The organism is Nitrospira sp. (assembly GCA_030653545.1).
Lineage (GTDB): Bacteria > Nitrospirota > Nitrospiria > Nitrospirales > Nitrospiraceae > Nitrospira_D.
In genome coordinates, this window is the sequence record JAURZE010000009.1 from 1 (window position 1) to 95,367 (window position 95,367).

General features: G+C 59.7%; 74 protein-coding genes and 3 tRNA genes. 32 read left to right on the top strand and 45 right to left on the bottom strand.

The genetic code is table 11. From position 1 onward, the window contains the following. A complete protein-coding gene (locus Q7U39_03055; protein ID MDO9116910.1) occupies positions 1-1,083 on the bottom strand; it encodes an IS630 family transposase in 1,083 nt (360 codons plus the stop codon). Between the two features lie 88 nt (positions 1,084-1,171). On the opposite strand from Q7U39_03055, the gene serS reads away from it, so the two are divergent. The 14 genes from serS (at position 1,172) to Q7U39_03125 (ending at position 10,404) form a co-directional block, all read left to right on the top strand. Next, positions 1,172-2,455: a serine--tRNA ligase gene (gene serS, locus Q7U39_03060; GenBank protein MDO9116911.1), complete on the top strand. Its 1,284-nt coding sequence runs from the start codon at positions 1,172-1,174 to the stop codon at positions 2,453-2,455. Positions 2,456-2,478: 23 nt separating this feature from the next. After that, positions 2,479-2,568 (top strand) — tRNA-Ser (locus tag Q7U39_03065). A gap of 329 nt (positions 2,569-2,897) precedes the next feature. After that, positions 2,898-3,098 (top strand): hypothetical protein, encoded by a 201-nt coding sequence (locus Q7U39_03070; protein MDO9116912.1) that lies wholly within the window; start codon positions 2,898-2,900, stop codon positions 3,096-3,098. Positions 3,099-3,142: 44 nt separating this feature from the next. Next, on the top strand, positions 3,143-3,472 hold the full coding sequence (locus tag Q7U39_03075; GenBank protein MDO9116913.1) for a hypothetical protein: 330 nt from the start codon (positions 3,143-3,145) through the stop codon (positions 3,470-3,472). Positions 3,473-3,616: 144 nt separating this feature from the next. Next, positions 3,617-3,709: transfer RNA gene (locus Q7U39_03080), tRNA-Ser, on the top strand. A 159-nt stretch (positions 3,710-3,868) separates the two neighbouring features. Next, the gene (locus Q7U39_03085; protein MDO9116914.1) at positions 3,869-4,549 is read left to right on the top strand and encodes an FKBP-type peptidyl-prolyl cis-trans isomerase; all 681 of its coding nucleotides are present in this window, start codon (positions 3,869-3,871) and stop codon (positions 4,547-4,549) included. A gap of 153 nt (positions 4,550-4,702) precedes the next feature. Further along, positions 4,703-4,778, top strand: a tRNA-Phe gene (locus Q7U39_03090). Positions 4,779-5,159: 381 nt separating this feature from the next. Further along, positions 5,160-5,468 carry a DUF1778 domain-containing protein gene (locus tag Q7U39_03095; GenBank protein ID MDO9116915.1) on the top strand — a complete coding sequence of 103 codons (309 nt, stop codon included), beginning with the start codon at positions 5,160-5,162 and terminating at the stop codon, positions 5,466-5,468. Then, complete coding sequence (locus Q7U39_03100) at positions 5,465-5,959, top strand: GNAT family N-acetyltransferase (protein MDO9116916.1); 495 nt, start codon at positions 5,465-5,467, stop codon at positions 5,957-5,959. Before Q7U39_03095 ends, Q7U39_03100 begins: the two co-directional genes overlap by 4 nt. Positions 5,960-6,361: 402 nt before the next feature. Next, positions 6,362-7,045 (top strand): tyrosine-type recombinase/integrase, encoded by a 684-nt coding sequence (locus Q7U39_03105; GenBank protein ID MDO9116917.1) that lies wholly within the window; start codon positions 6,362-6,364, stop codon positions 7,043-7,045. A gap of 300 nt (positions 7,046-7,345) precedes the next feature. Then, the gene (locus Q7U39_03110; GenBank protein ID MDO9116918.1) at positions 7,346-8,056 is read left to right on the top strand and encodes a response regulator transcription factor; all 711 of its coding nucleotides are present in this window, start codon (positions 7,346-7,348) and stop codon (positions 8,054-8,056) included. Positions 8,057-8,795: 739 nt separating this feature from the next. Then, positions 8,796-9,110 (top strand): TraR/DksA C4-type zinc finger protein, encoded by a 315-nt coding sequence (locus Q7U39_03115; GenBank protein ID MDO9116919.1) that lies wholly within the window; start codon positions 8,796-8,798, stop codon positions 9,108-9,110. Between the two features lie 141 nt (positions 9,111-9,251). Then, complete coding sequence (locus Q7U39_03120; GenBank protein MDO9116920.1) at positions 9,252-10,178, top strand: DUF3473 domain-containing protein; 927 nt, start codon at positions 9,252-9,254, stop codon at positions 10,176-10,178. A 10-nt stretch (positions 10,179-10,188) separates the two neighbouring features. Beyond that, positions 10,189-10,404, top strand: coding sequence for a hypothetical protein (locus Q7U39_03125; protein MDO9116921.1), 216 nt, complete (start codon positions 10,189-10,191; stop codon positions 10,402-10,404). A 315-nt stretch (positions 10,405-10,719) separates the two neighbouring features. On the opposite strand, the gene Q7U39_03130 is transcribed toward Q7U39_03125, so the two are convergent. The 3 genes from Q7U39_03130 to Q7U39_03140 form a co-directional block, all read right to left on the bottom strand. Further along, complete coding sequence (locus tag Q7U39_03130; GenBank protein MDO9116922.1) at positions 10,720-12,729, bottom strand: PhoX family phosphatase; 2,010 nt, start codon at positions 12,727-12,729, stop codon at positions 10,720-10,722. Positions 12,730-13,275: 546 nt separating this feature from the next. Beyond that, positions 13,276-14,010: a tetratricopeptide repeat protein gene (locus Q7U39_03135; GenBank protein MDO9116923.1), complete on the bottom strand. Its 735-nt coding sequence runs from the start codon at positions 14,008-14,010 to the stop codon at positions 13,276-13,278. After that, on the bottom strand, positions 14,007-14,711 hold the full coding sequence (locus tag Q7U39_03140; protein MDO9116924.1) for an alpha/beta hydrolase: 705 nt from the start codon (positions 14,709-14,711) through the stop codon (positions 14,007-14,009). Before Q7U39_03140 ends, Q7U39_03135 begins: the two co-directional genes overlap by 4 nt. A gap of 373 nt (positions 14,712-15,084) precedes the next feature. Between Q7U39_03140 and Q7U39_03145 the strand changes: the two genes are divergently transcribed. From Q7U39_03145 to Q7U39_03160, 4 genes are all read left to right on the top strand, one after another. Beyond that, positions 15,085-15,942 (top strand): UDP-2,3-diacylglucosamine diphosphatase, encoded by an 858-nt coding sequence (locus tag Q7U39_03145; GenBank protein ID MDO9116925.1) that lies wholly within the window; start codon positions 15,085-15,087, stop codon positions 15,940-15,942. A 39-nt stretch (positions 15,943-15,981) separates the two neighbouring features. Next, positions 15,982-18,294: an aminotransferase class III-fold pyridoxal phosphate-dependent enzyme gene (locus Q7U39_03150; protein MDO9116926.1), complete on the top strand. Its 2,313-nt coding sequence runs from the start codon at positions 15,982-15,984 to the stop codon at positions 18,292-18,294. After that, positions 18,294-18,830 carry a methyltransferase gene (locus Q7U39_03155; protein ID MDO9116927.1) on the top strand — a complete coding sequence of 179 codons (537 nt, stop codon included), beginning with the start codon at positions 18,294-18,296 and terminating at the stop codon, positions 18,828-18,830. The genes Q7U39_03150 and Q7U39_03155 overlap by 1 nt, the downstream gene beginning before the upstream one ends. A 186-nt stretch (positions 18,831-19,016) precedes the next feature. Further along, positions 19,017-20,507, top strand: coding sequence for an inorganic phosphate transporter (locus Q7U39_03160; protein MDO9116928.1), 1,491 nt, complete (start codon positions 19,017-19,019; stop codon positions 20,505-20,507). A gap of 72 nt (positions 20,508-20,579) precedes the next feature. Here Q7U39_03160 and Q7U39_03165 read toward each other — a convergent pair whose 3' ends face one another. Beyond that, complete coding sequence (locus tag Q7U39_03165; protein ID MDO9116929.1) at positions 20,580-21,041, bottom strand: hypothetical protein; 462 nt, start codon at positions 21,039-21,041, stop codon at positions 20,580-20,582. A gap of 68 nt (positions 21,042-21,109) precedes the next feature. Beyond that, positions 21,110-22,132: a glycosyltransferase family 1 protein gene (locus tag Q7U39_03170; GenBank protein ID MDO9116930.1), complete on the bottom strand. Its 1,023-nt coding sequence runs from the start codon at positions 22,130-22,132 to the stop codon at positions 21,110-21,112. Positions 22,133-22,514: 382 nt separating this feature from the next. Between Q7U39_03170 and Q7U39_03175 the strand changes: the two genes are divergently transcribed. After that, complete coding sequence (locus Q7U39_03175; GenBank protein MDO9116931.1) at positions 22,515-23,630, top strand: hypothetical protein; 1,116 nt, start codon at positions 22,515-22,517, stop codon at positions 23,628-23,630. A 178-nt stretch (positions 23,631-23,808) separates the two neighbouring features. On the opposite strand, the gene Q7U39_03180 is transcribed toward Q7U39_03175, so the two are convergent. After that, the gene (locus Q7U39_03180; protein ID MDO9116932.1) at positions 23,809-24,195 is read right to left on the bottom strand and encodes a hypothetical protein; all 387 of its coding nucleotides are present in this window, start codon (positions 24,193-24,195) and stop codon (positions 23,809-23,811) included. A 588-nt stretch (positions 24,196-24,783) separates the two neighbouring features. On the opposite strand from Q7U39_03180, the gene Q7U39_03185 reads away from it, so the two are divergent. The 3 genes from Q7U39_03185 to Q7U39_03195 all read left to right on the top strand — a co-directional run bounded on the left by Q7U39_03185 (position 24,784) and on the right by Q7U39_03195 (position 27,763). Beyond that, complete coding sequence (locus Q7U39_03185) at positions 24,784-26,427, top strand: choice-of-anchor I family protein (GenBank protein ID MDO9116933.1); 1,644 nt, start codon at positions 24,784-24,786, stop codon at positions 26,425-26,427. 105 nt (positions 26,428-26,532) lie between these two features. Next, positions 26,533-26,982 (top strand): hypothetical protein, encoded by a 450-nt coding sequence (locus Q7U39_03190; GenBank protein MDO9116934.1) that lies wholly within the window; start codon positions 26,533-26,535, stop codon positions 26,980-26,982. 208 nt (positions 26,983-27,190) lie between these two features. Next, positions 27,191-27,763 carry an OmpA family protein gene (locus Q7U39_03195; GenBank protein MDO9116935.1) on the top strand — a complete coding sequence of 191 codons (573 nt, stop codon included), beginning with the start codon at positions 27,191-27,193 and terminating at the stop codon, positions 27,761-27,763. Positions 27,764-28,077: 314 nt separating this feature from the next. Here the strand turns inward: Q7U39_03195 and Q7U39_03200 are convergent, their stop codons facing one another. Beyond that, a complete protein-coding gene (locus tag Q7U39_03200; protein MDO9116936.1) occupies positions 28,078-28,458 on the bottom strand; it encodes a hypothetical protein in 381 nt (126 codons plus the stop codon). 258 nt (positions 28,459-28,716) lie between these two features. Between Q7U39_03200 and ppk1 the strand changes: the two genes are divergently transcribed. Continuing rightward, positions 28,717-30,882 carry a polyphosphate kinase 1 gene (ppk1, locus tag Q7U39_03205; GenBank protein MDO9116937.1) on the top strand — a complete coding sequence of 722 codons (2,166 nt, stop codon included), beginning with the start codon at positions 28,717-28,719 and terminating at the stop codon, positions 30,880-30,882. Positions 30,883-30,920: 38 nt separating this feature from the next. Here the strand turns inward: ppk1 and Q7U39_03210 are convergent, their stop codons facing one another. The 3 genes from Q7U39_03210 to Q7U39_03220 form a co-directional block, all read right to left on the bottom strand. After that, entirely contained in the window at positions 30,921-31,391 is a 471-nt protein-coding gene (locus tag Q7U39_03210) for a methylglyoxal synthase (protein MDO9116938.1), read from the bottom strand. A 152-nt stretch (positions 31,392-31,543) separates the two neighbouring features. Further along, complete coding sequence (locus tag Q7U39_03215) at positions 31,544-31,678, bottom strand: hypothetical protein (GenBank protein MDO9116939.1); 135 nt, start codon at positions 31,676-31,678, stop codon at positions 31,544-31,546. Positions 31,679-31,754: 76 nt separating this feature from the next. Beyond that, positions 31,755-32,558 (bottom strand): hypothetical protein, encoded by an 804-nt coding sequence (locus Q7U39_03220; GenBank protein MDO9116940.1) that lies wholly within the window; start codon positions 32,556-32,558, stop codon positions 31,755-31,757. 158 nt (positions 32,559-32,716) lie between these two features. On the opposite strand from Q7U39_03220, the gene Q7U39_03225 reads away from it, so the two are divergent. Beyond that, positions 32,717-33,298, top strand: a complete 582-nt coding sequence (locus tag Q7U39_03225) for a hypothetical protein (GenBank protein ID MDO9116941.1) — start codon at positions 32,717-32,719, stop codon at positions 33,296-33,298. Positions 33,299-33,403: 105 nt separating this feature from the next. On the opposite strand, the gene Q7U39_03230 is transcribed toward Q7U39_03225, so the two are convergent. Next, positions 33,404-35,224 (bottom strand): TIGR03790 family protein, encoded by a 1,821-nt coding sequence (locus Q7U39_03230; protein ID MDO9116942.1) that lies wholly within the window; start codon positions 35,222-35,224, stop codon positions 33,404-33,406. Between the two features lie 194 nt (positions 35,225-35,418). Between Q7U39_03230 and Q7U39_03235 the strand changes: the two genes are divergently transcribed. Further along, positions 35,419-35,802, top strand: a complete 384-nt coding sequence (locus Q7U39_03235; GenBank protein MDO9116943.1) for a CBS domain-containing protein — start codon at positions 35,419-35,421, stop codon at positions 35,800-35,802. Positions 35,803-36,106: 304 nt separating this feature from the next. Here Q7U39_03235 and Q7U39_03240 read toward each other — a convergent pair whose 3' ends face one another. Further along, on the bottom strand, positions 36,107-36,814 hold the full coding sequence (locus Q7U39_03240) for a response regulator transcription factor (protein MDO9116944.1): 708 nt from the start codon (positions 36,812-36,814) through the stop codon (positions 36,107-36,109). A gap of 221 nt (positions 36,815-37,035) precedes the next feature. On the opposite strand from Q7U39_03240, the gene Q7U39_03245 reads away from it, so the two are divergent. Together Q7U39_03245 and Q7U39_03250 are read left to right on the top strand one after the other, a co-directional pair. Next, positions 37,036-38,094: a PstS family phosphate ABC transporter substrate-binding protein gene (locus tag Q7U39_03245; protein ID MDO9116945.1), complete on the top strand. Its 1,059-nt coding sequence runs from the start codon at positions 37,036-37,038 to the stop codon at positions 38,092-38,094. A gap of 17 nt (positions 38,095-38,111) precedes the next feature. Further along, on the top strand, positions 38,112-38,846 hold the full coding sequence (locus Q7U39_03250) for a hypothetical protein (protein ID MDO9116946.1): 735 nt from the start codon (positions 38,112-38,114) through the stop codon (positions 38,844-38,846). 38 nt (positions 38,847-38,884) lie between these two features. On the opposite strand, the gene Q7U39_03255 is transcribed toward Q7U39_03250, so the two are convergent. From Q7U39_03255 to Q7U39_03345, 19 genes are all read right to left on the bottom strand, one after another. After that, positions 38,885-40,306 carry a porin gene (locus Q7U39_03255; protein MDO9116947.1) on the bottom strand — a complete coding sequence of 474 codons (1,422 nt, stop codon included), beginning with the start codon at positions 40,304-40,306 and terminating at the stop codon, positions 38,885-38,887. 370 nt (positions 40,307-40,676) lie between these two features. Further along, positions 40,677-42,074 (bottom strand): AAA family ATPase, encoded by a 1,398-nt coding sequence (locus tag Q7U39_03260; protein MDO9116948.1) that lies wholly within the window; start codon positions 42,072-42,074, stop codon positions 40,677-40,679. Positions 42,075-42,095: 21 nt separating this feature from the next. Beyond that, positions 42,096-42,923 (bottom strand): CpsD/CapB family tyrosine-protein kinase, encoded by an 828-nt coding sequence (locus Q7U39_03265; protein MDO9116949.1) that lies wholly within the window; start codon positions 42,921-42,923, stop codon positions 42,096-42,098. Between the two features lie 20 nt (positions 42,924-42,943). Then, positions 42,944-44,722: a Wzz/FepE/Etk N-terminal domain-containing protein gene (locus tag Q7U39_03270; GenBank protein ID MDO9116950.1), complete on the bottom strand. Its 1,779-nt coding sequence runs from the start codon at positions 44,720-44,722 to the stop codon at positions 42,944-42,946. 12 nt (positions 44,723-44,734) lie between these two features. Continuing rightward, positions 44,735-45,931 carry a hypothetical protein gene (locus Q7U39_03275; GenBank protein ID MDO9116951.1) on the bottom strand — a complete coding sequence of 399 codons (1,197 nt, stop codon included), beginning with the start codon at positions 45,929-45,931 and terminating at the stop codon, positions 44,735-44,737. Between the two features lie 32 nt (positions 45,932-45,963). Beyond that, the gene (locus tag Q7U39_03280; protein ID MDO9116952.1) at positions 45,964-46,578 is read right to left on the bottom strand and encodes a polysaccharide biosynthesis/export family protein; all 615 of its coding nucleotides are present in this window, start codon (positions 46,576-46,578) and stop codon (positions 45,964-45,966) included. A gap of 1 nt (position 46,579) precedes the next feature. Further along, positions 46,580-48,967, bottom strand: a complete 2,388-nt coding sequence (locus Q7U39_03285) for a tetratricopeptide repeat protein (protein ID MDO9116953.1) — start codon at positions 48,965-48,967, stop codon at positions 46,580-46,582. Positions 48,968-48,992: 25 nt separating this feature from the next. Next, positions 48,993-50,618: an MraY family glycosyltransferase gene (locus tag Q7U39_03290; protein MDO9116954.1), complete on the bottom strand. Its 1,626-nt coding sequence runs from the start codon at positions 50,616-50,618 to the stop codon at positions 48,993-48,995. Between the two features lie 23 nt (positions 50,619-50,641). Further along, entirely contained in the window at positions 50,642-52,234 is a 1,593-nt protein-coding gene (gene xrtD / locus Q7U39_03295) for a VPLPA-CTERM-specific exosortase XrtD (protein MDO9116955.1), read from the bottom strand. 48 nt (positions 52,235-52,282) lie between these two features. Then, entirely contained in the window at positions 52,283-53,083 is an 801-nt protein-coding gene (locus Q7U39_03300) for a WecB/TagA/CpsF family glycosyltransferase (protein MDO9116956.1), read from the bottom strand. A 192-nt stretch (positions 53,084-53,275) separates the two neighbouring features. Continuing rightward, positions 53,276-54,208 (bottom strand): GDP-L-fucose synthase, encoded by a 933-nt coding sequence (locus Q7U39_03305; protein ID MDO9116957.1) that lies wholly within the window; start codon positions 54,206-54,208, stop codon positions 53,276-53,278. Further along, complete coding sequence (gene gmd, locus Q7U39_03310) at positions 54,202-55,245, bottom strand: GDP-mannose 4,6-dehydratase (GenBank protein MDO9116958.1); 1,044 nt, start codon at positions 55,243-55,245, stop codon at positions 54,202-54,204. The genes Q7U39_03305 and gmd overlap by 7 nt, the downstream gene beginning before the upstream one ends. Positions 55,246-55,472: 227 nt before the next feature. Further along, positions 55,473-56,636 (bottom strand): glycosyltransferase family 4 protein, encoded by a 1,164-nt coding sequence (locus Q7U39_03315; protein MDO9116959.1) that lies wholly within the window; start codon positions 56,634-56,636, stop codon positions 55,473-55,475. A gap of 16 nt (positions 56,637-56,652) precedes the next feature. Further along, positions 56,653-57,825, bottom strand: a complete 1,173-nt coding sequence (locus Q7U39_03320) for a glycosyltransferase family 4 protein (GenBank protein MDO9116960.1) — start codon at positions 57,823-57,825, stop codon at positions 56,653-56,655. A 41-nt stretch (positions 57,826-57,866) separates the two neighbouring features. Then, on the bottom strand, positions 57,867-58,742 hold the full coding sequence (locus tag Q7U39_03325; GenBank protein ID MDO9116961.1) for a class I SAM-dependent methyltransferase: 876 nt from the start codon (positions 58,740-58,742) through the stop codon (positions 57,867-57,869). Then, positions 58,739-60,256, bottom strand: coding sequence for a lipopolysaccharide biosynthesis protein (locus tag Q7U39_03330; protein MDO9116962.1), 1,518 nt, complete (start codon positions 60,254-60,256; stop codon positions 58,739-58,741). Before Q7U39_03330 ends, Q7U39_03325 begins: the two co-directional genes overlap by 4 nt. Continuing rightward, positions 60,253-61,350 carry a glycosyltransferase family 4 protein gene (locus Q7U39_03335; GenBank protein MDO9116963.1) on the bottom strand — a complete coding sequence of 366 codons (1,098 nt, stop codon included), beginning with the start codon at positions 61,348-61,350 and terminating at the stop codon, positions 60,253-60,255. Before Q7U39_03335 ends, Q7U39_03330 begins: the two co-directional genes overlap by 4 nt. Positions 61,351-61,381: 31 nt before the next feature. Beyond that, positions 61,382-62,521 (bottom strand): family 10 glycosylhydrolase, encoded by a 1,140-nt coding sequence (locus Q7U39_03340; GenBank protein MDO9116964.1) that lies wholly within the window; start codon positions 62,519-62,521, stop codon positions 61,382-61,384. After that, positions 62,518-63,837: an O-antigen ligase family protein gene (locus Q7U39_03345; GenBank protein ID MDO9116965.1), complete on the bottom strand. Its 1,320-nt coding sequence runs from the start codon at positions 63,835-63,837 to the stop codon at positions 62,518-62,520. Before Q7U39_03345 ends, Q7U39_03340 begins: the two co-directional genes overlap by 4 nt. 504 nt (positions 63,838-64,341) lie before the next feature. On the opposite strand from Q7U39_03345, the gene Q7U39_03350 reads away from it, so the two are divergent. After that, positions 64,342-65,400: a hypothetical protein gene (locus Q7U39_03350; protein ID MDO9116966.1), complete on the top strand. Its 1,059-nt coding sequence runs from the start codon at positions 64,342-64,344 to the stop codon at positions 65,398-65,400. Between the two features lie 401 nt (positions 65,401-65,801). On the opposite strand, the gene Q7U39_03355 is transcribed toward Q7U39_03350, so the two are convergent. The 11 genes from Q7U39_03355 to Q7U39_03405 form a co-directional block, all read right to left on the bottom strand. Then, the gene (locus Q7U39_03355) at positions 65,802-66,452 is read right to left on the bottom strand and encodes a hypothetical protein (protein ID MDO9116967.1); all 651 of its coding nucleotides are present in this window, start codon (positions 66,450-66,452) and stop codon (positions 65,802-65,804) included. A 670-nt stretch (positions 66,453-67,122) separates the two neighbouring features. After that, the gene (locus Q7U39_03360) at positions 67,123-67,830 is read right to left on the bottom strand and encodes a hypothetical protein (protein MDO9116968.1); all 708 of its coding nucleotides are present in this window, start codon (positions 67,828-67,830) and stop codon (positions 67,123-67,125) included. 290 nt (positions 67,831-68,120) lie between these two features. Continuing rightward, the gene (locus Q7U39_03365; protein MDO9116969.1) at positions 68,121-68,780 is read right to left on the bottom strand and encodes a hypothetical protein; all 660 of its coding nucleotides are present in this window, start codon (positions 68,778-68,780) and stop codon (positions 68,121-68,123) included. A gap of 110 nt (positions 68,781-68,890) precedes the next feature. After that, positions 68,891-70,261 carry a hypothetical protein gene (locus Q7U39_03370; protein ID MDO9116970.1) on the bottom strand — a complete coding sequence of 457 codons (1,371 nt, stop codon included), beginning with the start codon at positions 70,259-70,261 and terminating at the stop codon, positions 68,891-68,893. A gap of 121 nt (positions 70,262-70,382) precedes the next feature. Then, positions 70,383-71,114 (bottom strand): hypothetical protein, encoded by a 732-nt coding sequence (locus tag Q7U39_03375; GenBank protein MDO9116971.1) that lies wholly within the window; start codon positions 71,112-71,114, stop codon positions 70,383-70,385. A 369-nt stretch (positions 71,115-71,483) separates the two neighbouring features. Continuing rightward, a complete protein-coding gene (locus Q7U39_03380; protein ID MDO9116972.1) occupies positions 71,484-71,846 on the bottom strand; it encodes a hypothetical protein in 363 nt (120 codons plus the stop codon). A gap of 47 nt (positions 71,847-71,893) precedes the next feature. Then, positions 71,894-72,532, bottom strand: coding sequence for a TonB family protein (locus Q7U39_03385; protein MDO9116973.1), 639 nt, complete (start codon positions 72,530-72,532; stop codon positions 71,894-71,896). Between the two features lie 164 nt (positions 72,533-72,696). Continuing rightward, the gene (locus Q7U39_03390) at positions 72,697-73,113 is read right to left on the bottom strand and encodes a biopolymer transporter ExbD (GenBank protein ID MDO9116974.1); all 417 of its coding nucleotides are present in this window, start codon (positions 73,111-73,113) and stop codon (positions 72,697-72,699) included. Between the two features lie 180 nt (positions 73,114-73,293). Continuing rightward, complete coding sequence (locus tag Q7U39_03395) at positions 73,294-74,076, bottom strand: MotA/TolQ/ExbB proton channel family protein (protein MDO9116975.1); 783 nt, start codon at positions 74,074-74,076, stop codon at positions 73,294-73,296. Positions 74,077-74,094: 18 nt separating this feature from the next. Further along, a complete protein-coding gene (locus Q7U39_03400) occupies positions 74,095-78,282 on the bottom strand; it encodes a filamentous hemagglutinin N-terminal domain-containing protein (GenBank protein ID MDO9116976.1) in 4,188 nt (1,395 codons plus the stop codon). A gap of 16 nt (positions 78,283-78,298) precedes the next feature. After that, positions 78,299-80,155, bottom strand: coding sequence for a ShlB/FhaC/HecB family hemolysin secretion/activation protein (locus Q7U39_03405; protein ID MDO9116977.1), 1,857 nt, complete (start codon positions 80,153-80,155; stop codon positions 78,299-78,301). Positions 80,156-80,472: 317 nt separating this feature from the next. Between Q7U39_03405 and Q7U39_03410 the strand changes: the two genes are divergently transcribed. The 4 genes from Q7U39_03410 to Q7U39_03425 all read left to right on the top strand — a co-directional run bounded on the left by Q7U39_03410 (position 80,473) and on the right by Q7U39_03425 (position 93,692). Further along, positions 80,473-81,363: a type II secretion system protein N gene (locus Q7U39_03410; GenBank protein MDO9116978.1), complete on the top strand. Its 891-nt coding sequence runs from the start codon at positions 80,473-80,475 to the stop codon at positions 81,361-81,363. Positions 81,364-81,655: 292 nt separating this feature from the next. Further along, positions 81,656-82,468 (top strand): outer membrane beta-barrel protein, encoded by an 813-nt coding sequence (locus tag Q7U39_03415; GenBank protein MDO9116979.1) that lies wholly within the window; start codon positions 81,656-81,658, stop codon positions 82,466-82,468. Between the two features lie 110 nt (positions 82,469-82,578). After that, positions 82,579-84,069 carry a CYTH and CHAD domain-containing protein gene (locus tag Q7U39_03420; GenBank protein ID MDO9116980.1) on the top strand — a complete coding sequence of 497 codons (1,491 nt, stop codon included), beginning with the start codon at positions 82,579-82,581 and terminating at the stop codon, positions 84,067-84,069. An 869-nt stretch (positions 84,070-84,938) separates the two neighbouring features. Further along, positions 84,939-93,692, top strand: coding sequence for a glucoamylase family protein (locus Q7U39_03425; protein ID MDO9116981.1), 8,754 nt, complete (start codon positions 84,939-84,941; stop codon positions 93,690-93,692). 68 nt (positions 93,693-93,760) lie between these two features. Here the strand turns inward: Q7U39_03425 and Q7U39_03430 are convergent, their stop codons facing one another. After that, positions 93,761-94,567 carry an RNA methyltransferase gene (locus tag Q7U39_03430; protein MDO9116982.1) on the bottom strand — a complete coding sequence of 269 codons (807 nt, stop codon included), beginning with the start codon at positions 94,565-94,567 and terminating at the stop codon, positions 93,761-93,763. 54 nt (positions 94,568-94,621) lie between these two features. After that, positions 94,622-94,963 (bottom strand): hypothetical protein, encoded by a 342-nt coding sequence (locus Q7U39_03435; protein MDO9116983.1) that lies wholly within the window; start codon positions 94,961-94,963, stop codon positions 94,622-94,624. Between the last annotated feature and the right edge of the window lie 404 nt (positions 94,964-95,367).

Here is a 95,367-nt window from a genome sequence, read left to right on the forward strand (position 1 = left end):
CTAGTGTGGTGTCTCAATCATGGCTTTACAATGCTTGATCTTCTTCAGAATGTCGTCGACGGTTTTGGTCCACACGAACGGCTTGGGGTTCTTGTTATTGAGCCGAATGAACTCGTCGATCGCCGCAACCAACTCCGGCACGCTCGTGAAGACACCTCGTCGAATGCGCTTGCGCGTAATCTCACCGAACCACCGCTCGACGAGGTTCAGCCACGAGGCACTCGTCGGGGTAAAGTGCAGATGAAAGCGTGGATGTTTCACCAGCCACGTCTTGACCTTGGGATGGTTGTGGGTCCCGTAATTGTCCAGAATCAAGTGGAGGGCGTGCCCTGGCGACGTGTCGCGGTCGATGGTGCGCAGGAACTTCAGAAACTCCTCGTGGCGATGACGCGGATAACAGGTGCCGATCACGGTGCCGTCGAGCACATTGAGCGCCGCGAACAGGCAGGTGGTGCCGTGGCGCTTATAGTCATGCGTCATGGTGCCGCATCGCCCCTTCTTCATCGGCAAGCCCGGCTGTGTCCGATCCAACGCTTGGACCTGCGATTTTTCATCCACGCACAACACCACCGCCTTGTCCGGGGGATTGAGGTAGACACCCACCACATCTGTCAATTTCTCCACAAACCGCTTGTCCTTCGACAGCTTGAACGTTTCGATCCGGTGCGGTTGCAAACCGTGCGCGTCCCAGATCCGGGCCACGCTGGCATGGCTGACGCCCTGGGCATGTGCCATGGTCCGCGTGCTCCAGTGGGTCGCATCTGGCGGCGTCGTGTGCAGGGTGGCCTCCACGATGGCTCGGACTTTTCGGGGCGACAGGCGGTGGGCACTGGGCCCATGCGGGGCATCCTCGGACAGACCCGACGGTCCCGCGTCGTGGAACCGTTTCCGCCACAGCAGCACGGTGGGACGCGAGGTCTTCAAGCGATGGGCAATCGCGTTATTGGCGAGCCCCTCGGCCGCCAGCAGGCAGATCCGCGACCGCAGCACAACCCTCTGGGGACTGGTCTTCGCCCGCATCCACGCCTCCAACGTCTGTTTCTGTTCTCCCGTCATCGGCAACGAGTCGGTTGGTTTCCACATACCCCAGACGATACCAGAACCAACCAATATTGGAAAGATATTACTGAGACACTACACTAGATTCCTCAAACTTTCTCAGGAGTACCACGTGTACGATCTACGCCAGTTACGGGACCATCTCGACTCAATCCGCGAACGCCTCGGCCGTCGGGGAACCGACGTCCCTTGGGACACCATGAAGACGCTGGTTGATGAGCGTCGCAATCTGACCATGCAGGTCGAACAGCTCCGGAGCGACCTTAAAAAAGGCTCTGACGAGGTTGCCAGACTAAAGCGCGCCAAGGAGCCGGCAGACGAAGCGGTCGCCGCCATGAAACAGGTCGGGGATCGGATCCGTGAAATGGAAGGCACCCTGCGTGGCGCTGAAGAATCACTGGCCGATTTGAATTTGCGCATTCCCAACGTCCCGCACGAATCAGTCCCCCCAGGACAGGATGCCTCGGATAATGTCGAGATCCGTCAATGGGGCACCCGCCCCTCCTTCGATTTTCAGGCGAAACCCCATTGGGAGCTCGGCGAGGCTCTCGGCATTCTCGATTTCGACCGGGCATCCAAGCTCGCCGGCGCCCGTTTTGCCGTCATGACCGGCGCCGGAGCCCAACTTGAACGCGCGCTCATCAACTACATGCTCGACCGCCATACGACACAGCACGGATACCGGGAAGTGCTCCCTCCCCTGCTGGTCAATCGGGCGACGATGACCGGCACAGGGCAACTCCCCAAGTTTGAGGAAGATCTGTTCCGTCTGAAAGACGAAGACTATTTTCTCATCCCTACCGCTGAAGTGCCGCTCACGAATCTCCACCGGGATGAATTGCTGGACGAAGACGTATTGCCGATTCGTTATACCGCCTATACGCCCTGCTTCCGCCGCGAAGCCGGATCCTACGGAAAAGATACCCGCGGCTTGATCAGACTCCATCAGTTCAACAAAGTCGAACTCGTCTCGTTTTGCTCTCCCGACCAGTCACAGGCTGAACTCGAACGACTCACCGGCCATGCGGAGAGCATTTTACAAGGACTAGGATTGTCTTACCGTGTCGTGACGCTCTGCTCGGGAGACATGGGATTTTCAGCGGCGAAGACGTACGACATCGAAGTCTGGCTGCCCTCTCAACAGCACTTCCGTGAAATCTCCTCCTGTAGCAACTTTGAGGGATTTCAGGCCCGTCGAGCCAATATTCGGTATCGCACCAGGGGCAACAAGAAAGACTCTAAGACAGAGTTCGTCCACACGTTGAACGGATCGGGACTCGCAGTTGGCCGGACGCTGCTCGCGATTTTGGAAAACTACCAGCAAGCGGATGGGAGCATTGTCGTTCCTGCGCCGCTCCGCCCCTATATGGGAGGGCTTGACTGCATCAGAAAGTAGTGCGACATATCTTCCTACGGCTCGGAGGGGTGACGGAGCGGCCGAACGTGCCAGTCTTGAAAACTGGAGATGGGGCAACCTATCCGCGAGTTCAAATCTCGCCCCCTCCGCCATATACCCATCGGACAGTCACAACCTCCCCATCACGCCTCCACTCACATCTCCATTGCATCCGATCACTTAACTCATCATAGGAATCAGCGCCCCACTCACAATCGAATCCATACCATTAATATTTCAATCGCAAACTATTGATATAGCTATGCAATAAATAATCTGAAGCGCCAAAGTATGAACTGCGGAATTCTAACCCATCTCCCTCTTTCGGTTGGTGCACTCCTACCTCTACGGTATTTCCAGTCCGCACGGCCTCGCCTATCCTGACACCACCTGCGCACAGCGGACACGACATCAGGAATAGCCCGGGACAAGGAGGCAGCACATGCAAAAACAAGTCGGCAAGATCGGAGCCATTCGCCGAGAGATCCGAGGCAAAGCCTGCACATCTTGCGGCGGGCACATCTATCAAATAGTCCTTCGCTCGTCGCTTACCCCGGAAGACGCGACACTCTTTGCGCGGTGCACCCATTGTCACCACCCCAGAGGCATCGACAAAGATTTCGGAAAAGTGCTTTGGATGTAGCGAGTTGCCCTCAACACAGCATACGCACCACTGGAGACAGATCCATGCCTTTGACACGATGGACTCAGTATCGGCAAGCACGCGCTCAAAAGAAAAAAGCCCTGCACATGCTCGCGCTCAGCGGCGTGGTTCGTCCAAGCACCGTTGAACTTCGCTATACAACCCCTCTCTCCCATATTTCAGTGGAGCCTTTGTGTGAGGAGCAGACGCCCATCATTCCGGATGCAGCCGCGCCTGCCATCTCCACCCTTCTCCTACATTCGGCCGAGGCGACTCAGCTGGCGCATCATCTCTGTTCGACAGCCGTCAGCTTTCTCGCCAAATCCAGACGGCACATCCAAAGTCTTCAGTGGGACACCAGAAGCGCCGCATGACCCGGCTAAACTTTTAACCCGACGGCCGAGACCTTTCACTTGTACCTCCTGCACCGGCTGAGGTAATATCAGCCCGCTCGTGAGCGACGTAACCGCGCTGACGACTCTGCCCGCCTGCGGACAGACCCCTATGCAACTGGTCGTGGAGAGGTGGCCGAGTGGCCGAAGGCAACGGTTTGCTAAACCGTCGTAGGGAGAATATCCTTACCGAGGGTTCAAATCCCTCCCTCTCCGCCATCCAGCGCGCCGGCCATCAGTCCTAACCAATCAACCGGCTGGCTCCAATCATCCCTGCAACTCCCCCACTCAATTCTTTCCTGTTGTGCGGAGCACCTTCATATCGTAAGGTAAGATTCGTCGACCGTTCCCACCGCCACCATCAAGAAAGGATGACTCATGCGCATGTTCGCAGTATTTGCCGTAATCATTGCCCTGCTGGCCGGCCCATCGGCGTTTGCCGCATCGGGAGAGCCGACGAATGACGACCAAAAAACGCTGTACGCTCTCGGCCTGGCTATCAGCCAATCGCTTGGCACCTTCGCCCTGTCCGAATCGGAGTTGGATTTCGTCAAGTCCGGCCTCACCGATGGTGCCTTGAAGCGCGCACCAAAAGCCGATCTTCAAACATTCGGCCCGAAAATTCAGCAGCTCCAGCAAGCCCGGGCAGCCGTGGTTGCGGACGCGGAAAAGAAAGCCGGCGCAACCTATCTCACGAAAGCCGCAGCTGAAAAAGGCTCCACAAAGACGGAGTCCGGAATTGTCATCACCGCGATCAAGCCAGGAACCGGCGCCACACCAAAACCGACCGATACCGTCAAGGTGCATTATCATGGCACCCTGCTCGACGGCACCGTCTTCGACAGCTCCGTGAAGCGCGGCGAGCCGGCCACATTCCCCTTGAGCCAAGTGATCAAGTGCTGGACGGAAGGCGTGCAGCAAATTAAGGTCGGCGGCAAGAGCCGTCTGGTTTGCCCGGCCAATCTAGCCTACGGCGATCGCGGATCACCACCCGCCATCAAGCCTGGCGCCACGCTCATCTTTGAAGTGGAACTGCTGGAAATCGTCGCCGCGAAATAACAACTGCGGTATTCACGGGGCGGTGACTTGAGTGATGAGTCGCCGCCCCGACAAACCCTCGAAAAGTTCGCACGATCCGTTCAATTGGCCTTGACCCAATCACGGCTTCTGCGGTATCGTCCACCACTTTCCAGAAGTGAGTCCCCGTGTCGTGCCGAGGGAGCTCAGTTGGTAGAGCACAGCCCTGAAAAGGCTGGTGTCGACAGTTCGATTCTGTCCCTCGGCACCACATCCCCTTCAAAATACTACTGAAATCCAGCTTCATTCGGTCCCTTCCAAAAGTCACGATTTCAGCATTTTTCAGCCCGTTTCGCCCGATTGGTTGTCCAAATGGTTGTCCAAGACCATGGGCGGCAAACCAGCTCCCAGGGCTTAGAGACGATCATTTTTCAGGCTCTACAATACCCCACTTCAAACCCCGATTCACTTTTCAGCTCCACTCCCTCCTCGTCACTCCCCCTAATCATCAGCACAACACACCGTAGCCCCCAATCGCCGACTGAAATTCCATCGCATGCTGTGCTTTACCTCATCGAGAATCATTGTCATGACACTGTCTTGACAATGATTCATTCGTGGGCTACCTTCAATAACCAAGAGAGGTGACACGATGGCCGTACGCGCCGTTCGCAGTGAGAAACTGGATCTTCGGCTGAGTTCCTCAGATAAACGGATACTGGAAGCAGCGGCATCTGTTTCCAGTCGGTCGGTGAGTGACTTTGTCCGTGAAAGTGCACTGGCCCGCGCTGATGAAACTCTGGCGGATCGTCGCACCTTCCTGCTGAGCAAAGCGCAATGGGCTGAGTTTCAGACGGCGCTCGATGCTCCCACTCGCCCCCTCACTCGCATGAAAGAACTCCTGACTAAGCCAGGATTCTTTGACGTCCCCCCTCTTCACCGCACAACAAACAAGCGGTGACTCGAAAGATCGAAAAGCTTCAGCGACATCACACCGTTGATACGTTCGACTGTGGGCGGGAAGATCTGAATCGTTTTCTCCAGCAATACGCCCTCCCCAATCAACACAGCGGAGGATCTCAAACCTATGTGGGGGTGGTCGACGACACCGTAGTCGGCTATTACGCACTCGCGGTGGGATCGGTTGAACAAGACATTGCCCCGGAACGATTAAAGAAGGGACTCGCAAAACATTCCATTCCGATCATGCTGCTTGCTCGGTTAGCTGTAGACCTCCACTGGCAAAAACAAGGCGTGGGTGCCGCGCTCTTGAAGGATGCGGCGCTACGGACGCTGCAGGCCGCGGATATTGCCGGAATCCGTGCCTTGGTGGTCCATGCCAAAGATGAGGTGGCGAAGCAGTTCTACGAGCGTTTCGATTTCCTCCCTTCCCCAAGCGATCCGTTACATCTCTTCATGCTCCTCAAAGATCTTCGAAATCTCGTCTCGTAGGACGCTCTCTCATCAAGACCGTCGCGACCAACCTCTCTCCCCGTTTCTATTCACCACGGCAAATCGCCGGGGCAGGTCAAAGGACAGAAGCTGACGCTCGCCGACTTCTGCCGGCTTCCCGCCAACGAGGATCCCGACGATCGTGGCGGGCAGTTTTGGCAATATCTGGTCGCCAATCGCGCGGGTAACACCAGGAATCGGCATCGGGACATTCTGAAGAACCAGATCCTCCCGCACTTCGGACGTTATCGCTTCGATGACCTGGAACCGGAGCACATTGAGATCTGGAAACAGCAGCGGCTCGAGGAAGTTGAACGCGCCACGGTCTTAAAGGAACTGCATTGCCTGTCGGCCGTCTTTCGCGTCGCACGCAAAGTGTACCGCTACACAAGTCAGAATCCCGTGGCCGACATCGAAAAGCCGACCGTGCCCAAGCGGAAGAAACAGATTCCGACGCCCGACGAGTTCAAAGCGTTCTTGAACGCCGCAGGCCTGCTCACGCCCCACTACTACCCGTCATTCTTAACGGTTTACCAGGGCGGGCTCAGGATTGACGAAGCGCGGCATTTAGAACCATCTGATGTGGATGAGCAAGAGAACGTCTTGCACATTCGCGTGAAGAAAGGGTGGAGTCCCAAAGACCAAGAGGATCGGGACGTCCCCCTCGTCGAGCCGATGCGGACCGTGCTGCTGACGCTAAAACAGCAGAATCCGCAGGCCCGCTGGCTCCTCCCCCGCGGCGACACACGCACCTATACCTGTCAACGCTGCGGCGGACCCACCACGCACATCGGCAATCTCCGGACAGCCATCCTGGCGCTCGCCAAGGCCGCCGGGATCTCCAAACGCATGACGCATCACATCCTGCGGCACTGTAATTCCACCCACAATCGCCAACTGGGCGCCAAAGACTACGAGGTCATGGAATTGCTGGGCCAGCAGTCTACGAAAGTCCATACGATCTACACACACGCGGAATGGGAGAATATCGTAGCGGCAACTGAACGGTTGGGGAATTCAATTGGGGGAGACGGGTTGTCCGCATGGTTGTCCACGCGGGCCCGCGGGACTGAAACGTCAGAGTAATTGGAGCCTTAGACCGACAACATCAGCCGGGCAAGGGCTGGGTAGAGTAGGGCTCTGAGAGATCACCATCGTTCAAAATGGTCGCAGTGGATGTCCTTGAAAAGCAAGAACTCACTTCAATCCTAAGTGCGACGGGATGGCCCTTGATTCATATGACCACATGCCAAACGCTTGGGGGAATAACGTCCCCGATTACAGGAAGAACGTGGTTAATACGGCTGTAACATTGGAGGATTATGCTGCAAGCGCTGACATAGCAGTAGGAAACAGTCCGAACGCATGTTCACCGGGTAACACACGATGTCCACAAACACTGCAAAGAAAATTCTCATCGTGGAAGACGAGACTGACATTGCACAGCTGGTGAAGATCTACCTGGAGAAAGAAGGATTTCGTACGGTCCATGCAAAAACGGGAAACGAAGGACTGCGGCTCACCAAGAGCGAGTATCCCGACATGGTCATCCTTGATCTCATGCTTCCTGAGATGGACGGATTGGAACTCTGCAAGAAACTCCGAAGCGAGCAGGAGACCGCCCTTCTTCCCATTATCATGTTGACGGCCAAAGCCGAGGAGTCCGACACTATCGTGGGGCTCGAACTCGGTGCCGACGACTATATCGCCAAGCCGTTCAGCCCCAAAAACCTCGTCGCAAGGGCCAAAGCTTTGTTTCGCCGGATTGGACGGGCCAACGACACCCAGCAAACGTCTTACCACTACGGCTCACTACTGATGGACCTCCCTCGCCATGAAGTCACCGTCGATGGGAAAGAAGTCGGTTTGACGGCCAAAGAGTTCGGGCTCCTGGAACATCTATTGCGAAATCCCGGTCGGGTACTTACACGCGACGTCTTGCTGAATTCCGTGTGGGGCTACGACTACTATGGCACTACAAGAACTGTGGATGTGCACATCCGTCGCCTGAAGCAGAAACTGCCTGCCCTGAATGAAGCGATTGTGTCAGTAAAATCGCTGGGCTATAAGTTGTCTGATCCGGCTCTGACAAAGTAATTTCCGTGCATGTATTCTCTCAACATCGCGAGACAAGGCCTCGCCTAAGAGGCCGCCTAATCTGCCTGTTCCTTCTTTCCCTCAGTTCTTGCGTCCATTCACCCCGCGTCGAGGAATTCGAAGCCGGCATTGGACAGTTGACACAAGACGAACTGACTCGCCGGTTCGGTTATCCCCAAAGGCTCAAACGCCTGTCGAGCGGATCCGAAGCCTGGGAGTACGAATTTTTATCGGGACAGTCACGCTGTGTCGGCTATCGCGTCTATTTCGACCGCGAGCTGCGTTCGCAGAAGTGGGAACCCATTCCCTGTCGGTAAGACTATCGACATCACACTGCGTCATTGCGGAGATCTCATACATGTCGTAAGACGGGACTTCCTCTGCCCCTCCTCTCTGTCCCCCCCCTGCTGAACACGCCACCTGCTCCCAAGCATACCGTCCGTTCAAATTCTCTACAGATCACAGACGAACCAAGATTCTATTGCAATCCAGTTACATCACCCCCATTCCACCGTTTCACAGCACCAACACATTGATGCCCGACCTCCTGTAACTAAAAATTGAGGCCGGCATGATCCAACTGTGTCTTTGGTCCGGTACAACTCTCCCTGGAAAGGGGAACAATCCAATGGCGTACACCATCTCTCCTCGACGAAGACAACCGGGGATATTTATCGGAACGGCCAGCCGTACGGCTCCCCCTCCGAATGTGCGACGCCTCGACCTTTGGCAGGAACTTGTGAGACAGCGAGCGGTGCTGCTCGCGAGCGCCAACCTCTCGCTTGCCGCGGAGTCGGCCGCAGAACTCTATGCGGATCCGGCCGACCAGGCCTCGACCGATCTCGAGCATGACGTCGCCATGCAGGTCAAGGCGCGAACCTTTGAACGGCTTCGACACATCGAGCACGCGCTGCAACTCATGCGCACCAAAGACTACGGACAGTGCCTCCACTGTCATGGGGACATTCCTTACGAGCGGCTGAAGGTCCAACCCGACGCCCAATTCTGTGTCCCCTGCCTGACAACGGTCGAACAGAAGGCAACCCATAACTAACGCCATGACACCGTTCATAACAACGACACATTATTGGAGCCCAGCTGCGCCTCTCACGCACCTGGCCCCCGCGCTCGTCCCTTCCTGCCAGGAGAAGGGACGAGCCCCGGGTTTTTGCTGCCGCCTCGGAAGGCATCGATCATGATTGCAGATCGACCGCCTCGGCACGCCCTGACCATCGACCTGGAAGAGCACTTCCAGGCGCCCCGCTTCGACTCGCCGATGCGCCGCCGCTGCTGGTCCAACTTTGATAGTCGTGCGCGAAAGAATACCGAGCATCTGCTGAATGTGCTGGCGCGCCGCTCCACCACGGCGACGTTCTTCGTGCTCGGATGGCTTGCCGAACGCCATCCGTCGCTTATCCGCACTATCGCCGCTTCCGGCCACGAGATCGCATGTCTCGGCTATGCCCACGAACAGGTCGCGGCACAGACGCCGGAGCAGTTCCGACAGGATATCCAGCGCGCCAAGCATCTCCTGGAGGATATGATCGGGCAATCCGTCCGGGGCTTCCGGGCCCCCGCTTTCAGCATCACGGCAGATACCTTGTGGGCACTCGCGATTGTCGCGGACTGCGGCTTCGTCTACGACAGCAGCGTGCTTCCGGTCGGATTCACTTCCAACAGACTGTACAGCGAAAACCGATTGCAGCGTCTCCAGGCCGGAACCCGTTCCATCTGGGAAGTCTCGCCATCGACATCGAATATGTTGGGATTTCTCGTGCCGATCGGAGGGGGAGGCTACCTCCGAACATTGAACTATCCGGTCCTGCGCACGTTGTTCTCACAGATCGAGAACCTCGGCAAATCGATCGTGATGTACATAAGAGTTTGGGAATTGGACTATGAGCAACCACGCATGGTGGGGCCACTCCTCGCCGAATCCCGCCACTACTGGAATCTCCACAAGATGGAGCCGCGACTGACTCAGTTATTGACCGATTTCTCCTTCGGGTCCGTCCGTGAAGCAATCCAGCCCGTCCGGACGCTCGCAGATTGCCCCGAACCATCGGATGACTCGGAATCTGCAATCCACAACGACGAAACACTATCTACCGCCGTGCAATAAGGAGGATCATATGCAATGTGCCCGCTGTGCCGGACTGCGAGTGCCGGAGATCATGAGCGAGGGAGGAACGAGAGTGTGGGCGCTCCGGTGCGTGCACTGCGGAGACATCACCGACCGGCTGATCGCCAAGAATCGGACCCGTCGGAGGGACCCGCTCACGCGACCCCCTCGCACACCGATCTATGGAAGCGACCGGTGGAAAAAAAAGAAACTACAGCTCTCCTGACTCCCTTTATCGCAGACTGCTTCTGATCGTCTCCACACTCTATGAGAGTCGCAGCCATAGGTAGCAACTCTCTGCCTTATTCTCTGCAGACCGGAGACGAATCATCATCTCCGCAACCTCTCCCCCGCAGCAGACACGACCAGCACTGCCGGCCGAACCGGAACATTTCCGGCAGCCTCACGCCTTGGTTCTGAGACCGAGTGACTGACCTCGACGCTTCGTGAGGAGGGCGCAGGATGCATCTGATCCGGCGTGAGAGAGGCGGCGTGCGCCCAATGCGCACGCCGCCGGGGAGAGAAGATGGAACGAAATGGTCTAGCTGCCGATCTTGCCGCCGTCGTCCTTGGTGATCACGATACAGGCCGAGCGGGGCCGGCCGCCGGCAGGACCGTCCGGCCAGGAGCTGAACTGCTTCGGATTCGCCGGATCCCCGGGCAAATCATCGGGCCGCTCGCCCGGATGCTGGATGCCGACGAACATCGTTCGACGATCCGGCGTCATAAAGACACCCGTGACTTCGCACTGATTCGGCCCGACCAGGAACCGCCGGGTCTCCCTGGTGTCCGGATCCGCAGCCACCATCACATTGTTGCCGAATCCGGCATAGGCACCCGCATTGATCGTCGAGGTCGACACATCGGTCTGAATCCAGAGCAGGCCGCTGGGATCCACATAAATCCCGTCCGGCGATCCATACTTGTCGCCGAAGATCGTGGAACCGTGAGCAGGATTCGCCGGATCGCCGCAGAGCGCGAAGATGTCCCAGCCAAACGTGGGCTCCGTCCAATCCTGGCGATAATGCCAGCGGATGATGTGGCCGTAGTTATTGATCGCCCGAGGATTAGCCGCATCCACCGGCGGACGGGCTGAGCCCGCAGCCGCAGACCCGTCCGGATTGTTGACCGACGGCGGAGTCGAACCCCGGCGACTATTGTTCGTCAACGTGGCAATCGCCGTTAAGGATCGAGGGAACGTGTCGATCCATTCAGGACGGTCCATCATCGTCGCGCCGGCCGCATCCGCAGCCCCGCGCGTATTGATGAGAATATCGTTCAACGACCACCCCCCGAGACGCGGATTGTCCGGAGTCAGCGGCAGCCATTCCCCGGTCCCGTCCGCATGAAACTTCGCGACATAGAGGATGCCATCATCGAGCGGGTTGATGCCTTGCCGGCGCGCCTGGCGCCAAGGCAGGTTCGACACAAAGCGATAGATGTATTCGTTTCGCTCATCGTCCCCCATATAGACCACGACACGGCCGTTCCTGGCCTCCTGCACCCACGCGCCCTCATGCTTCAAACGTCCAAGTGCGGTGCGCTTGACCGGAGTTGAGTTCGGCCGAAATGGATCGATCTCCACCACCCAGCCGAAGCGATTCGGCTCGTTCGGTTCCTCATCTGTCCGGAACCGCTTGTCGGTGGTGTGCCAGAGATACCCGAAGCCCGCAGCGGTAATCCCGTAGCGCTTTTCGAGTGGGGTCTGCGGGCCGTTCTTCCGAAAGTACCCGTTGAAGTTTTCTTCGCAAGCGAGATACGTGCCCCATGGTGTATAGCCCATCGCACAATTGTTGAGCGTTCCCAACACGCGCTTCCCGGTCGGATCCTCGCTGGTGATCAATCGAGCATCGCCTGCCGCCGGGCCTCCGATTTCGATTGGAGTCAGGCCGGTGATGCGCCGCCCGAAGGGAGAAGGGCGGACGACATCCCATTTGCCCCGCCGGCGCCGCCAGTCCCATGGGAAGCCGGTCCGCTTCGTCACTTCGATGATCGACACGCCGTGTGCATTCAATGACTTTTTGGTTTTCTCGGGGGTCCAGTTATTCACGCCGTCCGGGAACAAGAGTCCGTCATCGGTATATTCATTATTCTGCACGATGATCCCGCGCTGGGACCCGACGATCGGAAAATAGACCATGCCATCGTTGTGCATACCCCACTGGCGCGCCTGTTCATCGGCTGAATTGCTTCCATCCTGCTTGAATGCGGGGCCATGGGAGACGGGATCGCCCCAGGCAATCAACACTTCCGCCGAATACCCTTTAGGCACCACAACGGTATCCGCAGATGACACCGGCACACTTTCGAACCCGAGCACGGGCCGTCGTCGCCCACCATCCTCATCGGCTTGTCCAGCCTCTTCGGCCCCTTCGTCTGCGGAAGCAGGCACGGCCTTCAACAGCGCCTCGACGCCGCCGAGCGACACCGCCGCCACAGTCGCAATACCGCCAGTTATAAATCCCCGACGGGACAAGCGTGCGTCCAGGACATCTTGAAAATGTTCGTTGCTTGATTGATTGCTACCCCCCTCGTCATCGATGATCGACATGAGGATCACTCCTTGTTCGTGAAGGTGAATGAGTGTGCAGAACCGACCGGGCCCCCTTGAAGCCGCCTTATGCTCGAGAGACCGCCAACAACCACTTCTTGATTCGCACCACGATTGTCTCATGATGGAGTCGTCTCACTGCCCCGGACGAAGCCAGCAGCAGTGAACGCCCCATTGTGATTGTTGCTGTGGATGACTGACCGAATACTCCTCTCCCCACCGGCTGTTTCATAACTCCCTCCTCCGTCTCAGTGCACGAGCGGTTGCGGAGTTGGCATCGTTGCCTGTCGCTTGCGAGTGGACGAAGCTGCAGTCTCCGGCTCACCCTCATGCGCGGCACGATACCCGTGTATACTTTCACAGGGAGTCGTTACGAGCGGATCTGTGCCGGATCAAAACCTTGTAACACGGGCGTTAAGAGATGAATGCGGAGGCCTGCGGGAGAACTTGGAACAGAACTCGCGATGACTGTTGCGGCTACCGGGGAGTCAGGATAAAGAAGCAGGGTTTCAGCAGACGTGGCACGAGGCCGCGCCAAGACACCCGTTAACGAGCGACAGCTCCGGCCATCTCCTTCAGCATCCGTTCCGCTTCCGGCTTGTAGGTCCGCTCCCAGGCGAAGCGATAGTGGGGATGGTCGGCGCGAATGACAGTCTCCAGTTGCCGTTTCGCGTCGTCAATGCGATCCTGCTTCTTGTAGAGCTTTGCGACGAGAATGCGAGCGTTCGTAAAATTCCCGTCGGCGGCGATCGCCCGTTCGAGATACTCCTGGGCTTTTTTCTCATCTCCCCCGAGAAACCAGGGAAGCTCCATCAGCAGTCCGCCCATCATCTGAAGCGCTTGAGCATGGTTGGGATTGAGTTCGATCGCCCGCATCGCACAGTACTTGATTTCTTTCACGACCATCGCGGCATTGGCGATCCCCCGAAGCCGCTCGGCGCTACCGAGATTAGCAGCGTGAAAGAAATGGGCGTCCGCATTGGAGTCATCCAGTTGAAACGCTTGTTCTGCGGCTTTCGCGCCGGCTTCGAAGGCTGTCCGGCGCTTTTTCTCGTCCGTCAGCAAATCATCGGCGAGATCGAAGTAAGTCGAGGCCAGTTGAACGAGCAGCCCAGGTGACGCATCGCCTTCGTTCAACCGAGCGAGCAACGATGATAAATCCCCCTCCAGCGACTGCGGATACCCGGCCGGCATTTCGTCGCGCTGAGCGAGCGCCTGCCCGGTTCCTATGAGAGTGGCGAGTACTATACAGCCAACACCGATCCATGTAGCGCGATTCATTCTTCCTCTTTCTCGACCATGAACTCCGTAATGGCGGAAACCGCCGCTGTCGGATTCGTGTAGAGCGCGAAGTGCTGACCATCTATCATCCGAACTTGAACGGATGGTTGCACGCATGCGATCTCTTTAACATTGGAATGGGGCACGATCCCGTCGTCGCTGCCGGCGAGGCAGAGCACAGGAACTGGACAATTCTTCAAACGCTCTCGTGCGTCCATCTGTAACAGCGACCTGATCCGGGCCGCCACCATGGACGCCTTCACGCGCTTCCAGGTTTCTGTCTTGTCCCGCCTGAGCCGGTCACTCGAACTTCGAGAGAGCCAGACCGGAAGCCGCTTACCAAATCGAAGCATCCACACCGTCGGCGTCACGGCAGCCCATCCCAGCCGCGCGTAAATCGGTCGCGGCGGGCGCACAAACGTGGACGCCAGAATCACACCCCGCACCTTGGCCGGCTCAGCCGCGGCAAGCATGAGCGCCAGCGGCCCTGAGAATGACCAGCCCAATACATAACATGTGGTCGTTTCCGCCAGGGCGCACTGAGCCAGCCTCAGCAAATCGGGATACTCATTCGCTCCGGCGGTCGGGAACTGCACGATCATCGGCGTGATCCACCCCGGCAATGCCGCCAGCAATGGCCGAAAGAACACATCCGTACCGTCGAGACCAGGTAGAAGCACCAAGGTGATCGGATTCAACATATCGGAGGATGTCAACCTCATTGGTGATGGCCAGCCTACGCCGACAGCTGAATTCTGGGGCGATCACGGACCGAGGTCAACAGTTAGAACCGCATGTAACGCAATCTTAACGATGCGCTAAGACAGCGTTCTCTCGCAGTTTGGGAACCGAAGCCCGCCACACCTTGTTCTGTCACGCACAGCCTGGTGACGTGTTTTGTCCATTCCGTACGTTGCGCGGCCATTTGTTATGAAACCGTTTCAGCCGTAATCGTTTTCACATGGACAATTCACTGAACTCCACCGGTAGTCCTAACCAAGCTGAAACAAGGCTGTTATAGCCTTCTTCTCATGATGTCCCTTCGAATATCACCATCAGCGGGAGGTGACGCGGGTGCATAAACCACTTGGAGCTCGCTCTCTGTCGTACCGCACCGTCTGGATTTCCGATGTCCACTTAGGTTTTCGTGGATGCCGCGCCGATCACTTGCTGAACTTCCTCCATTCCGTCGACTGCGAGTATCTCTATCTGGTCGGCGACATCATCGACATCTGGGAAATGAGGAAGCGGATCTTCTGGCCGCAATCGCACAACAACGTCGTGCGAACGATCCTGGGCAAGGCCAAACACGGCGTCAATGTCATCTATGTGCCCGGCAATCACGACGAACTCCTGCGGGATTTTCACGATATGACGTTCGGCAACGTGCAGATCCTGGAGGAAGCCATTCACACAAATGCCGATGGACGGCGTCTCCTGGTCACTCACGGAGACAAGTTCGACAGCGTAGTCCGGTGCTCCCGGGCGATGGCGATGCTGGGCACCCGCCTCTACGACTGGCTGCTCAAAGCCAACTACGTGGTGCACGGCGTCCGGAGGAAACTCGACCTGCCCTACTGGTCGCTGGCGGGATTCCTCAAGCACAAAGTCAAGAACGCGGTGCAATTTATCAGCAACTTCGAAGCGGCCGTGGCCTATGAAACGGCCAGGCTCGGCGTCGACGGCGTCGTCTGCGGCCATATTCACCGGCCGGAAATCACCAAGTTGAACGACGTGATCTACTGCAACTGCGGCGATTGGGTGGAGAGCTGCAGCGCGCTCGTGGAGCACCACGACGGCAGCCTGGAACTGTTGCGATGGGCGGACACGATGGCCAGTCTTAAACATTCCCACAAAGGAGACCGGGAACGCACCAGCTTGTTTCCAGATGAGGAACTCGTTGTCGCGAAAGACCGAAGGTATGTGGCATAGGGAAACCTGCGCGTAAACCTGGAGGAAGAGGAGGATTGTATGTTCGACGAGACACTGCAACGATGGGGCGCCTGCGCGGATCTGCGCACAATCACCGCCTGCCGTCCCGGATGGGACGATGCCGGTTCCATCATCGCGCTCAGCCTCGCCGTCGGCATCGCGATCGCTATCCTCGTGCGGGTGACCGGGGTACTGATGAACCTTCGGGCCCGTTCGTTCACGCCGCTGTTCTCCCGCTGGCTCTCTCGATGGGTCAAGACCAACGATTATACCGGTGTAGACTTTTTCCGGGCCGACGGCGCGGATGATGCCACCGTCATCACACGCCAGCGGGCATTCGATCGCCTTGCGGCCTATTTTCAAGAGCACCATGCGCAGTCGATTGCCTGGGGCAACGCCATCCGGGACGGCCTCTCTGATCTGCGATTCACGGATGCCGGGCGCGTGCCCTTTCCCTTCGCCCGGGTCATGCGGGAGAAATTCAATCTCTGCTCAGTGGTGACCGCCTCTGCAGGACCGGAGCTGCGCGATCTTGACGGGCAGTGGTCGCTGGACGTGACGGGCTCCTACGGGGTCAACGTCGCGGGATACGATCGCTATAAGGAATGGATGGAGAAGGGCTGTGAGCGCGTGAAAGATCTCGGTCCGGTTCTCGGACCGCTTCACCCGATCGTTGCCGACAATATCGCGATGCTTAAATCGATCTCGAAACTGGATGAAGTGTCCTTCCATATGAGCGGCACTGAGGCAGTGATGGCCGCCATCCGGCTGGCACGCTTCAATACCCGCCGAGACAAGATTGTCTGCTTTGCCGGCGCCTATCACGGCTGGTGGGACGGTGTGCAACCAGGTCTCGGCAGCGAGCGGGAGATCAAGGACTGCATCACGTTGAAGGACGTCAACCCGGCGTCGCTTGATGCCATCCGCCGGATGAAGCGCGATATCGCGGGCGTCGTCGTCAACCCGATCCAATCGTTCCACCCCAATTCGCCGCCCCCGAGCGACGCCATCTTATTGACGAGCGACATCCGGAAAATTCAGGACGCCCATGCACCCTACGCCAAGTGGCTCCGGCAGCTCCGCGACGTCTGCACCGCCTGCGACATCCCGCTGATCTTCGATGAAGTGTACTCGGGCTTCCGCCTGGCCCCGGGAGGCGCGCAGGAATACTTCGGCGTCCAGGCCGATCTGGTCGTCTACGGCAAGACCGTGGGCGGCGGGATGCCGGTCGGAGTCTGCTGCGGCAAGAAAGAGTTGATGCGCCGCTTCGATCCTGACCACCCCATGCGTCTTGCCTATGTGATCGGCACGTTCTCGGCCCACCCGCCCGTGATGGGGGCGATGTACGAGTTCCTGCGCTGGGTGATCGCGCCGCAGGCCGTGCAACAGTACGACGAGGCGAACCGCCGCTGCACCGAATGGGCGGCCTCGATCAACAAGGATTTTGCGGAACGCGCGCTGCCGCTCCGTCTGGTCAACCTCGCGACGGTCTGGACCATCCTGTTCCAACAGCCGGGGCGGTACAACTGGCTGCTGCAATATTACTTGCGCGCGGAAGGCGTGACATTGAGCTGGGTCGGCACAGGCCGTTGCTTGAGCAACATGGCGTTTACCCAGGACCACTACGACGAGCTGCAGGCCGCCTTGATCGCGGCGGCTTCACGGATGAAGGTCGACGGCTGGTGGCTGGAAGGGCTCGATCAACCCGAACGGAGGAAGGCGATGAAATCTCGCTTGATATGGGAAATGCTCGGCAGCATTGTCCAGGTTCCGAAACCACTGCGCACGTTTTACACCGAGGTCATGCGGCGCAAACACGACGATCACGTGGCGTCGCACAGCCATCCGCTGAATCAGCTGTTTCATCTCCTGAGTTCGAGCGTGTTCATCTACTGCTACGTCCTGATCTTCACAGATCTCACAACCGCCGTCACGGCCAGCCTCGCGGCGCTCTTCGTCCGCCAGTTCGGCCATGCGATCGTCGAACCGCCCTGCCACGATAAGGAAGAACTGCTCCTCGGATTCAACACGCCGAACAAGACCCTGATCGTCTCAGCCTACTGCCTGATCCCGCTGGCCAACATGCTCTCAGCCGGCAGCGTAACCTGGACGGCCTTCGTCGAGAAATGGCCGACCATCGCGCAGCAATGGTGGGGGCTCACGCTGGTGGTCGTCCTGGGCCGCGTGGCCTACCTGGCCTGGCTGCATGACTTCCGGATTTCCATGATCTGGTTCGTGAAGCTCGTGACCGATCCCTTCACGGACATCAAGGCCTATGCGCCGAAGTCTGGCAGCGACTGGCGGGCGTTCCTGCCGCCCTATTCGACCGGCGAGATGAGCCACAAGCACTGATGACGCTCTGGAGTGTGCTGATCGCGGCCGGCGCCCTGAGTCTCGAACGAGTCTGGTACGCGTGGGTCTGGCACCATCCGGACTCGTTTCGCCGGTTCTGCTCCAAACCGCTCCTCGCCGCCTTCGGTGAACCGGTGGATGTCTTGCGAAGCTGTTTCGTCTGTTTCAAAATGCTGCAGCTCGCTGTGTTCTTCGGCTGGTGTTATCTCCATGGTGACGGCACCGTCCTCCCGCCCGGCGATGACGGACCCTGGATCGCCGCGGGTGGAGTGCTGATCGCCATCGGCCAAGTCCTCAACTTCGGCGTGTTCATGCAACTGGGCAAGATCGGCGTCTTCTACGGAAACAGACTGGGGTATCACGTCCCCTGGTGCCGGAGCTTTCCCTTCTCCCTCATGCCCCATCCGCAATATGTCGGCGCAATCCTGTCGATCTGGGGCTTCTTCATGACGACCAGATTTCCCTATGACGATTGGTTCATCCTCCCCCTGCTACAAACGGCACAATACGCGGCGGGAGCGTATCTCGAGCAATGACACCGATCGGGTGAGAACCGCCTGAGATAGATTTACCCATTGTTAATATCAATTTAATCTATCCGTAATGCTCCATACCCATACATGTGTCTCTTGTACTCCACGCTGCGCGTTGATCCGAGTTGAGGCGTTCTGCATACGAGCCGGATCATGAATCGGGCGGGCTCGTAAGAGATCAGGACCATCATGGACATGCTCTTCGGTGAGTCGTTAAGCGTCCAGACGGCGCTATTTTTATTGCTGGCGCTTGCCCTTGCGCTCAGCTTCGAGTTTGTCAACGGGTTTCACGACACCGCCAATGCGGTGGCGACGGTCATTTACACCAATGCGCTCGAGCCTAACACCGCGGTCGTCTGGTCCGGCTGTTGGAACCTGATCGGCGTCCTCAGCTCCAGCGGCGCGGTGGCGTTCGGCATCATTGCGCTATTGCCGGTGGAACTGGTGATCAATGTCGGCTCGGGCGCCGGCTTCGCGATGGTCTTCGCGCTGCTGATCTCCGCTATCGTGTGGAACCTGGGAACCTGGTACCTCGGCCTGCCTGCGTCGAGTTCCCATACGCTGATCGGCTCGATCATGGGAGTGGGCCTGGCGAACTCCCTCTTCTCAGCGAACCACGCTTTCGGCGACGGAGTGAATTGGGCCAAGGCCAAGGATGTGGGATTGTCGCTTCTCGTGTCGCCGGTCGTCGGATTTTGCGCAGCGGCGCTGCTTTTATTGCTGGCCAAAGCACTGCTCAGAAAACCTGCGCTGTACAGCGCGCCGGATCCTGGCAAGCCCCCCCCGCTATGGATCCGGAGTATCTTGATCCTGACATGCACCGGCGTTAGTTTCGCCCACGGGTCCAATGACGGGCAAAAAGGCATGGGCCTGATCATGCTCATTCTCATCGGCATTCTGCCGGGCGCGTATGCCCTGAACTTAGAAACGAGTACGGCGGCAATTGCGCATCTACAGATCTCTGCCCGCACGACGGACGACATCCTCAAGTCCTACGCCGGCGCGACGGCCTTGAAACCCGAAGATGCAGGCGAGGAGCTGTCCAATTTTTTGAGCAGCGCCGGCACAACCAGCGAAAGAACGTATGCCGCCCTGCAGCAGAAGAACGGATATATTGCGGAGCAGCTGAATGGGAAGCGCAGCCTCCGTGAGCTGAGCCGCAATGAGCGCAGCGAGTTCCGAACGGTGGTATATCTCGTGGGAAAGTCGCTCGACAAACTGCACACAGAGAACACGTTCACCGTTCCAAGCGAAAGAAACCACCTGACGACGTACCGGGCGGACCTGGACAACGTCACCCGGGTCCTTCCTGATTTTGTCAAATACGCCACTGCCCTGGCGCTTGGCTTAGGGACGATGATCGGCTGGAAACGGATTGTCGTGACGGTGGGCGAAAAGATCGGCAAAGCCCATCTCACCTATGCGCAAGGCGCGGCGGCGGAACTGGTTGCCATGTCCACGATCGGAGCGGCTGATTATTGGGGCCTCCCCGTGAGCACTACGCACGTGCTCTCATCCGGTGTGGCCGGAACGATGGCGGCCAATCGCTCCGGCCTCCAAATGGACACGCTGAAAAACCTCTTGCTGGCCTGGGTGCTGACGCTTCCCGTATGCGTGCTGCTGGGCGCCACCTTCTTCGCCGCAGGGCTCTATGTCGTGGCCCATTGGCTGGGGCTGTGAAGTCCAGCCGATCTCACCACAAAGGCAGCACGGTCACCGGCAGAAATTTCGCATTCGCCGGGTCGGTTGAGGCTAGTGTGGCTTTGGCGTGAATCTCGCGCCGTCCAACAGACGGCTCAGCTGCGATTGCAGTTCCCTCTCACCCCGCTGTTGATAGAGCAGGGCCCAGACCGGCAGAACCACGACGAGCGCCGCCACTACCCACGCACCAATCGAACGATCCGAAAAGATGGCGATGAGAAGTCCGAGCAAGAGACCCGCTCCGGCGAGCGCGCGGGGAAAGGGAGCCGGGAGCGGCCCCCACATGAGCCGGAGCACTACCTCAGCGCCCCCGGACTGTTCAAGGATCGCAACCTCCGCCGCGGCCGGCGGCATCATCGGAGCTCCGGCAAGAAAGAACTTAGGAGGCATGCGATCCATCGCATACAGTAGTTGGCGCGATGGCGTGGAGTCCTCACGTCCGGACTTTCCTGAAGCTTCAAACCTGACCCGCACCGTATACGGAGTCAGGGTGGTTGTGGTGTGTACATGCATGTACTATCTCCCGTACAATTATTTAATACTCTGGATTTGGGAGAACTTGACGGAGTCCCTCCGCTTTGTTAGCGCATGCTCCCCCACCGGCTCTCTTCAAACGGCTCCAGCAAGGACGCGAAGCGTTCCGTCCAATTGCGCCAGGAATGCTGTCTGGCATAGGCGATGCAATCAGCCGGGTCGAGCTTCAGCGCGCCGAGGATGGCCTTGCGAAGATCGTGATCCAACACGCCGGTTTTCCCGTTCTGCACCACATCGATCGGGCCGGTGACGGGAAACGCCGCAACCGGCACACCGCAGGCCATGGCTTCGAGCAACACAAGCCCGAACGTGTCGGTCAGGCTCGGAAACACGAAGACATCCGCCGCCGCGATGTGCGCCGTCAGCTCCTGCCCCGTCTTCTGTCCGGTAAATGTCACGTTCGGATAGCGCCGCCGAAGCTGTTCCAGATCAGGGCCATCCCCCACCACATACTTCGAGCCGGGCAGATCGAGATCCAAGAACGCTTCGATGTTTTTCTCGACGGCAACGCGGCCCATGTACATGGAGATGGGCCGTTCCCCTGACAAGAATGATTTTAGCCCAGGCTGGAACAGATTCGAATCCACGCCCCTCGCCCAGATTTCCAGATTCTTGAATCCTCGGTCTTCCAGCATGCGCCGCATCGATGGCGTGGCGATCATCGTGCGGGTCGCGCGGCTGTGATACCGGCGCAGATAGGCGTACGACCAGGAGAGGGGAAGGGGAAAGCGGGCACGGACATATTCAGGAAACTGCGTGTGATAGGACGTCGTAAAGGGCAGCGAGAGACTGCGACAGAACGCATGCGCCGCATGGCCGATAGGGCCTTCCGTCGCGATGTGAATCGCCTGCGGGCGAAACTCCCGGAGCATCCGCCTGACGCCACGTTTCGGAAATACCGCGAGCCTGATAGAGGGATACGTCGGGCAGGGATAGGTACGAAAATCCTGCGGCGTGATCACTCGCACCTCATGCCCCAGCTCTCTCAAATGCGTGACGGTGTGCCCGAGCGTGCGGACGACCCCGTTGATCTGCGGCTGCCAGGCATCGGTCGCGATTGCGATTTTCATGGTACTCGATGGGCTCGAATCAACGGAGAGGCCGCCCCCATCACTGATCCCTCCTCCGACTACCGACAGGCTACGACACCGAACGATGAACCTATTCTGAAAGGAGTACGGAGACCGGTCAACAGACAAGATCACTTGTAACGCAATCTTAACGATGGACCGGGAAGATACTTTTAATCGAACCTTCATCAAGCTGTAACGACACGCGGGTATCCTTTTTCGCCCTGGCGCTACCCTCCCCGGCCACCTCACAGACTTTGATGCCAGAGGGGACAAGAGCCTGGCTCGACTTCCTCTGATCAGCAGATTTCAAGCCCACCCACCATAAGAAGCAGTCACTGATATAATGAGGCCTCATCTGTGGAATGATCGGAGATCAGCTATGTCGACACCACTCGAAACGACGGTGACCGTAAACAAAGGCACCTGCTATGCCATCTTCGCCTATGACATCGGCACGTCCATCGCCCTCGACGAGGCCGATCGCCGCATTACCGCCGGAACCGAACGCGGGCGAATCCGCCATAAAGCCAGGGCGCCGCAGCACTTCAACTACCATCCGGCTCCGCTAAGACTCATGCAGGAAGGCATCTCGCTGACAGTAGGCGCCTACTCGTCGCGTCCGACTGTCGAAGTCATGGTATATGACTTCGGCGCCGTGACCATCACCTATCGCCTGGCATTGGACGGTCCCTTCGGCGGCATGCTTGAGCTGAGCAACGCACTCTATGAGAATGAGTTATTGCTGAAGGAGTCCCGCACCAGAGTCGAGCAACTGGTGCATGCGATCCACCCCGCCATCGAACGCCCCCAAATAGCCCCGGAAGTCGAAGACTATCTCATCTTCTCGATCGAAACCTGTACGCCGTCTCAATCCTCTCCGATCTGGACCGACCGGGAAGCCGATCTCGCCAGGATTCTGCGCGGAGAACGAACGCCGCTCTCCGAGCAGGAGACGCGCGACGCCATGGCCTGCCGCATTTCTTTCGGGCTCGAGGACACGGCCTTCATCGACTGGCATGCGGCGGTGTTGTTCGGCAATGACATGGATGACGTGCGGGCGGTGCTGGAATTTGCGAACGTCGAATTGCTCGAAATGCGGATGCTCGACGAACAACTCGATACCGCGCTGGACGAGGGATACGAAGCGCTCACGCGAAAGCCCCGGCTGCTGCCGCTCCCCGGTGCGCACGACAAGGACACCACCCACATCGCGCGGCTGCAAGTCGACGGCGCGCTGCTCTTCGAGCGGGTCACGAACACGTTGAAGCTCTTAGGCGACCAGTACCTGGCGCGGGTCTATCGCCTGGCGTCTCAACGGTTTCACCTGGAAGCCTGGGATGCGAGTATTCTGCGCAAGCTGGATACGCTGGATAGCATCTACGGAAAGATGTCGGACCGCGCGACGACCCGGCGCATGGAAGTACTTGAATGGATCATCATCGTACTGATCACGATCTCCATCGCCGTGTCGTTCCTCCCGATGGCCGGTCACTAGCCTACCCTGCATTATTCATGGCGATTCGACTCGCAATCGCTTGAACATCTGTTTCTCATGAACCGTGTCGCGCAAACACAGATCGAGACGCACTCTTTCCATCCTACGCTTCACGAGATATGAGCGACGAAGAACTGGACAGCGCAATTGATATTGGTGCGGAATTGCAGAGGGGGGGCTATCGCTCGAAGTGGAACCGGCCCAGCACGGCATGGTGCAGTTCGTGGCCGCAGACTTCGAAGTTCATCTTGGGACAATAGATGGTGCGGGTGTGAAAATCGTAAAAACCCACCACGACTTCTTCGCGCCGCTGCGATTCCAGCACGAGCCTGGGAGTCATCATGACGGCAGGCTTGCCGGTCACTTCCTTCCACTTGGCCTGAATCTGCGGCTCATCGAGAAAGACGACGCGGAGATCCGACAGCTCGTGTTGCTCGCCGGGCGAGGGATGACCGACCGCGCAGCCGGCGATGGCACTAACCAGCGCCGCACCCGCGAGGCTTCGGATCATCCACCCTCGCCACTCTCGAACGCATTCCTGCACAGCCATCTCATCACCGATCATCTATCGCGCCGATGATTCCCCGTCGGGCGCGAAACCCGGAGCCCCGCTCGATATCGCAGCCGGCGATCCCTTGCTGACTCTGACTCACAATCATTGTAAGAGTAGCAGCGGTTCATCTCTCGTCAAGTGCACGAGAGCCAGATCGATTCACACGCAGCGAAGCACACCGAACCCTGCGAACGAATCGCCCACCTAACAAGACGGGTTAACGACTGTTCCGATGATGCTGAGTCGAAGGGGCGAAGCCGGCTGTCGGCCCGTCCGCTCGTTGAGACGTACCAATCAAGCCGGCTGAGATTGGTTCATGCTCGTTCGTGAATCGGAAGCTTCTCCAACACGATGTCATTTCGGAACGTCCAGACGTACTCGGGAAGGCCTCCACGCTCACATCGACACAGCAGCACCCCGCTGAGGCCGGTCGGTCCCTGAGGTATCGCTACGGCTGTTGCCCGGCTCCTTCGTACCAGCTACGCCGTCCCCAATCGTAACTGAATCTTAACGCCCGCTTGATTTCAGTCTAATCGAACTCGGCCATAGTGCCCGGCTCACAACAGGGCAGGAGATTCGCCAAACCTGGAGGGAACCAAGATGAAGATCGAACAGGTGTTCGTCGGAATAGGACTACTCAGCGTGATGGGGCTGCCGTTGCTCGCACAGGCGTCGGACTCGAAATCCATCACGCTGAAACAGATCGGCCGGTACAGCGCGGGCGCCAGCACGAACCCAGACGAACCACGCGCAGAAATCACCGCCTTCGATCCGCAGTCGAAGCGGTTGTTCAGCATCAATCTGAATCTGCGCCAGCTCGACGTGCTCGACCTGAGCGCGCCGGAATCGCCCGTCCTCGTACAGACGGTTCCGCTCGGCGGGAAACCTAACAGCGTGGCCGTGCGCCGAGGCATTGTCGCCGTCGCCCTTGAAGGCGCGCAGAAGACCGATCCGGGCTGCGTGAAGTTATTCAACGCGAGCGGCGCGTTCCTCAACCAGCTCACGGTCGGCGCCCTGCCGGATATGCTCACCTTCTCGCCCAATGGCCGTTGGCTGCTCATCGCCAATGAGGGCGAACCGAACAGCTACAATCAGACGGACAGCGTGGACCCGGACGGGTCGGTCAGCGTGATCGACATGCGCGGGGACGTCACCGCCCTCACTCAGCTCGATGTCCGGACCGCCGGATTCAGCACGGCCATTCCACAGGAGAATTCTTCTAGCATCAGGATCTTCGGCCCCAATGCGACGCTCGCCAAGGACCTCGAACCGGAATACATCACCATCTCCAAAGACTCGAAGACGGCTTGGGTCACGCTGCAGGAGAATAATGCGATCGGCATCCTCGATATTCCCTCCGCCACCTTCACCAAGATCGTCGGGCTCGGCTTCAAAGATCACTCCCTGGCCGGGAACACGCTCGATGCCAGCGACCGCGACACCCCTGGTTCGAGCAACGCCGGGATCATCAACATCAGGAACTGGCCGGTGCTCGGCATGTATCAGCCCGACAGCATCGCGTCCTATCGCGTGAAGGGCCGGACCTATCTCGTCATGGCCAATGAAGGCGATGCCAGGGACTACACCGGCTTCACGGAAGAGACCCGCGTCGGGTCCCTCTCGCTCGACGCCGCAGCTTTTGCCGCGCAAGGATATCCTGACGTGACCACCGGGGCGGCCGGCCTCCGCAACAACGACAACCTCGGACGGCTGACCGTCACCAATACCCTCGGCAACACCGATGCCGACGCCGACTTCGAGAAACTCTACGTGTTCGGCGCCCGGTCGTTCAGCATCCGCAAAGCTGACGGCGGGCTCGTCTACGACAGCGGCGACGATCTCGAACAGCGGACGGCGGCATTAGTTCCGACGACGTTCAATTCCAACGGCGCCGTCGACACCTTCGATACCAGAAGCGACAACAAGGGGCCGGAGCCGGAAGGGCTCGCGCTCGGCAAAGTCGCCGGACGAACCTATGCATTCATCGGCCTGGAGCGGACTGGCGGTGTCATGGTCTACGATATCTCTAAACCAGAAGCGCCGCAGTTCGTCACCTATGCCAACACCACGCCCACAGACCTATCACCTGAAGGCTTGATCTTCATCAAGCGGAAAGACAGCCCGAACAGCAAGCCGCTGCTGGTCGTCTCGCACGAAGTCAGCAATACTGTCACCATCTTCGAAATCGATTGTGTGTCTAACGAAGACGACGGCGACGAAGAAGACGACGAGAGCGATCGCTAGGACCGACAACACAACCAGGGCCGGGAGTCTTGAGCTCGATCGAGACTCCCGGCCCCAGATCGGTCGCGCAAGACACGTCTGTCATCCCGTGAAAGGGTACTGTACATGATGAATCGCGTAGCAGCCGTAATCATAGCGCTCGCCATGGCTGCCGCATTGGCCGGCGGCCCCGCCATGGTCTATGCGGCTGCACCTGAGAAGGCCCCTGTTGCAATCAAGGTTCGCGTCAGCGAAAAGGGCTTTCTGGACGAGAAGGGCAAGCTCTATAGCGCGAAACGTGTCCTGACTGTCCCGAAGGACGCCGTGGTGACCATCACCTTCCTGTTCGGAGAAGACCTGACCAGCCTGGCCGTAGGCGATACCCATCAGATTGCCGTCAAGTCAGAAGATGGGTGGAAGCAGGAAACCGGCTCCATCTGGATCATGAACCGGGAGTCGAGTCTGACCTTTCGCGCCGGAGAAAACGGCCGCACCCAGTATCGGGCCTATTGCATCCTCGACTGCATCGGTATGGAACACCTGACCAACCTGATCATTCAAGTCGCCGCAACCTGAGCCGATTTCCTCACGGCTGCCGCCTCTTGCCCCCCGCTCGACGCGATCCGACGCTCCCACGGAACAGACCGTCGTCGCACCATCCGCCACTGTTCGCACAGAGTTAACATCGCCGTGAAGACAGTGTAATCGACGGCACGTAGTATTTCGTCCAGCTATACGCCTCGACCGACATCGGGCCATGCAATCCTGGAGAGGAGCCTCCATCATGATATCGCGCACATTCGACGCTGCCGTGCTGTGCAGTCTCCTCGTCGCGGCGGCGGCCTGTTCTCAACCGACGATCCGTGCCGCCGGCGAATTTCGGCAGCCGGCCCCCGGTGCATCCCTGCAGGATGATGAGACCGAACAGATCGTCCCGGAACCGATCGTGGGCCGGGAACTCCCGCAAGCCTCGGTCAGGCGGATGGAGGAGGAGCATCGAATGGAACAGGCCGGCACTGCGGCGGCGGGGCTGCGGGATGCCTTCTTCGCCTACGACAGCTGGGATCTGGATAAGGAAAACATGCGGGCCCTGACGGAAAACGCGAACTGGCTGTTGGCGCACCGCGACACGCGGCTGCGCATCGAAGGCCACTGCGACGAACGAGGCAGCACCGCCTACAACCTGGTCTTGGGCGAGCGCCGCGCGCTGGCGGTGCGGGAATTCTTGACGGATCTCGGCGTCGCAACTCAACGACTGGCAATCATGTCGTACGGCGAATCCCAGCCGGTCTGTCGGGAGCCGCGCGAGTCCTGCTACCGGGAGAACCGCCGGGGGCATCTCGTCGTCAAACCCTGACCGCTCCCGCCGCGCTCATTCCTCCAGAGCCTGCACGCCACCTCCACCCTCTCCGCTCTGGATCGACCGGGAAACCGATTGCGCCAGGACTCTACTCGAAGAACAGAGGCCGCTCTCCAAGCAGGAAATACGGGATGCGATGGCCTGCCGCATTTCCTCCGGACGCTACACACATCACGGGACGTAGGACCATTGAGTGCTATGTTGATCCCAAGACCCAGTAAGATGCTCCCCGCACCCTGAGCCCCTTTTTAGGTATCTCCTCAATTGAAGCCCTGAAATGGACGAAGGCGCCATTTCCTCGCTCCCTGTCACTATTGAACCTCCAGCACAACCCCGCGGGCATCGTATCGAATGCGGAAGTCTTTGTTCGGCCGGTCCACAGCGCCGGCATTCAAAGCCCTCGCTCCCAAGCCGGGATTCACCGATTGCGTCTTTGTCGTCATGGTCCCGAAAGGACCCATCTGCGCCGTTGGAATTTCGATGCGCATAGAGGCTTGTCCCGGAGCCTTGGCTCGATAGATCGCCGTTTCTTCATCGTTCGAGACCGTCACCATATCCGGTTCGCCATACTGTTCCACCACTTCTGCGCGCGTCGTGACACCGACTCGAATCCACTGCTCGGAGGACCCGGTCGTGGCGCAAGCCATGAGAAGCATGAGTATGACGCCGCTCAGAGCATGAGAAATTCTCACCGGATCACCTCCCTGACCACAAATCCCAAGAACGCCAGACACCATTTCGTTTACGGTACGATGCTTTGCAAGCCCTCATCATACCGCGAGGCGTGATACCATGCCTCGCACAGTACTGAGGAAGGCGAGACCGTGCCAGTTAAGATTGGGTTAACGAATACTCGAGGCAAGAACAAAGCCGACGCGAAACGCGCGAGAAAAGTTAACACATATTTAACAAAGCGCTCTTGAGGCATCGCGTACGATCTGCCTATCCTAGTGCCGACCGATGTTCGACTAAAGATTGATCCCCTACCGTTGAACCCTCTAGTCAGAAAAGAACGATACGCGATGGATCTGACCGACCCGTCTCTCTACATCAACCGAGAACTGAGCTGGGTGCGTTTCGACGAACGCGTGCTCGAAGAGGCGCTCGATCAGCGCCATCCCCTCCTTGAACGGCTGAAATTCCTCTCCATCTTCAGCAGCAATCTGGATGAGTTCTTTATGATCCGGATGTCCGGGCTCTACTGGCAGCAGCAGACCGGCTCCGTCGAAGCCCCGCCGGACGGCCGCACGCCAGAAGAGCAGATTCTGGCAGTTCACCAGGCTCTCGCCCCCCTCCTGGCCAGGCAGATGGCCTGCTGGAAAGACGACCTACTGCCGAAGTTCCGCGAGACAGGCATTCAGGCACAGCCACTCTCTGAGATCCCGAGTGAAGCGATCGCGCGACTCCGGGACTATTTCAAATCCGCCATTCTCCCGGCCCTGACCCCGCTGGCCTTCGACGCCGCCCATCCCTTTCCCCATATTTCCAATTTGTGCATGAACCTCGCCATCGTGGTGCACGACGGCGAGGACCATGAACGGTTCGCGCGCCTGAAGGTCCCGCGCCTTTTTCCACGTCTTCTCCCTGTGCCACGTGAAGTCCAACCGGCGAGCGGCTCCGACGGAAACCCCGGCAGTTTTGTCTGGATCGAAGACGTCATCGCCGCCAATCTGGATCTCCTGTTTCCCGGCTGCCGCGTCGCGACGGCTTATCCCTTCCGGGTCACACGCGACGCAGACCCCGATATCGAAGCGGACGAAGCGGCCGACCTTCTGCAAGCCATTCAGGAAAGCCTTCGTCAACGGCATTTCGGTTCCGCCGTGCGCCTGGAAGTCAGCGCGGCGATGCCGGAACAGATCCGGGAGATTCTGGCGAAGAATCTGCATCTCGGCCCCGACCAGATCGACGCCGTGGACGGCCCTCTCGGCATGGCCGATCTCATCGAACTCACCAAGCTGGACCGGCCCGATCTGAAAGATGCACCGCTGCTGCAGAAAGTCTCACCGCTCATGGCGCGCCAGGATCTCTTCACCGTCATGCAAGAACGCGATCTGCTACTCTATCATCCCTACGACAGCTTCCAGCCGGTGGTCGACCTTCTCCGTAATGCGGCAGCCGATCCTCAGGTCTTGGCCATCAAGATCACCCTGTATCGGGTCGGGCTTGCTTCGCCCATCGTGCAGGCCCTCATGCAGGCGCGGGACAACGGGAAAGAGGTCACCGCCCTGGTCGAGCTACGGGCCCGCTTCGACGAAGAAAATAACATTCAATGGTCCAAAGAATTGGAACGGGCGGGCGTGCACGTCGCGTACGGACTGGTCGGGTTGAAGACCCATGCCAAGATGTGCCTGATTGTGCGCCGTGAGGATCACGGGCTCGCCCGATATGTTCATCTCAGCACCGGCAACTACAATCCTGCGACCGCGCGCGTCTACACCGACCTCGCGCTCCTGACCAGTAATCCAGCCATCGCCTCCGACGTCGCCATGCTCTTCAACGCGTTGACCGGGTACGCCGGGGAACATCCCTATCGCTGCCTGATGGTCGCCCCAAGCGGAGTGCGCAGCGGCATGCTCGAGCGGATCGAACGGGTTACGGCTCAACACCGGCAGACAGGACAGGGTTACATTGCCTTGAAGCTCAACGCCCTCACCGATCCGGCCTGCATTCAAGCCCTTTATCGCGCCTCTCAGGCGGGCGTCACTGTCGATCTGCAAATCCGAGGCGTCTGCGGACTGCGTCCCGGCGTCCCCGGCGTCAGCGAACGGATTACGGTCACGTCGCTGGTAGGCCGCTTTCTCGAACACAGCCGGATTTTCTATTTCCGGTTCGACCGGGAAGAAGAGGAGCTATGGATGGGGAGCGCCGATCTCATGCCGCGCAATCTGGATGGTCGTGTCGAAGCGGTGTTCCCGATCGAAGCCGCGCACCTGCGCCAGGCCATCCGTGACGATATTCTATTCCCGCATTTACGCGACACGGCGCACCTGCGCCGGATGAATGAGCAGGGCTTGTACGAACGCGTGGCACCGCAGCCGGATGAAGCGCCGCTCGACTCCCAGCAGCAAATGCTGGAGCGGGCCGGTAGCTGGAATCAGACTCCGCATGAGCGATAACGCAGAAATGAATGTGGAACTTTAGGTAATCACCAGATCTATGCCACGTCCAATCGCACCAACCGATTCCGGTGCCCTTCATAATCCGGCACAAGACGCTCGTACGATTTCGGCATCAGTGAGGAAGAGATAAGGAAATCCGCCGATGCCCGGTTGCAGGCAATCGGAATATTCCAGACGACGGCGATGCGCAGCAGCGCTTTCACGTCCGGATCGTGCGGATGTGGTTCCAGCGGGTCCCAGAAGAATATCAGCACGTCGATCTTGCCTTCGCTGATCTTCGCGCCGATCTGTTGATCCCCGCCTAGCGGTCCGCTCTGCAACCTGGTCACCGGCAGATCTAGTTCCGTCGCGAGCAGCTTGCCGGTCGTCCCGGTTGCGATGAGATGATGCCCGGCCAGCGCCTCACGGTTAAACTTCGCCCAGGCCAGGAGATCCTGCTTCTTATTATCGTGCGCCACAATCGCAATCGTTTTCTCGTCCGCCATCGACACCGTATTGTTGTTCATCGCTTCTCCTCGGTCATGAATCTACGGACTTTCCAGCACCGTTCTTCCCGAAGTATGGCAGGCTCTTGTTACGAATGGATTTCATGCCAAACGCCGCTGCGGGATCCAGCACTTACGCGGGTATCAGCCGGCCGTAAACAACCGTGGACCAGCTAAACGAGTGACTTGGGACGCTCACACCACCGGCCCGGCTTCATGACCGTACCCATGGCCAGAACAACAAGAATGCCGGCAAAGAGCACCAGCGTCACCATGAGAAAGAACGCACCGCGCAGATTGGGAAGCATGCAGGCTCACCTCCTTGCCGTTCGTCATGTTGTTCACACTGACCCGCGCCACGGCCGGAACACTTCCGGCTTCACCCTATTCAAGATACTGTTCCGGATCGAGGACGATCTTCTCGATCGGACCGTCTGACGGAATCGTCAGAAGATGGAGCTGGCCGCCCACCGCGCCGTTCTCCATCTGGAATGTCTCTGCGTGATCGATCGTCGCTCGCACCGCAAGCTTGTACAAAACCTTTGCATCGTCGAGGCTGAATGCCGACAAGAAGCAATGGTCCTCTGCGCGCAGGCGATTCGCCTCGATCGCCCGACTGACTTCGGGTCGCTGCTTGTCCCGTTCAAAGTGGCCGCTCGTATCCAGCAAGAGCGCCGCAACACGCTCCTCTCCCAGGAATCGTACCCCACAGCCGTCGAAACTGAGCTTCCCGACCGGCGCCGTTTTGACGCTCCAGAGCCCTTTGCGGTTCTTCTCCCAGCGCAGCTCTCGAACCGCGGCCATCGGCGTGGCGCCATCAAACCCGGCCACTGCGACAAACGCGATGTGGGGGTTCGCCGGAGCCGGCAGTGCCGCCGCCGGAGTTGTGCCCGGCCCCTGCTGTTCCCGGTACCTGTCGAACAGTTTGCGAATGAGAAGGTCCGCCTGTGCATCGACCGACAGCGGCTTACGCGACCGGGAGAGGGTCTTGCAAACAGCCTGAAACTGCTGATGCAGGGAAAGCCGTTCGCCATACCACCCCTCAAAAGCCGCCACCGTCCGCTGACTGGGCATACAGGTTTTTTCTATTCGGGAAGGGTTAGGGGCGCCGGATCCCCAGAGCACGGTGTCGGCTCCGAGCATGATGCCGGTGGAAGTGAGAAAGATTCCGATCAACGTCCCAAACATGATGGTTTCATCCTATCGCAGGCTCATCACCAACAGGTTGCAGCCGGTTCAAGATCGCGTTAACCGTCCGCATTCCATAACAGGCAAGGATAATTAACACATCCGTTACAACAACCCGAGCGGCGCGTAACAGCTTCTCCTCTATATATCTCTCCGCGATGTCTACAACCAACCCGCCGGCTCGTTTCATTACATCGACAGGTAGCCTGCGCCGACAGGCAGTAGTTCAGGCCATCCTATGGCCGCTTCTCACCGGGTTGTTGCTCGTCACGGCTTCCTGCGGGGATTTGCAGGATCCGGCCTCCGGAACGCAAGGGGCCTCTTCTACACAACCGTCCGTCACCCCGGTTTCCGGACAACAGACCGGAGATACCGCGACGCCCGGCGCTGATGCCCCCGCGGTTCCCGCTGAACCGGCTCCCTCACTCCCGTCGCCGGAAACCTCCCAGCTTCCGACAGAGACGCCCTCCGGCGCGCCGCCTCAAGCCCTGGCGTTGGAGAAGCCTGAGACGCAGCCCATCACATTCGAATGGAACCCGAGCCCTTCCGGCGATGCAGTAGGATACAAGATCCTGATCTCGACGATGTCTGCCACAACCCAATATACATTCCAAACCGGCCCTGAAACCCGCCTCACCGTAGACCTCCCGAAAGGGGAGAGCTACTACGCAACCCTATTCGCCTTCAATAGCGCCGGGCAAAGTCCGCGGACCGACTACATACGATTCGATCTGTTCTGATTCCTGCCACAATCAGCGTGACCGGGAAGGGCCTAAGAAGGCCGGCGAGGAGCAGTCCTGCCCACCAGGCAGACTCCTGAAGAATCCGTTTTTCTGTACGCACCGTCAGTGCGCTGCTGGGGCGAACATTTGAGCCTGGTTCTGCAGGATTGCGTCGAGCCTGATTCGGGATTGGCTCTGAAGACGTTTCACGTCATCTATCGCAAGGAGCGGATCGGCAAACGCCTGGTCGGACGGAGCGATCGGGGCCAGCGAAAACATGCTTAAGGCAGAGCGCTTCGCAGCCGGTTTGTTCTTCCAAGGGTTATAGAGCGGGTCGCCGACCAGCACCATACGCCAGCTCACCCAACGGCTGGTCAGATAATAGGACTCGACCAAGGAGTACTGGCCGGTCATGAGCAGCGCAGCGAATTCGAGCGGCTCTGGGAACGCATCCAGGTAGGGCTCCCCGACTGAGCCGAGCGTCGCGGTAATCCCGTGATCCAACGCATTCTTGCACCAGCCTGCCTCTCCGTGGCGGTGGAGACTCACGGCTTCGCCGGACGCCATGTGGTACCCGATCGCGCCGGTCCGGAAGGTAAAGGCATCTTCATATTGTCTCAGCCGGTACCAGCCCGCATAGAACGCGACGTCCGGCGCGGCGCCGGGACGCTCAAACCGCGCCTCCGTGTTGTCCAGTTGCGAGCGGTACATCGTGTGCTGCGTGACAAACTGATGCAAGTCCCGCAGGCTTTGATCGTAGCGGCCATACGTATCGGACGGATCCTTGACCGGCATTCCACGCGCGTCCAGATAGACCGTGCCGTTCAGCCCCTGCCGCTCCGCTTCCATCGCGCGATCCACCAAGCGGCTCGCCAGATCGGCTGTCGAAGCATCGAGCCGGCCCACCATGAGAACAGGGATCTCTCGATGTCCCCCTCCGGATTTCTTGAACGCATGGTACAGCGGATTCGCCCGGCGCCAGGCCGCGCCGTACAGCGACCGATCCCACCAGAGCAGACTCAGTTCACTATCGACACTGGCGTCGCCATGTTCCTCCGACAACCGGCTCTGTTCCATCGCGGCCAAACCGAACACTCCGTAAGTTCCGTACACCTGTTCGATCCGCTGATAGAACTCGCTCCGCCGGTCTCGCACCGGAAGGTCCAACGATCCGAGCAGCAATTGCAATCCCTCCGCCTGCTGCCCTCGCGCCTGCCTGGCAGTCTCGCTCTCGGAACTCTGCCCGCCCCGGCGCATCTCGTGCTGCAGTTGCGAGAGCCCAGCCACCCCCTGGTGGTCCCGAACAATGGCCTCTAGTCGTGAAGACCACTGCGCATCGGCCGGCGGCTTCAGCTGTCGCACCCGTCCGGCGGAGGCTTGAACGGCCTCATCGACGCGCAGCAAGAAGGCGATGTGGCGTTCATAGGTGACGGGATCCTCAGCCTGCGGCGCGGCCTGAGCAGAAGCAGGCGCAGAGCCGGAACTCGCCGCGATGGCACCGGCCCGGCGCTCAAGATCCTCCAGCCGCGTCCGCGCGGCCCCGAGCCTGGCAGTGGCATCGCGACGCCAGCGCTCTTCGTCGTCCGTGAGCCTCGGCGCGGCGACGCGGAGCGGAACACCGAAGACCGTCACGACGACACGAATCGCTTTATGAATATCCCGCGCGTGGAGCGTCTGCCGGAGAGGCGCCGCCAGCCGGCGCTCATAGTCCTCCCGGCTCATGGTGTCGTCGAGGGGAAGATCCAGTTCGACGATGTGCTGCGCGGGAATTCCCCGGCGCGTCGCATAATGTTGTGCGACCGAGAGACTCTCACGGCTATTGACGTTAGCAACAATCACGACCTGATTCGGGGAGAGCTCCGCTCGAGCAGTAGGAATATCGAACAACAAGATCAGGCCCTGGAGAATCAACACAAATCCAATGAGGAGCACCGAAGCAGACATGGGGCTCCGACCCTCCCCTCTCAAACAGTCGCTTCGCAACATCTTTAGCCTTTGCCTCTCAAGGCCGGTGCCAGGATTGCCCAAGACCAGGCCCGCTCTACTCGAAATTTACGCATCGGTAATCCGCCTCTAACTCTGCCGCAACGCCGGGTTTGTAGACTGTACACAATACAACAATATAAAGGGAGGAACAGATGGTCACAGTCGGACAATTGATGAAGAAGGAACTGATTACAGTGGACGCCGGGACATCAGTCATCGACGCGGCGAAGCTCATGAAAACCTGCAACGTGTGCAGCGTGCTGATCGCGGAGAAGGGGCGCATCATCGGCATCGTCACGGAATCGGATATCGTGAAAAAGGTCATCGGCTCAGACCGCGGTCCGTACTTCGTTCCGGTGGAAGACATCATGAGCACCCCGGTCGTCGGGATTGAAGAGCGAAGACCTCTCACAGAAGCGGCAGACTTGATGAACAAGCACCGGACCCGCCATCTGGGAGTCATGAAGGGTGGATCGGTCATCGGGATTTTGTCCGTCCGTGACTTACTCCAGCCGGTTTCTGTCGACGAATTCTAACCCCCTCAATCCCTTCCCGTCTCAAACTTGTCATACCCTGCTCTCCTGCAACTCTCGCGGGAGGGCGGTGTCTATCTATGTCGTGAACCATGGGTGCCGGACAGGAATGACGCAGGCAGGGCGAGGAGCCTGTCCGACATTGCCTTCGTGACGAGGCGAAGGAGATGTGATCAGCTGCGAGGCCGCAGGCCGGGAAACACCGGAGGCGTATCCCTGAATACGCTGAGGATTTTTTCTGGCCGAGAACGACGCAGATGGTGACAGATCATTCGCCGCAGTAGAACGGTCAGTGTCGGAGAGGCTCCTAATTCCGCAATTTATACCCGACACCGCGCACCGTCACGATCAAGGCAGGATGAGTCGGATCGATTTCGATCTTGTGGCGGAGCGAGTGGATATGGACGTCCAGCGCATGTTCTTCCAGCGCATAGCCCTCGCCCCACACGCGATTCAGCATTTCCTGGCGTGAAAAGACACGGCTGGGAGACTCTAAAAACTGGCGGAGGATTTGGAATTCTTTCGGCGTCAGTTCAACCTGGCGCCCTTGCACAGTCACCTCATGCCGATCGAGGTCCATCTTCACATCGCCGACCCCATAGTGCATGGGGGTACCGCTGGATGTGTCACGCCGTCTCAGAATGGCACGGACTCGCGCGACAAGTTCACGGGTACTCTGGCTGCACACAACCAGATCGATCCCGCGATCGTAGTCCTGCACACATTCGTCTTCACTACAAACCGGCACAGTGTCATCTATGGCAACGATGGGAACCGTCGCCAATGTCCGAAGGTTACGCAGATTCGAGGTGGTCCCGGTTTGACGATCAATGACAATCAGGGAGGGCACCGACGCCTTCGCCTCGGTAAACGCCGCCGACTCAGTCGTCACGACCGTGCCGCGGTAGCCATTACTCTCCAGCGCTTTCTTCAGCGATTGCGCGAACGAATCCGTCCGAACGAAGATGAGGATGGATTCAGGAGGCTGGGCGGAGCTTGATATGGTTGCATGCATCGCGATGCCCACATTACGGCCTCGCAGTTAAGCCCGCCTTAGGGCCGTGTAAATTGTCCGTTAACTCCTGCACCCCTCGCGACGGCTTGCCCGGATCTGTCATTCCGGAGTTAACATGGAGTTAACAATTCATTGATCCGGCGGCAATCCCGACTCCGTAACGTGCAAGTGTGCTCGGCCACTGTTCTGGCACGATGCTATTCCTTGGAGGTCTAATAGTGATGTGGAACTACCTGCCCGCATTGATCGATTGTCCGCAGGCCTCTCGCCTGCTTGTCCTGGCCGTCGGCACCTGCCTGGCATGGAGCAGTCCCGCAGCGGGGCAAGTCCGGCCAGGCCTGGATCCGCAAATCGCCGCCTACCAACCCACAAGCGCCCTAAACGGCTCTCTCTCCATTTCAGGCTCGGAGACCATGCGTCCGATCACGGAATCCTGGGCTGCCGACCTCAGACAGCTCTACCAGGGGCTAAAGATTTCTGTGACGAGCGAAGGGTCCGAAGCAGGGTTAGTGAAACTGCTGGAGGGCAAGGCGCAGATCGCGGCCATGTCCCGCCGGATGAATAAGCAAGAGATCGGAGAGTTCATCAGGGAGTTTGGATACGAACCGACCGAGGTCCCGGTCGCCGTCGATGCGTTGGCGGTGTTCGTGCATAAAGACAATGCCATCGAAGGGTTGAGCCTGGCCGAACTCGATGCGATTTTCTCGAACGAGCGGCGGCGCGGACTGAAGTATCCGCTTCTGACCTGGGGCGATCTGCTTTTAGATGGAGAATGGAAAGAGGCACCGATCCATCTCTATGGAAGAAACCTCCAATCCGGAACCACCACCTTCTTTCGTGAGCACGTACTGAACGGCGCGGCGGCCAAGAAAAGCATGTCCACGGCGCCGGGATCAGCCTCAGTCGTGATCGAGTTGATGAAGGACCGGTTCGGGATCGGATTCAGCAGCATCGGGTATCAGACTTCAGGAGTTCGGGCTGTTCCTCTGGCCTCGGTGCAGGGAGGACGATATGTCGTACCCAGCTTTCAATCGGCCATGGACGGATCCTACCCCCTCAGACGGAATCTGTATCTCTATGTCAATAAACTGCCCAAAGCGGCGCCGCCCGCCCCGCTCGCAGAATACGTGAAGTTTGCCCTCAGTCAGCAGGGGCAGCAAGCCGTTCTTGCGCAAGGCTATTATCCACTCGCAACCGCAGAGTTGACTCGGCTGACGATGCTGTGGGCGACACCGATCCGCGCCGCAGCGGCTGACCAGCCCGCAAAGCTCAGAGATTAGGGATCCCGTTCTATCCGATGAAGAGTATACTGCCCCATGCTTTCAGCGTTGCCGCGGCCATCGGGCTCACGGCAGCCTGCGCTCCAGGCCAGTTTACGACCGTCACGATCTACGACACCCCGGCCGCGTTCGTCCGGCTGGAACTCGACCGGACCGTCGAAACGGGGCAAACACACTCGCACCCGCTGTCTCTCACCCCCGCACAGATTGCGGCCGTTCTGGCCGGCGTCATGATCGAAGAGCCGCTCGCCAAACTCCCGTTTTACGACGACACAAGCCAGCCACGCCGCCACCGGGCGTTCACCGAGCAAGAAGTGATCTTCTTCGCTCCGTTGCTCGCCGGCGCATTAGCCCAGGCAACGCCTGAAGAGGTCGTTACCTTTTATGAATCGCGGGATATCTCGAGGACCCGAAGGGAAGTTACCTCAGGCGGGCTCTTTGCCGATGGGGAGGAGCTTCATCTCGTGCTGGGCAACTACCGGTCAGAAACTCATTATAGCGCAGACTTTGGCGGCGCCGATAACACCGACGACCGGCTCACCCCCATGAAAGCGCTTGCCCCCCAGCGAGGCCGTCTATACTTCGAGCCACGCTACGCTGAACGCTCCAGCGACCGGAGCGGCCTGCCCCGTTGGTTCCAGTTGGACCGGCGGGAAATCATCGTACAGCACTCGCTGCTCCCTCCACGCGCCATATTCAACCCCACACCAGCCACGCCCCCCGTCGACGCGCCGGCCAGCATGCGGCACTGAGCACCGTGCAGAACGCGCGACTCCGGTAGAAGCCCAGGCTAGAAGCTCCACTGCAGCTGGAATCGGAGGAGATTGCCGGACTGCAGCTGGTAGGGAGTCTGTATACAGCCCACCGGCGATCCGGACAGGCTGCAGGTATTCACTGGGAGCGTGGCTGACTCACCTGAGGTACGCTGAGTCCACGTATACATGACCGTCAACTCCAACGCCCGATTGAACTGATACTCGAACCCTGCCTCCCACTCTCGCACGGTATGTCTCGGCGCATTGGCTTCATGCTTCTTACCCCCGTAGTATTCCTGTACACGGATAAAGGGCAAGATGCTTTGGCAATATGTATCGCACGTATACTTGTAGTAAAATTGCAAATACCCTCCGCGAAGGCTGCCTAGCGTTACGTCCGTCAAAGCCTGGTTCAGCTCCGGACCTCTTCCGATCGTATACTCCGCTTGAAACCCAAATGGTTGAGGAAACAACACGGCATGCCATGCGACCCGCTCATCCAGATAATTTCCCCCGTTCGTCACCCGGGGAGTGATGGTATCGCCACCCGTAATCCCCGCATTGGCTGGAACGACGGGAGCCGTCGAGACATGAAAATACCCGGTGTACGCATCCATCCCGAGTTCCAGAATCTGCCCGTTGGGAAACTCGTAAGGATACATCGAGTGAAAAATTACATGTTTGTTTTTGTTGGCCTCCCGCTGGTTGGCCGTCTGACCGTTGTAGACCCCGATCCCGAGCATCCCGTAGTCGCCCGAGCCCTTCAGCCCACTGTCAACGAGACGGCGGAACCGTTCACGCACGCTGGTCGGCGCGTAGTAGAGAAACAGCCCCATGTCACGCTCGTCCTTCGCCGCACTATTTATGGCGTCGTTACGATCCAACGCCAGACGGTTTTGACTCGATTGCATGTTCTCAAACCCGTAGGGCACCTTCGATTGTCCGGCGCGAATACGCCATTCCTTGTTCTCAGTCAGAAACAGATCGGCGTACCAGTCCCGAAGCTGCCCGACGTTGTTCGACCCGTCTACCGAGGAGGCGAAGTCCGGCTGGATGTAGACGAAGACCCGCTCATGTGGCTGTCCGCTGATGATGACGCGGCCGCGGCGGAGAAAAAATTCGTTGTTTTTGCCGATCGACCGGTCACCCTGATTATTGACCAGTTCATCGCGGTTCAGGCTGTGGTTATAGCGAAGCTGTGAGTAGCCACGGATGCTGATTTTCTCGTACCATCGCTCTCGCAACGGCACGTCGCCCACCCCACGGCTTTCCTCAAACGATTTGGCTTCACGCTTCTCTTCTTCGGCTTTGAGCTTAACCCACTGGTCGATCGAGATCTGCTTGTTCTCAAGCAACAGATCTTCGAGTTGACCGGCCATGACCGGAGAACCGAACAAGCCCAGACACACAGAGACCCACGCAGAGTTCCGCAACCAGCCCGCCGCTTTCGTCTTCATGCACATCCCTTCCGTCATGGTCACATACAGAGACATGCACAATATGTAGAGACGATTACAGCCGGGTTACGATCAGCTCCTGTCTCGGTTAACTCATCAGGGAGGGGGAGTTTCGGTGGCGGCAACCATGCCGGACAAGCCGGCGGGACAGAGTCGGGAAGGATCTAGCAGGTGTTGACAACCTCAACCCCCGTTCGCCGAGGCGCGCTGTTCCGCGGGCGAGGCCGTCCGCTTCGTCCGTCGCTCGTGAAGCGTCGTTCGTCTCTCGTGGTAGGGTCGGCGGAGGCAGGCTCGCGAGATACGCTTCACGTTTCACGCCTCACGTTTTGCGGTGCGCTGGACGCCGCTGGTGGACTTTTTCAGCATCCTGTTAAAAGCAGGCCCGCAGGCGCTGACTGTAGTATTTCGCAAAGCCTTTGATCCATCTCGGTGAACTGAGGGAGCCCAGGCTCCACGCCGGATTGAGCCGCCGGAGACGGATTTTGACATCGCGGAACTCCGGATCCTGCTTGTGAATAACCATGTACAGCTCGCATGCCTTCTGCGTTCGATGGAGGGTTTCCAGTGTGCGGGCGAGAAAATAACGCATATTGAGACGCTCAATGTCCGTTCCTTGCTTGCTTTTCAAGAGAGCCACCAGCTCCTTGGCCGCGTCCTCATGCCGGCCCACCGCGCTGAGACACAACGCAACTTGGGACAACGCCCGCACCTGCTGCAGCGCGTCCGTCGCCGCCCGTTCAAACGCGGCAATCGCCTGTTTGTACGATCCGGCCTGTTTCAAGGCGAGTCCCTGTTCGTAATACGACTGGGGCTGGGCTGCGGGCTGAGTTGACGGCTGGGAAAGCGCTGCGGCCTGTTCTGGCGCAGAAGAAGCCGCCGCAGCAGCCGCAACTTCCAGTTCTTCAGCGACGGCATCCTCCCGACTGAACAGATCGTCGAACGCATGCTGCGCGACAGGCAGGATGCCCCCCGCCCGCCGATCATTGGTCGCGCGCCACACAATGCTGGCGGTCACCAGCGGCGCTCGCTCCGCATAGCCATAGGCGAGAGACACATCGCAGACCTGGTTGATCAATCGGGCGTTGCCGCCCGTCAGGCGGTGCACCATGACCGACGCCTGGGTTGTCATAACCGGTCGCGCGCCACCCGCCGTCGCCATGCGGTGCCAGATATACAACGGGGTTTCATCCTCCCCCAGCGGTAGTAAATGATAATCGACGGAGATGCGCTGAGCGAATTGGATGAGGTCCCCGCGCTGGAGCAGACCGCGGAGGCCCGGCTGGCCCGACAACACGATCTGGAGCGGCTGATTCCGCCCGTTGTTCACGTTCGACAAGAGACGCAATTCTTCCAGCATCGCCGGGCCGAGATTCTGCGCTTCATCCACAACCAGAACGACCCGCCGCTGGCACTGATGCTCACGGGCGATGAAGGCCGTGAACGTCTTGAACAGCTCGACGCTGTCCATGCCCTTGCCGTCAAGATTGAACGCCATCAGCACCCAGGGCATCAGACTCCCCAGACCGGCGTGCGTGTGCGAGAGCACGCCCAATGTCACTTCATGCTGCGACTGCTCCAGGATCGTGTTCAGCAGGGTCGTCTTGCCGGTCCCCGGCTCGCCGGTGATGACCGTGAAGATGGCCCGGTTGAATAATCCATACTCCAGCAGATTCAGAGCCGTCTTGTGCTGCTTCCCCAGATAGAGGAAGCGGGGATCCGGCACCAGCGTGAAGGGATTGGTTCGAAACCCATAGAACGATTCGTACATACAAGCCTCGCAGGCGGTCGGTTAGTTTGCAGCCAGCGCGCGCATGGCATCGACGTTGCGTTGGTCTTTCCCCGATTGATTCAAGACCGTCCCGAGCACAGGCACCGCCCCCCGCACCAGGGCCAGCGACTCTTTGATATCCTGGCGGGTGGTCATACCCTCCCCGGCCACCAGCAAGAGCGCGTCCAGTGAAGGCGCGAAGGCCAGCACATCCGAGCTGACCAGCAACGGAGGCAGATCGATCACGATGACCCGGGCCGGATAGCGATGCTTCACGTCCGTGATCAGCCCCGACATCCGCGTAGACGTCAGCACCTCGGCGGAGCGCTGGATCGGGCGGCCACCGGGAAGGACCACCAAACGCCCCAACCCAGGGTGGATGAGAATGTCCTCCAGCGGGCAGTCTTCCAACGCATAGTCCGCCAGGCCCCGACAGTCCCCCAATCCGAGCAAGGTATGGATATGCGGCTGCTTCAAGTCGGCATCGATCAACATCACGGTTTGCGTCGTTTCCATTGCCAGAGTGATCGCGAGATTCAACGCCGTCAGCGACTTCCCTTCCTGTGCTCGGGGGCTCGTCACACCGAGGACATTCCAGCGATTCTCCCACAAGCGATGCAGCACCTGCGTGCGCAAGAGCTGATACCCGTCGGCAAATTCCCCCCGGTCAAAGGCCGACACGACGCGGTGACGCCGCAAGACCTCTTCCCGGCATTCCACCACCCGTGTCTTGGAGTACACGATCGGCGGAGGGTTCTGTCGGGAAGACTGATAGGGTTCGGAACGCCCCCCGGCCCCCTGCCGGGACTCCTGCTTAAACTGTTCGATGGCTTGCGAGAGTTCTTCCATGGCTCTTCTCCTTATCCCAATCAGGCCAGACCGAGTTTCCTGAGCGCGGCAAACCAGACGATATCGAGCGGCAGCCAAAGGTAGTGCGCTACGACCGCGGCCACGACTACCGCCCCCGCTCCCGCCCACCACCAATAGCGGCGGCGGCGAATCACGTCCAGGACCTCCTCTTCCATCGGGAGATAGCGAATGACCGCCAGCGGGGCCATCCCGGCCGCCAGACTCAATTGATAGGGAGTGCGGATGGTCTCGTCCAGCTGTTCGGCCGCCGCCCCGGCTCCCACCCCGCCGACGATGGCGAGCAAGCCCGTGAGAATCAATATGACCGGCCGGTTCGGCCGCTCTGTCCGCTCCGGAAGGTCGGCGGGATCGATCAGGGAAAATCGTTCTCCCTTGCGCTGAACTTCAAGCCCTTCCGAAACCTGGGCTTCCATCAGGCGGGAGCGAATTTCCTGATACTTGTGCGTCGTGCCCTCTCGATCGCGCATCAAGTCCTGGTATTCCGGTTCAACCTCCGGAAGACGCTCGACCCGTCTGGCCATCTCCTCGGCGCGTCTTTTCAGCGAGATTTTGGACTTTAGAAGCGCCTGCAGCGAGGCCGACGTGGACGCGAGCTGCGATTGAATGTTGATATAGGCCGGGTTCTCCGGTTTGAACAACGCCTTCCTCGGCGGTCGCTTGGTCATCTCCGCCAGGTCTCGTTCCAAACCCGCCACGGCCTGTCGCGCATGGGTCACGTCCGGATGGTCTGCTCCATAACGCTCCATCAGAGTCGCCAACCGGGACCGTTCTCCCTCCAATCGCTTCGGGACATCCTCTCCCGGCGCGTCGCCCCCCGTTTCCCGCTCCAGCGCCGCCAGCTCCTGCTTCATCTTGATAATGTCAGGGTGGTCCTCGGACAAGTACCCGCTTGCGCTGGCGTATTGCGCGCGCAAGGCCTTCAACCGCTCCCCCGAGTCGAAGATCCGCTCGCCGCTGGCGGCAATCATGGGGGTGTTGGGTTTCAGCGTCGCCAGCTCGCCTTCCAGAAACCGCTTGCGCTCTTCAAGACTCCGGATCTCTCGATCGACGTCGATCAACTCCCGGTCTGCCTGATTCAACAGTTGCATATTGAGCTGGGTCAGCTCCGGCAAAGCGCCGTCGGCCTTCTGTTTGACCACCGCGATCTTGCTTTCGAGCGCTTCGATGTGATGCGCGAGATTCTCGGCTTCTTGTTTCAGGAACGCCGTCGTCTGCTGCGCGTGGCGCTCCCGCGACTTCAGATTCTCTCCCAGAAACAAATCCGTCAGCTCGTTCGTCACCTTCTGGGCCAGATCGGGGGTTTCTCCGTCATAGGCCAGCGTAAAGGCGATCGTCGCCTGCGTGGGAGTCTGGGTGCGCTTATCGACCACTTTGACGTTGATCACTTCAATCTGAATATCTTTGACGAACTGCTGCAAGACCTCCTCGGTCGGGCTGCCCTTCCGGAGCCGTTGGTACAGCCCGTACTGCTCCACAATTCTCCACAGACTGGCCCGGCTCATGACCTGCTGCTTGATCGTTTCGATCCGCTGATCGGCATAACTGGTGATCGTCGAGCGGACGAGATCGGTGGGAATCTCCTGCTCCTCGATCAGGATCGTCGCCTTCGACCGGTACACCGGAGGCCACAGGAAGGCCGTGGCCAGACCGACGGCCGCGATCACAGACACGACGGCAAAAATGACCGACCGGCGGCGGCGGACCATCTGCCGGAAATCCTTCACGGCATGACCTGCTTCGACCGACCGATCTGCTCCGATAGACTGCGCGATCGCCATAAACACCTCTCCTTAACGCCCGACCGACAGCTTGGGCGGATAGTACGTCAGCATCACCGTCGTCGCGTTTCCCAACGCCCGTTCGCCGAAGCTCTCCACCTCGCGCCGCCCGTACGTATAGGCGGCATCCACCGACCACCATTGATCGAGTTTCCAGGTCAACCGCGGCGTCACATTGATATAGCGGTTTTCCGGAAACGTGAACGGGACCGCTTTCGACGCAATGGAGGAGGCCAGAAGCACCTGCGCATTCACCGAGGCGGTCAACCGGTCCGTCAGATTGTGAGACAGGTTGATGCCGACCCGTTCCGTCTTCAGGAGCAGGCCGAATCCGCTCGGATTGATCTCCCGGCCCACCACGAGTTCCGCAAACCCGGCATCCCATTGCTTTTTGACATTGGCGCTGGCCACCCACAGGGTTTGCGTATCGGTGAGCCGCACCGGTCCGAACGAGATGCTGGAGGTCACCAGCTGCGGCCCTCCGGACACGGTCGCCGTCAGTGTTTCAGTAAACGCGTGCGACCACGAGGCCTGCGCCCCGACGATATGAGATCGCATGGCGCTGGCGTTGGGCACACTGAAGTTCGTATAACTTCCCGTCACCTGCATGCGATCGGTCTCTGTCGGTTGATACGCCAGTCCGGTGGACCCGCCCTGCACCTGATAATCCACCAGTCCCAGCCGCGCGCCGTCCTCGTACGTGGCGTTGGAATACTGGTAGGAACTCTGGAGAGACAGCCGCTCCGTGAACGCGTGCGACCACGACGGCGCCAGGTTCCACATATTGCGCTGCGTGAAGCTGAGCACGACGCCGGTCCGCAACAGTTCCCCCATCAATGTATTGTCTCTCGTAAACCCGCCGTCGAATCCGAAAGTCTCCCGAGCCAGCCCGTACTTCACGGAGAGCGGAAAATAAAGGTTGAGCAGGTCCTGATTCCGGCCGCCGTAGTAGCGCACCAGATCGGCCGCCGCTTTCCCGCTGACGTCCAGGTTTTCCGTCGACCCGGCGAACCTGACGCCGGGCGAAACCCAGTGCCCGTAGACCGGCTTTTGCGGACCCGCCACCAGCAGCAGGTTGCTGTTGTACTCACCCCTCACTCCCAACGACGGCTCAGCCGACCATTCTGCCGCGTGCCCGCTTAGGACAAGCCCGCCTATGCAGAGACTGCTTCCCGACAACACCGCCGTCACAAGCCATCGCCACATCATACATCTACATCGTTGCGATGGAGGGTGATCCCTCAAGGCACCATGACCACATCACCGCGCTGCAACAACGCATTGCGCTCCAGATTCTTCCCCCGTTTGAGATCTCCATAGGGAACGGGAATCACCTGTTGCTCGCCATTGATACGCCGGATGATTCGAATATCGTTTTCAGACGCAAACGGCGTCAGCCCGCCGGCAAGACTCAATGCCTGCAGGACATCCGTCGTGTGACCGATCATGAACTCGCCGGGCTTGTTGACGCGGCCCAGCACATAGACCCGGTAGCTCAGTACTTTGATCGCCGCGACCGAGACATTCGGGTTGGGAATAAACTTCGCCAGCCGCTTGGCGATATCCGCCCGCACCTCTTCGACCGTCCGCCCCGCCGCCTGCACTTCACCCACAAGGGGAAAGGACACGAACCCGTCAGGCCTGACGACGACCTCTTTGGTCAGATGTTCATCCTTCCAGACGGCGATCGCCAGCACGTCTTCCGCTCCCAGGAGATACTCGACGCCGGATCCGGCGCCAGGCGTCGCCCCCGACTTACTCGAAGACTCCAATACACTGCAGCCGCCGAGCCAGAGCAGCAGCCCGCCGAGAAGCGTCCGGGACAGCATTCGCATGACATGAGAGAGCGGCATCATATTACCCATCGATCTTCGCCAGCATGGATTTGGCCTCTTCAAACCAGGGGTAAGCCTGCTTGGACTGGAGCGCCTGACTTAAAAGCTGCCGCGCCTCCGTCTTCTCACCCGACTGGGCATAGGCCACACCCAGGTGATAGTTGAGCACCGGATGGCTCGGCGCCTGGGCGAGCGCTTGCTTGAGTAGCCTGAGCGCATCCGGCCGATGACCCAGCTTGAGATGCACCCATCCGAGCGTATCGAGGAGATAGGCGTTCGAGGTCTGGGTTTCGAAATCCCGGCTCAACAGCAGCGCCCGTTGCAAACTCTCCGCATCGCCTTTCCGATCAACCAGCAGCGCCGCAAGATTATTGGCAGCCAGGAGCGATTTTGGATTGGACTTGAGCGCCAGCTCGTACTGCGCCATCGCCTCGTCGGTGAGATCCCGTCCCTCCAGGCTCGTCGCCAGCATCACCCGCAGCTGTTCATTGTCCGGACTCGCTTCCAGCGCCTTCTTAAGAGCCGCATCCCCGGCGGCCATGTCCCGCTTGGCGTAGCGGAACTGCGCGAGATGCACCCAGGGGGTCGTCCACGACGGATTCAACTGCGTGGCCGTTTCGAACCGCCCCATGGCAGCCTCGGCCTCCCCCTTCATCAGCAACACCTCGCCGAGAAAACCCGCCGCATAAGGATGGCCCGGCTGTTCCGCGACAATTGCCTCGAGCCGGGTCTGAGTTTGTTGCAGGGCCCCGCGCTGCACCCCGAGCCGGACCAGGGCAAGGAGCGGCTCGGCCGCGAGCGGCTGTTGTGTCAACGCCCGGTTGAAGGCGGCCTCCGCTTGATCCCATTGTTGCTGCGCCGCGGCCGTCTGCCCTTCCGCCAGATCGACCTTGGCGCGATCGGCCCCGGCGGTACGGAGGCGGGACAGCGTGTCGTGCGAACGGTCCCAATCCTTCTCCTGCATTTGGATCTGATAGAGGAGGCCCAGAAACGTGAGATTGCCGGGATCGCGGGCCAACAACGGGTCGAGCCGCTTCTTCGCCTCCGTCAGCCGGCCGCCGGTCACGTCCAATCCGACCAGCACAATCTGGGCCTCGGAGTGAGCCGGAGCCAGGGCGACAGCCTTTTCCAGACTTTCACGCGCCAGAGCGAGATCGCCGTTCATCAATTGCGCGCGCCCCAGGAGCACGTGGACGTCCGCCGCTTCCGCCGCATCCTTCAAGACTGATCGAAAATCCTGGGCCGCCGCCTTCCCGTTCCCGCGTTGTAACGCGATCTTCCCGCGCAACAGCAGGGCATCCGACGAAAGAGGATTGTCTTTGAGAATCTGCTCCAACGCCCGCTCGGCCTTGTCCGGCTGTCCTGCCGCCCATTCCAGACCAGCCAGTTTCACTTGCGCGTCCAGACCTTCAGGTTTCCCTGAGAATTCCTTCTGGATCGCCTCATAGACCGACTGAGCTTTCGCCTGTTGCTGCGTCCGCTCATATAGCCCCCCCAGCGCAAACCGGATCTTCCCGGAACGCGGCAGATCTTCGAGGGCCTTTTGCAATGCGGTTTCAGCCTCAGCGGTGCCGCGCCGCTTCGCTAAATACTCCGCAAGAGCCAGACGACGGTCGTCGCTGTCCGGATCGAGCTTCGCCGCCTCGCGCATGATCGCCTCGGCCTGCTCATACTGTTGCTGTTGGTCGAAGAGAGCCGCTCGACGGAGACGGTGGTCGAGCACCTTCGGTTCCAGCGTAATCATGCGCTGGAACGTTCGATCCGCCTCGGCCGGGTTGCCGGCGCGCACATAGATCGTGGCCAGCGCTCCAAGCAGCTCGACGCTGTCGGGGTGCGCGTCCAACGCCTGCCGGATCACCGGCACCGCGTCCGCCGTACGCCCGCGTGACGCATACAACGAGGCCAGTAACAGGGCGGCATCGACATCGGCCGGAGCGCCGGTGCGCAGCTGCTCCGCCTGCGCGATCGCCTGATCGACCCGTCCGCCCACGGCCAGCGCGGCAATTTTGAGCGACCGGGCTCCCACATGCTCGGAATGCAAGGCGAGCACGCGGTCGGCCGCCTGATCCACCCGCTCGATCGCCCGCGCTTCGAGGAAAAATTTTCCCAACTTGATCCAGGCGCGATCATGCGCGGGATTCAACTCCACCACCTGTTGATATCCCGCCACCGCGTTGCGCCAGTTCTTTTCCTTTTCCTCGACCTGCGCGTAGAGGAAGTAGGCCTCCGCATCTTTCGGATCAATCTTGAGGACATTCCGCAGGGCCACCCTGGCCTTGGGATAATTCCCTTCCTGAAAATAATCCTGCGCGCGCAGCAGATATTTTGCCTTGCGTTCTTCCGGACCACCGCAGGACACCAGACTGACCGCCGCAATCGCCGTCACGACGGCTATCAGATATCGATTCATGACCGATCCCTCCTCATATACCCCGTCACGCCCACCACACCCGAACGGCCAGACCGGCCAGCATCCCGGCCGTCAGCCATCCAAGCCGGACAACCATGGCCTGGTGCATCTGGAGCAGAAGCTCAAACGCAAAAAACAACACGATCAGCGTTGCGGTTACTACACTCAAATGGACGGCTCCGACCGTCAGATCCGAGAGAAACGGCATCACCACTGCGAGGAAGACGATCAGATAATCCAACGGAGTCGTCTGGAATCGCGCATCGCCCATCCATCGAATGGCGAGGACGACGAGCACGGCCAGCGCGACAACCCCCAGCGTCAGCGGCGACAGCCAGTCGGCCGGCGACTGGCGTGACGACATCTGCGCGTAGTACACCGCACAGGTGCTCCCGATATAGAGACCGGCCCGCACGGCGCTCGCCGTGCCTCGCGCGATCACCAGACTCCCCAGCACCGCGGCGCCGAGTCCGGCGGCGATCACCCCGACTTCCGCAGGGATATCCCCCGGCGTCGCCAGACAGGCGAGAAGATACAACGGCACGAGCAGCGTGAGCGCTCGCAGCGGCCATGCGCGCAACGTGGCAGACGCAACTCCGGCCGTCGCCGGCTCCTCCGACGGAACGACCGCAGGCGGTAGAGTGGCGGGCCGCCAGGATGACCAGACGAATACCGACAGCACCGATACCGCTAACACCGCATAGACACTCAGCAGAACCGCATCGCTCTGCCAGCGCAGCAGAGCGGCGCACAGGACCGACAACCCCTGGGCCAGATAGATAGCCGTCACGGCCTGCCGGTGCGACAGGCCCGTCGCCAGGAGTTTGTGATGCAGATGATTGCGGTCGCCGACAAAGGGCGAGCGCCCCTGCCAAATACGCTGTCCCATCACGCCGGCGGTATCAAGGAGCGGAATGCCCCAGAGAAACAGCACGAGCAGCGGGCTGTAGGGAGCGCGGGCCGGATCGATCAATAAGATCGCGGCCACGGCGAGGTAGTGCCCGAGGAACTGGCTGCCTGCATCGCCCATGAATACGCGAGCCGGATAGGTGTTGAACCGGAGAAATCCCAGGAGACTGCCCAGCACCGACACCATCAGCAGCATCAGCATCTGGTCGTTGGCCTGGTAGGCCAGATAGGCGATCCCGGCGAAGCTTATCAGCGACAATCCGCCGGCCAGCCCGTCGAGCCCGTCGGCAAGATTCACGGCGTTCGTCATGCCGACGATGACGATCATGGTGATTGTCGCCGCGGCCCAGAGCGGGAGCGCCTGATCGTCGGCGAACGGCATCGCGGTCACTCGCACGCCGGCATAGGCCACGACGATCGCCGCCGCCAGAATCTGTCCGGCAAATTTCATCCGGTGGTCGAGCCCCACCCGGTCGTCCCACATCCCGAACAGCAGAATCACCACGCCGCCCAGGAGACTGGCGAGGATCATCCGGTCCTGAGGCGCCCAGAGCAGCACCGCCGCGATCGTGCCGGCCGCAAACGCAATCCCGCCCACTTTGGCGATCGGCTCCGCATGCATCCGGCGGTCGCGCGGCACATCGATGAACTGAAAGCGCCAAGCCGAAGCGGTCAGCGCCGGAATCAGCGCCATGCAGATCAGCAAGGAACCGATAAAACTGAAAAACAGCGCGCTAGACATCACCAAACTTCCTCATGACCTCATCAATCGGGCACATAGGCGGACAGTAACGGCTGGACGGCCGCCGCCATCTGCATGACCCGGTGATCCGCCGCTCCCTCCGATTCGCCGGGCTGCACCGCGGCCACTAACCGGATCAGGGCCCCGTCCGTCCGTTTCATCGTCAGCGCATCCATGAACAGGAAGAACTTCACCAGGTATTCGCTCGTCACCACCCGGTGGCGCTGCTTGAACCAATAGAGCACGACTTGTTTCTGCTCGCCCTTCTGGATCATCACCCGGTTGGCGCGAAACCCGCTCCCTGCCAGGACGTCACCGGGCACGACCACTTCATCGAGCGACGTGATTTCCCAGCCGCCGCCGGGAATACAGGTCTTCGGAGAATGCGTCGCGCGCCCTTTTTCCTGGGAACGATAGTACGCAGCATAGACATTGATCGGGCCACCGGGGCCTTGATAGTTGGCCAGCAGGTAGTCGTCGAAACGCAACACATCCACATACTGTCGCTCCATCACCATCGGTTCGCCCTGCCATCCGGCCACATGCATGGGAAAATCGACAAAATTCTGGCGCGGAGGGGGTGCGTGGTCGCGCCCGGCGGCATGAAACGACATCGACGTCGTCACGGCCAGGAGTCCGATGCAGGCGAATATTGGGCCGCTCACGACAACCGCGGCGGGACCGGAAGACAACGCCGCTCCCGGGCGCGCCGCAGGCCGAGCGACGTCGGGCGCAGATCTAACGCCGACCTGCTCCAGGAGCCACATTTCCGCGCCGAGTATCGCCAGACTCAAGACGAAGAGGACCCAGCCCTCGAACGCGTGCATAAACCCTTCAGCCGCTCCGTGGCCGAATCTATCGACGAGAACCCCGATCAATCCGATCCGGAGACCGTTCAAGAGCACGGCTAAGGGGATCGCCGAAGCGACCAGCACCACCCGCTTCCATAGGCGACTCTGGAATAGGTACGCGCTCAACAAGGTCAGGGCGATCAACGGAATCAGGTAGCGCAAACCGCTGCAGGCTTCGACGACTTGCAACTGGATCGGGCCGAGGTCGATGACGTTGCCTTCGCGGAAGGCCGTCACTCCGATCAGTTGAAGAAAACCGACGCCCAGTGTCGACGACATGAGTTGCAGGGAAGAAGATAGACTCTGTAACAGCATCTGCGGCGGGGGAATCATGGTCAGGAGATACCCGAGGGGAAACGCCATCTCACGGGTCGCGCGCGGGCCTGCGACCGCCAGAGCCAACCCGACGATCACCAGCCACAAGGAGAGATGCTGAAGAAAATAAATAGTAGCGAGTTCACCAACGAGGTAGAGCGCGAGCCCGAGCACGGCCGGACCGAGGCCCCACCAGGACGGGACCATGCCCGCCGCCACAACCTGTTCACGGCGTAACCAGATGAGAGCCACCGTGATGACCGGCACGAAGAACCCGTGGCTGAAGTTATCATCCTCCATCCACTGCGTCACCAAATACGCCAGACTCTCGGCATAGGCGATGCCGATCAGCACGACGACAGCCAAGGCCGCCCCCCAGAGCATGATCGGCCGGCGACGAGGAAGTCCGGGAGCGCTGACTTCGGTTAAGACCATTCCACTAGTCGGCATGGACGTCACTCCGGAGAATTCCATTTCGTGCTGCTGTCCCATCGTCCCTCAAGAAAAATCTCTCCAGCCGGCCAGTTCCAGCGCGACCAATCCGACGAACTGCGTCCCTTCGATCAACACACGTCTCCACAGCCGGCGCGGTTCGCAGGCAAACCGCCACAACCACTCGAATCCCATGTCGCCGACCCAATCGGGCGCGCGCTGCACCGTCCCCGCCAGAAACTTGAATGCGGCCCCGACCCCGAGCACCAGCGGAACATTCAACCGGTCACGATGGGTGTAGATCCACTGCTCTTGCTTGGGGAGCCCGAGCCCGACCCACAACACATCCGGCTTCGCCTCATTGATGCGCCGGATGACGGCTTCGTCTTCCTCTTCCGTCAACGGACGGAACGGCGGCGAATAGGCTCCGGCAACCGTCAGCCCGGGGTACTGCTGCGTCAGATTGCCCGCAAGGCGCTCAAGGGTCAGATCGGTATCGCCGTAAAAGTAATGCCGGAATCCCAAGCCCTGGGTGCCGAAAAAAAAGGCTTTCATCAAGTCGGTGCCGGCGACGCGGGACCGCACGGCGCCGCCCTTCCACTGCGCGACTTTCACCAGGGAGATGCCGTCAGGAACGGTCAGGTCCGCCTGCCGGACCATGCGCCGGAAGTCGGCCCGGTTGTGCGCTTCGACGACCGCGTGCATGTCGGCCACCACGACCCAATGAGGGCGGAAACGCTCGTGGGTGACCCAATGCGTCATCACCGATACGACGTCAGGAATTTGAATCATGTGGACGGGAAGCCCGAGAATGGGCACTTGGGAAAATCGACTCGCTTGCTCTTGCTCAATCGTCGCTGAAGCCATCGCAGACCTCCTTGTGATACGCACGACGCCGGATCCATGGGAGGCCAAGTCTAGCGAGTCCGCCCGATCGACAGGCCACGCCTAGCTCAAGTTTGTGTTAACGAATCGTTAAACTGTGGGGAGCTCGGGAGTTGCGGTTGAGAGGACTGAATCCGGCAGGGGGGGGCACCAGACTGGCCGGATAAGGCCGGGTCAGTAGACGACTTCCCGAAGCGATTCCCGGTGTGCCTGAAACCAGGACACCGTTTTTTCAATGCCTTCCGGCAGGGACTGTTGCGCCCGGAAGTGGAACAACTCTGCGGCTTTGGAGACGTCGACGCACCGGCGGGGCTGCCCGTTGGGCTTGCGCTCATCCCAGACAAACTCCCCGGAATAGCCGACTTTCTGAGCAACCAGCATAGCCAGATCCCGGATCGAGATTTCCAGCCCGCTCCCCAGATTGACCGGTTCGCTTTGATCATACTGTTCCGCCGCCGCCAGGATGCCCTCTGCCGCATCCTCGACGTACAGGAATTCACGAGTGGGCGTCCCGTCTCCCCAGATCGTCACGGCGGTCGCGCCCTGCTCTTGGGCTTCGGTGCACTTGCGGATGAGCGCAGGAATGACGTGAGACGTTTCGAGATGGAAATTGTCCCTGGGGCCGTACAGATTCACAGGGAAGAGCACGATCGCATTGAACCCGTACTGGGTACGATAGGCTTGCGCTTGAACCAGGAGCATCTTCTTTGCGAGCCCATAAGGAGCATTGGTCTCCTCCGGATAACCGTCCCAGAGCGCCGCTTCTTGAAAGGGAATGGGCGCATGCTTCGGGTACGCGCAGATCGTGCCGAGCGCCACGAATTTCTTGAGGCCGCGGCGCCGTCCGACTTCCATCAATTGCGCGCCCATCATCAGATTGTCGTAGAAAAATTGCCCGGCGCAGGCCTGATTGGCGCCGATCCCCCCGACACGAGCCGCTAGATGAAGGACCAGATCAGGGCGGGCGTCATCATACAGCCGTTCGACGGCATCCATTGTAACCAGGTCATAGTCCCGGCTCCTCGGCACCACGATCGCTCGACATCCGCGCTCTCTCAGCTTCTCCACAACGTAAGAGCCCAGAAAGCCGGCGCCGCCCGTTACCACAACCCTTTGATCTCTCCAGAAGTGCATAACTCCGCCTTTGCCTGGACACCGGTGAGGCGCTGCTGTTCCGCGTCCATGTCGGCCCGCACCATCGTCCGGACCAGGTCATGGAAAGACATCGTAGGCCGCCACCCCAAATCGCGGGCTACTTTGCTCGCATCGCCGATCAGCAGATCCACTTCGGTCGGACGGTAATAGCGAGGATCGATCTTCACGTACTGCGTCCAATCCAAATCGAGGACACCGAAGGCCACATCCAGCAACTCCCGCACGGAATGGGTTTCTCCGGTCGCGACGACATAATCATCGGGGCGATCGGCCTGCAGCATCATCCACATGGCCTCTACGTAGTCACCGGCAAATCCCCAATCGCGCTTCGCGTCGAGGTTGCCCAGAAACAGTTCGTGTTGCAGGCCGAGCTTGATGCGCGCGGCCGACTTGGTGATTTTCCGGCTGACGAATGTTTCCCCGCGGCGCGGCGACTCGTGATTGAACAGGATCCCGTTGCAGGCGAACATCCCGTACGCCTCGCGGTAGTTTACGGTCATCCAATGCGCATAGAGCTTGGCCACGCCATAGGGGCTCCGGGGATAGAAGGGCGTGGTTTCGCGCTGGGGGATTTCCTGAACCTTGCCGAACATCTCGCTGGAAGAGGCTTGATAGAATCTTGGCCGGAGTCCGGTTTCACGAACCGCCTCCAATAGCCGTAAGGTTCCGAGACCCGTGACCTCACTGGTGTATTCCGGGATATCGAAACTCACGCGCACATGGCTTTGCGCCCCCAGATTATAAATTTCATCGGGCTGGACACGGCGCAGCACCTTATTTAAGGAACTCGCGTCGTTGAGGTCTCCATAGACCAGGCGCAACCGCGCCTCGGGGAGATGCGGATCTTCATAAATCTGGTCGATGCGAGCAGTATTGAAAGAACTGGATCGGCGAATGATCCCGTATACCTCATAGCCCTTCGCCAACAAGAGTTCGGCAAGATACGATCCATCCTGCCCTGTAATTCCCGTGATCAATGCCTTCTTCATGACGCCTCCCGGGTCCAACCTGGCCGCCCCATGCCTCGCGCTGATGATCGCCCTTTGGCAGCGGGGGGAGTGTAGCGACCTCTGCAAGATCCGATGCCACAGAGGGCTCAAGACTCCGTTAACAAAACGTTAAATTATTCATCAACGGATCGGGGATGGAGAGGACTGCGCAGCCGCACCAGACCGGCAGTCCCGCGGTGGAGGGAAACAAGCGGTGGAGCAACCGGCTAACGCGGCCGGGAAGCACTGAGGGAGGGGCGGCGGTTCGGCGACGCGTCCTCCAGAACCTCTTGAAACGTTTGGATCATTCGTTCGATATGCCGATCCTTGCTGAAGTGCGATTCGCAACGGCGGCGGGCATTTCGTCCGAACTGCCGTTGGTCCTCGGCGTGGTCCAGCAACGCGCAAATGCGCAAGGCCAGGTCATAGGGGTCGTTCGTATAGGCTTCGACGCCGCATTCCCCGTTGACGACCGTTTCCCTGAGACAGCCTTGATTCGTATAAATAATCGGCAGGCCGGCGGCCATCGCTTCCAGCACCACCATCGGCTGGCCCTCCTGCTGGATTCCTGGAAAAACAAAGATGTCGGAGGACTGTAGCACCGCGTCTTTCGCCAACCCGGTTACCTCTCCGACAAACGTGATATAGGGCTCCAACCGGTGTTGACCGATGTACCATTCCGCCGTCTGCCGATGGAGCTCATGCGACCAGCTTCCGGCGAAGATGAAGGCGACGTCACGGCGATGCCTGAGCACGGTCGGAAGCGCCGCCAGGAGTATCAGCGTGCCTTTCATGCGGTTGAGCGTATTGAGATGCAGAATGCGCCAGGGCCTGGTCCCGCTCGGCGGATTCCGTCTCGGCTCATCACACGACAGCTCGACGCCGTTCGGCACGACCGCGATCCGCTCGTCCGGAATGAGGCCGGCAAACATCCCGCGGAACGTCTCCCCTAGCACGATCATCTTGGCGACAGTACCCAACACCGCGCGGGCATAGAGGCGGATCGGGGCCCAGCTGGACTCGTACCAGTCGCGCAAGGCCCCGCCATGCAGATGCGCCACGATCTTGGCTCCCGTCAGCACCGCAGGCCAGATGAGCAGACTATCCCGGATAAAACCCAGCGTGGTTTGCGAGAGCACAAGGTAGACAACCTGCGGACGGCGGGCCAGCAGCAGACGCCAGAGACGGAACCATTGCCGCACAAATAACACGACGTCGTGCCAATCCGGATTGTTGACATGCCCGATGCCCCGCCGGTCGGCCAGGTCCAGATGGCTCACATCGAACGACTCCGTCAGTTTCGAATCGAGCAGGGTCCGAATCGCCACCGCCACACCGTGATAGGGAGGCGGGGTCGGACCGATGATCAGCAGCTTCGGCTTGTCAGACATGTCGCCCCTGGTTCAATCACAGATTTCCCTCCCGGCCTTCTACCAATGGGAACCGATCGGATTGCTCCGTGATGCTTCGCATGAATCCCACGATGCGGGCGGCAGAAGGCACAGCGTCGAACGCCCGCACATGTTCGTATCCGGCGCGTCCCATGCTGATGCGCTCTTCTCGAGACAGCCCAAGTAGTGTCAGAATCGTCGCAGACGACGCTCCCGCGTCATGCGGGTCGATAGAAAACCCCGTCACTCCCTCTTTGACCAGGTCGCGCGTGGCGGCGGCATGCACGGACGATACGACCGGCAGTTCTGCGGCCATAGCTTCGCTGAGCACCAGTCCGAACGCATCGTACAAGGTATGAAACACAAACAGGTCCGCGCAGGCGAGGTATTGCGGCAGATCTTCGGCCTGCACGTACCCTTCGAAAAAGACATGCGGGATGCGCTGTTCATCAACCATCCGTTCCAACGCAGCCCGTTCCGGCCCATCGCCGAGAATCACCAGACTGACGTCCGGACGAACCAGCGCGACCTGGCGAAAGATCTCCAGCATTTCCCGACAGCCTTTCCGGGAAATGAGCTGGCCGATAGACAGCAGGACCACACCGGGGTAGCGGCTACGGAAGGCCTGATAGCCGGGGCTCCGCCGCACGACGTCCGTTCGTTCATGAATCCCCGTCACATCGAGCGGCATGACGGCCCGCAAGACACGGCGTGGCGGAGCCCCGTAGTGCACAAACGCGTCGCGCGCCACCGAAGATTCCGCTATCGATCCATGGGCCGACCCGATCACGAGATGCCTGATCCACCGCCGGACGCGAGACGACTCGGCGCCGTCCTGCAGAGTCAGATGCGTCCAGGCCACATACTTCTTTCGAAAGAGCCGGCAGTAGACGAAGGCGGCCACATTCGCCGCGGCAAATCCTCCGCTCAACACCACGTCAGGATTCAGCCGCCTAAGCGCCCGAATCACCCCGTAATTGAGATGAATCGAGACATCGGCCCGGCGAGGACGAATGTGGAATCCGGGCAGCATCTGCACCGCGAACGGGATCGACCCCAGCTCCCATTGACGATTTTCCTCCCGTTCGGCCATCAAGAGAACCGTCAGCCGGTCCACCTGCCCGGCCATCGCCGCAAACAGCGGGATACGATAGGGCGTCAGAATATTCGTGACGATTGCAAGCTTCATATCGTCCCTCTGTTCGTCAACTCGTTAGTCATCAGCAGCACTCATGCGCTCTTGTTGCACAGAACGGCATGATGCGCATAGTAGAATTTGGCCCAAAGAGACTCGAGTAGGCTTGGCAGATAGTAATTTGTGATCGTCATCCTCATGCGCTGTAGCCTATTGGCGGAATTTTTCTCAGACACAAACTTGATGGTGTCTCGATCAAGGATCGGCACGTACGTCCGTTCGGCAATCACGCTGAGGCCGTTGCCGGCGAGCAAGCGCCTAAAGGACGGCGCGTTAAAGAACTGGACGTGTCCGCTTATATTCCGGGTACGATCCCAGATCCATGACTTGAGCCTGCCCGCATACAGATCTTCTAACGGGACTTCCGCAATCAGATAAGAAAACTCAATGTGGCGCAAGGCTTGAAGGAAAACAGCCGGCGCTTCCAGGTGTTCAAGGACATGGCTGACAATGACGACGTCAACCTGTCGAGGCAGCGTTCCAGGAATCGTGATGTCCGTGCATATGGTTTCGATATTCGTGGTGGAATCCTGAAGGTATTGGAGCGCGTCAGTTGAATAATCCGCAGCGATATATCGCTGCGCCAGCCCACGGGTCTGACATTCTCGAATGACGGCCCCCGTCCCGCATCCCAGCTCCATGAGTGTCGTGGGATGTATGCCGTGATTATTCAAGAGTCGTTCGATAGAGTTAGCCTTTTCAATCGCGCCCCTTCTCAACCACTCCGCCTCCGCGTCAACCTGCTTCTGATATAAGGACTCGTAATAGTCTCTGCCGGAGACCGTCGGATCCTTGACCGGCACACTAGATGAGGTATTTCTCATCACGACTTTCGTTTCCCGCGATCCGACCAATTCTCCATCTAAGAGCTTGGCCTGCCATAATTGACTTCCGGCTATCTCCAACGTCATTTCAATCCACCGTTCGACAACATTGCCGACGATCCAGAGTCCGGCTGCCTCCGCATCAGGTAAGTCCGGAACAAATCGAGATCGACAACTCCAGAGGCTGCCAGACCGCCCAAATGGACCAGCAGATACCCTCCGAAAAGCACCGGTTCAGGGAAATGAGGAAACACCCACTTGCACGCGGCATAGATAACCGACGGCAAGATCAGCAGGATCCACTGTGTCCTCGTAAAGAGTCGGATGCGCGCACATGTGGTCCGAAAGACAATGATATTCAAAATTGAAAACACCACAAATCCCACGGTGAGAGACCAGGCGGCAAGGGCGAGCCCGTGAGAGGAGAATAGCCAAAAAGTGGCTACTTGGAGCGTCAATACTGCGCCCTGAATGACGGCGCTGTACCAGGACCGCCCGGATCCTTCTATTGTCTTATAGAGCGCCTCAGTGGCGTAGTACACGGCGAACCCGGCACACATCACCGGAAGGACAAGGCCGACGGCAAGATCGTCCCGTCCTAACCAGCGCTGCATCAGCGGCTCAGCGAATACGGCGACGCCGATCGCGCCGGGCAACAGCCCCCCAAGGGTCCAGCCGAGCAACGGACGCAACAGGGTGGTGAGATCCTGCTGCCGTCCCGACAGCAAGGCCGCAGCGCCGAAGAGACCGAGGAGCGGAATCGTCATGACCGACATAAGTTGCGTACAGAGCTTGTAGGCAATTTCGAAGCTCGCCACCGATGCCAGATCGGAGGATCGCGCAATCAGGACCTTGTAAACCGGTTCTCGCATCGCGATGCAGATGGAAGCGATCTGTATCCCCAAACCGAATCCAGCTATGGAACGCACAGACCCGTTGAACAATCCGTACCAGCGGAGGGTGATATGCGGGAACCGGCTCCGTACCGTCCAGAAGAACGCTCCAAAAATAAACATATTTCCGCAGAGGCCTGCCCATCCGAGCCCGTACACTGTTGGATCCACGGCGAGCGCGATAAGCGTCGTGGCAAAATGCACGCCCAACCAGACCAGAAAGATCAGTTGAGACCGGAAGAGCTCCTGATACCCTTCGACAACCGCCTGATACGGCAACGCGAGAAGGCGCCAGACCAAACCGGCGATCGTCACCCACAAGACAAATATGGCAGCCTCCCGCAGAGACGCCGGGACATTGAGCAGAACTGGAAACGCCTTCGCTCCCCACGCCGCTGTGCCGATCACCAGTAACAGCGCAATGGCGATATAGCTCCAGAGCGTGATAGAGAAACACTGTCGGGCTTCGTCCGGCTCCTCATTATGCTTCGCAACGTGGTAGACCAGGCTATCCTTGAGGCCGAAGTCCGTGACGTTCATCAAACTGATGACGAGCGTGCTGAACGCCCAGATGCCGAACTGCTCCGGACCCAAAGCGTGAAGAACCGCCGGCGTGAGCACCAGATAGACCGGGATCGCCAAGGCGACCCGCACCAGGCCTGCCATCGATCCATGAAACAGCTTTTGCTGGAGCGCAGGAAGATTCATTGGAGTATAGGATCGAAACAACCGACAACCGGTTGCATCGCATTGAAATAGCCGGTCATGAATCGACCGGGGGAAAACTGTTGTTGCGCATGCAGCCGCGCGCGCGCACCCATCCCCCTGGCATCGACCGGGTGGTCGATCAGCCATTGAAGCCTGGCTGCGAGTGCCTCCGGATTGCCCGGCTCATATAAGAATCCGCACTCTTCGTCGATGATCAACTCGGGATGGGAGCCTGCATCGGCAATCACAACAGGAAGCCCCGCGAGCATAGCCTCAACGACCGCAATCCCGAATCCTTCATCAACACAGGGATTGACATAGATATCCATCACACCCAGCAGATCCCCGGGATCCCGATACCCGGTGAAGCGCACCAGCCCGTCCAAATGCAGCTCGTGCACGAGCGCCTCGAGACGCGCACGCTCCGGTCCGTCGCCGACCAGCACCAGCTTGACGCGGGGGTCGAATCGCCTCAACCGATCGACTGCCCGAATCAACGTCGCCTGATCGCGCTCCGGAATAAGCCCGCCGATATGCCCGATGACCAGATCGGTCGCACTCAGCCCGAGTTCCTCCCGAACCCCCTGCGCAGGCGTGGCCGCCGGGCGTTCCACCACAGGGTCATGGAGATGGCAGAGCCGGCCGGCAATGCCGGGATAGGCCGCCTGAATCGACCGCAGGGTATAGAGGGAATTGCAAATGACCCGGTCGACCCGGGGCATGATAGCCTGGGCCGCAAGCCGTCCAATACCCTGACGATAGTGCGCGCTGCTGTGCTCATGATGGATGAGGGGGAGGCCGCGCCGCTTGGCTGCAAGGTAGCCCGTGATCAATCCACGTGTGTGATGAGAACACACCACATCCGGCCGCTCTTCCTCAATCGCCCGATCGAGCGCTCGAACAATGCGCACCGGCGAAACCGAGCAGACCTGTCGGACGCTTGAGCCCAAGCGGCTGATGGCGCCATCAAGCGAGCCCGGCTGAAGCACGGTGAAAATCAGCCGTCCCCGCTCCGGATCGATCTCTTTCGCGAGACGGAGCAACTTGACAGGCACGCCTCCGAAGGGCGTCAAGACTTCAACTATGTGCAGCATCGTCAGCATCCTCGACATCCCTTCGATGGCCTCAGCGGGTTTGAACATCCCTCGGCGCCGCCATATCATTGGCCGGTCTGCGCCGGTCGAAAAACTTCAAGGCCTCCACCTGTTCATCGGACAGTTGATTGTAGAGATAGAGGGCCACACCGGATTGAGGCCAGCGGGACGCGATCCCCTGCAGCGTGTCTACGAGCCATCGTCCCGACCGCGGCAACGCGCCTTCTTGAACGAGGTCATAGTTGCCGGCGATCATCGTCAGCCGGTCGGGATTCTTGAGGCGCGACCGGACAGCCTCTGTGGCGATACCATTGATGGACTTGTCATAGTCCATGCGGAACAGTACGTCGATATACCCGCGATTCATCCAGTCCACACTGTTCTGTCCGTTGAGATAATCCGTCAGGTCCGGATAGGCATCGGCGCTGATGACCGCGCGTGGCTTTACGGCCCGGACCGCCTCCGCGATCTTCCGGACCAGGCCGGTGACGGCCGATTCTTGATACTCGATCAGCGATGGAACCATTCGAGGGGCCACACGAAACAACAACGCATCTTTCTCGAGGTCTCGCTGATACCGAGCGTGATACTCGGCCCCGCACGCGGTCGTATTACACATCCCCATCGCACGGATATAATCGAGGTTGACGCCGTCGACATCATAGTTGCTCACGACCTCGACGATCAGGTCCGTAATCCACGCGCGGAACCGGGGATTGTGCACATCGAAGATGCCGAGCTTGCCGCCCTCCAGGACCCCCTGCAACGCAAACTCCGGGAAAAGGTCGGACCGGCGCAACACGACCGTGAACCAGGGATGCACCTCGATCCCCAGCGCATGCGCCTTCTCGATCACATAGCGAAGCGGATCAAAACCCGATGCCGCCTGTGTCTTCAGCGCGGGATCCCAGGGAGCCAGTCGGGAAGGCCACGTCGTGCCTGCTCCATACCACACGACCGGAATATACACATTGAATCCGGCCTCTTTGATGCGACTCAAAGTACGATCGGCAGCCTCGCGGGTCGTCCAGAATTGAAACGTTTCATCCAGAATCGCGCGCTTCCCGGCCATCGGTCCTCCCGCGGTTCCTTGCGGCGGTTGGGCATTCGCACACGTGGGAGCCGCAGCCGCCATGAACGCGAGCCATAGCACGATCACGAACCTGCTCATAACCGGGTCTCCCTCGACTGCACCAGCGGAAAGCGCCTGGGCTCCGGCACTCCCGCCGTGAGAACCCACCCTGCCTCCGCTTCTCGTGTGGCCTCTCGCCTCACGGGGTCTGCGCGCTTGGGCAAAGGGGCTTGGGGCGCGAGGGAAGGAAGCGTGAGCGCCAGGACCGTGACATACCAAAACCACACCCCGTGCAGCACCGCTGCTCCAAAGATCACTGTTTCGCCAAGGTTGGCAATCGCCAGAAAGAGGAGGCAATAGAACTCGGCGGCATATTGTTTCGCGCCGTCGTACCGGAGAAAACACAGCAGCGCGGAGAGAATCACCGCCACATACAACGCCGCGCCGATCCCCCCTGAATCCAAGAGCGCCTGCACATATCCATTGTGGAGGGTGATCGCTCCCTGCGACGGCGAGTTGGACGATGCGCCCCCTGCCCCCCTCCAACCGCTTTCATCGAGCACCACCCCGCCGGCCGTGAACCCGTAGCCCAACCATGGATGCTCCCAGTACCGTTGAAGCGCCTGCGCCCACATCGCCGTCCGTCCGGACAGATTTTCAATCGAGTCCTGTCTGAAAATCTTTGCTCCTTGCGCCGGAGTCATTTGTGTGCCGATCACGATTCCCAGACAGAGTACCGTCACAATCAGCGTAGCGGCTATCGGCACGAACGTCCGGCGCCAACGCACATACCGAATCCCCGCCGCGCCCAGGCTGACAGTGGCCGCAACCCAGAACGTTCGTGAACCGGTCAGAAAGAGACAGGGAAGACTTGCGGCGATACCGATTACACGTATGCTCCAATGCCACGGGACAAACAGGCAGAGTCCGAGCAGGAGTCCAGAAGCTGCGCCCATCATCGCGGGTTTGCTGAAAAGCCCACGGAATCGAGGCCCCTCGAACGTCTGTTCAAAAGTAAGGGCCGGGAGCCACAGCCGCAGCAGAAGACTGACCAGGCACACCACTGTCAGCGCGATGAGCATCGTCCGGGCCACAAGGAGGGGTTGTCGAGGGTCGAGTTTCGCTGCATCCAGAAAGGCCAGCGCGAATAAGAGGATGGCCGCCAGCGCAAGAATTTGTAAGGAGACAAATAACGGACTCATGGCTTGGGGGATGGCAAATACCAGAGCGGTGAAATAGAGACCCAGCACCAGGTGCCAACGGTTGAAGATGCGTCCGCCGGATAGAGCGAGCCATCCTCCGCCGACGGCTAACGCCGTCCCTTCCGACAAGGCCCGGAGAACGAACCGGTCTCCAAGCGGCGTCGCATCCTTTGCCAGCAGGGCCACAATCAAGAGAACAAATGCGACGAGCATGGAACGCCTTCCTTCACCGGAACTGATCGAAGGTAAATGATTAAAACCCTACGCTGCCGCTGTTACGGATGCGTTAAGGCCTGGTTGCAGATAAGCGAACTTTCCGATTGATCGAGAAGCCAGCTTGCCTTGAGTCGGCACGGGACGTGCTTCAAGCCCCCCGCGGGAGGGCCACCGCGCCTCAATTTGAAGGGCTGAGCCTTCGGCTATTTCTCGAGAATGAATCCGACATGATCCTGAGATCGAGAGAAATCCCCGGTCGCTATGCGGACAAGCAGCCACTGGACCGGCACAGAGATGGCCTGTGGGTGACACCCTTCACCGCCCTACACATTTTGGACTGCCGGCTCGGGCTAAGAGAAGTCAATGGCAAGGAGCTTGACGGCCGAATCCATTGGCAGATGCGGCCCACATTGATTTTGTAACGATTTGTTTACAGGGACTCGCTGCCGGCTGTAACCGGCGACACCCACGTTGCACACCGGCCGTACGGAGACGAAACACATGAACACCGGCTGTACGGAGACGAAACATATGAAGACCGGACCCTACTCGACTCTGCGATATATCCTGATGGTCTGCGGCCTGCTCGCGTGCTGCGCAGGCTTCAATGACCAAGCCGATGCGGCGGGCCCGGTCGCCTATCGGGACTGTGCGCTGTCCTGGAATGCGAGTCCAGAACCGGATCTGGCCGGCTACCGGGTCTATATGGGACGGAATCCCAACCAGCTCACCCGGATGAGAGACGTGGGCCTGCGCACCGCCTTTCGCTGTTCGGAAGGCGACGCCACCGCAAACGGCCAGTGGTTCGGCACGGTCACGGCCTACGATCACAGCGGGAACGAGAGCGCGCCGGCGCAGGCCGTCCCCTTTGAAATCGTCGGATGGCCCGATCCGGTGCTGCCGGCAGAAATTCTTGAACCCACGGCGGCCCGCCTGGTGAGCAGCGGGCTAGGGATCAGTTTTATCTGGAACGATCCCAATGTGCCTCCAGCCTCGCACCGCATTGAACTATCCAGCTCGCTGAAGCCCGCCTGGACTACAGGCGTCGTGCACCCTCCGGGGGTCCCGACATTCTCCTATTTTCAGATCGCCGGCGCAGAGTGGGTCTGCTACAGAGTCCGGGCGGAACGAGGTTCGCTCGTCTCACCCTGGGCACAGGCCGGTGGACCAACCGACCGCCAATTCTGCATGCGACCGGCTGAACTTCCGACGATTGCCCAGCCGATTCTCGCGTCGACCATCCTATATGAACCGGCATCGGTGCGTCTTGAGTCCGCATCTCGGGGCTTCAAAATCTCGTGGGACAAAGCCGATGCTCAGTCCGTCGCCACCTACCGGATTGAGGTTACTGGATCCGTCGATCCCCGCTGGACCACTCTGGCAGTCTTACCCCCGAGGCTAACCTCCTTCTGGTACGCGACAGACATCGACGCCGAGTGGGTCTGCCTCAGGATCAGGGCTGAAGTGGGACGCGCGGTCTCTCTGTGGTCTGCGGCGGGAGGTCCGAACGATCGGCAATTCTGCTTCAAGCCTTCCTCTCCTGTCCCCAGCAACCCCTGACAGGCTGTTGCCAAAGTCAGCCAGCAGCAATCTCGTCATCCGTGAAGCGTTCCTCGTGAAGCGCATCTCGCGAGCATGCCTCTCCCGATCCTACAACGAGAGACGAACGACGCTTCACGAATGACGGACGGGATGGCCTTTCTGAACAGCCTGCGGGCCATGCGGATCCTGTCCGTGATCTCAGCGAGACTTCCTCACCAGGGCCGTTATCGAGATTGTCAACGCTCTGCGAATTACCTGCTCGGATCGACTCGTCAGGAACCCACGTCCTGAAAGGGCCGGGAGGAGCGCTGTACGCTCCTCCCGATAGTGAACAGCATCACTTTTCTGCTCGCTTCACGTTTCACGCCTCACGTTTCACGGTGCGCTGAACGCCGCTGGCGGACTTTTTCAGCGTCCTGCTAGACTGCCAGCTCACCGCGCTTCTTCCAGGCCAAAACACTGACGCCCATCGCTCCACTGGCAAACAACAGGAACGCGGCAGGAACCGGCACTGGCGCGGGGGTCAGTCCGACGGCCTTGCCCTGCAGGAAGAACGTGGCGTTCCGGTCGTCTCCGCCCTTGTGCGACCAGCCGCGCTCGCCCTTGAACGCGCCGCGCTCAAAGAGATGACTCCAGGAGAGGCTGAATTCCGAGGTCTCAGGGTTGAACAAGCCCTGGGCGAGACCGCCGATGTTCCAGGCGCGCACCTCGCTCCCGCGGCTCCAGCCGAAGAACAGCGAGGAGAGATCGACGCTCAGCGACGACCCGTTGATCGTGGCGGAGGGCGCCGGGGCGCCGGTCATGCCGCTGGTGAAGAGCGAATAGGTGGTGCATTGCTTCGTGATCGGATCCACGATCTCCGTCATCGACTGAAACGATCCCATCTTGATGACCCCGTCACGGTCGAACAACCGGTCGAGCGTGCGGCCATTTGCGCCGGTCCAATTCACCGCCCCCGAGGTGAATTCCAATTGGCCGATCGAGACTGCGTGGGCGCGGCCCTCCAGCCCCACGAGCGACATCGCCGCCGTTGCCACCACCGCCACCGTCATTGCGAGTAAACCTTTCATCGCGAACTCCTTTTGTTGTGAGACGAACTCGGTGAGTTCATCCCGGTGTGAATGTGAAAATGAACCGATGCGCTTCGATGAATCCGTTCTACGTTGCATTTCGTAACTAGCCGCTGTTAAGAGAATCCCGGCAAACCCATTGTGGGAGCCGTGAATAACATCCGTGTAAACTTTTGATCCGTATTTGATTAACTTTTAATCAAGATTTTATCAGCGGCGCGAACACCCGCGTGCCTAATTGAGAGCGTGACTGAATGTCAACAAGCGCGCTGAGCAATAGTGCTCAGCGGAGAGCGGCTATGACTACCTTCGTCCGTCCGGTCAACCCCAAGCACGATGTGTTCCAGCAGCCCCATCCGCCGGCCCGCCTCAAGGGGATGGCAGCGTTCTAAGCGAGACAGGCTAGCGTGGGGAACATTCTTTCGGTCAAGGGTGATCGTGTCTGGGAGGAAATTTAGCTGAGCGAGTGGTCGAAAAAGACCCCGGCCCCCGCCACAGGATCACTGCGACGGGGGCCGGGGTGAGCGGGCCGATCGTGGCCCGGGAGATCAGCAGGACGCTGAAAAAGTCCGCCAGCGTTAATGGAAGGTTACGGCTGAGGCTGAGGACAAAAAGTCGGGCCTTTGCTCAACCCCAACCTTGACATCAGCCTAGTCTCATCCGCAGCCTGCTAGAGAAGATGCAGTCTATTGCGGATGCCCAACATCCCCATCAGGCCGCTGCCGAACAGCAACAGCGCGCCGGGAAGCGGCACGGGCGCGTTCACAACATTGCCGCTAAACACGCTCGTACTGGTAAACTCGCTGCCGACTCCGCCATTCAGTGACCCGAACAGGAGCGTGAGGGCGCCCTCAAATGGCGTTCCCGGGGTGAGTCCATAATACAAAAGAAGATCGGGATGCTTGGTATCGCTGAACGACCCGAACGTGACCTTGAACCCCTGCACTCCAAGATCCTGGACGAACGCACTGTTGAAACTGCCGGTCAGCAAGGTCGATCCCAACGAGATGTCGGTTCCACCTTGCAACTGGACGCCACCGGTGATGGTAATCGACCCGCCTGATCCGAATCTCCACCAGCCGCTATTGTTTGGATTCGAGCCGCCCGAGCCGCTCAGCGCGCCCGATGTGAAGTTCAGCGTACAGCTCAAACAGGTGGACGTGACGTTCGCATTCACCGGGGTGAGGAGGCCGACCACATTATCGACCTCGATGCTGCCGCCGATCAACGTGCCGGTCCCGCTGCCATAGGATATAGTGCCTGACGTAGGCGCGCTGATGTTGAAATCGAGCGCGACGGCCATGGCAAGCGGGCTGACACAGAGCCCCGTCAACCATAGGCCCATAGCGATGAGGACCATCAATAACCGTGAGTTCATAACTCCATCCTATCTCTCTGGGGACCTTGTGGCTCCCCGCTTAGAAGTTCGTTCCGCCTTGCTACTCAAACAGGAAATGCAGCAAACGAGCCCATCGACAGTTCTCCCGAGTGGACCGGAAGACACCTGTTTCTTATCCTGGCACCGGGTGCGGCCCGGACAGATGACCGCCGGGCCGCACGCCTATGACATACCGAAATGACTTCCCGGCTCGGGGGATGGGCGCCGGTCTTCCAGATGAGCGGACCCTTCTGAATCCGTCCTACGTGGCATTTCGCAACAAGCCGCCGTTAGGCGCATCCCGGCAAACCCACTTGGCGGGTCTTACGGAAACCCAACATCCCGATCAGGCCGCTGCCGAAGAACAGCAGCGCGCCGGGAAGCGGCACCGGCGCCACCGTGCCGACCCAAAGCGAGTCTCCGGTAGACGGCATGTTTTGGATGTGTGACGCCATGATGTAGCTCCCCGATCCGCCACCGGGAAGCGAGAAGAAATGAAAATCTTCGGCGCCTAGATTTTGACTGACCGCGCTCAACTGGAAGGACAGCGTCTGGTTATGGCCCAGGAAATTGTTCCCGGAAAACTGGATCTTGCCGTCGAAATACCCGTCACCATCGGCTTTCAGCCCGTTGACTGTGGCGCCGGTCGTGGGGGCCAAAAGCGTAGTGTATGTAGAAGAATTGACGCTTACATTGGAAAATGCAAGCTGATCGGGATTGATCGCCCCTTGGGCGAAGTTGAAATACAACGAATCGAGCTTTGTCCCCACGCCCGCCTGGTTCTGAACATCGAACTTCACAGCGGTACCGAGGTCCGTTATGGTGACGGTTCCCAGCGGCGCTACGGAGCCGGTCGCTGGGCTGAAGATATAATCGAGGGCATAGGTGATCGACGACGCCTGCGCCGGCAGGGCAGCCAGCCACAGAACCATGGCAACCATCAGGCCCATGATGATAGCTCGTAGTCGAGTCATACTTCTTCTCTCTTCCTCGCGCAGCTTGCTGCGCAGTTGGCGGGAGAGGCCCGGGCGCGATCGCGCCCGGGCCTCCTATATTGCGGCTAGTTGATGCAGGTGCTCGGCAACGGAGCCGTCTTGAAGTTCACCGGGCCCTTATCCGCGTTCTTGAACACGTTCATCGTCCCCGGAGCCGTCCAGAAGGCGCCCGCAGGGAGAATGCTGATCGTCGCCGGATCTGAGGCGTTGGCTATCAAATCGAGGATCAGCGTATTGGTGGCAGGATCAGCCGAAGCAGGGTTGCGGGTGTTGATGCGCTCTCCGACCCAATACTTCAACTTGCCGCACACGAGATTCTCCTTTGGGTTGGCCAACGAAAGGTCTCTGGCCTTAAACCCGTCCATGCGCACTTCGTAGCCCTTGGCGACTCCGACAGCCGGGCTGTCCACCAGAGTGAACGCCTGGTCAGCTTCCATATACCCGAACGCTTTCGTATGAGCCGGACGGCCTGCGCCCGTGTTGCCCACGATGCAATCGGCAACGTCTTGATTGCTCTGTCCGAAGTACACGCCATCGGCCGCATTCGTCAACACGGTTGAGCCGGACGGTGTTTCCGTGGCCGTCACCATCACGGTCTGATCGAGCGCTGCTTTGGTGCCGGAGCCGGCGGTCCGCAAGCAGAGCGACACCGGTGAGACCCCGTCGGCCGCCGTGCCGACCGCGGCAGGCGAACCGTCGGGATTGACCGGAGCCGTACCGAGACCTAACTGCCGCCAGTCGGTCAACTGCCGGCTCAGTAGGGCTTCCACCTGATAATGAGACAGGCTGGTCACCTTCCCCTGAACCGTTCCGCCTGAAACCTTCTGCACCCCATTCCCCACAACAAAGGAGAAGGGCACAATAGCGGCCTGCACGCTCAAGAGCTGGCTGTCATCGAGCGGCTTGACGATGGTCGTGACGGGACCGACCTGACCGAAGGAGCTGCCCCCGACATCCGACCAGCCGACATTGACGGGCAACTGAACCGGGCCGCCGGTGCAGCCGGTATATTCGTTGTATTGCTTGCCGTCCGAGGGACGGGTCTTCAGAACCGGTCCTGTGCAGCCGGTCAGGCTTGCGTGATCGAGGTAGTTCATATTCGAAAGGGCATTGGCTTCGGGCTGTTGCAGCTTCTTCACTCCGTCGCTGGAACCGGTGGCCGAGTAGCGGATGATAATGGACGACCCGCCCCGGGTGCAGGTCCAAGTGTGCAACTTGCCGGTGGTGATGATGGGACTGCCCATCGGACCGTTCACATAATGTACCGGGAGCGGGGACGAAGCACACATATTCAGGGGCACTTCTGTCGCGAACGGAGTGCCCGCGGAGGCGCCGCCCATGTTGATGACCGTTTGGGCTTCAGCCGACAAGGCCATTCCAAGGATCGAGCCGATCCCCAGCGCCACTGCGGCCATATTCTTACTTGCTTGTTTCATGTGTCAATCCTCCAAAATAGAATGAAATACCAGTCGTACATGTCGAAAGGCGCGGGTGCGTCATCTCGCCGACAAAAGAACACCCGCCACGCCCTGTTCTTGTCCGTCGAACAGCGACGGTTTAGGCCTGGAACAGCTTGCGCCGGGCAATGCCGACGATGCCGATCATGCCGCTTCCAAAGAGGATGACCGCGGCGGGAACAGGAATCGGCGCCGTGAGGGTCATCGTCGATCCGTTGAGCGCCAAAACTGCGGTGCCGATTTGGGAGATGGCATTCGTGTCATAGATGCCCTCCAACAGATGCAAGGTGGACCCGAGCGTTCCTTCCATGCTCACCGGCCATCCGCCCGCCAACCGCCCATCGGTCGCAAACGTGTTCGTGAACGAATTCGGATGGGACGCAGGGAGAATGTGCACTCCGACATTGCCATCGCCGGACATGAGCCCGGATTGCACGGCGGCAGGATTCCAGCTGTTGACGAGCTGTACCTGTGTGAGTTCCGTCGCCGTAAAGGCGCTCGGCGCTTTCGTTGAACCGGCGTGAAACAGCGTTGGGGCGCCGGTTGATTCGTCATACGAAAAACTGTACAGCGCCCACTTCACCGGATCGACCCCACCGACCTGGGAAAAGTGCGTGGGATCGATATTGACCGTCACTTCATTTCCGCCTGAGAACAGGTTCGAGACCTGCCCCAAGTTCCGGAGATACTGCGTATTGTTGCCGTAAAGCGCGAACACGAGATCCCCGTTGCCGAATTCCAACGCCTGCGCCTGTCCGGCCATGCCGGACACCGCCGTGGCCACGGCTAACGCCGCCGCCATCATCATCCGCTTGATCCCTCTAACTTTCATACGACCCCTCCTTGATTGTAAAAATGACCTGCACAACTGCCCTGCCTTCGATTTGGAACTGTTCTTGCTCCATCACCCCCTCTCTTCGAGAAGGGCGCGCAAATCTTTTGGTAGATTCACACTGCCGTTCTCTCGTATCCGTGTTACAGCCACGTCACCCTCCCATTCGAGAGCCGTTAACAGTGCATTGCCCCTGTGTTGCGGATTAGGCGAAGCCCGACAGGCCATCCGCCTGCACAGAGGGAGTTGTACGCGGGTCGGATTACCGAGCGATCAACGCTGCCTATGGAGGGGGTAAACTCTGGATGAAGAGTTGGTCACAGGGGGAAAGGATGGGTGGAGCAGTACGTCGAATGATGCCGAAGCGAATCAGCGAGAAATGGCCGGCCCGGTACGAACTGCATCACCTTTGTTCGAAGGGGTGGCGTTGCCGATGTCCGGCCCTGCAGCGCCGCGATCATCCAGCGGAGCCGGTACTCCCGGTGCGCCTAACTCTTTGCCCGATACCGCGCGTTCGTTCAGCGTGGACGAACTTTTTGTCGCCGGCGTAACCGGCAGCTGACATTCCGTCAATGCCGGATGACAATCCCGGTAAGTCGGAATCGGCGCATTGTCATGGCTCCAATCGCCATGAGTGCGAGGGCGGATGGCATCCTCACCTTGAGTGGCAGAGACTCCGACCAAACTCAGCAGCGCGAGGACCTGCAAGATTCGGTGACCTTGTTTGTGCATCACCACAGTTCCTTTTATCCCTCCTGTTACATCACGCATGACCGCCTCTAGGTCGGCGGGAAGAATTTGACGACGATCGTATGATCCATCCCCGGCGGGGGCGGACGCACCTCCGTCACCTTGGCGAGCGCATCAAGAGCGGATTGATCGAAGAGGAGACTGCCGGACGAGTTGACGAGGCGGAACTGCAACACACGCCCCTGCTCATCGATCACCAATTCGCAGAGCACGGCATATTCCAGATCGTCCGGGAGCGACGGCGGGGCCTGATACTTCGACTGGATCGATGCCGTCAAGATATCCGTGTAGCCGGCGAACCGCCCCCGGCCTTTCCCGATGGCAAACGGATCAGTACTCACCGGCGGGGGCCCCGGCGCATCGGACGCCTTGGGTGGCGGAGGCGCGTCGGCCTGCTGAGGGGGCGGAGGGGGCGGCGCTTCCTGTTGTTTCGGCTCCGGCTTGGGCGCCTCCGGTTCCGGCTCAGGCTCCGGTTCCTTTTCAGGCGGAGGAGGCGGCTCCTCCTTCTTGAAGGCGTTCAGCTTGTAGACCTTGATGAGGTCCTGCCCCCATTGAGTCTGCGCCACCCAATAGAGCCCGCCGCCGATGCCGACATGCACCAACCCGACGATCAAGAGCGTCGTGCCGAGCTTGCTCTTCTTTTTTTCAAATCCCTTGTAGCCGGCCATCTCTTAACTCGTGAAACGTGAAGCCCGAAACGTGAAACGTCAAGCGTGAAGCGTAAGAGGGGGGACGTCCAACTCGTGAAACGTGAAGCGTCCGAATCCGAAACGAGATACGCTTCACGTCTTCTTCTGGCACTTCACGTTTCACGAGGGACGCTTCACAGTCGTCACGGTTCATTGAACGGCTTGGTGGCAATCGCCAAATCCTCGACCGGAATCCGCTGGAGGATGTCGAGCACCGCGACGACGTGTTTATACTCCACGCCGGAATCGCCGCGGAGCACGAGCGGCAACTTGCCGCCCTTGGCGGCTTTCAGATCGCGAATCAACTTTTCCAGCTCCGTGATCTTGACCTTCTCTTCATCCATGTAGATATCGCCGTTCTTCTTCACGGAGAGGGTCGGCGTGGTGGTTTCCATTTCCGTTTCGTGCGGCGTCGACTCCGGCAGCTTCAGCTCGATTCCCTGCACCGCCGCCGTCGTCGTGATGATGAAAATCACGAGCAGCACCCAGGCCAGGTCGAGCAAGGGGGTCATATTGATATCGGCGACCGCGCCATGCGATTTGCGTGAAAAACGTCTCATCCCTTCCCTCCGTATCTCGTCTCACGTGAAGCGTATCTTGGTAAATCCCGTATCGCGTGAAGTGTGAAACGTCATGCGTGAAGCGTCCAAATCCGAAACGAGATACGCTTCACGCTTCACGAGGGACGCTTCACATCCTTCCCCCCGCGCTTCACGTTTCACGAACAACGCTTCACGTCTTCAGTGTCCCGTCGCCGCTGAGGATGGCTCGGCCTCCTGGCGGTGACCGCCAGGGCGATAGTCTTCGGGATCTTCCGCTTCGGCCGCGGCGCCTTTTTTCTCCTGGAGATAGTCCGTCATGAAGACGGTTTCGAGATGGGCCGCGAAATTATCGAGCTCCATGGTGAGCGTCTTCGTCTTGGTCACGAGAAAGTTGTAGCAAAAGAGGGAGGGGATCGCGACCATCAGGCCGGCAACCGTCGCGATGAGCGCGGACGCGACGCCGGGCGCCATGGTCGCGAGGGTGGCCGACTGCGCCTTGCCGATGCCGGCAAACGTGTCCATGACCCCCCAGACGGTGCCGAGCAGTCCGATGAACGGCCCGCCGCTGATGGCCGTTGCCAGGACGATCATCCCCGACTCCAGACTGACCGCCGCCTCGCCGAGCACGCGCTCCAGCGCAATCCGCACGGCGCTCATGCCGTGATGTGGAATCTTCTCCCCGTCATACTTTTCCTGCTGCGCCTTGAGTTCTTCGCAGCCGCCATAATACACGTCGTACATCGGCGATCCCTGCAGCTGCTTGATCGGGCCTTTACTGAACACGACCAGGGGACCTTTGGACTTCGAGTAGTAGCCGAGAAAAATCCCGTTTCGCTTCTTGGCTTTGGCCAGCTGACGAAACTTGTTGATGATGACCGTCCAGCTGACCAGCGAGAAAAACAGCAGCACGGAGATCGTGATCTTTCCTTCGAGCGTCGCATGGCTCAACGCGAACGCTACGCCTCCTGAACTCATTTCCATATGTGTCGTCCTTTCCGGTTAGCTGCCTGCTTGCGGCTTCACATCGACTTGAATGACCACGCCGCGTTTCACACGGACGGACTTGGCCAGTTGGGTCTTTCGCTCGTCGCCTGTCTTCTCTGAAGCCGCGTGCTTCGATTTCGCCTCGGCTTGCGTTTGCGACGACGCGGACTCGATGACGGATTCCGATGTCGTGTCGGCGGATTTCGATGCGCTTCCCCCTGCATTGGCCGTCGCGCTGGTCGGAGCCGGCGGCGGCGGAGCGGCTGGGGGCGGCAGACTGCCGCCACCGGTCGTCGGTGGCGCTCCTCCGCCCGTCGACGATGTGCCGATTACCACCGGTAGCGGCGGACGAGGTTTTGACTCGTCCCGCTCGAAGCGAACCCGGCCTTGGATCGTTCCCTCGCCGGTCGTCTCTCCCTTAGGGGTCACGACCACGACGTCACGGCCGCGAATACCGGCGATCGGCACATCGATATTGCCTTCTTCTGCCAGCAGCGTAATATTGCCCAACAACAACGGATCGATGAACTTGTTGAATTCTTCCGCATACACCGGATTGCGCACGTCCTCCAATTGCTTCTTAGTCGCCAGCAACCGGGTGGCATCACGCCCGAAGAATGTGGCCTTTTCGATCTCGCGGTTGATCGCGTTGATCTCCGGAGTGTTGAACTCCGGAAACGCGAGCGGGAAGGGATCGCCCGCTTCGACCACCTGCCCGTTGACGACCCGCGGCGGCGGATGAAACGTGGAGATGCCGCTGCCGGGGATCAGGAAGACCAGGAAGTCTTTGGCCTGTTTTCCATCCGGCCCAATAACCGGCGTGCCGTCAGGATTGAACCTCAACTCTTCGATAATGAACTGGACAACTTCGTTTCTGCCTCCGGTGCCTGCATTGATGTTGCCCTTCGTCGACGTAATATTGATATCGCCGCCCCCGAAGGTCGCCACCCGCGACTTGTTCACGTTCACGTCGCGGGTAGACTTGATGTCGATGCCGCCGCCGCGCACGGTGAGAATCCCGCTCTCCTGAGTCGACCCGATGATATTGCCCCCCACATCAATCTTCCCGCCGGTGGGCTTCACGACTTGAACCGATTGCGCGTCAGCCAGAAATAACTTGCCGTCCCCGATCAAAACCAGCTCGCCGTTGAGCACAACCGGCTTGCCCTTATGGCGCAGCGGTTCGATCAGCTTTCCGTTTACCAGAAGCAGCTTGCCGCTTTGCTCCACCAGTCCAACGTGCACTTTCACCGGCCCGGTTCCACCGAGCGGCGCCGTCTGATCCATGACGACCGATCGGCCGTTGTAGATCACCTCTTCACCGTTCACGATCAGGACCGTCTTCCCATCCGCTCGCGTGCGGGTCGTTCCGACGACGGCCTGCGGATTCCCGCCGACGACGAGGGGCGCCCCGGCTCCGTCGACAAGCGGGTCGACGCCCAGACCATGAATCGACACGGAGGCGCCGTTGAAGCTGGCGATTCGCGACTGTGTCATCAGGAGGTCGCCGCCCACTTCGATGTCCAACAGTCCGCTCTTGTTTTTGTCGCCCGTCGGCCTCGACTCAAACCGGTGCGTAATGCCCTGGCTGTCAGCCAGATCCAGCGTACGGCCGGCACTCACCTTTCCGGTTCCCGCGCCGTAGAAACTGATGCCGCTCGGCGCGCCTTCATTCGCAACGACCCGCTTCATATCGATATCGCGGCCGGCGCGGACCACCGACGACGTCCCTTCCGGCAGTGCGATGGACGCGGTAAACTCGCGGAGATCGCGCCCGGCATCGATCGTGACAATTTTCTTGAGACTGGGGCTATCCACCTGAAACCCAATTCGGCTGATATCTCCGCTGGCCGTCTTGAACGTCACGGGAACGGCCTGGTGGACCGGAACATTCGTCGCAGGCACCCTCATGGCCTTAAAAATTTCCTGGGGGTCCCGCAGTCCTGCGAGCTTGAGAGGATCAGCCGGAATGAGCGAAACGGTCGGAACCGCCTCCGTCACCGTCACGAGCGGAAACCGCTCAGGATGTCTGGTGATACTCGGCATATCTTCAAGCGCATAGGCCGGAGGCTTCCGGCCCGCCCAGAACGCGAGCTCAGGGTCCCTCGCGAGTTCTGAGAGGGCCACGACTCGCCACTCGCCGGGCAGCAATCCACCGTATCCCACAAATACCGGCACATAGTTCGAAAAGTCTCTCTCCTGCCTGGTCGACACCTGTCCCGCGATATGATTTCCGGCGATCACCTCGATGGCTCCCGCCAGCGACGGCCAGAACGTGAGACTCCTTTCGATGAAGACAGTTCCCTGTTCTGCCCGCGCGATGAACGAAGCCGGGTAAAAGCTTCGAATCTGATCGAACCCGTCATTCCTCGTCGAAACGGGTTTCAGATGAATATCGCCGGAGTTGGACGTCGCGCTCACGATGTTATCGGGATGGGCGATGAGGGCCGGTTGGCCTTCCGCAATTCCCAGATCCTGGATAAGCCCGAGGAAGAAATCCCCGATTGAGGACATGATTACCCGGCCTTTGCCGAGCGCCAGGTTGGCATAGGAATCGGCTGCGCCGATCGCTCCGCCGGCTGTCACCTGCGCGGCGCCGTTGGTGAGGAGGAATCCGGGCCCGGTTTGGATGCCGTCGAGCAGGCCTCCGAGCAGGTGACGTCCAGCCGTCAGAGTGAGGTTGCCCGGTCCTCCGACTCGGATTCCAGTCATCATTTGGAAAACCCCGGCATCGAATCCGCTTGGCACAAACAGATCCCTTCCTGCCCCGAGCCTAATATCACCGCCGGCGACCGTGTAGAGGTTTGAGTGAAATCCTCCTTGTTCGATCTTCAGATCTCGACCTGCTTGGAAATCGATGACGCCACCGCGTCCGGTCCAGAGATTGCTGCCCGAAAAGATGATGTCGTTGACGGCCGTGCCGGTATAGTTCCACTTCGACAAGCCAAGGCCTTCCGGATGGTTGGTGAGAAACACCTCGCTGAACAGGAGATCTCCCCCGGCGACGAAATGCAGCGTCCCTTCGCCTCCTGGCGGAGGCGCCAGATTGTCCATATCGAAGGCGCCCGTGACGCGAAGATCGTCCGGTGAGACGAACGTGATCGTGGACAAACCGGAACCGGACAGGCCCGACAGATCCACGTCGACCGGATCGATGAGCAAACGGCCGCCTTGATACCCTGCCCGCACATCTCCCAGAAACCGACCGCCCAGCTTGACCTGTTTCCCGCTTAACTCGACGAATCCGCCATGGCCGCCCTGCGCGCCACCGGAGACGTCCACTGTCGCGCCCTGTTCGAACTTCGCCGTTCCCTTAGATATATCGGCGATCGCGAGAACCGTTCCCCCGTCAGAAGGTCCAGATCCGGCCCCCCTTGCAATCGTCTGACTCCCGGACTTCAGCGTGAGGGTCTCGCTCGCAAAGAGTTCGATTTTACCGTTCCGTTCCCGCACACTGTTTGCTTGAACGAGGCCCTCTTGATTCACGACGCGGCCGGCTAACGTGATCTGGCCGCCGTCCGCGATCAGGTCCTTCAGGTTCACGGCGTGACCGATGGGCGCGGAGATTTCCGCGAGGAATCCCTGGCCGTCCGGCCGATTCGATAGATACGCCGTTTTCCCGGCCGCCAACACGATGGTGCCGTTGGGGCTCGTGATAATGCCGCTGTTCTCGACATTCGGGGCCAGGAGATAGATTCCGTCGTGAGATCCCTGAATCGCGCCGGTGTTCTTCACGAGTCCTTCGATGCCGGCGCCCTCGAACAGGTAATGCCCGCGCAGGAAATTCTCGTTCGAGAGGTGCAACGACGATGCAATCAGCCCGCCCGCATTGACCTGCGCGTTCGAGCCGAACAGGATTCCGTTGCGATTGAGCAGGATCACGGTGCCGTTCGCCTCCAGCCGACCCAAGATCTGGCTGGGATTCTGATCGAAAATGTGATTGAGGGCGATCGCCCGGACGTTCGGCTGGATGAATTGCGTCACTTCGTTCGGCGCAATGTTGAACGACTGCCAGTTGATGATAGCCCGCTGGGAGGCCTGGGCGATCGTCACCCGCGACGTCCCCAAGCCGCCGACAGTGGCCTCGCCGGCCACCACACTTGGGCCTGCCGGATTCGCAAAAACCACGGGGAGCACGATCATCTGGACGACGTAACAGGAAACCGTCAGTGCCGCGAGCCGTTTTTGAAATCGACCATGCATGGTACGCCCTCCCTCGCTAGAATCCCACGCCGACGGAAAAATGGACGAACTGGTCGCCGCGCTGGGTCGTCAGCGTATCTCTTAACGCCCACCCTTGATCGACCTTCAACTCCCCCAGGTCCTTGGGGAACTTCACGCGAATGCCGAATCCGGTGCCTTCAAGCCTGAATCGCGGAGTCTGGCCGGGCTGCGGCTTCTCGGCCCACAGCTGGGCGGCATCGTAGAACGCGATGAGCCGCACCCGAACCGTGTAGTCCGAACTCTTGCGCCGCTGCCAGATGCGGTCGATCGGCACCGTCAAGAGTTCCGGTGTGGTAAGTTCCGCGCGCCCGCGCAGGGCATGATCGCCGATGACCTCAAAGTTGTCGTACCCTCGCACGGTGTCCATCCCGCCGGCGAAATACTGCTCCGCCGGAATCAAAGGCTGGCTGCCCCATTGCCCGTCCACATGTAACGCCAGCGTGAAGCCGACAGGCATCTCCTGCACGCGATCGATCCCGCCTTGCACGACCGCAAACGTGCCGGTCGATCCGACTCGCGCCTGTCCTGGCTCATTGAAATCATTGGGGTCTCCGGTGAAATCCCTCTTTCTCCCTCCGGGAATCATTCCGGCAATATAACCTCTTGCCGAGGCTGTCACTTTTGTAAGACCGGTGCGATCAGGCAGGAACCCTGTGTACGCGGCCGACATCGGGGTGTATTGGATGGGGCTCAACAGTGTCAGGGTCCCGAGCGGCTCAGGAAATTGTCCTGTGGTCCGTTCCAATCGTTTATAGTCCATCCCGATCGACAGCTGGTGCGTCCCCCACCCGCCTTCGGTCAGGGGAAACATGTATCGGACTCCGGCGATGGTCGCGTTACCGGCAAAGGTCACGTCTCCGCCCCCGATGCTCAAGGACCCTCCGGCCAACACCGACGAACTTTGCGCTTTGGATGCATAGACTGAGAGCAAATGACTCGGCCAAATGATCGGGAGGACGAAACTCGCTCCGTAGTTCTGTACGGCGCCCCAATCCGTCGGCGTTTGCACCGTGTTGACCGTCAGGATTTCGTCGCCGCCGAAGAGGTTGGTATGTTGCGCCTCGGCAATGAGCCGGTTTCGCGGCGTGGTGATAGGCCCTTTATTGTCGGCTTCCAGCTTTCCGTGCACCGGAAGACGATCGATCGTCTTGAGTTCGAGATTTACGGTCCCCGGTACGGATCCTAGCTTGAGAACAGGCGCGACTTTCAAATCGGGATTGCCGTTGAGCGCCGACAGTTCCTTGAGAAACGTCGGCTCATGAAGAAGCGCACCGGGCTGAACGGACGGCAATTTCCCCCGAATGTTTGACCACTCATAATGTTCGTTTCCTGTCACCGTGATTTCCATGAGCCGGCTTTCCAGAATCTGCAAGCGCACCACACCGTTTTCAATCGTCTGCTCGGGAAGAGTCACCAGTACCGTAGGGTAGCCGGCGTCGTGATAAAGTTTCTCCAGGTCGACCCGCGCTTTCTCCACATCCGCAATCTGCTTTTCGCCGCCTTTGTGGCGATCGAGCAGATTGTCGATCTTTGCCTGGTCCAGAATCGTATTCCCCTCGACGAGAAAAGTCGTGATCGCAAATCGCACGGCCTGCTGATCGATGGCAGGACTCGCATCCGGCATCGTCTCGGCGCGAGGAGTCTGTGGATCGCGGCGCGCCGGCGCATCGGATGCCGCCGTCGGTTGCGGCTGCCGCGACGCTCCCGACGAGTCCTTCAGCGCACCCGCTTGCAGCGCGCCCGCCTGCGCAGAGCTCCCCGATGGTTTGCGATTGTCGCGCGCCTCACTGACTCCGTTACCCGCGCTGCCCCACACCAGCACCCCGATCACAAGCCACCCCACCCTCTTCATGCGACATCGCTTTCCCCGAAGCCCGCGCGCTCCCGTGATGCCTCTCCGTCGTCGCATACCTTGCCGGCTATCTGATCCATCGCCACAATTTCTCCCATGAGGGCCCGTTCTCCCATGAGGGCCCGCGCCCCGACGAATCCCCCGGTTCGGGGATCTTCGCCGTCTAGAGGTACCGGCGGGATGTTACGGAATTGTTATCGAGTAATTGGTGGGTTGTTAATTCGTCTCGCGGGAGCCCTCAACCCCTTGTGAGCTCGACCGGCGCAGACTAGGATGCGCTCATCATTTTTTCGGCGAGGCTCGGACAATCGGACCATATGAACACACAGTGGCTCACTCCCAAGCGTATCGTCGTCGCCGTCTACCTCTGCCTGTGCGGCTCCGTGGTCGCCCACTCGGCGAACGCCCTGGTCTCCAACTCACTCTATCTGCCGCCGGATCGATCCCCTTCCTCCATCCCGGCGCCAGGCGCTTCCTCCGACCCTGATCCCGCAGACACACCTCAACAATCGATCAAGGTGATTCTTCAGAGCGGCCTCTTCCTTCTTCCTCCCGGCGCGAGCCTGGAGTCGGCCGGTAGCGCTCTGCCGCCCCCGCCCCCGCCCCCGCCGCTCGATGTGGCCAGAAAAGTCTCGCTGTCCGGAACCGTGCGGGGTGCGCAACGCGGTATGATGGCGATCCTCGAAGACCTGGCCTCCAAGAAACAGAGTCTGTACCGCCTGGGCGAGGCCGTTCCCAACGTGGGCGAGCTGGCGGCGATTGAAAAAGACCGGGTGCTGTTTCGAGAAGGGACTCGCGAAGAATGGCTGGAGCTGGGCGCTGTCCATACCAGTCATGGGGTTGCGCCAGGCACCGCCCTTCCACCGCCGATCCCGACGCCGGCGATCCCTCAGCGGCGCGTGCTCGATCGCCGCGAAATCGACGCCGCCCTGTCCGACACGACCCGCCTCCTGACGCAGGCGCAGGCGGTGCCCTATCTCACGGACGGAAAGCTGGACGGGTTCCGCCTCTACAGCGTGATGCCGCTGGGGTTCTTCGACAAGATCGGCCTGCAAACCAACGACGTGCTGCAACGCATCAACGGTGTGGAGCTGCGCGATCCCGGCATGCTGTTGTCGCTCTTTCAGCAACTGCGGAACGAGCGGACCATTCGCGTCGATCTCGTCCGCAATACTCAGCGACAGACGTTGACTTACGACATTCGCTAGCAGGCTGTTGAAACTGTCCGCCAGCGGCGTTCTCGCCGCACTCAGAGGCTCACCGTACCACAAGGGTACGCCTCGCCTCTTCGCTGGCTGCGGCCTTGCTGGACGGCCTTTTTGAACAGCCTGCCAGACCGCTCCCTCTCCGACTGCCTCTTCTTTTCTACTCCGTACTCATGCACGTCGCCGCAAGGGCAATTTAACGGGAACTTAATCTCACCGTAATGGCATCGTCATGGGTTGCAGATTATTGTGCGCCCGTATCATTTCATCGCTTCATTCTTCACAGGAGTTCCCGATGACCAGCGCTTCCCGCACCATTCTCTGTATCGGAATGATGACCCTCTCCGGTCTCTTCGGCCTTACGCCGGCACCGATCGGCACCGCGCACGCCGAGTGGTACGTGGCCGGATACGGCGGCATCAGCGCTCCCCAATCCTTGAAAAATGTCGCGATGGATACCTTCGGTCTCACCCAAGACCGCAACCTCTTCACAGGCGCATTTCAGACCCCTCCTGTCGGATCCGTAACGCAATCCTTTCGCACCTCGGATGTGCATTTGAAACAGTCTCCGATCTTCGGCGGGAAAACGGGGTATTTTTTCAGCGATGAAGGGCTCAGATGGCTCGGTGTCGAATTGGAAGCCTTTTCCACTCAAGCCACCATCAGACAACAGACGCTATCGACCACTCACGATGTTACGTACTTACCCAACAGCCCTGACCTCAATCCCGGCACTTGTATATTAGGCAGTAACTGTCAAATTCAGCGGCGCATCAACGGCACACTGGCGCTCCAGGAGGAGTCCCTGCGGCTGATTACCCTGGCCTTCAACGTGATCGCGCGTTATCCGGGAGAAGTCTTCCAACCCTATGTCGGGGTCGGTGTCGGTGGTTTTTATTTCAAAGGGGGCAACCAATTTAACGGACGCCAGGTCGTTCCCGGACTCAACCTCCAGGCCGGAGTGCAGATCTTGATGGCCGAGGAATGGGGATTTTTTGTGGAAGGGAAATATAATCGCGCGACTCTGACGAACTTCGATCCAGGCTTTGGCCTCAGTGCCGAATATAGCGCTTTCAACGCCGTCGCCGGACTGGCGTTTCACTTCTGATTCAAACATTCTCCCGCTTCGTTGACCGGGCTCTCATCTCCCGCACGCGACATCTCCATCGTAATCGGCTATCATCCCGTCATTCGTTGCCGGTTAGGATGAGGGATCTTATGATGGCTCGCTCTACTACCGATCCTCCTGTTCGCGCTCGCTCTCGTACCCTGACCTCGACCATCGAGCGCGAGATCAAGCTCTGCGTCGAACCCGATTTCCGCCTGCCGGCGGTGCCAGGCGGAGTCCCGCTGCCCCGGCGGCTTCTGACCTCCGTCTACTACGACACCGCCGCGCACGATCTCGCACAGGCGCGCATCACCCTTCGTCACCGGACAGAGGGGGGCAAACGCAGCTGGCAGCTGAAGATTCCCCTGGGCCCAGACCGGCAGGAGGTGGAAGTCACCGATCGGCACGATGAGCCGCCGGCGATGTTTCGAGAACTGCTCGCGCTCCATCTGGGAACCGGCCAACTCCTCCCCGTCGCCACCCTGCGGGTCTGGCGGACGGGACTGCGTGTTCAGCGCCGCGGCGTGCCGGTGGCCGAGATCGCCCTCGACAGTGTGGCGGTTTTAACGAACGGCTGCGTCACCCAACGGTTTCGCGAATTGGAAATCGAGCAACGGGGCCCCGACGCTACGGCGCTGGAAGAACTCGAACCACTGCTCCGTCGCGCCGGCGCGCGCGATCATGACGGCCGCCCCAAACTCTTTCGCGCGCTCTCCCTGGCGGTCCCGGCCCCCGATGAGCCGCCGACGCCGGACGCCCCGATCGCAATGCATGTGCGGTGGGCCTTGGCACAACAGGTCCGCTGGCTCCTCGCCCACGATCCCGGTACCAGGCTCGGCACGGAGCCTGAGAGCTTGCATCAGATGCGCGTCGCAGCACGCCGGCTGCGCGCCATGCTGCGCGCGGCCCGGCCCGTGCTCTTGCCCGACTGGGCGGCCTCGCTTCAAGGCGAACTGTCCTGGCTCGGCCAGGTGCTTGGACCAGCGCGCGATCTGGACGTGCAGATCGCCTACTTTGCTGAAGCCGCCGCAGGGCTCGATGCCTGGGACCGAACATTGTTGGCGCGTCTGGTCGAGCAACTGCGCTCCCAGCGGGAACAGGTACACCAAGGGCTCCTCACCGAGCTCAATAGTGCGCGGTACGTTGAGCTCACCCGTCGGGTCCAACAGGCTGCCCACGATCCGGCCATGGTGGAATCTCCGCTCACCTTGCTTGAACTGGCGAGTCAGGAGTTTAAGAAGCTGCGGCGGGCCGTCCGGCAGCTGGGAACCTCGCCGAAAGATGCGGCGCTGCATGAGGTCCGCATCAAGACGAAGCGAGCGCGGTACGCCGCGGAGCTGGCTTTGAGGTCCGTCGGGAAACCCGCCGCGCGGTTTATCAAGCGGGCCAGGGCAGTCCAAGACTTGTTAGGCTCCTACCAGGATGCGGTCCAGGCTGAGGTGAACCTGCGCGCGTTTCTCAAAGACGCAACGACTGTCCGTGCAGGATTCGTCATCGGGCGCCTGGTCGAACGCCAGCGCGCACGGCGCGAGACCGTAAGAAAGGAACTGGCTTTCTTGATGCAACGCCTCCTCAAACAGGGGAAAACCAGCTGGGGATAACCTCCCCTCTCGCCCAAACGCGTTATTCCTTCATCCTCGTGCCGGTTTTGCGCTGGTCTGCGCGCAAACACAGAATCAAACGAATTGTCCTGAAAAGGCCAGTGTCGACCGTTCGATGCTGTCCCTCGGCACCACTTATACAACCTCCAGCCCAATGTCACAGACCCTCTCCTTGCCATAACTGGTACGTCTCACCCATCCGGATACGATACGCTTCGCTCCAGCGTCATGACACGATTCAACCCCGCGCCATACTGATTGACTCCTACACTCAATGCGTCCAGGGTAAACTTGTCCCGTGCGACGCGCTTCGCTGACTGTCCTATCTCTTACGCTTCCGACTCCTTCCCAGCGTGATCGATTCATCAGTCTCCGCCGCTCCGATCCCATAGTTTCTCTGAAGGATTATGTGTCTGATGTTTAGGCTTGGTGGCTGGCGTTCCCTTTATGGGTCTGCATAGATTTTGAGCCACGTGAGTCCGACCTGCTGGTCGCCTGAATTCTTGATACTGAGCAATTTTGACCAGAGAGCCGACGGCCATCGGGATAAATATACGCGTGAGAAGATTTCGTAATGTGGTGCTTGATCAAGCACCACATTACGGAGCGATTCCTACAGGTTAGGTACATTATTAAGACGTTCCCCCATACAAGGTCTAGGTTAACAACAGAACCTTCCTGGATTTCTAAGGCCTGGCTTCAACGAGGCTCTGCACAAAGAACGGCACGAGCAGCGATTCAAGAACGTCTCACAATCGCGGCTCAACCCTGCCTACACAGCAGGGCTCGATCTTCAGCCGCTCATTGCACGCCGACGAACGCACCCTGGCCTGCGCAAAACCCCCTCATCCAAGAAAGAGACCTAACACGTGACGGTACGCAGCAAGATTAATCTCGGGAACCTGCTCCATTCGAGGGCCAGCTTCCCTGAAAACGACTTAGCCGAACAGTACGCCGGCGGTGAGCCTCCACTGCGTTCGGAGCTCTTCAGCGCCGACCAGATGGAGCAGCACGGCAAAACCCTGGCCGGTCTCCACCAGTTGAGCCAGGGCCAGGCTCCGGACCGGCTCCTGAGCCGGCTGGCTGAGAATGAAGGCGTCCTGATCGGAGTCCGCGATCTGTTGGCGGAAGCAGTGAAGGCGACCCGCCGGATTACGCCGGCAGGAGAATGGCTGCTCGATAACTTCTATCTCATTGAAGAGCAGATCCGGCTGGCCAAGCGGCATCTGCCCAAAGGCTACAGCCGCGAACTTCCCTACTTGCTGAATGGCTCATCGGCCGGGCTTCCGCGCGTCTATGACATCGCGCTGGAAACGATCGCGCACGGTGACGGACGCGTCGATCCGGGAAGCCTCAGCAGCTTCGTCGCGGCATACCAGACGATTACCGGCCTTACACTAGGCGAATTATGGGCGATCCCGATCATGCTCCGCCTGGCATTGATCGAGAATCTCCGGCGCGCGGCCACGCGAATGGCCGCCCATAGGATCGACCGCAATCGCGCCGACTTCTGGGCGGATCAGATGATGGAGATCGCGGAGAAAGATCCGAAGAGCCTCATTCTGGTGATCGCCGACATGGCACGGTCCAGCCCGCCGATGGCGAGTGCGTTTGTGGCGGAGTTCGCCCGCCGGCTGCAGGGCCAGAGCCCGGCGCTGGCATGGCCGCTTACCTGGATCGAACAGCGGCTCTCCGAATCCGGACTGACGATTGAGCAGTCGGTGCAATCGGAGAATCAACAGCAGGCCGTCGACCAGGTCTCCATCAGCAACAGCATCGGCAGCCTCCGATTTCTGGGGTCGATGGACTGGCGCACGTTCGTTGAGACGATGAGCGTCGTCGAACAGACCCTGCGCGAGGATCCTGCCGCAGCCTACGGCGCGATGGATTTTGCCACCCGCGATCACTATCGCCACGCGGTGGAGCATATGGCCAAGAGCAGCCGGCTCTCGGAAAGCGAGATCGCGCGCCAGGCCATCCAGCTGGCACAGCAGCGCGCGACAGAAAGCGGGAGCGACCGTCGAGAAACGCATGTGGGTTTCTATCTGATCGGCAGAGGAATGCCGCAGCTTGAACGAATGGTCGGGGTACGACTTTCCAGAGCCGAGGTGTTACAGCGGACAATCGGACGATGTCCGTCGCTCCTCTATGTCGGCACGATCGGATTATTGTCCCTGCTCTTCACCGCCGCCTTACTGTTACAGGCCTATTCCAGGGACGTGGACGGTTGGTTGCTGGCAGTGGTCGGACTCCTCTCGCTCCTCTGTACGAGCCAACTGGCGGTCACAGTGGTCAACTGGCTGGCAACCGTGCTGGTCACGCCACATGCGCTCCCGCGCCTGGACTTCTCCAAAGGCATTCCCCCGGATTCGCGCACACTGGTCGTGGTTCCGACCATGCTCAGCAGCGCCGAACAGATCGAGCATCTCATCGAGGCGCTCGAAGTCCGATTCCTGGCCAATCGGGACAGCCATTTGCACTTTTCCCTGTTGACCGACTTCCGGGACGCGCAAGAAGAAACGGTCCCGGAAGACGCGCCCCTGTTGCGGCTGGCTCGGGAGCGGATCGAGCAACTCAATGCCAAGTACAAGGAGACGACTCAGGAGGCCTTCTTCCTCTTTCATCGGCCGCGCCGTTGGAATCCCGGGGAGCGGGTGTGGATGGGATATGAACGGAAGCGCGGAAAGCTTGCCGACCTCAACCAGCTTTTACGGGGCAGCGCGGCAGATCGCTTTTCGCTGGTTGTCGGAGACACGGCGGTCTTATCGGCCGTCAAGTATGTAATCACTCTGGACACCGATACGCAATTGCCGCGCGATGCCGCACACCAGTTTGTGGGCACCATGGCGCACCCCTTGAACCGCCCACGGTACGATGAAGAGAAGCAGCGGGTCTGCGATGGATACGGCATTCTGCAGCCACGCGTCGCCGTCAGCCTGCCGGGCACGAACCGGTCGCGTTATGCGCGACTCAACGGGAGCGATCCCGGGATCGATCCCTATACCCGCGCCATCTCTGATGTGTACCAGGACTTGTTCGGTGAAGGTTCATTCATCGGCAAGGGCATCTATGAGGTGGAGGCATTCGAACGCTCCCTGACCGGACGCTTCCCTGAGAATACGATTCTCAGCCATGATCTGCTCGAAGGGACCTACGCGCGAGCGGGACTCTTGAGCGATGTGCACCTCTACGAAGAATATCCCTCCTGCTACAGCTTGGACGTGAGCCGGCGGTATCGCTGGATCCGCGGAGACTGGCAGCTCGCAGGATGGCTGCTGCCGCGCGTTCCAGGCCCTGGCGCAACCCGCCTCAAGAATCCGCTCTCCGGACTCTCCCGATGGAAGCTCTTCGACAACCTTCGACGGAGCCTCGTACCCGCCGCATTAACCCTCCTCTTGTTGCTGGGCTGGACCGTCTTATCCCCGATCTGGCTCTGGACCCTATCGGTGATCGGAATCATCCTGATCCCCCCATTCCTTGCCATTATCCTCAACATGCTTCAGAAGCCGGAAGACGTGTTACCGGAGCAGCATGCCGCCGTTGCGATCCGTGCGGCCGGCCGCCACGTGGTTCAGACGGTACTGACGGTCACGTTCCTTCCCTACGAGGCGTTCTACAGTGTGGATGCCATTGTGCGCACGATCTGGCGGATGGCGGTCACGCATACCCGACTGCTCGAATGGAATCCATCGAGCAATCAAGACCTCGATCGGCGCACAGACCTCGTCGCCTACGGCCGGATGATGTGGATCGGGCCCGTTCTTGCCGCGGCTTCGGCGATGTATCTGTCGCTGGAGGAAACCGCTTCGTTGGATGTGGCGGTCCCCATTCTGGGTCTCTGGCTTGCCTCCCCCGCTGTCGCGTGGTGGATCAGCCAGCCGATCACTCGCCCCGAAGTACATCTGACGACCGACCAGACAATCTTTCTCAGGAAGCTGGCCCGAAAGACCTGGGCATTCTTCGAGCAATTCGTCGGAGCGGACGATCATTGGCTGCCGCCGGATAATTTTCAGGAGCACCCGGTCGCCGTCGTCGCCCATCGCACGTCGCCGACCAATATGGGTCTCGCGTTGCTGGCCAACTTATCCGCGTACGACTTCGGTTATATCTCGGCAGGACAACTCATCGAACGCACGACAAATGCGCTGCGCACGATGGGCGGCTTAGAGCGGCATCGACGCCACTTCTACAATTGGTACGACACGCAAACGCTGAAACCCCTGCTGCCAACCTATGTGTCGACGGTGGATAGCGGAAACCTTGCCGGCCACTTGCTGACATTGCGGCCGGCCCTGCTCGCGCTCCCCGATCAGAAGATCCTGGGACCGCGATTCCTTGACGGACTCAGCGACACTCTCGGAACTCTCAAGGAGACGGCTGGAGAACCGGCTCAAGCCCTCCTGGCCAAATTCCAGAAGCAGCTGGAGGCAGCCGTTGAATCCAAGCCGGCCACGCTCACGGCGGCCCGGCTCTGCCTTGACCGGCTGACGACCACCGCAGAAGAGATACTCGCATCCTTGAAGGGCGCCCCTGAAAGCCGCGCAACCTGGTGGGCTCACGCGCTCAACCGGCAATGCAGGGATGTCCTCGACGACCTCATGTTTCTTGCCCCCTGGGCCCTGCTGTCGGCTTCACAGAGTCGGCTCAGCGAATGTGGCGATATCGATGTGATCCCGACGTTGCGTGAATTGGCGCGGCTTGACCTCTCCTGCCTGCACGCCATCGAGTATCGCATGGGCCCGGAAGCGATGCCGGAGGAGCGCACCTGGGTCAGTAACCTTCAAGGGCTCATCGCGAAGGCCAGCCAGCGCGCCAGAGAGAGAATCTCGACGCTGGAAGAGCTCGCCCGTCAGGCCAGTCACTTCGCCGCCGTAGACTACGACTTTCTGTATGACAAGACCTGTCATCTCCTGGCGATCGGCTACAACGTCGGCGACCGCCGACGGGACGCGAGTTATTACGACCTGCTGGCCTCGGAAGCCAGATTATGCAACTTCGTAGCCATTGCGCAGGGGCAACTGCCGCAAGAAAGCTGGTTTGCGCTCGGGCGGCTCCTCACGACCGCCGGTGGGGGACCGGTCCTCATCTCATGGAGCGGATCGATGTTCGAATACCTCATGCCGCTGTTGGTGATGCCGACGTACGACAACACCCTGCTCGACCAGACCTGCAAGGCAGCGGTGGAGCGGCAGATCGCCTACGGAAAACAGCGCGGCGTCCCGTGGGGAATTTCGGAATCCGGCTACAACACGATCGACGTGCATCTGAACTACCAATATCGGGCGTTCGGGGTGCCCGGGCTGGGACTGAAACGCGGGCTTGCCGACGATGTCGTGATTGCGCCCTATGCCACGGCGCTTGCGCTGATGGTGGCGCCGGAAGACGCCTGCGTGAATTTGCAGCGACTCGCCGAAGAAGGCGCCGAGGGACAGTTCGGATTCTATGAAGCCATCGACTACACGCCTTCCCGTCTCCCACGCGGCCAATCGAGCGCGGTGATTCGGTCCTACATGGCCCATCACGAGGGCATGAGCTTGCTCGCCCTGGCCTACCTGCTCCTCGACCGTCCCATGCAAAAACGATTCGATTCGGATCCATTGTTTCAGGCAACCACGCTGTTGCTCCAGGAGCGAATTCCGAAGGCAACGGCATTTTATTCGCATACCGCCGAGCTCTCCGACATACGGACGACCTCGGGCGACGCAGAAATGCCGGTGCGCCGGTTCACCAGCCCGCACACCGCGATTCCTGAAGTGCATTTATTGTCGAACGGTCGATACCACGTGATGATCACGAACGCGGGGGGTGGATACAGTCGCTGGAAGGATCTCGCCGTCACCCGCTGGCGCGAAGACAGCACCCGAGACAACTGGGGCACATTCTGTTACCTCCGCGACGTGGAGAGCGGGGCCTTCTGGTCCACGGCCTATCAGCCGACGCTTCAATCGCCGGCGAGCTACGAAGTCATCTTTTCAGAGGGACGGGCTGAGTTTCGCCGGCGGGACCAGGATATCGAGACCTACACCGAAATCGTGGTATCGCCGGAAGATGATATCGAACTGCGTCGGACCCGCATTACCAATGACTCGCAGACCCGCCGCACGATCGAAATCACGAGTTACGCGGAAGTCGTCCTCGCCTCGTCGGCCTCGGACGCACTGCATCCCGCGTTCAGCAACCTCTTCGTGCAAACCGAAATCATTCGCGAACGGCACGCGATCCTCTGTACGCGCCGGCCCCGCTCCGCCAACGAACACGCGCCATGGATGTGCCACCTCATGGCCGTGCATGGAGCATCCACCGAAGCCATGTCGTACGAGACGGACCGCCTACAATTTATCGGGCGCGGTCGCACCGCCGCCGATCCACAGGCGCTGCACGGCTCCGGCGGACAATCAGAAGGGCACCGGCAAACGGCGCTCTCCGGTCGTGAAGGCTCCGTGCTTGACCCGATTGTCGCCATCCGTTGTCAGGTCACCCTCGATCCGGATGAGTCGGTCACCATTGATCTCATGTCCGGCATCGGGGACAGCCGCGAGATCTGCCTGGGCCTGGTCGAAAAATATCACGATCGGCGCCTTGCCGACCGGGTGTTCGATCTGGCCTGGACTCATAGCCAGGTCGTCATGCGGCAACTGAATGCCACGGAAGCCGACGCGCAACTCTATGGCCGCCTGGCCAACTCAATCCTGTATGCGAATGCCTCTTTGCGGGCCGACCCGAGCGACCTGATCAAAAACCGCCGCGGACAATCGGGACTCTGGGGCTACGCCATCTCAGGCGATTTGCCGATCGTGTTGCTCCAGATCGGAGACCCGGCCAATATCGACCTGGTCCGTCAACTCGTCCAGGCCCATGCCTACTGGCGCTCCAAGGGGCTGGCCGTCGACCTGGTGATCTGGAACGAAGATCATGCCGGTTATCGCCAGCTGCTCCACGAACAAATCATGGGGCTGATTGCCGCGGGCGTTGAAGCCCATGTCATCGATCGACCGGGGGGCATCTTCGTCCGGCCTGCGGAGCAGATTTCGAACGAGGACCGCATCCTGCTCCAATCAGTCGCGCGCGCGATCATTAGCGACCGGCGAGGATCGCTGGAAGGCCAGATGACCCGTCGCGGCCATACGGAAAACGCCATACCCCGGCTGACGCCTATCCGGACCCGCCGTCCTGAACCCGAACCATCTCCTGCGTTGCCACGCCACGACCTCACGTGCTTCAACGGGCTGGGGGGATTTACCTCCAACGGGCGCGAGTACGTCATCACCACCACGCACGGGCAGGTGACGCCGGCACCGTGGGTGAATGTCCTGGCCAATCCCAACTTCGGCACCGTCATCTCGGAGAGCGGCCAAGCCTATACCTGGAGCGAAAACGCTCACGAGTTCCGCCTCACCCCGTGGCACAACGACCCGGTGAGCGACACGAGCGGAGAGGCCTTCTACCTCCGCGACGAAGAGAGAGGCCACTTCTGGTCCCCCACGCCGCTTCCAAGCCGCGGAGCGACCGCGTACGTCAGCCGGCACGGCTTCGGCTATAGCGTCTTCGAACATACGGAACGCGGCATCCGGTCGGAGCTGTGGGTGTACGTGGCGCTGGATGCCTCGGTCAAGTTCATGGTGCTCAAGGTGCGGAACGAATCAGGCCGCGCGCGCAAATTGTCTGCGACAGGGTACGTGGAATGGGTGCTGGGAGACCTGCGGCCGAAATCGACGATGCACGTCGTCACTGAATTGGACCCTGCGAGCGGGGCTGTCTTCGCGCGAAATTCCTATAACACGGAGTTCGGCGGACGGGTGGCCTTCTTTGATGTCGACGAGACGGCTCGATCCGTCAGCGGCGACCGGACCGAGTTTATCGGGCGAAACGGCACGCTTCGCAATCCCGCCGCGATGACCCGGTTACGGCTGTCCGGGAAAGTCGGAGCCGGGCTCGATCCCTGCACAGCCATCCACGTTCCCTTCGAGTTAGCCGGTGGACAAGAGCGTGAGATCATCTTCAGACTCGGCATTGGACGAACTGCCGATGAGGCCAAAAAGTCCGTACAGCGATTCCGGGGACCGGCTGCCGCCCGTGCTGCGCTCGACGCGGTGCAACGACACTGGAGGCACACGCTGAACGCCGTGCAGGTGGAGACACCCGACCAGTCACTCAATATGCTGACGAATGGCTGGCTCTTGTACCAGACGCTCGCCTGCCGGCTGTGGGCGCGGAGCGGATACTATCAATCGGGAGGGGCGTTTGGGTTCCGCGATCAACTCCAAGACACCATGGCGCTCATCCACACCGAACCGCACCTCGCGCGCGAACACCTCCTCCTCTGCGCAGCCAGACAGTTTCAGGAAGGGGATGTACAGCACTGGTGGCACCCTCCCTCAGGCCGAGGCGTGCGTACCCGTTGTTCGGACGATTACCTCTGGTTACCCCTGGCCACATGCCGTTACGTGCTCAGCACAGGTGACACCGGGGTCTTGGACCAGACACCTATCCACTTCGTCGAAGGCCGCCCCTTGAACCAGGAGGAAGACTCGTACTTCGATCTACCGATCCGGTCTGAACAATCGGCCACTTTGTACGAACACTGCGTGCGAGCTATTCGAAAAGGTCTCACCCGCGGCACGCATGGCCTCCCGCTCATCGGCTCCGGGGACTGGAACGACGGGATGGACATGGTCGGCAAGCACGGCACGGGCGAGAGCATCTGGTTGGGGTTTTTCCAATATGACGTGCTCACGCAATTCGCCACGCTGGCGCACCTGCGCGGAGACCTTTCGTTCGCCGAACGTTGCCGGCAGGAAGCCGCCGATCTGCGTCAGAATATCGAGCTGCACGGCTGGGATGGCGCATGGTATTTGCGCGCCTACTTTGATGATGGCTCGCCGCTGGGGTCTGCAACGAATCCCGAATGTCAGATTGATTCGGTTGCGCAAAGCTGGTCGGTGCTCTCCGGGGCCGGAAACGCCCTACGCTCGCGCACCGCGATGGACGCGGTGGACCGGCGCCTCGTGCGCCGAGACTCTGCGCTGATCCAACTGCTGGATCCGCCGTTCGACAAGTCAGCGTTGAACCCCGGTTACATCAAAGGATACGTGCCGGGGGTACGAGAAAATGGAGGCCAATATACGCATGCGGCCATCTGGGCGGCGATGGCGTTCGCCGCATTGGGAGAGCGGCAACGCGCATGGGAACTGCTGACCATGATCAACCCGGTCAACCATGCGAGATCTCCGGAGGAGACTGCGACGTACAAGGTCGAACCGTACGTCGTCGCGGCCGACGTCTATGCAGTCTCCCCGCATACCGGCCGCGGTGGATGGACCTGGTACACCGGCTCAGCCGGGTGGCTGTACCGGCTCATCGTCGAATCACTGCTCGGGCTGAAGCTGGAAGTCGATAAACTACGCGTGACTCCGTGCATCCCTGCCGACTGGAAAGGATTCACGCTGCACTACCGATACCGGGAGACCATGTACCATATTACGGTCTTACAAATCGTTGCCGTGAACGGCAAAACCAGTGTGACAGTGGACGGTGTCGAGCAACAGGATCCGACCATTCCGCTTACGGATGACCGACAAGAACACTCGGTTGAAGTAAGAATTCGACCGGCTGTCAGTGAATAGGGGAACCCGCCACACACTGCATCTTCTCGCCGTCACTATGATCGAAAAGGAGACCGCAGCTGCGACGGTTATCGTGCGACAGGAAGTCCGCTGAAGTAGTACGAAGAGATGGCGGCGGTTGTGGCGACGTTGAGGGAGTCGATCCCTCCGGCTAAAGAAATGGAGTATCTGTGCGGCGATGCGGCGATGGAGGCAGGGAGCAAGCCCTGGCTCTCATTCCCTACTGCAATGATGGATCGAGATGCGCGCGCTGTAATACTTCTGAGATCAACGGCCTCAGGCGACGATACGACGGCGGCATAGAGGACGCACCCTGAGGCTATCAGCGAAGACAGCTCGGCTCCTTGAAACACCGGAAGTGCGAGAATCGCTCCGGCTGTGCCCCGCACTACCTTCGGATGAAAACAGTCGACCGAGTCATGACTGAGCCAGACACCTGACAGACCAAGCCCCGCGGCGGTTCGGATGATCGTGCCGACATTCGTTGGATCTTGTAGGTGTTCGCCATACACACCCAAGACTCGCTTCTGAGCTAACACTTCGCCCTCATTCCATTTCGGCGATCGGACAACCGCGAGAATTCCCTGCGGCACGTCTACATCAGAGAGCTTCTCAAAGGTCTCCTCCGGACAGGAATATTGCGTAGCCCGCAATGCGTTCCGAGCAGCGCGGCTCTCCTGGTCTTCCAGCTCAAGGTATCGGGTTGAAACCGTGAGGCTGACGATCTGTGCCGAAAAAGAATGAATGAGATCGCGACAGGCGTGAGCCCCTTCGATGACGAAGGCGCCTTCACTGAGACGTGACTTCTTGTCCTGGAGGAGATGCCGAACTAACGATCCCTGGGCACGAGTAAGAGGGCGGAGCAGAGCAGACACGTTCGACCCTCTTACCCTACTGAGCCAGGCCCGTAGAGAAACCCTGACAGAGAACTACCGCCGCTTCCGCTCGGACGCGGCTTCTGCGGCACGAATCCGCTGAGCCCTCGCCTTGGCGCGCTTGAGGAGCGTGAGCTTCCCGCGCGTGCGATCCTGCTCAGTCTGTAGCTTTTCGAGCTGTGACTTCAGATGGGCCTTCTCTTGTTTATGCAAATCCGCGCATTCGGCTTTCGAGAGCAGCTTCCAATCGCCCGTATTGCCTGCCCGCTTTATCCGAGCATCCAGCGATTCGCGAAGCTGGCGCGCCCGCATCGTCATGAGTGATTTCAGGGCCTGCTGGCGCCGCTGCACTTCTTCTTCTTCGGCCATAATGCCACGAATGTCCGTTCCCAACATGTTCCCGCCCTCCTTCAAAGACCTAAGTTCGAACGGGCATATTGTACCTGAATTCACCTCTCACCTGCCACCAGGTAAAAATAGATGTAAGACATTGATACATATGAATTTTCACGAATTCGTATCCTTGAGACGCTTGCGGCAGAATCCGGACTTCTATATCATCCGCACATGCCAATCGGCGCACTCATACAGGCCTGGAGGCTTTCTCGAAACCAATCGATTGAAGCACTCTCAAAGACCGCCGGCATCTCGACGGCTCAGCTAGTGTAGTGATACATAAATAGCTTTACTTATTATACCGTACGGGTATACTCCTCCCCAAGAGGAGGACTGGCCTATGCGCATTGCCCCGTCCCTGCAGCTGACTGATCCCGAACGCCAGCAACTGGCGCAGTGGGCGC

Excerpts from the sequence above, each read along its gene's own strand:
- Q7U39_03055 (MDO9116910.1), bottom strand. The coding sequence starts at position 1,083 with ATGTGGAAACCAACCGACTCGTTGCCGATGACGGGAGAACAGAAACAG.
- Q7U39_03070 (MDO9116912.1), top strand. The coding sequence starts at position 2,898 with ATGCAAAAACAAGTCGGCAAGATCGGAGCCATTCGCCGAGAGATCCGA.
- Q7U39_03075 (MDO9116913.1), top strand. The coding sequence starts at position 3,143 with ATGCCTTTGACACGATGGACTCAGTATCGGCAAGCACGCGCTCAAAAG.
- Q7U39_03085 (MDO9116914.1), top strand. The coding sequence starts at position 3,869 with ATGCGCATGTTCGCAGTATTTGCCGTAATCATTGCCCTGCTGGCCGGC.
- Q7U39_03095 (MDO9116915.1), top strand. The coding sequence starts at position 5,160 with ATGGCCGTACGCGCCGTTCGCAGTGAGAAACTGGATCTTCGGCTGAGT.
- Q7U39_03110 (MDO9116918.1), top strand. The coding sequence starts at position 7,346 with ATGTCCACAAACACTGCAAAGAAAATTCTCATCGTGGAAGACGAGACT.
- Q7U39_03120 (MDO9116920.1), top strand. The coding sequence starts at position 9,252 with ATGATTGCAGATCGACCGCCTCGGCACGCCCTGACCATCGACCTGGAA.
- Q7U39_03125 (MDO9116921.1), top strand. The coding sequence starts at position 10,189 with ATGCAATGTGCCCGCTGTGCCGGACTGCGAGTGCCGGAGATCATGAGC.
- Q7U39_03130 (MDO9116922.1), bottom strand. The coding sequence starts at position 12,729 with ATGTCGATCATCGATGACGAGGGGGGTAGCAATCAATCAAGCAACGAA.
- Q7U39_03135 (MDO9116923.1), bottom strand. The coding sequence starts at position 14,010 with ATGAATCGCGCTACATGGATCGGTGTTGGCTGTATAGTACTCGCCACT.
- Q7U39_03140 (MDO9116924.1), bottom strand. The coding sequence starts at position 14,711 with ATGTTGAATCCGATCACCTTGGTGCTTCTACCTGGTCTCGACGGTACG.
- Q7U39_03150 (MDO9116926.1), top strand. The coding sequence starts at position 15,982 with ATGTTCGACGAGACACTGCAACGATGGGGCGCCTGCGCGGATCTGCGC.
- Q7U39_03155 (MDO9116927.1), top strand. The coding sequence starts at position 18,294 with ATGACGCTCTGGAGTGTGCTGATCGCGGCCGGCGCCCTGAGTCTCGAA.
- Q7U39_03160 (MDO9116928.1), top strand. The coding sequence starts at position 19,017 with ATGGACATGCTCTTCGGTGAGTCGTTAAGCGTCCAGACGGCGCTATTT.
- Q7U39_03165 (MDO9116929.1), bottom strand. The coding sequence starts at position 21,041 with ATGCATGTACACACCACAACCACCCTGACTCCGTATACGGTGCGGGTC.
- Q7U39_03170 (MDO9116930.1), bottom strand. The coding sequence starts at position 22,132 with ATGAAAATCGCAATCGCGACCGATGCCTGGCAGCCGCAGATCAACGGG.
- Q7U39_03175 (MDO9116931.1), top strand. The coding sequence starts at position 22,515 with ATGTCGACACCACTCGAAACGACGGTGACCGTAAACAAAGGCACCTGC.
- Q7U39_03180 (MDO9116932.1), bottom strand. The coding sequence starts at position 24,195 with ATGATCGGTGATGAGATGGCTGTGCAGGAATGCGTTCGAGAGTGGCGA.
- Q7U39_03185 (MDO9116933.1), top strand. The coding sequence starts at position 24,784 with ATGAAGATCGAACAGGTGTTCGTCGGAATAGGACTACTCAGCGTGATG.
- Q7U39_03190 (MDO9116934.1), top strand. The coding sequence starts at position 26,533 with ATGATGAATCGCGTAGCAGCCGTAATCATAGCGCTCGCCATGGCTGCC.
- Q7U39_03195 (MDO9116935.1), top strand. The coding sequence starts at position 27,191 with ATGATATCGCGCACATTCGACGCTGCCGTGCTGTGCAGTCTCCTCGTC.
- Q7U39_03210 (MDO9116938.1), bottom strand. The coding sequence starts at position 31,391 with ATGAACAACAATACGGTGTCGATGGCGGACGAGAAAACGATTGCGATT.
- Q7U39_03215 (MDO9116939.1), bottom strand. The coding sequence starts at position 31,678 with ATGCTTCCCAATCTGCGCGGTGCGTTCTTTCTCATGGTGACGCTGGTG.
- Q7U39_03220 (MDO9116940.1), bottom strand. The coding sequence starts at position 32,558 with ATGTTTGGGACGTTGATCGGAATCTTTCTCACTTCCACCGGCATCATG.
- Q7U39_03225 (MDO9116941.1), top strand. The coding sequence starts at position 32,717 with ATGTCTACAACCAACCCGCCGGCTCGTTTCATTACATCGACAGGTAGC.
- Q7U39_03230 (MDO9116942.1), bottom strand. The coding sequence starts at position 35,224 with ATGTCTGCTTCGGTGCTCCTCATTGGATTTGTGTTGATTCTCCAGGGC.
- Q7U39_03235 (MDO9116943.1), top strand. The coding sequence starts at position 35,419 with ATGGTCACAGTCGGACAATTGATGAAGAAGGAACTGATTACAGTGGAC.
- Q7U39_03240 (MDO9116944.1), bottom strand. The coding sequence starts at position 36,814 with ATGCATGCAACCATATCAAGCTCCGCCCAGCCTCCTGAATCCATCCTC.
- Q7U39_03245 (MDO9116945.1), top strand. The coding sequence starts at position 37,036 with ATGTGGAACTACCTGCCCGCATTGATCGATTGTCCGCAGGCCTCTCGC.
- Q7U39_03250 (MDO9116946.1), top strand. The coding sequence starts at position 38,112 with ATGAAGAGTATACTGCCCCATGCTTTCAGCGTTGCCGCGGCCATCGGG.
- Q7U39_03255 (MDO9116947.1), bottom strand. The coding sequence starts at position 40,306 with ATGAAGACGAAAGCGGCGGGCTGGTTGCGGAACTCTGCGTGGGTCTCT.
- Q7U39_03260 (MDO9116948.1), bottom strand. The coding sequence starts at position 42,074 with ATGTACGAATCGTTCTATGGGTTTCGAACCAATCCCTTCACGCTGGTG.
- Q7U39_03265 (MDO9116949.1), bottom strand. The coding sequence starts at position 42,923 with ATGGAAGAACTCTCGCAAGCCATCGAACAGTTTAAGCAGGAGTCCCGG.
- Q7U39_03270 (MDO9116950.1), bottom strand. The coding sequence starts at position 44,722 with ATGGCGATCGCGCAGTCTATCGGAGCAGATCGGTCGGTCGAAGCAGGT.
- Q7U39_03275 (MDO9116951.1), bottom strand. The coding sequence starts at position 45,931 with ATGATGTGGCGATGGCTTGTGACGGCGGTGTTGTCGGGAAGCAGTCTC.
- Q7U39_03280 (MDO9116952.1), bottom strand. The coding sequence starts at position 46,578 with ATGATGCCGCTCTCTCATGTCATGCGAATGCTGTCCCGGACGCTTCTC.
- Q7U39_03285 (MDO9116953.1), bottom strand. The coding sequence starts at position 48,967 with ATGAATCGATATCTGATAGCCGTCGTGACGGCGATTGCGGCGGTCAGT.
- Q7U39_03290 (MDO9116954.1), bottom strand. The coding sequence starts at position 50,618 with ATGTCTAGCGCGCTGTTTTTCAGTTTTATCGGTTCCTTGCTGATCTGC.
- xrtD (MDO9116955.1), bottom strand. The coding sequence starts at position 52,234 with ATGCCGACTAGTGGAATGGTCTTAACCGAAGTCAGCGCTCCCGGACTT.
- Q7U39_03300 (MDO9116956.1), bottom strand. The coding sequence starts at position 53,083 with ATGGCTTCAGCGACGATTGAGCAAGAGCAAGCGAGTCGATTTTCCCAA.
- gmd (MDO9116958.1), bottom strand. The coding sequence starts at position 55,245 with ATGAAGAAGGCATTGATCACGGGAATTACAGGGCAGGATGGATCGTAT.
- Q7U39_03315 (MDO9116959.1), bottom strand. The coding sequence starts at position 56,636 with ATGTCTGACAAGCCGAAGCTGCTGATCATCGGTCCGACCCCGCCTCCC.
- Q7U39_03320 (MDO9116960.1), bottom strand. The coding sequence starts at position 57,825 with ATGAAGCTTGCAATCGTCACGAATATTCTGACGCCCTATCGTATCCCG.
- Q7U39_03325 (MDO9116961.1), bottom strand. The coding sequence starts at position 58,742 with ATGACGTTGGAGATAGCCGGAAGTCAATTATGGCAGGCCAAGCTCTTA.
- Q7U39_03330 (MDO9116962.1), bottom strand. The coding sequence starts at position 60,256 with ATGAATCTTCCTGCGCTCCAGCAAAAGCTGTTTCATGGATCGATGGCA.
- Q7U39_03335 (MDO9116963.1), bottom strand. The coding sequence starts at position 61,350 with ATGCTGCACATAGTTGAAGTCTTGACGCCCTTCGGAGGCGTGCCTGTC.
- Q7U39_03340 (MDO9116964.1), bottom strand. The coding sequence starts at position 62,521 with ATGAGCAGGTTCGTGATCGTGCTATGGCTCGCGTTCATGGCGGCTGCG.
- Q7U39_03345 (MDO9116965.1), bottom strand. The coding sequence starts at position 63,837 with ATGCTCGTCGCATTTGTTCTCTTGATTGTGGCCCTGCTGGCAAAGGAT.
- Q7U39_03350 (MDO9116966.1), top strand. The coding sequence starts at position 64,342 with ATGAACACCGGCTGTACGGAGACGAAACATATGAAGACCGGACCCTAC.
- Q7U39_03355 (MDO9116967.1), bottom strand. The coding sequence starts at position 66,452 with ATGAAAGGTTTACTCGCAATGACGGTGGCGGTGGTGGCAACGGCGGCG.
- Q7U39_03360 (MDO9116968.1), bottom strand. The coding sequence starts at position 67,830 with ATGAACTCACGGTTATTGATGGTCCTCATCGCTATGGGCCTATGGTTG.
- Q7U39_03365 (MDO9116969.1), bottom strand. The coding sequence starts at position 68,780 with ATGGGCCTGATGGTTGCCATGGTTCTGTGGCTGGCTGCCCTGCCGGCG.
- Q7U39_03370 (MDO9116970.1), bottom strand. The coding sequence starts at position 70,261 with ATGAAACAAGCAAGTAAGAATATGGCCGCAGTGGCGCTGGGGATCGGC.
- Q7U39_03375 (MDO9116971.1), bottom strand. The coding sequence starts at position 71,114 with ATGAAAGTTAGAGGGATCAAGCGGATGATGATGGCGGCGGCGTTAGCC.
- Q7U39_03380 (MDO9116972.1), bottom strand. The coding sequence starts at position 71,846 with ATGCACAAACAAGGTCACCGAATCTTGCAGGTCCTCGCGCTGCTGAGT.
- Q7U39_03385 (MDO9116973.1), bottom strand. The coding sequence starts at position 72,532 with ATGGCCGGCTACAAGGGATTTGAAAAAAAGAAGAGCAAGCTCGGCACG.
- Q7U39_03390 (MDO9116974.1), bottom strand. The coding sequence starts at position 73,113 with ATGAGACGTTTTTCACGCAAATCGCATGGCGCGGTCGCCGATATCAAT.
- Q7U39_03395 (MDO9116975.1), bottom strand. The coding sequence starts at position 74,076 with ATGGAAATGAGTTCAGGAGGCGTAGCGTTCGCGTTGAGCCATGCGACG.
- Q7U39_03400 (MDO9116976.1), bottom strand. The coding sequence starts at position 78,282 with ATGCATGGTCGATTTCAAAAACGGCTCGCGGCACTGACGGTTTCCTGT.
- Q7U39_03405 (MDO9116977.1), bottom strand. The coding sequence starts at position 80,155 with ATGAAGAGGGTGGGGTGGCTTGTGATCGGGGTGCTGGTGTGGGGCAGC.
- Q7U39_03410 (MDO9116978.1), top strand. The coding sequence starts at position 80,473 with ATGAACACACAGTGGCTCACTCCCAAGCGTATCGTCGTCGCCGTCTAC.
- Q7U39_03415 (MDO9116979.1), top strand. The coding sequence starts at position 81,656 with ATGACCAGCGCTTCCCGCACCATTCTCTGTATCGGAATGATGACCCTC.
- Q7U39_03420 (MDO9116980.1), top strand. The coding sequence starts at position 82,579 with ATGATGGCTCGCTCTACTACCGATCCTCCTGTTCGCGCTCGCTCTCGT.
- Q7U39_03435 (MDO9116983.1), bottom strand. The coding sequence starts at position 94,963 with ATGTTGGGAACGGACATTCGTGGCATTATGGCCGAAGAAGAAGAAGTG.